The sequence below is a fragment of the Mesorhizobium sp. M0292 genome, assembly GCF_040321695.1.
Taxonomy (GTDB): Bacteria; Pseudomonadota; Alphaproteobacteria; order Rhizobiales; family Rhizobiaceae; genus Mesorhizobium.
This window is the reverse complement of the sequence record NZ_JAMYSB010000011.1, coordinates 111589-224001: the sequence shown is the minus strand read 5'-3', so window position 1 is coordinate 224001 and position 112413 is coordinate 111589. Positions and strand designations below refer to the sequence as shown.

At 63.4% G+C, this 112413-nt stretch carries 117 protein-coding genes and 1 pseudogene (2 of these 118 cut by a window edge); 69 read left to right on the top strand and 49 right to left on the bottom strand.

The window, feature by feature from the left end; genetic code table 11:
• On the top strand, positions 1-53 hold the 3' portion of the coding sequence (locus tag NKI96_RS19225) for a tyrosine-type recombinase/integrase (protein ID WP_352805625.1). 1024 nt of this gene lie to the left of the window's left edge; 53 of the gene's 1077 nt are visible here — the last part of the coding sequence; its start codon lies off the left edge, out of view; it ends in the stop codon at positions 51-53.
• 59 nt (positions 54-112) lie between these two features.
• Here the strand turns inward: NKI96_RS19225 and NKI96_RS19220 are convergent, their stop codons facing one another.
• Both NKI96_RS19220 and NKI96_RS19215 read right to left on the bottom strand, forming a co-directional pair.
• Positions 113-1015: an alpha/beta fold hydrolase gene (locus NKI96_RS19220; protein ID WP_352805623.1), complete on the bottom strand. Its 903-nt coding sequence runs from the start codon at positions 1013-1015 to the stop codon at positions 113-115.
• 311 nt (positions 1016-1326) lie between these two features.
• On the bottom strand, positions 1327-3360 hold the full coding sequence (locus NKI96_RS19215) for a lytic transglycosylase domain-containing protein (RefSeq protein WP_352805621.1): 2034 nt from the start codon (positions 3358-3360) through the stop codon (positions 1327-1329).
• Positions 3361-3637: 277 nt separating this feature from the next.
• On the opposite strand from NKI96_RS19215, the gene dapA reads away from it, so the two are divergent.
• The 3 genes from dapA to NKI96_RS19200 all read left to right on the top strand — a co-directional run bounded on the left by dapA (position 3638) and on the right by NKI96_RS19200 (position 5865).
• Positions 3638-4519, top strand: coding sequence for a 4-hydroxy-tetrahydrodipicolinate synthase (gene dapA / locus NKI96_RS19210; protein WP_023829055.1), 882 nt, complete (start codon positions 3638-3640; stop codon positions 4517-4519).
• 25 nt (positions 4520-4544) lie between these two features.
• Positions 4545-5024, top strand: a complete 480-nt coding sequence (smpB, locus tag NKI96_RS19205; RefSeq protein ID WP_023687280.1) for an SsrA-binding protein SmpB — start codon at positions 4545-4547, stop codon at positions 5022-5024.
• Positions 5025-5106: 82 nt separating this feature from the next.
• Entirely contained in the window at positions 5107-5865 is a 759-nt protein-coding gene (locus tag NKI96_RS19200) for a glycoside hydrolase family 25 protein (protein ID WP_352805619.1), read from the top strand.
• Positions 5866-5882: 17 nt separating this feature from the next.
• Here the strand turns inward: NKI96_RS19200 and NKI96_RS19195 are convergent, their stop codons facing one another.
• Positions 5883-6782: a DMT family transporter gene (locus tag NKI96_RS19195; RefSeq protein ID WP_352805617.1), complete on the bottom strand. Its 900-nt coding sequence runs from the start codon at positions 6780-6782 to the stop codon at positions 5883-5885.
• A gap of 153 nt (positions 6783-6935) precedes the next feature.
• Here NKI96_RS19195 and NKI96_RS19190 point away from each other — a divergent pair, with 153 nt between their 5' ends.
• Positions 6936-7409: an Lrp/AsnC family transcriptional regulator gene (locus NKI96_RS19190; RefSeq protein WP_023705402.1), complete on the top strand. Its 474-nt coding sequence runs from the start codon at positions 6936-6938 to the stop codon at positions 7407-7409.
• A 190-nt stretch (positions 7410-7599) separates the two neighbouring features.
• On the top strand, positions 7600-8250 hold the full coding sequence (locus NKI96_RS19185) for a response regulator (RefSeq protein WP_352805615.1): 651 nt from the start codon (positions 7600-7602) through the stop codon (positions 8248-8250).
• 80 nt (positions 8251-8330) lie between these two features.
• Here NKI96_RS19185 and NKI96_RS19180 read toward each other — a convergent pair whose 3' ends face one another.
• Entirely contained in the window at positions 8331-8690 is a 360-nt protein-coding gene (locus NKI96_RS19180; protein ID WP_352805613.1) for a winged helix-turn-helix transcriptional regulator, read from the bottom strand.
• 128 nt (positions 8691-8818) lie between these two features.
• On the opposite strand from NKI96_RS19180, the gene NKI96_RS19175 reads away from it, so the two are divergent.
• On the top strand, positions 8819-9832 hold the full coding sequence (locus NKI96_RS19175) for a zinc-binding alcohol dehydrogenase family protein (protein ID WP_352805611.1): 1014 nt from the start codon (positions 8819-8821) through the stop codon (positions 9830-9832).
• Between the two features lie 10 nt (positions 9833-9842).
• On the opposite strand, the gene NKI96_RS19170 is transcribed toward NKI96_RS19175, so the two are convergent.
• Complete coding sequence (locus tag NKI96_RS19170; protein ID WP_352805608.1) at positions 9843-10508, bottom strand: uracil-DNA glycosylase; 666 nt, start codon at positions 10506-10508, stop codon at positions 9843-9845.
• Positions 10505-11086, bottom strand: a complete 582-nt coding sequence (locus NKI96_RS19165) for a LabA-like NYN domain-containing protein (RefSeq protein ID WP_023670234.1) — start codon at positions 11084-11086, stop codon at positions 10505-10507. Before NKI96_RS19165 ends, NKI96_RS19170 begins: the two co-directional genes overlap by 4 nt.
• A gap of 331 nt (positions 11087-11417) precedes the next feature.
• On the opposite strand from NKI96_RS19165, the gene rpoZ reads away from it, so the two are divergent.
• The 11 genes from rpoZ to recO all read left to right on the top strand — a co-directional run bounded on the left by rpoZ (position 11418) and on the right by recO (position 20854).
• Positions 11418-11819: a DNA-directed RNA polymerase subunit omega gene (gene rpoZ, locus NKI96_RS19160; protein ID WP_023670235.1), complete on the top strand. Its 402-nt coding sequence runs from the start codon at positions 11418-11420 to the stop codon at positions 11817-11819.
• Between the two features lie 127 nt (positions 11820-11946).
• Positions 11947-14178, top strand: a complete 2232-nt coding sequence (locus tag NKI96_RS19155) for a RelA/SpoT family protein (RefSeq protein WP_023808030.1) — start codon at positions 11947-11949, stop codon at positions 14176-14178.
• A 134-nt stretch (positions 14179-14312) separates the two neighbouring features.
• Positions 14313-14891, top strand: a complete 579-nt coding sequence (pyrE, locus tag NKI96_RS19150) for an orotate phosphoribosyltransferase (RefSeq protein ID WP_023687283.1) — start codon at positions 14313-14315, stop codon at positions 14889-14891.
• A gap of 11 nt (positions 14892-14902) precedes the next feature.
• Entirely contained in the window at positions 14903-15283 is a 381-nt protein-coding gene (locus NKI96_RS19145; protein ID WP_023692854.1) for a VOC family protein, read from the top strand.
• A gap of 264 nt (positions 15284-15547) precedes the next feature.
• Entirely contained in the window at positions 15548-16132 is a 585-nt protein-coding gene (locus tag NKI96_RS19140) for a DUF2062 domain-containing protein (protein WP_023670239.1), read from the top strand.
• The gene (acpS, locus tag NKI96_RS19135; RefSeq protein WP_023670240.1) at positions 16129-16542 is read left to right on the top strand and encodes a holo-ACP synthase; all 414 of its coding nucleotides are present in this window, start codon (positions 16129-16131) and stop codon (positions 16540-16542) included. Before NKI96_RS19140 ends, acpS begins: the two co-directional genes overlap by 4 nt.
• 90 nt (positions 16543-16632) lie before the next feature.
• Positions 16633-17382 carry a signal peptidase I gene (gene lepB / locus NKI96_RS19130; RefSeq protein WP_023670241.1) on the top strand — a complete coding sequence of 250 codons (750 nt, stop codon included), beginning with the start codon at positions 16633-16635 and terminating at the stop codon, positions 17380-17382.
• Positions 17382-18098: a ribonuclease III gene (rnc, locus tag NKI96_RS19125; RefSeq protein ID WP_023692856.1), complete on the top strand. Its 717-nt coding sequence runs from the start codon at positions 17382-17384 to the stop codon at positions 18096-18098. The genes lepB and rnc overlap by 1 nt, the downstream gene beginning before the upstream one ends.
• Positions 18095-19021, top strand: a complete 927-nt coding sequence (gene era / locus NKI96_RS19120; protein ID WP_023670243.1) for a GTPase Era — start codon at positions 18095-18097, stop codon at positions 19019-19021. Before rnc ends, era begins: the two co-directional genes overlap by 4 nt.
• Positions 19022-19066: 45 nt before the next feature.
• Positions 19067-19960 (top strand): aminoglycoside phosphotransferase family protein, encoded by an 894-nt coding sequence (locus NKI96_RS19115; protein ID WP_023816807.1) that lies wholly within the window; start codon positions 19067-19069, stop codon positions 19958-19960.
• Positions 19961-20062: 102 nt separating this feature from the next.
• Complete coding sequence (gene recO / locus NKI96_RS19110) at positions 20063-20854, top strand: DNA repair protein RecO (RefSeq protein WP_023670245.1); 792 nt, start codon at positions 20063-20065, stop codon at positions 20852-20854.
• 101 nt (positions 20855-20955) lie between these two features.
• Here recO and NKI96_RS19105 read toward each other — a convergent pair whose 3' ends face one another.
• Complete coding sequence (locus NKI96_RS19105; protein ID WP_023670246.1) at positions 20956-21420, bottom strand: NUDIX hydrolase; 465 nt, start codon at positions 21418-21420, stop codon at positions 20956-20958.
• 247 nt (positions 21421-21667) lie between these two features.
• Here NKI96_RS19105 and NKI96_RS19100 point away from each other — a divergent pair, with 247 nt between their 5' ends.
• From NKI96_RS19100 to NKI96_RS19060, 9 genes are all read left to right on the top strand, one after another.
• Entirely contained in the window at positions 21668-24442 is a 2775-nt protein-coding gene (locus tag NKI96_RS19100) for a DUF2339 domain-containing protein (protein WP_352709939.1), read from the top strand.
• A gap of 47 nt (positions 24443-24489) precedes the next feature.
• On the top strand, positions 24490-24732 hold the full coding sequence (locus NKI96_RS19095; RefSeq protein ID WP_023670248.1) for a type II toxin-antitoxin system VapB family antitoxin: 243 nt from the start codon (positions 24490-24492) through the stop codon (positions 24730-24732).
• Positions 24732-25148, top strand: coding sequence for a type II toxin-antitoxin system VapC family toxin (locus NKI96_RS19090; RefSeq protein ID WP_023670249.1), 417 nt, complete (start codon positions 24732-24734; stop codon positions 25146-25148). The genes NKI96_RS19095 and NKI96_RS19090 overlap by 1 nt, the downstream gene beginning before the upstream one ends.
• 162 nt (positions 25149-25310) lie before the next feature.
• The gene (locus NKI96_RS19085; RefSeq protein ID WP_023670250.1) at positions 25311-25829 is read left to right on the top strand and encodes an RNA polymerase sigma factor; all 519 of its coding nucleotides are present in this window, start codon (positions 25311-25313) and stop codon (positions 25827-25829) included.
• Positions 25826-26617, top strand: coding sequence for an anti-sigma factor family protein (locus NKI96_RS19080; protein ID WP_023670251.1), 792 nt, complete (start codon positions 25826-25828; stop codon positions 26615-26617). The genes NKI96_RS19085 and NKI96_RS19080 overlap by 4 nt, the downstream gene beginning before the upstream one ends.
• Positions 26618-26776: 159 nt before the next feature.
• On the top strand, positions 26777-27874 hold the full coding sequence (locus tag NKI96_RS19075) for a peptidase C39 family protein (protein ID WP_023670253.1): 1098 nt from the start codon (positions 26777-26779) through the stop codon (positions 27872-27874).
• 5 nt (positions 27875-27879) lie between these two features.
• Positions 27880-29343: a RimK family ATP-grasp domain-containing protein gene (locus tag NKI96_RS19070; RefSeq protein WP_023684488.1), complete on the top strand. Its 1464-nt coding sequence runs from the start codon at positions 27880-27882 to the stop codon at positions 29341-29343.
• A gap of 37 nt (positions 29344-29380) precedes the next feature.
• A complete protein-coding gene (locus tag NKI96_RS19065; protein WP_197031333.1) occupies positions 29381-29524 on the top strand; it encodes a hypothetical protein in 144 nt (47 codons plus the stop codon).
• A complete protein-coding gene (locus NKI96_RS19060; RefSeq protein WP_352805606.1) occupies positions 29502-30416 on the top strand; it encodes a fatty acid desaturase family protein in 915 nt (304 codons plus the stop codon). The genes NKI96_RS19065 and NKI96_RS19060 overlap by 23 nt, the downstream gene beginning before the upstream one ends.
• Before the next feature lie 9 nt (positions 30417-30425).
• On the opposite strand, the gene NKI96_RS19055 is transcribed toward NKI96_RS19060, so the two are convergent.
• Complete coding sequence (locus NKI96_RS19055) at positions 30426-31616, bottom strand: amidohydrolase (protein ID WP_027049986.1); 1191 nt, start codon at positions 31614-31616, stop codon at positions 30426-30428.
• 91 nt (positions 31617-31707) lie between these two features.
• Here NKI96_RS19055 and NKI96_RS19050 point away from each other — a divergent pair, with 91 nt between their 5' ends.
• A complete protein-coding gene (locus tag NKI96_RS19050; RefSeq protein WP_027049985.1) occupies positions 31708-32556 on the top strand; it encodes an AraC family transcriptional regulator in 849 nt (282 codons plus the stop codon).
• Here the strand turns inward: NKI96_RS19050 and NKI96_RS19045 are convergent.
• The 3 genes from NKI96_RS19045 to ygfZ all read right to left on the bottom strand — a co-directional run bounded on the left by NKI96_RS19045 (position 32525) and on the right by ygfZ (position 36223).
• Positions 32525-34657 (bottom strand): putative bifunctional diguanylate cyclase/phosphodiesterase, encoded by a 2133-nt coding sequence (locus NKI96_RS19045; protein WP_352805603.1) that lies wholly within the window; start codon positions 34655-34657, stop codon positions 32525-32527. The two genes, NKI96_RS19050 and NKI96_RS19045, sit on opposite strands and share 32 nt — an antisense overlap.
• Before the next feature lie 67 nt (positions 34658-34724).
• Positions 34725-35363: an HD domain-containing protein gene (locus NKI96_RS19040; RefSeq protein WP_352805600.1), complete on the bottom strand. Its 639-nt coding sequence runs from the start codon at positions 35361-35363 to the stop codon at positions 34725-34727.
• A complete protein-coding gene (gene ygfZ / locus NKI96_RS19035; protein ID WP_023684483.1) occupies positions 35363-36223 on the bottom strand; it encodes a CAF17-like 4Fe-4S cluster assembly/insertion protein YgfZ in 861 nt (286 codons plus the stop codon). The genes NKI96_RS19040 and ygfZ overlap by 1 nt, the downstream gene beginning before the upstream one ends.
• 82 nt (positions 36224-36305) lie before the next feature.
• Between ygfZ and NKI96_RS19030 the strand changes: the two genes are divergently transcribed.
• Both NKI96_RS19030 and NKI96_RS19025 read left to right on the top strand, forming a co-directional pair.
• Positions 36306-37637: a dihydroorotase gene (locus tag NKI96_RS19030; protein WP_352805598.1), complete on the top strand. Its 1332-nt coding sequence runs from the start codon at positions 36306-36308 to the stop codon at positions 37635-37637.
• A 239-nt stretch (positions 37638-37876) separates the two neighbouring features.
• Positions 37877-38254, top strand: coding sequence for a hypothetical protein (locus tag NKI96_RS19025; RefSeq protein ID WP_023692873.1), 378 nt, complete (start codon positions 37877-37879; stop codon positions 38252-38254).
• Positions 38255-38295: 41 nt separating this feature from the next.
• Here NKI96_RS19025 and NKI96_RS19020 read toward each other — a convergent pair whose 3' ends face one another.
• The 4 genes from NKI96_RS19020 to NKI96_RS19005 form a co-directional block, all read right to left on the bottom strand.
• Complete coding sequence (locus tag NKI96_RS19020; protein ID WP_023692874.1) at positions 38296-39099, bottom strand: hypothetical protein; 804 nt, start codon at positions 39097-39099, stop codon at positions 38296-38298.
• Between the two features lie 106 nt (positions 39100-39205).
• Positions 39206-39463, bottom strand: coding sequence for a hypothetical protein (locus NKI96_RS19015; RefSeq protein ID WP_023673564.1), 258 nt, complete (start codon positions 39461-39463; stop codon positions 39206-39208).
• A 328-nt stretch (positions 39464-39791) separates the two neighbouring features.
• Complete coding sequence (locus tag NKI96_RS19010; protein ID WP_023692875.1) at positions 39792-40169, bottom strand: TIGR02301 family protein; 378 nt, start codon at positions 40167-40169, stop codon at positions 39792-39794.
• A 67-nt stretch (positions 40170-40236) separates the two neighbouring features.
• Positions 40237-40644, bottom strand: coding sequence for an NUDIX hydrolase (locus NKI96_RS19005; RefSeq protein ID WP_031203100.1), 408 nt, complete (start codon positions 40642-40644; stop codon positions 40237-40239).
• 123 nt (positions 40645-40767) lie between these two features.
• Between NKI96_RS19005 and NKI96_RS19000 the strand changes: the two genes are divergently transcribed.
• A complete protein-coding gene (locus NKI96_RS19000) occupies positions 40768-41526 on the top strand; it encodes an SOS response-associated peptidase (protein WP_023820187.1) in 759 nt (252 codons plus the stop codon).
• 137 nt (positions 41527-41663) lie between these two features.
• Here NKI96_RS19000 and NKI96_RS18995 read toward each other — a convergent pair whose 3' ends face one another.
• Positions 41664-41819, bottom strand: coding sequence for a hypothetical protein (locus NKI96_RS18995; protein ID WP_023673568.1), 156 nt, complete (start codon positions 41817-41819; stop codon positions 41664-41666).
• Positions 41820-42210: 391 nt separating this feature from the next.
• On the opposite strand from NKI96_RS18995, the gene cysS reads away from it, so the two are divergent.
• The 9 genes from cysS (at position 42211) to NKI96_RS18950 (ending at position 50268) form a co-directional block, all read left to right on the top strand.
• The gene (cysS, locus tag NKI96_RS18990; protein ID WP_352805594.1) at positions 42211-43659 is read left to right on the top strand and encodes a cysteine--tRNA ligase; all 1449 of its coding nucleotides are present in this window, start codon (positions 42211-42213) and stop codon (positions 43657-43659) included.
• Positions 43660-43942: 283 nt separating this feature from the next.
• Positions 43943-44347 (top strand): endonuclease domain-containing protein, encoded by a 405-nt coding sequence (locus NKI96_RS18985; protein ID WP_352443831.1) that lies wholly within the window; start codon positions 43943-43945, stop codon positions 44345-44347.
• Positions 44344-44730, top strand: coding sequence for a VOC family protein (locus tag NKI96_RS18980; protein ID WP_352443830.1), 387 nt, complete (start codon positions 44344-44346; stop codon positions 44728-44730). The genes NKI96_RS18985 and NKI96_RS18980 overlap by 4 nt, the downstream gene beginning before the upstream one ends.
• Before the next feature lie 22 nt (positions 44731-44752).
• The gene (locus tag NKI96_RS18975) at positions 44753-45259 is read left to right on the top strand and encodes a GFA family protein (RefSeq protein WP_352805591.1); all 507 of its coding nucleotides are present in this window, start codon (positions 44753-44755) and stop codon (positions 45257-45259) included.
• Positions 45256-45732 (top strand): GFA family protein, encoded by a 477-nt coding sequence (locus tag NKI96_RS18970; RefSeq protein WP_023747452.1) that lies wholly within the window; start codon positions 45256-45258, stop codon positions 45730-45732. The genes NKI96_RS18975 and NKI96_RS18970 overlap by 4 nt, the downstream gene beginning before the upstream one ends.
• 8 nt (positions 45733-45740) lie before the next feature.
• Positions 45741-46697 carry a prolyl aminopeptidase gene (gene pip, locus NKI96_RS18965; RefSeq protein WP_023684469.1) on the top strand — a complete coding sequence of 319 codons (957 nt, stop codon included), beginning with the start codon at positions 45741-45743 and terminating at the stop codon, positions 46695-46697.
• Between the two features lie 187 nt (positions 46698-46884).
• Positions 46885-48501, top strand: a complete 1617-nt coding sequence (gene cimA, locus NKI96_RS18960) for a citramalate synthase (protein ID WP_023742611.1) — start codon at positions 46885-46887, stop codon at positions 48499-48501.
• A gap of 139 nt (positions 48502-48640) precedes the next feature.
• On the top strand, positions 48641-49570 hold the full coding sequence (gene rarD / locus NKI96_RS18955) for an EamA family transporter RarD (protein WP_023742610.1): 930 nt from the start codon (positions 48641-48643) through the stop codon (positions 49568-49570).
• A gap of 11 nt (positions 49571-49581) precedes the next feature.
• On the top strand, positions 49582-50268 hold the full coding sequence (locus NKI96_RS18950; protein WP_352805587.1) for a glutathione S-transferase family protein: 687 nt from the start codon (positions 49582-49584) through the stop codon (positions 50266-50268).
• A gap of 66 nt (positions 50269-50334) precedes the next feature.
• On the opposite strand, the pseudogene NKI96_RS18945 reads toward NKI96_RS18950, so the two are convergent.
• From NKI96_RS18945 to NKI96_RS18930, 4 genes and pseudogenes are all read right to left on the bottom strand, one after another.
• Positions 50335-51343 (bottom strand): annotated as a pseudogene (locus NKI96_RS18945) (transporter).
• 143 nt (positions 51344-51486) lie between these two features.
• Positions 51487-52728 (bottom strand): sulfotransferase family protein, encoded by a 1242-nt coding sequence (locus tag NKI96_RS18940; RefSeq protein WP_023692882.1) that lies wholly within the window; start codon positions 52726-52728, stop codon positions 51487-51489.
• 121 nt (positions 52729-52849) lie between these two features.
• Positions 52850-53125: a hypothetical protein gene (locus NKI96_RS18935; RefSeq protein WP_023731441.1), complete on the bottom strand. Its 276-nt coding sequence runs from the start codon at positions 53123-53125 to the stop codon at positions 52850-52852.
• Positions 53112-53723 (bottom strand): LOG family protein, encoded by a 612-nt coding sequence (locus NKI96_RS18930; RefSeq protein ID WP_023673582.1) that lies wholly within the window; start codon positions 53721-53723, stop codon positions 53112-53114. Before NKI96_RS18930 ends, NKI96_RS18935 begins: the two co-directional genes overlap by 14 nt.
• Positions 53724-53848: 125 nt before the next feature.
• Here NKI96_RS18930 and NKI96_RS18925 point away from each other — a divergent pair, with 125 nt between their 5' ends.
• The 4 genes from NKI96_RS18925 to NKI96_RS18910 all read left to right on the top strand — a co-directional run bounded on the left by NKI96_RS18925 (position 53849) and on the right by NKI96_RS18910 (position 58569).
• Positions 53849-55477 (top strand): LysM peptidoglycan-binding domain-containing protein, encoded by a 1629-nt coding sequence (locus NKI96_RS18925; RefSeq protein WP_352580048.1) that lies wholly within the window; start codon positions 53849-53851, stop codon positions 55475-55477.
• A gap of 230 nt (positions 55478-55707) precedes the next feature.
• A complete protein-coding gene (locus tag NKI96_RS18920) occupies positions 55708-56043 on the top strand; it encodes an ArsR/SmtB family transcription factor (protein ID WP_023693986.1) in 336 nt (111 codons plus the stop codon).
• A gap of 24 nt (positions 56044-56067) precedes the next feature.
• The gene (locus tag NKI96_RS18915) at positions 56068-57948 is read left to right on the top strand and encodes an ABCB family ABC transporter ATP-binding protein/permease (RefSeq protein ID WP_352805583.1); all 1881 of its coding nucleotides are present in this window, start codon (positions 56068-56070) and stop codon (positions 57946-57948) included.
• A gap of 285 nt (positions 57949-58233) precedes the next feature.
• Positions 58234-58569 carry an antibiotic biosynthesis monooxygenase gene (locus NKI96_RS18910; protein ID WP_023685667.1) on the top strand — a complete coding sequence of 112 codons (336 nt, stop codon included), beginning with the start codon at positions 58234-58236 and terminating at the stop codon, positions 58567-58569.
• On the opposite strand, the gene NKI96_RS18905 is transcribed toward NKI96_RS18910, so the two are convergent.
• Entirely contained in the window at positions 58548-59438 is an 891-nt protein-coding gene (locus NKI96_RS18905; RefSeq protein ID WP_352654405.1) for an SMP-30/gluconolactonase/LRE family protein, read from the bottom strand. The genes NKI96_RS18910 and NKI96_RS18905 overlap by 22 nt on opposite strands.
• A 223-nt stretch (positions 59439-59661) precedes the next feature.
• On the opposite strand from NKI96_RS18905, the gene NKI96_RS18900 reads away from it, so the two are divergent.
• Positions 59662-60921 carry a DMP19 family protein gene (locus NKI96_RS18900; RefSeq protein ID WP_023705372.1) on the top strand — a complete coding sequence of 420 codons (1260 nt, stop codon included), beginning with the start codon at positions 59662-59664 and terminating at the stop codon, positions 60919-60921.
• Between the two features lie 11 nt (positions 60922-60932).
• Here the strand turns inward: NKI96_RS18900 and NKI96_RS18895 are convergent, their stop codons facing one another.
• Positions 60933-61610 (bottom strand): lysozyme inhibitor LprI family protein, encoded by a 678-nt coding sequence (locus NKI96_RS18895; RefSeq protein WP_033001048.1) that lies wholly within the window; start codon positions 61608-61610, stop codon positions 60933-60935.
• Between NKI96_RS18895 and NKI96_RS18890 the strand changes: the two genes are divergently transcribed.
• Complete coding sequence (locus tag NKI96_RS18890; protein WP_352805580.1) at positions 61516-62574, top strand: phosphatidylserine decarboxylase; 1059 nt, start codon at positions 61516-61518, stop codon at positions 62572-62574. The genes NKI96_RS18895 and NKI96_RS18890 overlap by 95 nt on opposite strands.
• A gap of 3 nt (positions 62575-62577) precedes the next feature.
• Positions 62578-63393 (top strand): CDP-diacylglycerol--serine O-phosphatidyltransferase, encoded by an 816-nt coding sequence (gene pssA, locus NKI96_RS18885; RefSeq protein ID WP_023672701.1) that lies wholly within the window; start codon positions 62578-62580, stop codon positions 63391-63393.
• A gap of 160 nt (positions 63394-63553) precedes the next feature.
• On the opposite strand, the gene NKI96_RS18880 is transcribed toward pssA, so the two are convergent.
• Entirely contained in the window at positions 63554-65776 is a 2223-nt protein-coding gene (locus NKI96_RS18880; RefSeq protein WP_352805577.1) for an AMP-binding protein, read from the bottom strand.
• Positions 65777-65975: 199 nt separating this feature from the next.
• Between NKI96_RS18880 and NKI96_RS18875 the strand changes: the two genes are divergently transcribed.
• Complete coding sequence (locus NKI96_RS18875) at positions 65976-66464, top strand: Xre family toxin-antitoxin system antitoxin (protein ID WP_023705369.1); 489 nt, start codon at positions 65976-65978, stop codon at positions 66462-66464.
• A complete protein-coding gene (locus tag NKI96_RS18870) occupies positions 66461-66967 on the top strand; it encodes an RES family NAD+ phosphorylase (RefSeq protein ID WP_023689127.1) in 507 nt (168 codons plus the stop codon). Before NKI96_RS18875 ends, NKI96_RS18870 begins: the two co-directional genes overlap by 4 nt.
• A gap of 3 nt (positions 66968-66970) precedes the next feature.
• On the opposite strand, the gene NKI96_RS18865 is transcribed toward NKI96_RS18870, so the two are convergent.
• Positions 66971-67381 (bottom strand): tautomerase family protein, encoded by a 411-nt coding sequence (locus NKI96_RS18865; RefSeq protein ID WP_023693979.1) that lies wholly within the window; start codon positions 67379-67381, stop codon positions 66971-66973.
• Between the two features lie 112 nt (positions 67382-67493).
• Here NKI96_RS18865 and NKI96_RS18860 point away from each other — a divergent pair, with 112 nt between their 5' ends.
• A complete protein-coding gene (locus NKI96_RS18860) occupies positions 67494-68357 on the top strand; it encodes a LysR substrate-binding domain-containing protein (RefSeq protein ID WP_023695604.1) in 864 nt (287 codons plus the stop codon).
• A gap of 135 nt (positions 68358-68492) precedes the next feature.
• On the opposite strand, the gene NKI96_RS18855 is transcribed toward NKI96_RS18860, so the two are convergent.
• From NKI96_RS18855 to NKI96_RS18845, 3 genes are all read right to left on the bottom strand, one after another.
• On the bottom strand, positions 68493-69401 hold the full coding sequence (locus tag NKI96_RS18855) for a DMT family transporter (protein WP_023689124.1): 909 nt from the start codon (positions 69399-69401) through the stop codon (positions 68493-68495).
• 51 nt (positions 69402-69452) lie between these two features.
• Complete coding sequence (locus NKI96_RS18850) at positions 69453-70340, bottom strand: DMT family transporter (protein WP_023689123.1); 888 nt, start codon at positions 70338-70340, stop codon at positions 69453-69455.
• Between the two features lie 148 nt (positions 70341-70488).
• A complete protein-coding gene (locus tag NKI96_RS18845; RefSeq protein ID WP_023733852.1) occupies positions 70489-71994 on the bottom strand; it encodes a S10 family peptidase in 1506 nt (501 codons plus the stop codon).
• Between the two features lie 289 nt (positions 71995-72283).
• Here NKI96_RS18845 and NKI96_RS18840 point away from each other — a divergent pair, with 289 nt between their 5' ends.
• Positions 72284-72790 (top strand): OsmC family protein, encoded by a 507-nt coding sequence (locus NKI96_RS18840; protein ID WP_352805573.1) that lies wholly within the window; start codon positions 72284-72286, stop codon positions 72788-72790.
• A gap of 152 nt (positions 72791-72942) precedes the next feature.
• On the opposite strand, the gene NKI96_RS18835 is transcribed toward NKI96_RS18840, so the two are convergent.
• From NKI96_RS18835 to NKI96_RS18775, 13 genes are all read right to left on the bottom strand, one after another.
• Positions 72943-73164, bottom strand: coding sequence for a hypothetical protein (locus tag NKI96_RS18835; RefSeq protein WP_023689120.1), 222 nt, complete (start codon positions 73162-73164; stop codon positions 72943-72945).
• Positions 73165-73301: 137 nt separating this feature from the next.
• Positions 73302-73931, bottom strand: a complete 630-nt coding sequence (locus NKI96_RS18830) for a hypothetical protein (protein WP_352805570.1) — start codon at positions 73929-73931, stop codon at positions 73302-73304.
• Positions 73932-74008: 77 nt separating this feature from the next.
• On the bottom strand, positions 74009-74764 hold the full coding sequence (locus tag NKI96_RS18825) for an SDR family NAD(P)-dependent oxidoreductase (protein ID WP_023672713.1): 756 nt from the start codon (positions 74762-74764) through the stop codon (positions 74009-74011).
• A 30-nt stretch (positions 74765-74794) separates the two neighbouring features.
• Entirely contained in the window at positions 74795-76276 is a 1482-nt protein-coding gene (purF, locus tag NKI96_RS18820; protein WP_023672714.1) for an amidophosphoribosyltransferase, read from the bottom strand.
• A 108-nt stretch (positions 76277-76384) separates the two neighbouring features.
• Positions 76385-77050: a CvpA family protein gene (locus NKI96_RS18815; RefSeq protein ID WP_023672715.1), complete on the bottom strand. Its 666-nt coding sequence runs from the start codon at positions 77048-77050 to the stop codon at positions 76385-76387.
• Between the two features lie 48 nt (positions 77051-77098).
• The gene (gene radA, locus NKI96_RS18810; protein WP_023672716.1) at positions 77099-78502 is read right to left on the bottom strand and encodes a DNA repair protein RadA; all 1404 of its coding nucleotides are present in this window, start codon (positions 78500-78502) and stop codon (positions 77099-77101) included.
• Between the two features lie 230 nt (positions 78503-78732).
• The gene (locus NKI96_RS18805) at positions 78733-80226 is read right to left on the bottom strand and encodes a replicative DNA helicase (RefSeq protein ID WP_023672717.1); all 1494 of its coding nucleotides are present in this window, start codon (positions 80224-80226) and stop codon (positions 78733-78735) included.
• A gap of 221 nt (positions 80227-80447) precedes the next feature.
• Positions 80448-81425 carry a small ribosomal subunit Rsm22 family protein gene (locus NKI96_RS18800; RefSeq protein WP_023672718.1) on the bottom strand — a complete coding sequence of 326 codons (978 nt, stop codon included), beginning with the start codon at positions 81423-81425 and terminating at the stop codon, positions 80448-80450.
• 158 nt (positions 81426-81583) lie between these two features.
• Entirely contained in the window at positions 81584-82933 is a 1350-nt protein-coding gene (locus NKI96_RS18795) for a cyclopropane fatty acid synthase (protein WP_023672720.1), read from the bottom strand.
• 186 nt (positions 82934-83119) lie between these two features.
• The gene (gene rplI, locus NKI96_RS18790) at positions 83120-83707 is read right to left on the bottom strand and encodes a 50S ribosomal protein L9 (RefSeq protein ID WP_023672721.1); all 588 of its coding nucleotides are present in this window, start codon (positions 83705-83707) and stop codon (positions 83120-83122) included.
• A gap of 266 nt (positions 83708-83973) precedes the next feature.
• Positions 83974-84222, bottom strand: a complete 249-nt coding sequence (rpsR, locus tag NKI96_RS18785) for a 30S ribosomal protein S18 (RefSeq protein ID WP_006203718.1) — start codon at positions 84220-84222, stop codon at positions 83974-83976.
• Positions 84222-84722, bottom strand: coding sequence for a 30S ribosomal protein S6 (gene rpsF / locus NKI96_RS18780; protein WP_023672722.1), 501 nt, complete (start codon positions 84720-84722; stop codon positions 84222-84224). The genes rpsR and rpsF overlap by 1 nt, the downstream gene beginning before the upstream one ends.
• A gap of 311 nt (positions 84723-85033) precedes the next feature.
• Positions 85034-86992: an LTA synthase family protein gene (locus NKI96_RS18775; RefSeq protein ID WP_031195194.1), complete on the bottom strand. Its 1959-nt coding sequence runs from the start codon at positions 86990-86992 to the stop codon at positions 85034-85036.
• Positions 86993-87239: 247 nt separating this feature from the next.
• On the opposite strand from NKI96_RS18775, the gene fabD reads away from it, so the two are divergent.
• The 7 genes from fabD to gmk all read left to right on the top strand — a co-directional run bounded on the left by fabD (position 87240) and on the right by gmk (position 94033).
• Positions 87240-88187: an ACP S-malonyltransferase gene (gene fabD / locus NKI96_RS18770; protein ID WP_352805565.1), complete on the top strand. Its 948-nt coding sequence runs from the start codon at positions 87240-87242 to the stop codon at positions 88185-88187.
• A gap of 60 nt (positions 88188-88247) precedes the next feature.
• Complete coding sequence (fabG, locus tag NKI96_RS18765) at positions 88248-88985, top strand: 3-oxoacyl-[acyl-carrier-protein] reductase (protein ID WP_023685686.1); 738 nt, start codon at positions 88248-88250, stop codon at positions 88983-88985.
• Positions 88986-89206: 221 nt separating this feature from the next.
• The gene (locus NKI96_RS18760) at positions 89207-89443 is read left to right on the top strand and encodes an acyl carrier protein (RefSeq protein ID WP_006203723.1); all 237 of its coding nucleotides are present in this window, start codon (positions 89207-89209) and stop codon (positions 89441-89443) included.
• A gap of 34 nt (positions 89444-89477) precedes the next feature.
• On the top strand, positions 89478-90740 hold the full coding sequence (fabF, locus tag NKI96_RS18755) for a beta-ketoacyl-ACP synthase II (RefSeq protein ID WP_023702951.1): 1263 nt from the start codon (positions 89478-89480) through the stop codon (positions 90738-90740).
• 202 nt (positions 90741-90942) lie between these two features.
• Positions 90943-92199, top strand: a complete 1257-nt coding sequence (mltG, locus tag NKI96_RS18750) for an endolytic transglycosylase MltG (protein WP_023715070.1) — start codon at positions 90943-90945, stop codon at positions 92197-92199.
• A gap of 262 nt (positions 92200-92461) precedes the next feature.
• On the top strand, positions 92462-93352 hold the full coding sequence (locus NKI96_RS18745; protein ID WP_352545396.1) for a YicC/YloC family endoribonuclease: 891 nt from the start codon (positions 92462-92464) through the stop codon (positions 93350-93352).
• 6 nt (positions 93353-93358) lie between these two features.
• A complete protein-coding gene (gene gmk, locus NKI96_RS18740; protein ID WP_023672729.1) occupies positions 93359-94033 on the top strand; it encodes a guanylate kinase in 675 nt (224 codons plus the stop codon).
• A 33-nt stretch (positions 94034-94066) separates the two neighbouring features.
• Here the strand turns inward: gmk and NKI96_RS18735 are convergent, their stop codons facing one another.
• The 8 genes from NKI96_RS18735 to lptF all read right to left on the bottom strand — a co-directional run bounded on the left by NKI96_RS18735 (position 94067) and on the right by lptF (position 102383).
• Complete coding sequence (locus NKI96_RS18735) at positions 94067-94360, bottom strand: type II toxin-antitoxin system RelE/ParE family toxin (RefSeq protein WP_023672730.1); 294 nt, start codon at positions 94358-94360, stop codon at positions 94067-94069.
• Positions 94357-94662 (bottom strand): type II toxin-antitoxin system RelB/DinJ family antitoxin, encoded by a 306-nt coding sequence (locus NKI96_RS18730; RefSeq protein WP_023672731.1) that lies wholly within the window; start codon positions 94660-94662, stop codon positions 94357-94359. Before NKI96_RS18730 ends, NKI96_RS18735 begins: the two co-directional genes overlap by 4 nt.
• 68 nt (positions 94663-94730) lie before the next feature.
• The gene (gene rsmA, locus NKI96_RS18725; RefSeq protein WP_023727350.1) at positions 94731-95567 is read right to left on the bottom strand and encodes a 16S rRNA (adenine(1518)-N(6)/adenine(1519)-N(6))-dimethyltransferase RsmA; all 837 of its coding nucleotides are present in this window, start codon (positions 95565-95567) and stop codon (positions 94731-94733) included.
• Positions 95568-95605: 38 nt separating this feature from the next.
• A complete protein-coding gene (pdxA, locus tag NKI96_RS18720; protein WP_031251538.1) occupies positions 95606-96634 on the bottom strand; it encodes a 4-hydroxythreonine-4-phosphate dehydrogenase PdxA in 1029 nt (342 codons plus the stop codon).
• Positions 96635-96646: 12 nt separating this feature from the next.
• Positions 96647-97576, bottom strand: a complete 930-nt coding sequence (locus tag NKI96_RS18715) for a peptidylprolyl isomerase (protein ID WP_023695593.1) — start codon at positions 97574-97576, stop codon at positions 96647-96649.
• 90 nt (positions 97577-97666) lie between these two features.
• Entirely contained in the window at positions 97667-100099 is a 2433-nt protein-coding gene (locus NKI96_RS18710) for an LPS-assembly protein LptD (protein ID WP_023727348.1), read from the bottom strand.
• Positions 100099-101181 (bottom strand): LPS export ABC transporter permease LptG, encoded by a 1083-nt coding sequence (gene lptG, locus NKI96_RS18705; protein WP_023702945.1) that lies wholly within the window; start codon positions 101179-101181, stop codon positions 100099-100101. Before lptG ends, NKI96_RS18710 begins: the two co-directional genes overlap by 1 nt.
• A gap of 2 nt (positions 101182-101183) precedes the next feature.
• Entirely contained in the window at positions 101184-102383 is a 1200-nt protein-coding gene (gene lptF, locus NKI96_RS18700) for an LPS export ABC transporter permease LptF (RefSeq protein ID WP_023814937.1), read from the bottom strand.
• Between the two features lie 32 nt (positions 102384-102415).
• Here lptF and NKI96_RS18695 point away from each other — a divergent pair, with 32 nt between their 5' ends.
• The 11 genes from NKI96_RS18695 to NKI96_RS18645 all read left to right on the top strand — a co-directional run bounded on the left by NKI96_RS18695 (position 102416) and on the right by NKI96_RS18645 (position 111638).
• Entirely contained in the window at positions 102416-102709 is a 294-nt protein-coding gene (locus NKI96_RS18695) for a hypothetical protein (protein ID WP_352805562.1), read from the top strand.
• Between the two features lie 49 nt (positions 102710-102758).
• The gene (locus tag NKI96_RS18690) at positions 102759-104249 is read left to right on the top strand and encodes a leucyl aminopeptidase (protein WP_352805560.1); all 1491 of its coding nucleotides are present in this window, start codon (positions 102759-102761) and stop codon (positions 104247-104249) included.
• An 8-nt stretch (positions 104250-104257) separates the two neighbouring features.
• Complete coding sequence (locus NKI96_RS18685) at positions 104258-104707, top strand: DNA polymerase III subunit chi (RefSeq protein ID WP_023814935.1); 450 nt, start codon at positions 104258-104260, stop codon at positions 104705-104707.
• Between the two features lie 142 nt (positions 104708-104849).
• Positions 104850-105788, top strand: coding sequence for a 3-oxoacyl-ACP synthase III family protein (locus NKI96_RS18680; RefSeq protein ID WP_245261764.1), 939 nt, complete (start codon positions 104850-104852; stop codon positions 105786-105788).
• Positions 105785-106789 (top strand): NAD-dependent epimerase/dehydratase family protein, encoded by a 1005-nt coding sequence (locus tag NKI96_RS18675; RefSeq protein ID WP_031195192.1) that lies wholly within the window; start codon positions 105785-105787, stop codon positions 106787-106789. Before NKI96_RS18680 ends, NKI96_RS18675 begins: the two co-directional genes overlap by 4 nt.
• Positions 106786-107610, top strand: coding sequence for an MBL fold metallo-hydrolase (locus tag NKI96_RS18670; RefSeq protein ID WP_023715074.1), 825 nt, complete (start codon positions 106786-106788; stop codon positions 107608-107610). The genes NKI96_RS18675 and NKI96_RS18670 overlap by 4 nt, the downstream gene beginning before the upstream one ends.
• Positions 107607-108863, top strand: coding sequence for a F390 synthetase-related protein (locus tag NKI96_RS18665; RefSeq protein WP_023715075.1), 1257 nt, complete (start codon positions 107607-107609; stop codon positions 108861-108863). The genes NKI96_RS18670 and NKI96_RS18665 overlap by 4 nt, the downstream gene beginning before the upstream one ends.
• A complete protein-coding gene (locus NKI96_RS18660) occupies positions 108860-109993 on the top strand; it encodes a GNAT family N-acetyltransferase (RefSeq protein WP_352805556.1) in 1134 nt (377 codons plus the stop codon). The genes NKI96_RS18665 and NKI96_RS18660 overlap by 4 nt, the downstream gene beginning before the upstream one ends.
• Positions 109990-110994, top strand: a complete 1005-nt coding sequence (locus tag NKI96_RS18655) for a Rieske 2Fe-2S domain-containing protein (RefSeq protein WP_023715077.1) — start codon at positions 109990-109992, stop codon at positions 110992-110994. Before NKI96_RS18660 ends, NKI96_RS18655 begins: the two co-directional genes overlap by 4 nt.
• Positions 110995-111046: 52 nt before the next feature.
• Complete coding sequence (locus NKI96_RS18650) at positions 111047-111334, top strand: type II toxin-antitoxin system RelE/ParE family toxin (RefSeq protein WP_023672746.1); 288 nt, start codon at positions 111047-111049, stop codon at positions 111332-111334.
• Between the two features lies 1 nt (position 111335).
• The gene (locus NKI96_RS18645) at positions 111336-111638 is read left to right on the top strand and encodes an addiction module antidote protein (protein ID WP_023814929.1); all 303 of its coding nucleotides are present in this window, start codon (positions 111336-111338) and stop codon (positions 111636-111638) included.
• A gap of 48 nt (positions 111639-111686) precedes the next feature.
• Here NKI96_RS18645 and NKI96_RS18640 read toward each other — a convergent pair whose 3' ends face one another.
• Positions 111687-112413 carry the 3' portion of an ATP-grasp domain-containing protein gene (locus tag NKI96_RS18640; RefSeq protein WP_031205215.1) on the bottom strand. 431 nt of this gene lie beyond the right edge of the window, so only the last 727 of its 1158 coding nucleotides appear in the window; the start codon falls outside the window, past its right edge; its stop codon occupies positions 111687-111689.

The window sequence follows — 112413 nt, the reverse complement described above, 5'->3', positions numbered from 1 at the left end:
CGGCAGCGGCGAAGGCACCCAAGACGCCCCGGAAAAACTCGAAAGCCAAATAGTTACCCAAGGCTTTCATATACTGCCATGGCAACCCCAGGATCATATTTGATCTTGGGGTTTACTTTTCCTGGGCCGTATTTAGTACTCCATCCAGGAAGGCCGCGATAGCGCCCGGCAGGTTGCCTGTCTCCAGGAAGGGGGCATGGCCTTGGCCCTCGACGGTGGTCGCTTCCATGCCGGGATGACGCTTTTGCATCTCGTCGAGTGTGTCGGCCGACAAGAGTTTCGAGTTGGCGCCGCGAATGGCAAGCAAAGGTATCGCCGCCAGCGCCTCGAACTGTGGCCACAGATCCGGCAACGGCTTGCTGAGGTCGAGGCCCGCCACCGTCTCGACCAGTTGGGGGTCGAAATCCGGCAACAGGAGGCCTTCGTCCGTCTCGCGGTAGACGGCCGACACCATCCGCTCCCAATCCGCCGCGGTCAGAGCGGGAAAATCCGCGTCGTGCGCGACGCGTTGCGCATCGATCGCCTCATGGCGGCTCTTCGGTTCCGGTGCCGGGTCGAGATAGGTTTGGATATGGGCCAGCCCCGCGGCCTCGATCACGGGTCCGATGTCGTTCAGCACTATGGCTTTCAGTATGGCTGGCCGCAGCGCGCCGAGCACGTGGATGATCAGTCCGCCACGCGATGTGCCGATGAAGGCCGCTTCCTCGACGTCCAGGGCAGCCAGCCCGGCGAGGACATCGCCGGCCTCGATGCCGATAGTGTAGTGGCCGATATCAGGGTCGTAAGCGGACTGGCCGCGGCCACGGTAGTCGAAGGCGATGACCTTGCGCGGATTGTCGGCCCGCTGTGACAAATAAAGCGCCAACTCATGAAAGTCGCGCGCGTTGCGGGTCAGGCCGGGCAGGCAGACCACCGGCCAGTTTCCCGAGTTTGTCTCACCGTAGATGCGAGCGTGAAGTCTGAGGCCGTCCGGCGCTGTGTAGAAGAAATCGGAAAAGCCGTCGGTGCTCGACATATTGAAAGGACTCCCTGGCCGGATTGTCTCCGTCTGCTACAGGCGAGGGTGGGAGCGGTCAAATCGAGGGTTGTCGGCAAGCTGACACTCTTGGAAATGTCGGAGGGACAGCGCCCCCCTCTGTCCTGCCGGACATCTCCCCCACGAGGGGGGAGATTGGCGGTTCAGGCGCTACGCCCTTCCTTCGACGTTGGAGATTGGCGAAATCGGCAACGACAGCTGATCTCCCCACTCGTGGGGGAGATGGCCGGCAGGCCAGAGGGGGGCGCGAAGGATCGCCAACGTCTGCCCATGGCGACAGCTCTGCCGCCTCAACCCCGCCCGTTCACCAAATCCCCAACGATGTCGTACTTCCCCGAAATACGCATCTTGTAGACCTCGTAATTCTCCATCACGCGCTGCACGTAACTTCTTGTTTCGGTGTAGGGAATCCGCTCGATCCAGTCGACGACGGCGTCGATGCCCTTGCCGCGCGGGTCGCCGTACTTGGCTACCCATTGGCTGGCGCGGTTGGGGCCGGCATTGTAGCCGGCGAAGGTCAGCACATAGGAGCCGCCGAAGCGGTCGAGCTGCTCGCCGAGGAAGGCAGCCCCCAACGTCGCATTGTAGCCGGCATCGCTGGTCAGCCGATCCTGGGAAAAGCTCAGTCCTGCCTTCTTCGCCAATTGCTTGGCGGTGCCCGGCATCAGCTGCAGCAGGCCGCGCGCGCCGGCGCTGGAGACGGCGCCGACATTGAATTCGCTTTCCTGGCGAGCGATCGCATAGGCCAGCGCCTTGCCGGAGCCGGAAATGTCGGCGGTGTCGGGAATGACGCCCAGCGGATGCGACAGCGCGCCGACGTCGATGCCGCGCGCGCCGGCGATCTTGCCGATCTTCAGCGCCATGAAATGATTGCCCTGCTTTTCCGCCAGCACCGCAAGCAGCGCCAGCTCGCCGGGACTGGTCAACTGCCCGGCGAGATCGCGGTAGAGCGTCTCGGCATAGCGGTCGTAGCCCGCCTCCTGCAGCCGCTTGATGGCGCTGACCGCTTCGCGGCCGTCAAAGCTTTGGCGGTCGGCAGTGCTTGGCTCGGGATAGGCGATGTTCAGCGTGCGCAAGCCAACCCGTTCCGCCGCCAACTGCCCGTAGAAAGTGGTGCCATAGGCTGCCGCCTTGGTGAAATAATCCTTCGCATTGCCGGGACCGCCGACTTCCGCCGCGCGGCCAAGCCAGTAATAGGCGCGTGACAGCGACATCGGTCCCTGCGCGAGATCGGCGATGCGGGCAAAATGGGTCGAGGCCGTCGCAGGATCGTTGAGGCCTCGCAGCGCATACCAGCCGGCGTGGAATTCAGCCTCGGCGGCGCTGGCGGGACTTTCGGCGGCGTGCGCGGCAACGATCTTGTAGGCGGTCTTCCAGTCGCCCTGGTCGACCAGTGCGCGCGACAGCACGCGGCGCTCGACCCACCAGGTATCGGGATCGACCAGCGCGTCGCGGTTCGTTGGCGCTTTCATCATCACCGCGGCGGCGTCTGCAAACTTCCGCTGCTTGCGCAGATATTCGGCTTGCGCGAAGAAATAGCCGGCCGACTGCTGCGCGGCAGGCACTGCTTTCAACAGCTTGGTCGCGTTCTTGTCGCCACGCGAGGCGGCGGCCCAGGCATCGGCCAGCGGTTGCGCGCCGGCAAGGGTTGCGACCCGCAGCGCCGAATTCTCCCGGTCGGCATAAAACATCCGCTCCATGCGGAAACGATGGTCGGCAGCCGGAATGATGGCGCCAAACTCCTTGATGACGGCCGCCTCGTCCCTCGCTTCCAGCTTCTCGGTGCGCCAGAATGGCGACAGCACGGAAAGCGCCGCCTTGGTGTTGCCAAGAGCTCTATAGGAGCGGGCAAGGATGACCACGCCTTGAAAGGTCAGCGGCTGGCTGCCGTCAAAGGCTTTCACCACGGTCTGCGGCGACGGGCTTTCGCGGTAGAGCGCGCGCTCGCTGTTCTTGCGCAAGGCCATGGTGCCCGGCCAGTTCGGCAGCATCTTTGCGGTATCGGCAATCTCGCTGCTCGGCACACGGTCGCCGCCATAGAGCGCGATTGCCCAGGCCAGGATATGGCGGTCCAGCGAATTGGCCGGCAATGTTTCGCGCACGGCTCGCGCCGCGGCGATATCGCCGGTCGCCAATGCGTCGAGACCGCTTTTCAGCACGACGATACTGGGGGAGGGCGCATCGGTCTGCGCTCTGTCTTGCATGTCGGGCATCGGGATCGATGAGGTCGTCTGCTCGTCGACGCTCTCGTTTGCCGCCGTCCCCACTATCAGCAGGGCAACGGCGCCAAGCAATATGAAGCGGAGTGGCCGACCGGCCGGCATGATCCTGATCTTTCCCTGTTGCGGCACTTTAGATGGCAAGCCCAGGTGCCCGAGAGCCTAGACTTAGGTCGTGAAGAGCCCGTAAACAAAGGGTTATCCAGGCCGTTCGAATTGCGCTTGCTGGCACCATCGGCATGCTTGCCGCGCAACAGTGTCGAGACTATGGTGCGCGGCTTCGCTTTCGGCTAGAAGGCGCCCGATGCAGTCGCCCAAAAGCGGGAACCGGTTTTGGGACGACGACATGCATAAACAAACAAGTCCCAAGGAGTTGGACGACATGCTGAGAGGCTCGCTTACTGCGCTCGTGACGCCGTTCGAAAAGAGCGGACGTTTCGACGAGAAAGCCTTTCGCGCTTTCGTCGAATGGCAACTTGGCGAGGGCACGACGGGCCTCGTCCCGGTCGGCACCACCGGTGAGTCGCCGACGCTGTCGCATGACGAGCATCGCCATGTCGTCAAGGTCTGCATCGATGTGGCCAAGGGCCGCGCTCCGGTCGTCGCCGGCGCCGGCTCCAACAACACCGCGGAAGCGGTCGGTCTGGTGCAATATGCCGAGCAGGCGGGCGCCGATGCCGCTCTGGTCGTCACGCCTTATTACAACAAGCCAACACAGCGCGGCTTGTACGAGCATTTCGCCGCTGTCGCCAGGGCGACCAAGCTGCCGATCATCATCTACAACATCCCGCCGCGCTCGGTGATCGACATGATGCCGGAGACGATGGGCAGGCTGGCGCACGACTTCCAGAACATCGTCGGCGTCAAGGATGCCACCGGCAAGGTCGAGCGCGTGTCCGAACAGCGCGCCACCTGCGGCAAGGATTTCATCCAGCTTTCAGGTGAGGATGCCTCTGCCCTCGGCTTCAACGCTCATGGCGGTGTCGGCTGCATCTCGGTGACGTCGAATGTCGCGCCGCGGCTGTGCGCCGAATTCCAGGAAGCCACACTGTCCGGTGACAGCGCCAAGGCGCTGGAATTGCAGGACCGTCTGCTGCCGCTGCACAAGGCGATCTTCCTCGAGCCCGGCCTGTGCGGCGTCAAATACGCGCTGTCGAAAATTGGCAAGGTCGAGAACGTGGTGCGCTCGCCGCTGGTGACCATCGAGGCGTCGACCGCCGAGAAGATCGACGCGGCGATGAAACACGCCGGCTTGATAAATTAAGGATGAGGCGCCACCTCTCCGCATCATGAACCAGGTCAGAAAAGCCGATCCCAACAACAAGACCGTTGCGGAAAACCGCAAGGCGCGGTTTTCCTATGAGGTGCTCGACACGGTCGAGGCCGGCCTTGTGCTGACCGGCACCGAGGTCAAGTCGTTGCGCCAGGGTCAGGCCAACATCCAGGACAGCTACGCCTCGGTCGAGGGCGGCGAGATCTGGCTGATCAACTCCTATCTGCCGGAATATCTGCAGGCCAACCGCTTCAACCACGAGCCCAGGCGGCGCCGCAAGCTGCTGCTCAACAAGCGCGAGATGGCAAAACTGGCGCAGAGCATCGACCGCGAAGGCATGACGCTGGTGCCGCTGAAAATCTACTTCAACGACCAGGGCCGTGCCAAGCTGCTGCTCGCCGTCGGCCGCGGCAAGAAACTGCACGACAAGCGCGAGAGCGAAAAGCAGCGCGACTGGTCGCGCGAAAAGGGCCGGCTCATGAAGGAACGCGGCTAGAATCTCAGGCAGCCCCAGAAAAGCCAGACATCGGCTTTCAAGTTTCGAACAGCTGCAACAGCAAAACACGACGGGGGAAGGCTTGAAGAACCGGATCATCCTCTGGGGTGCGGCCAGTCTGGTCTTCGCCGGCATCGTCGCCGCAGGTGGCATCTTCTATTTCCGGACGTTCTCGCCGGATCGTGACAGCTATCCGGTCAGGGGTATCGACGTTTCCCATCATCAGGGTGAGATCGACTGGCGGCGCGTTGCCGCCGACGATGTCGCCTTCGCGGTCATCAAGGCGACCGAGGGCGGCGACCATGTCGACGATGCCTTCGCCAAGAATCTGCGCGAGGCGCGCGCGGCCGGCCTCGCCGTCGGCGCCTATCACTTCTTCACCTTCTGCCGGCCGGGCGCCGACCAGGCGAAAAATTTCATCGCGGTGGTGCCGCACGACCAGCCGCTGCTGCCGCCGGTCGTCGACATCGAATTCGGCGGCAACTGCCCGCAACGCCCGTCGCCGGAGCAGCTGAGCGCGGAACTCCAGGCCTTCCTCGGACCGGTTGAAGCTGCGTTCGGCAAGCCGGCGATCATCTACCTGACCGACGAGGCTGAGGACGCCTATGCCGGACAGATGGCTGTGCGGCAGCGCTGGCTGCGCTCGCTGGCGTTCAAGCCGAGCGAGGACGGCTGGATTTACTGGCAGTACCACAATATGGGCCGTGTCGACGGGATCGAGGGCGATGTCGATCTCAACGTCCTGCAGGGTGGGCAGCAAACGCTGGCCGAGCTATTTGCTGCGCCCGCATCGCTCTCTTCGCAAAAGCCTCCATCGCCTGAACGAATCATCTGGCCTTGAGTTTGGCATCCGCAGTCTTACGCAGGCTTGGGAACAGGCCTGGAAAGAGCCGAAAAAGCCATCCCCGCGGCCATGATCAGTATGGCGGCGAACTGGGCGCGGGTCGGCGTCTCGCCGAGCACCGTCATCGCGATCAGCACGGTTGCGATCGGCACGCATGGCATGAACAGCGATGCCGCCTGCGACCCCAGCTGCCGGACGATATAGGTGTACAGGAACATGGCGGCCGCACCTGCCAAAAACCCTTGAATGACGATCTGGCTGGCAATCTCGGCCACTGATGCCGCGCGGAGGCCGCTTGGGGCAAAGAAATAGAGCAACGGCAGCGGCACGCATGACAGCAGCACCACCGTTGCGGTCGCCGCAACCGGATCGACGCGCCAGCGCCGCACGAGAACGGCATAGGCGGCAAACATCGCGCCCGATGCGATGAACAGCAGATCACCGGAGAAGACATCCTTCATACCGCCACCGGTGTGCGCTGGCGCAATGAACAGGATCAGCCCGGCGATGATGGCGGCGACGCCGATGGTTTGCTGGCGCGAGGTTTGCTCCCTCGTGGCGATGCGCGACAGCACGAATGAGAAGAACACGATCGAGGCAGGGCAAAGTGCGGCACCATGCGCTGCCGGCGCATAGGTCAGTCCCCAATTGATGATGATAGGGTAGGGCAGTCCGGCCAGTGCCGCCAGCGTCAAGGCACGCCTCCAGCCCAATGCCTTGCCAGTCGCCCGGCCGTTTCTCCAGACGACCAGCAGCATGACCATGCCGGCGCCGGCAAAGCGCAACGTTGCCAAATCGGTCGCGGTCAGATGTTCCCGCAGGCTGAAGCGGGCGGCGACGAACTGCACGGCGTAGATGCCGATCATGGCCAGGCCAGCAAGGATTGCCGGCTTCGTGTTTCGGTCCTCTGTCACGCGCATTCTTGTCCCGCTCGATCCTGCCAGCGGAAGGGTACTTCCTCCAGACGGCTTTCGTTGAAAACGCAGCCTATTGTCGAAAATGGTGCGTCAAAATATGCTATTTCCGCAATGTGGAAGTGAAAGTCACGCGATATGGGCGCTGCAAACGTGAATCATGAATCCGATCAGCTCGACGCCATCGATCGCAGCCTGCTTCGGTTGCTGCAGGAGGACGGGCGTCGCACGACGCTTGACCTAGCAGCCCGTGTCGGCCTGTCGCCGACCGGCACCAGCCAGCGCGTGAAGCGCCTTTTCCGTGAGGGTTTCATCACCGCGGTCCGGGCCGTGCTCAATCCGCAAAAGATCGGCCGCGGCACGCTCGTCTTCATCGAAGTCAGGCTCGACCAGGCGGCGCCGCATGTGTTCGACCGTTTCGCCGAAGCGGTAGCAAAGGCCCCCGAAGTGCTGGAGTGCCATATGGTCGTGGGCGGCTTCGACTATCTGGTGAAAGCGCGCATTTCGGAAATGGCCGCCTATCAGGATTTTTTGAAGCGCGTGATCCTGCCGCTGCCGGGTGTCAGGGAAACGCACACCTATGCGTCGATATCGGACGTGAAGCCGGACGCGCTGCTGCCGGTGTGAGGGCCGGTCGAAGCCACTTCGGCAAGGCTGCGATCGTCCACCTGACCGATGAGGCGGATGAAGCCTATGTCGAGAAGGTCGCCATACGGCAGCGCTGGCTGCGCTCATTGAGAAGAATCCTCCTCGCGCCCAGTTTGAGTATCTCGTTGAAATTGCCTATGTTCGAATGGGGAATAGGGGCAGGTGCAAAATGAGCGACCAGGCAGCGAAATCTAGGATTGCGGCTAAGTTATCAGCCGGAAATGAGATAGGGGCAATTGTCGCGATTTTTACTGTGGTGGTCTATGGGTTCGCGTCGGTCGTTGCCATATTCGCGACCTCATTCACCGAAGTCGAGAGAATACCAATAGCCTATTTTTTGGTTTTATTTCCTGTTCTCGTTCTGTTTGTTCTTATTTGGCTGACCTCGCTATACGCAAAGGGCAATGCGCAAACGTCGGAAGCAGGCCTCCGCAAGGTAACCGGGACTACTGGTGCAGCTGTCGCGATAAACGACGATGGGTGGAGAAACAGTATTCTCTGGGTCGACGATAGGCCAGAAAACAACACCCATGAACGCCAAGCGCTTGAGGCATTGGGGCTGCGTTTCACATTAGCACTTTCAACCGAAGAGGCCTTTGAAAGGCTGTCTGCTGCTAGATACGCGGCGATTATTTCTGAGATGGGGCGCAAGGAAGGTCCCCGAGAAGGCTATGCTCTGCTCGATCGCGCCCGATCCCAAGGCGACCAGACCCCATTGTTTTTCTATGCGGGGTCTAACGCACCGGAGCACAAACAGGAGGCGCTCGACCATGGCGGCCAGGGATCCACCAACAATGCTCAGGAGCTTTCGAGATGGTAACAAAAGCTGTAATTCGTCGGCTGGCGGCGTAGATACAACCACGGGTCACCAAACTCGGTCTCAGCGTCACAGCCGAGGCTTCAAGCCGCCTGGGAAACCTCCGGCGCCAGCGTCACATTCGCATCGCCCCAGACTTTCAGCGCGGCGATCACCGGCTCCAGGCTTCGCCCGCGCGGCGTCAGGCTGTACTCCACCTTCGGCGGCACCTGCGCATAGACCTTGCGGGCAATCAGCCCATCCATCTCCAACTCGCGCAGCTGGTTGGTCAGCATGCGCTGCGTGCAGTTCGGGATGCGCCGGCGGATCTCGTTGAAGCGCATCGTGCCTTCCAACAGATGGTAGAGCACGACGCCTTTCCATTTGCCGTCGATATAGCGCAGCGTTCCTTCCACGGTGCAGCCGGGGCTGCAATCGAATCGCTCATGGCGGACGCGCGGCATGACGGTATCCTTTTCGACACTATGTGCTTTATATGTGCATTCTTGCGCTGCGCGAGCATAAGCCGCATCTCTCCCCCACACAACGCTCAACAGCACCAACGCTCAACAGCAATTGCGGAGAAACCAGAATGCGCGCCGTCGGCTATCAGATCCCAGCCCCCATCACCGATGAGGCATCCCTTGTCGACATCGACCTGCCCAAGCCGGAGCCGAAAGGCCGTCAATTGCTGGTCGAGGTGAAGGCGGTCTCGGTCAATCCGGTCGACACCAAGATACGGAAAAGCGCCAAACCCGAAGCCGGAAGCTGGCGCGTGCTTGGTTGGGACGCCGCCGGCCGGGTCGCCGCCACGGGTTCGGACGCCAGCCTGTTCAAAACAGGCGACGACGTCTTCTATTCCGGTGCACTGCCGCTGCAAGGCACCAATGCCGAGTTCCACCTTGTCGACGAGCGCCTTGTCGGCCGCAAGCCGAGTGCGCTCCACTACGCCGAGGCGGCGGCATTACCGCTGACGGCGATCACCGCCTTTGAGGCGCTGTTCGACCGCCTTGACGTGAAGAAGCCTGTCATCGGTGCGGCAAACGCCATCCTGATTATCGGCGGCGCCGGCGGCGTCGGCTCGATTGCGGTTCAGCTTGCGCGCCAGCTGACCGATCTGACGGTGATCGCCACCGCATCGCGGCCCGAAACCCGCGACTGGGTGCTCGGCCTTGGCGCCCATCATGTCATCGATCATTCCAGGCCGCTCGCCGCCCAGGTTGCGGCCCTCGGCATCGGCGCACCGGCCTTTGTTTTCTCGACCACCAACACCGACAAACACCTGGCCGAGATCGTCGAACTGATCGCACCGCAGGGCCGTTTCGGCTTGATCGACGACCCCCAGAAGCTCGACATCAATCCGTTCAAGCGCAAGAGCGTCTCGGTCCATTGGGAGCTGATGTTCACCCGCTCGCTGTATGAAACGCCTGATATGGCCGCGCAGGGCGAACATCTCAACGAACTGGCGCGCCTTGTCGACGCCGGCACCATCCGCACCACGCTGGGCGAGACGTTCGGCCCAATCAATGCCGCCAATCTGAAGCGCGCCCATGCGCTGATCGAGACCGGCAAGGCCAAGGGCAAGATCGTGCTCGAGGGATTTTGAGAGGCAGCGTCTAATTCCGCAGGAACGACGCGATCTCGCTGAATACCTTGACGAACATCGCTTCGGTCAGCACCCCAGTGTTGGTGTTGTAGCGCGAGCAATGATAACTGGAAAACAGCGTGACGCCGCCGGCCGGCAACCGACCGCCGTGCTTGAACGGATAGGCAGCGACGCGCTGACCGAGCGCCCTGACGGTCGACTGGTGGGCGATCGAGCCCAGCGCCAGCACGGCGCGCAATTTTGGAAAGCGCGCGATCGTCGGCACCAGAAAGCTGCGGCAAGTGGCGATCTCGGCGCCGACCGGCTTGTTCTCCGGCGGCACGCAGCGCACCGCATTGGTGATCGCGGTGCCGATCAGTTCGAGCCCGTCATCCGGCCGCGCCTTGAACTCGCCGCGGGCAAGACCGTGAGCGATCATCGTTGAGTAGAGCAGGTCGCCGGCATAGTCGCCGGTGAACGGTCGCCCGGTGCGGTTGGCGCCGCGCAGGCCGGGCGCCAGCCCGACGATCAGCAGCTCGACGGCGTCCTCGCCATCAGGCGGCAGGAAAGTCGGCACCGGCGCATTGAACCACGACGGCTCGCGCTGCCGCCAGTCTGCGATGAAATCATGCAGGCGCGGGCAGAGCGGGCAGTCGCGGTCGGGTTCGGGAGCGGCGTCCAAGGCCGCCGCCGTCAATAGTCTTCCTCTTCGACTTCGGCCGGCTCGGGCCTGCGCACCGGCCGTTCGGAGGGATCGCGGCCGACCTCGTTCTTCAGCGAGGTCAAATCGATGAAATGGTCGGCCTGGCGGCGCAGATCGTCCGAGATCATCGGTGGTTGCGAGGCCATGGTGGAGACGATCGAGACCTTGCGGCCGCGCCGCTGCAGCGCTTCGACCAGTGTGCGGAAGTCGCCGTCGCCGGAGAAGATGACATAGTGGTCGACAACATCGGCAAGTTCGAGCGCATCGACGGTCAGTTCGATGTCCATATTGCCCTTGATCTTGCGGCGGCCGGTCGAGTCGGTGAACTCCTTGGCCGGCTTGGTCACCACCTTGAAGCCATTATAGTCGAGCCAGTCGATCAGGGGACGGATCGAAGAGTATTCCTGATCCTCGACCAGAGCGGTGTAGTAATAGGCCCGCAGCAAATAGCCGCGCTTCTGGAAGCTGGACAGCAGTTTGCGGTAGTCTATGTCGAAGCCGAGTGCGCGCGAGGTGGCGTAGAGATTGGCGCCGTCTATGAAAAGAGCGATTTTTTCACGGGGGTCGAACATGCAATATTCCTTTTTCGAAATAGGTGGCGGACTAATCGAAATGGGTCGTTTATATCGCTCGGCTCGTAAATAAACCGGCTGACCTTTCGTCAACCGAGATAGCGCCGGTTTTACGGCAATCCAAGGGTGCCGGGGCGCACTGCAAGCAATTGTGATCGGAGCCGTGTCGTCGCCCGGTAGGCGGGCTTCGCCGGCAAGGCATTCAGCGGCGCCAGAAGCTGGCATTCGCCAGCCCATGGGGCCACAGAGCCATAATGCTTGTATTTTGGCGGCGTTCGGGTTATGGACCGCGCCTGTTTTCCATCAAATCCAGGCATGAAAGGGGCAATCAATGGCCCGCGTAACCGTTGAAGACTGCATCGACAAGGTCGACAACCGCTTCGAGCTCGTGCTGCTTGCCGGCCATCGCGCCCGCCAGATCAGCCAGGGCGCGCCGATCACCGTGCCGCGCGACAACGACAAGAACCCGGTCGTGGCGCTGCGCGAGATCGCCGACGAGACGCTGTCGCCCGACGACCTCAAGGAAGATCTGATCCACTCGCTGCAGAAGCATGTCGAGGTTGACGAGCCCGAGGCCGACGGCGAGGCGATCGCCGACCAGACCGGCAACGCAGTTGCAGCTACCGACGCCGACGACGCGGAAGAAAACGTCACCTTCGATCGCATGACCGAGGAAGACCTTTTGGCCGGCATCGAGGGCCTGGTTCCCCCGGAAAAGAGCGACGACTACTAATCGCTGCCCTGGACCTGCCGGGAATATGGTTCCGGCACTTCCGTCTCGTGTGTTTCGTGGCTATCTATGAGATGCGCCGTACATCAGTGCGGCGCATCAATCATTTCAGCACCGTGAGAACCCGCCCATGATGCGTCAGTATGAGCTTGTCGAGCGCGTTGCGCGCTACAAGCCTGACGTCAATGAGGCGTTGCTCAACAAGGCCTATGTCTACGCCATGCAGAAGCATGGCCACCAGAAGCGCGCTTCCGGCGATCCCTATTTCTCGCATCCGCTCGAAGTCGCCGCCATCCTCACCGAAATGCACATGGATGAGGCGACGATCGCTGTCGCCTTGCTGCACGACACGATCGAGGACACCACCGCGACGAGGGCCGAGATTGACGATCTGTTCGGCCCCGAAATGGGCAAGCTGGTCGAAGGCCTGACCAAACTGAAGAAGCTCGATCTCGTCTCCAAGAAGGCCGAGCAGGCAGAAAACCTGCGCAAGCTGTTGCTGGCCATCTCGGAGGATGTCCGCGTTCTGCTGGTCAAGCTCGCCGACCGTTTGCACAACATGCGCACCCTCGACCACATGCCCGAGGCCAAGCGCCTGCGCATCGCCGAGGAGACGATGGACATCTACGCGCCGCTGGCCGGGCGCATGGGCATGCAAGGCATGCGTGAGGAGCTGGAAGAGATCGCCTTCCGCTTCATCAATCCGGAAGCCTTCCGCGCCGTCACCGCGCGGCTTGCCGAGATATTCGAGCGCAACAAGGGTGTGCTGACCGACATCGAAAAGGCGCTGTCGGCGCTGTTCGAGAAGCATGCCATCAATGCCGGGGTGAAGAGCCGGCAGAAGAAGCCGTGGTCGGTGTTCCGCAAGATGGAGGCCAAGGCGCTGTCCTTCGAGCAGCTCTCGGACATCTTCGGGTTCCGCGTCGTCGTCGACAGCGTCGAAGACTGTTACCGCGCGCTCGGCGCCATTCACACCACATGGTCGATGGTGCCTGGCCGCTTCAAGGATTACATTTCTACGCCCAAGCAGAACGACTACCGTTCGATCCACACCACCATTGTCGGCCCATCGCGCCAGCGCGTCGAATTGCAGATCCGCACCCGCGAGATGAACAAGATCGCCGAATATGGCGTCGCCGCCCATTCGATCTACAAGGACACCGGCGGCAAGACGAACGGTGCCGCCCATGCGATCTCGAAGGAGACCAACGCCTATGCCTGGCTGCGGCGCACCATCGAGCAACTGGCAGAAGGCGACAACCCGGAAGACTTTCTCGAAAATACCAAGCTGGAGCTGTTCCAGGACCAGGTATTCTGCTTCACGCCGAAAGGCATGCTGATTGCGCTGCCGCGCGGCGCCACGCCCATCGACTTCGCCTATGCCGTGCACACCGATGTCGGCGACACCTGCGTCGGTGCCAAGGTCAACGGCCGCATCATGCCGCTGATGACGGAACTGAAGAACGGCGACGAGGTCGAGATCATCCGCTCCAAGGCGCAAGTGCCGCCGGCGGCCTGGGAGTCGGTGGTGGTCACCGGCAAGGCGCGTTCAGCCATCCGCCGCGCCACCAAGAACGCCATTCGCAAGCAATATTCAGGTCTTGGTGCCCGCATTCTCGAGCGCGCCTTCGAACGCGCCGGGAAGACCTTCACCAAGGAAAGCCTGAAGCCGGTGCTGCACCGGCTGGCGCGCAAGGACATCGAGGATGTGCTGGCCTCGGTCGGGCGCGGCGAACTCGCCTCGACCGACGTCATGAAGGCCGTCTTCCCAGACTACAAGGACGAGCGCGTCACCGTCAGCGCCCCCAAGCAGCGCGAGGAGGGCTGGTCGAAGATCCGCAACGCCGCCGGCATGCTGTTCCAGATGCCCGGCACACGAGCCGCGCGCAAGGACAAGGACCAGCCGCGCGATGGCGCGGTGCCGATCCGCGGCGTGCGCGGCGACCTGCCGGTGCGTTTCGCGCCGGAAGGGGCCGTGCCAGGCGACCGCATCGTCGGCATTGTCCAGCCGGGCACCGGCATCACCATCTATCCCATCCAGTCACCGGCGCTGCAGGCCTTCGACGACCAGCCGGAGCGCTGGATCGACGTGCGCTGGGACATTGACGAGCAGACCAAGGAGCGCTTTCCGGCGCGCGTCTCGGTCACCGCCATCAACGCGCCGGGCTCGCTCGCCGACATCGCCCAGGTCGTTGCCTCCAACGACGCCAACATTCATACGCTGTCGATGGTGCGCACCGCGCCCGACTTCACCGAAATGCTGATCGATCTCGAAGTCTGGGATCTGAAGCACCTCAACCGGCTGCTGTCGCAGCTCAAGGATAATTCGAGCGTCAGCGATGCGCGGCGTGTGAATGGGTGAATAGGGAATAGGGAATAGGGAATAGGGAATAGGGAATAGGGAATAGTGAATAGTGAATAGTGAATAGTGAATAGTGAAGGAAGGTGCTCGCTGCCATTCACCATTCACCATTCACCATGGGCATGGAGCAAACAATGAACACCGACGAGGTGCTGGGCATTTTCCGCGAGGCGGGCGCTGTTCTGGAGGGACATTTCATCCTGACGTCGGGTCTGCGCAGCCCGGTCTTCCTGCAGAAGGCGCGCGTCTTCATGCATGCCGACAAGACCGAGCGGCTTTGCAAGGCGCTGGCCGAAAAGATCCGCAAGGCGGTGCCGGGCAAGATCGACTACGTCGTCGGCCCGGCGATCGGCGGCCTGATCCCGGCCTATGAGACGTCGCGCCATCTCGGTGTGCCAGCAATCTGGGTGGAGCGCGAAGGCGGCGAGTTCAGGCTGCGCCGCTTCGAGATCGCGCCGGGATCGCGCGTCGTCATCGTCGAGGACATCGTCACCACTGGTCTTTCGATCCGCGAAACCATCGACTGCCTGCGCGCGATTGGCGCAGAGGTCGTGGCGGCGGCCTGCATCATCGACCGCTCGGCCGGCAAGACCAATGTCGGCGTGCCGCTGATCGCGCTTGCCGAATATGAGGTGCCGGCCTATCCCGCCGACCGCCTGCCGCCGGAACTTGCCGCCATTCCCGCCGTTAAGCCAGGAAGCCGCAACATCTAGGGGACATCACCATGATCGCCGGCATCGATCATTTCGTGCTGACGGTCCGCTCTGTGGAGGACAGCTGCGCCTTCTACCAGCGGGTGCTTGGCCTCAAGCGCCTCGACGAGCCGAACCGGCCGACGGCGTTGCTGTTCGGATCGCAGAAGATCAATCTGCATCAGGTGGGCCGCACCTTTGAGCCCAAGGCCAAGGTGCCGATGCCTGGGTCCGGCGATTTCTGCCTGGTCGCCGCAAGGCCGCTTGCCGAGATTTGCGCCCGTCTGGAAGCCAATGGCGTTGCCATCGAAGTCGGTCCGGTCGAGCGCACCGGCGCCCGCGGTAAGATGATGTCGGTCTATTTCCGCGATCCGGACAGCAATTTGGTCGAAGTCAGCGAATATCGGGAATAATCTACCCGCCTCGGCGTCGTCTCGCGCGGGCCTTGCCGTCGTCGGGGAGCTTTCATCGATATTGTCCTCAGTTTCGCCCCAATGGCGCTCTTGTTACCCGCCTGCGGCAGACCATCGCGGCGGCGTTTCATTGTTCCGCCGCAAGGCAGTCGCTATATCAAAGTCGTTGTTGCCTTTCTGCGCCCTCGAAGCGCAAGATGGAGCGACCGCGCCCGGCCAGGGATGGTTGCAATTTGGGCGTGATGAACCGGGAACTGGAACAGAGTGCTTTTTCGACGCCGAAAGCCTGATGGCATTCTGGAGCGGGTGCGTACCTATCTGTGGCCGCGCCGCTCGTTTTCGCGTTCGTTGCAATATTTCTCCAAGCGCATCCTGCGGCTGAAGGCGACACCGCATGCAGTCGCGGCCGGCGTCGCGGCCGGCGTTTTCGCCTCCTTCTTTCCGCTCGGCTTCCATTTTGCCGTCGCCGCCGTGCTCTGCTGGGTGGTCGCCGGCAATCTGGTGGCCGCCGCCCTCGGCGCGGTATTCTTCGGCAATCCGCTGACTTTCCCGCTGCTGTGGGGAGCGTCCTGGGAAGTCGGCAAGCTGATCCTGCATGAACGCCTGCCCAAGAACGGACCGCCTGCGCATCTTGGTGAGATGATGCACACGCTGTCGTTTGCAAAACTGTGGCATCCGGTGCTCGAGCCGATGCTGATCGGCGCTGTGCCGCTCGGCCTGATCTTCGGGCTGATCTTCTACGGTATCACCCGCTGGGGGATGACAGCCTTTCGCGAGCAGCGCAGGAAGCGCATGGCAGAGCGGGCGCATAAGGCCGGGCACCGCGGACGGGAAGTTCCGGCGGAATGATCATCGGCATCGGCAGCGACCTGATCGACATCAGACGCATCGAAAAGTCGCTGGAACGGCATGGTCAGCGCTTCATCCAGCGCATCTACACCGAGGTCGAACAGGTCCGCTCGGAAGGCCGCAAGGGCCGCGCAGCCTCCTATGCCAAGCGCTTCGCCGCCAAGGAGGCCTGCGCCAAGGCGCTTGGCACCGGCCTGGCGCAGGGCGTGTTCTGGCGCGACATGGGGGTCGCCAACCTGCCCAGCGGCGCGCCGACGATGGCGCTGACCGGGGGAGCGGCGGCACGGCTGGCCAAAATCCTGCCACAGGGGCACAGAGCGGCGATCCACCTCACAATCACCGATGATTTCCCGCTTGCTCAAGCCTTTGTGATCATCGAGGCGTTGCCCGCCGAACAAGCGCCACATTGATTGCATCAGACGACCGCTATCTAACGCCGACTTGACGTTGCCCAGCGCGCGCCGAGACTCTATACCATCCAACGCACAATCGAGGACGACATGAGCGTGGCTGAAAAATCCGAGAAGAAATCCGGCGGGCTTGGCGAAATCGTCAGCGTCATCATCCAGGCTTTGCTGCTGGCCATGGTCATCCGCACCTTGCTGTTCCAGCCCTTCTCGATCCCGTCCGGCTCTATGCGGCCGACCTTGCTCGAAGGCGACTATCTGTTCGTCACCAAATGGTCCTATGGCTTCTCGCGTTATTCGCTGCCATTCGGCCCCGACATCTTTTCCGGCCGCATCTGGGGTTCCGATCCGAAGCGCGGCGACGTGGTGGTCTTCAAGTTCCCGCCGGATCCGTCGCTCGACTACATCAAGCGCGTCGTCGGCCTGCCCGGCGACAAGATCCAGATGAAGGACGGCCAATTGTTCATCAACGGCCAGGGCGTGCCTCGTGTGAAAACCGGCCAGATCCAAAATCCTGATATCACGGAAGTGCCTGAGCCGGTCGACGTCTATCGCGAGACCCTGCCCAACGGCGTCAGCTACGACACGCTCGACCTGACACCGAATTCGATCACCGACAACACCCGCGAGTTCGTCGTGCCCCCCGGCAACTATTTCATGATGGGCGACAACCGCGACAACTCCTCCGACAGCCGCCTCAGCGTCGGCTACGTGCCGGCGGAGAACCTTGTCGGCCGCGCTAACATCGTCTTCTTCTCGATCGCCGGGAAGGCGAGCCCGCTCGAGATCTGGAAATGGCCGTCGCTGGTGCGCCTGTCGCGCCTGTTCCATTTCGTGAATTGATGGCTTTGAAGCGCCCGACGGGTGAAACTCTGGCCGATTTGGTGACAGCCAAAACCGGCCATTCCTTCCGGGATGTCCGTTTGCTCGAGACCGCGCTGACCCATTCCAGTGCGGTCAAGGCAAGCAGCAACAACCAGCGCCTCGAATTCCTTGGCGACCGCGTGCTCGGCCTGATCGTTGCCGACCTGCTTTTCGAAAAGTTTCCTGAAGCGCCGGAAGGTGAAATCGCCCCGCGCTTCAATGCCCTGGTCGATGCGCGGACATGCTCCGAGATCGGCATTGAAATGCAGCTCGAAGATCTGGTTCGGGCCGACGCTGCCTTGAAGGCGCGCTCGCGCGGCTCGGGCGGAAACTATCTGGCGGATGCGGTCGAGGCGCTGATCGCGGCGGTCTATATCGACGGCGGCCTCGATGCCGCAAGGCAATTCGTCCTGCGTTACTGGGAGCCGCGCTCGCAAAAGGTGGTGGCCAAGCCGCCCAATCCGAAATCCGACCTGCAGGAATGGATCGCCAAGACCAGCGATGTCAGGCCCGAATACGCGATCGAGAAACGCGAGGGACCTGAACATCAACCGGTTTTCACGGTGTCCGTGAAGGTCGGCGGTTTTGCGCCGGCAAGCGGCACGGGCGGCTCTCGCCGCGCAGCCGAAGAAGCGGCGGCATCGGCGTTTCTTATGCGCGAGGGCATCTGGGCCAACCAAGGGAGTGCGGCGTGACCGGCAGCGAAGATCTCCCTCCGGCAGCGGAGGCCACGCATTCCGGCTTCGTTGCCCTGATTGGGGCGCCCAATGCCGGCAAGTCGACGCTGGTCAACCAACTGGTCGGCGCCAAGGTGTCGATCGTCACCCACAAGGTGCAGACCACCCGCGCCATCGTGCGCGGCATCGCCACGCATGACAACGCGCAGATCGTCTTTGTCGATACGCCCGGCATCTTCAAGCCGAAGCGCCGGCTCGACACCGCGATGGTGACCACCGCCTGGGGTGGCGCCAAGGACGCCGATATCGTGCTTCTGCTGATCGATGCCGAGCGCGGCATCAGGGGTGACGCCGACGCCATCCTCGAGCGGCTGAAGGACGTCCGCCAGCCGATGGTGCTGATCCTCAACAAGGTCGACCGGGTCAAGCACGAGGCGCTGCTGGCCCTGGCCGCGGCAGCAAACGAAAAGGTGCCGTTCAAGCGCACCTTCATGGTCTCGGCGCTGACCGGCTCCGGCTGCAAGGATTTGCTCGACTATCTCGCGCAAGCGCTGCCGGTCGGCCCCTGGTACTATCCGGAAGACCAGATCTCGGACCTGCCGATGCGCCAACTGGCCGCCGAGATCACCCGCGAGAAGCTGTATCTGCGGCTGCATCAGGAGTTGCCCTATTCCTCGCATATCGAGACCGAGAAATGGGAAGAGAAACCGGACGGCTCGGTGCGCATCGACCAGACCATCTATGTCGAGCGCGACAGCCAGAAGAAGATCGTGCTCGGCCACAAGGGCGAGACCATCCGCGCCATCGGCCAGTCGGCGCGCATGGAAATAGCCGGCATTCTCGAGCAGAAAGTGCACCTGTTCTTGTTCGTCAAAGTGCGTGAAAACTGGGGCGACGACCCCGAACGCTACCGTGAGATGGGGCTTGAGTTTCCCCATTGAGCTTCATCGTCTAGAAATGCCGCTCCGGCAGTTTGAGACGATGACATGCCTGATCCAAAACCGACCATCGATACCGATCTCGTGCGCCGGCTGGTCAACGCGCAGTTTCCGCAATGGCGGCATCTGCCGGTGAGCCCGGTGACGTTTGGCGGTTGGGACAACCGAACCTTCCACCTCGGCAATGATATGACTCTGCGGCTGCCGAGTGCCGCACCATATGCCTTGCAGGTCGAAAAAGAGCACCGCTGGCTGCCCAGGCTGGCGCCGCTTCTGCCGCTGCCGATCCCGGTTCCACTGGCGATGGGCGAGCCTGGGGAGGACTACCCCTGGCAATGGTCCGTCTACCGCTGGATCGACGGCGAAACAGCCAAGACCGCCGAAATCGCCGATCGCCCACAGTTCGCGGTCGATCTGGCCAAGTTCCTCATTGCGCTCCGGCGGATCGATCCGGCGGGCGGGCCGCCCGCGGGCCAGCACAATTTCTTCCGCGGCGGATCGCCGAGCGTGTATGACAACCAGACAAGGGAAGCACTCCAGGCGCTGGAGGGGCAGATCGACACCCAGGCGGCCACCGCTGTCTGGGATGCGGCCCTTGCCGCCACCTGGCAAGGGTCGCCCGTCTGGTTTCACGGCGACGTCGCCTGGGGCAACCTTCTGGTCCAAAACGGCCGTTTGAGCGCCATCATCGACTTCGGCACCTCAGGCATCGGCGATCCCTCTTGCGACCTGGCGATCGCCTGGACATTCTTCCAGGGCGAGAGCCGGGAGGCATTCCGGGCTGCCATCGACGTCGATGAAGCGACCTGGGCGCGCGGCCGCGGCTGGACGCTGTGGAAAGCGCTGATCACCGTTGCCGGACACGACGCCAACCAGGCCGAGGCGGAACGATCGCGCCGCGTCATCGACGACGTCCTGGCCGATCACCGGGAATTCGCGTGATCAGAGCCTTTCGACGATGTGTGGGGATCCAATGTCAGCACAGATCGCACGCGGCGCGCCAAAACCTTGATTTAGCCAAGCAACCGGTGACAAGCTCCTGCCATGGAATGGCGCGACGAGGGAATCATACTCGGCACCCGCAAGCATGGCGAAACCAGCGCCATTCTCGAGGTAATGACGCGTGCGCATGGCCGCCATCTCGGCCTGGTGCGCGGAGGGCGCTCGCGCAAGCAGCAGCCGGTGCTGCAGCCCGGCAACCGCGTCGACCTTTTGTGGCGGGCACGCCTCGACGAGCATCTCGGCACCTTCCAGGCCGAGGCGATCGAGATGAATGCCGCCCGGTTGATGGACAGCGCAGTCGCCGTCTACGGCCTGCAGACCATGGCCGCGCATCTCAGGCTCCTGCCGGAGCGCGACGCCCATGGCGGCCTGTATGAGACGCTTGCCGTGATGATCGCCCATCTGGACGATTCGGATGCCGCCGGCGAACTGGTGGCGCGCTTCGAACTGCTCATCCTCGACGAACTCGGCTTCGGCCTCGATCTCAGCCAGTGCGCGGCGACCGGCGCCAGGCAGGATCTGGCCTATGTCTCGCCGAAATCCGGCCGCGCGGTTTCGCGCCAGGCCGGCGCGCCATGGCGCGACAAGATGCTGGCGCTGCCGGCCTTCCTGCGGCGCGGCTCCGGCTTGCGGGCGGACCACGCGGCACTCGAGGACGCCTTCCATCTGACCGGTTTCTTTTTCACCCGCCATGTCTACGAGCCGCGCGGCATCGAACAGCCCGATGCCCGTGCCGGCTTCCTCGCCGCCTTGCGCAAGCATCATTCGGGCGGCAAGGCCGCCCTTACGGCAGACGCTGCGCCAGAAGGGGGAGGGAGACTCGGTGGGTGCTGACCTCCGCAAACCGTCCAGGTTCACACCAAAAGCTGCATGCGGGAGCATTCCCTCCCCCTTGTGGGGAGGGTTAGGGTGGGGGTACTCGTAGGGCAAGAGCCTCAGCCGGCTTTGCGATGCTCCATGAAATCATCGAGGATGGCGCGCTGACCGCCGAGGATCTTGAGGCTGGCCTCGGCGAAGGAAAACCAGCCGGCCCTGTCGATTTCGGGAAATTCCCTCGTCACGCCTGACCTGGGCGGCCATTCCATCGTGAACATGTTGCTTTTAACGGCATCGGGATCGAAATCGGCTTCGACACTCCAGGCGATGACGATCTTGCCGCCGGCTTGCCGATAGCTGCCGACAGGTTCGAAATCGCCATCGATGCTGACTCCGAGTTCTTCCCCAGCCTCGCGCCGGGCGGCAGCCAACTCATCTTCATTGTCCTCGACGAGGCCCTTGGGGATCGACCAAGCGCCTTCATCCTTCCTTGCCCAGAACGGGCCGCCGGGATGGACGAGCAGAAATTCGAGAATGCCGGCCCTTGTCCGGTGGATCAGCAGCCCTGCACTTCGTTTCGGCATTCGATTTCCTCGTAGTTCATCCGAGGATAGCATGGCTCCTGGGCAAGTGGCGGCGGCATGCCATTCCTGGCTATCTCAGATGATGGGTGAGGATAAAGACCGTAGGCCGCTGGAATTTGCCGACGAAACATGCTCGATAACTTCTTTTCGGCCACCATTGCGGTGGCGTGACTTGAATAGCCGTCTGGGGTGGCCGTGTGGCCGCCGCAATTGTCAGTGAAAACTGGCCTGGTTTGGGGGAACCGCCATGTTTGAAAGCCTGATTGGCGCCGTCGTCGTTATCGTGCTTTTTGTCCTCGTCTTGCGCCAGCAGGGCCGCGTCAGTCTGATCGAGCGCGAGCTCGGAGCGCTGCGCAGCCTGGTTCTGTCCGGAGTGCATGCGACACCGCCCGTTGCCAAACCGGCCGAGCAGGCTGCAAGCGCACCGGCGGATGCCGCTCACGCTAGCGCACCAGTTGCCGACATAGCTTCGCCAACAACAGCAGACGCGGCACATGCCCAGGCACCGGCCGCCGAAGCCGATGCGGCCACCAGCGAGGCCGTGCCAGAACTGTCGGCCGCGGCCAAGGCGGCATTCACCGGATCCGCGCCTGCCGCCACGTCGAAGGCAGCCCGCCAGTCAGAGGTCGAAACGGCGCTCGGCACCCGTTGGGCGGTCTGGGTCGGCGGCGTCGCGCTGGCCCTGGGCGGCCTGTTCCTGATCCGCTACACCATCGAGGCCGGCATTTTCGGCCCTGAAGTGCGGCTGTCCCTGGCGGCGCTGCTCGGCCTGGTGCTGATCGGCGGCGGCGAGTTCATCCGCCGCACCGGCTTCAAGGTGCCGGTGCAAGGGGCTGCAGGCGCCTATATTCCGGCGATCCTGACGGCTGCCGGCGCCTTCATCCTGTTCGGTACGGTCTATGCCGCGCATGCCATTTACGGTTTCGTCGGGCCGGCCTTCGCCTTCACCGTGCTCGGCGCCATCGGCGTGGCGACCATTGTCGCCGCCCTCGTCCACGGCCAGGCCCTGGCCGGCATCGGTCTCGTCGGCTCGATGGCGACGCCGGCGCTTGTGTCCTCGCAGGCGCCCAACCCATGGGCGCTGTTCGTCTACCTGGCGATCGTGCTTGCCGCTACAGCCGTGATCGCCCGCATTCGCGACTGGAAATTCCTGATTGCGGCGGCCTTCTTCGGCACCGGCGCCTGGACCATCGTCTACATGATGAGCACGCTAGTCGCCGACCTTGCCGTCATCCTGTTCATCGACGCGGTGACGCTGGCGGTGCTTGCCTTTGTCTGGCTGGGCACACGTGACAGCGAAGCGGAGACGGCGAAGACCGGCTTCGACTGGCCCTCGATCGTGCCAGGCGTTTTCGTTGCGTTTTCAGCGCTAGGCCTGTCCGTCGACACGACGCTGGTCGCCGCCGGTGGCGCCTTGCCGGGCGCCTTCGTCCTCGTCGCCCTTGTCGCCACCGCACTCTACCGGCCGCGCGCGCTGCCGCTGCTGCATGCCGCCGGCGTGGTGAGCGTGATGATCCATCTCGGCATCATTCCGCCCACCACCATCGGCTCCGACATAACCCAGGGGAATATCGGCTTTGACGGCATGCCGGTGGCGGCCGGAAATCCGTTGACGCTGCGCATCGGCATTGGCCTCGGCCTGGTCTTCATCGGCGCCGGCTTCTGGGCCGCACGCCGCTTCGCCGCCTCAGCACGGGTCCGCGCGGCATGCTGGGCGGCATGGGGCGTCGCTGCGCCGCTGCTTATTCTGCTGACGCTGTGGCTTGCCTACGGCAATCTCGACCGCGACCTTGTCTACGCAGAGATAGCTGCCCTTCTGGTTGTTGTCTTCGCTGCCGGTGGCGAATGGATCGCGCGCGCCGAACAGCCGCCGCTCAAGGGCGACATCGCCGTCTCCTTCGCGCTTTGCGGCTCGGCTCTGGCCGGCCTGCTGATGCTGCACATGGCCTTCGGATCCGGCTGGACGACCATTCTTGCCGGCGTTGCCGCCATCGTGCCGGCGCTGGCGACGCGGTGGCGCAGCTATCCGGTGCTTGGCTGGATTTCGGTCGGCGCGGTCGTTGCCGTGCTGGGCCGCGTCGCCTTCGATCCGACCATCGTCGGCGCCGAGTTCCTGACGACGACGCGGGTGTTCAACTGGCTGCTGCCGGGATACGGCGTACCGGCGCTAGCCTTCGGCTTTGCCGCCTGGCAACTCGCGCGTACCACCCCCGCACTACCAACAGCTGGTAATGGCCGGCCGCGCCTAGCGATGGAGGCGGGTGCAGCCCTGTTTGCGCTGCTCACCGTCGCCATGCTGGTGCGCCACGCCATGCATGGCGGCGTCATCGACACCGGTCCGGTGACGCTCGCCGAACAGGCGATCTATACGCTGATCGCCATCGGCGCCGGCGCGATACTGGTGGCCATCGACATGCGCTCGCCAAGCTCTGTGCTGCGCTACGGCTCGATGGCTGCCGGCGTGCTCTCGGTCGCCTTCATCGTCCTCCAGCATTTCCTGGTGCTCAATCCGCTGTTCACCGACGAATCGACCGGCCAGATCCCGGTGTTCAACCTCTTGTTCCTGGCTTATCTCCTGCCGGCCATCGCTGTCGGCGGGCTGGCGCTCTATGCCAGGGACAAGCGGCCGCCATGGTATGCGCAGATGCTGGCGGTGGTGGCGGCATTGCTTGTCTTCGCCTACGCCACACTGTCGGTCAGGCGCGTGTTCAAGGGCGAGTTAATCGGCCTGTGGAGCGGCCTCGGCCAGCTCGAGACCTACACCTATTCGGCGCTCTGGCTGGTCATTGGCGTCGTGCTGCTCACCGCCGGCGTCTGGCTGAAGTCGCAGGTGCTGCGCATCGCCTCGGCGGCGCTGATCGCGATTGCCGTGGTAAAAGTCTTCCTGTTCGACATGTCGGAACTGGAAGGCGTGCTCAGGGCGCTGTCCTTCATCGGTCTTGGCGCCGTGCTGATCGGCATCGGCCTGTTCTACCAGCGGCTGCTGACGCGGGCGGCGAGGGAGGCCAACGCTGCAACTTGAAGTGATATACGAGATGGAATATATCAATATCCAACGGAGGATATTCGATGCCGCTCTATATCCGCGACGACGAAGTGGATGCGCTGGCCAGCAGATTGCAACGCGAGACGAACGCTCCGAGCAAAACGGAGGCGGTGCGGGTCGCGCTCGTGCACGAACTTGAGCGCAATCGGGCGAAGGTGCCGCTGCGCGATCGGATCGCCAGTCTTCAGGACAGGGCCAGGAAGCTTGGCCTGCCCAATCCCGATTTCGATATGAAGAAGTTCACCGACGAGATGTGGGAAGACTGATGTTTGTCGACGCGTCGGTGATCGTCGCCATTCTCAACCAGGAACCTGGGTGGGAGGAATTGCTGAAGCAGCTATCCGGTTTTTCCGGGCAGGTCTGGGTTTCTCCGTTGGTTCACTTCGAAGCAACACAGGCATTGGCAAGGGCCGGCGCCGGCCCGCGCAGACCCAGCGCTGAAGCCCTTCTCCATGCCCGCGATCTGATCGATGAGTTCATTGTGGAGATCATGGGAGAGAGTCTGGCCATTGACGACAACATCGGCTCTCGGGCCATTGACGCGAGTGCCCGTTACGGCAAAGCCGTTGGCCACAAGGCGGATCTGAATCTCGGGGACTGTTTTGCTTACGCCTGCGCGAAAAGCCGCGATCTTCCACTGCTATACAAAGGCCATGATTTTGCACAGACCGATTTAGGATAATTCGGCCCTTTTGTTGATTGCGGGGAATAATTTAGCCGATCAACTCGTTATCTCACTGCTTGGGTGACCGGGGCGGCAGACCGCTTCGCGCTGGCCGCTTGCGCCGCGCCGGGAAGGCGCGTTCAATCGGGTTAAACAAGGGCGACCTCAGAACCAGCGGTCATGGACGAAAAGAAGGCAGCAATCCTTGGCGAAATACCGCGCCTGCGCCGCTACGCACGCTCGCTTCTGCGCGACCGCGAATCCGCTGACGATCTCGTCCAGGATTGCCTCGAACGAGCGCTCTTGCGGCTTGAAAGCTGGCAGACGGGAGAAAGCCCCCGGAGGTGGCTGTTTACGATCATGCATCATTTGTTCATCGATCAGATGCGCAAGGTGAACCGGCGCGGTGAGGCGGCGATCCTGCCGCTTGACGCAAACGAGGCGCAGGCAGTCCCCGCCGAGCAGGCCGAGAACGCCGCCTCGCGCGAGATCATCGACGCATTGCAGGCGATCAGCCCCGACCGCCGCGCCGCTCTAGTCATGGTCGCCATCGAAGGATTCTCCTATGCCGAAGCCGCCAACATTCTCGGCGTGCCCGCCGGCACGCTGATGTCGCGCATAGCGCGCGGACGCGAGGAGCTGCGCAGCCTGCTCGATGACACGGCGCGCCGCCGCTCGATAAGGATCGTCGAGAAATGACCCGCCGCGATTTTTCCGAACGCGATATCCACATGGCTCTCGACGGCGAGCTGCCGGGCGACGAGCGCGCCGCCTACGACGCCTGGATCGACGCCAATCCCGAAATGAAGGCGAAAAGCGCCCGCTACACCGCCGACCGCGCCGCGTTGCGCGCCGCCTTTGCCGGTGTGCTCGACGAGCCCGTGCCGGTGCTGTTCAAGCAGATCGTTAGCGGTGAAGGCGCGACCAAGGCGGCGGCGCGGCAGTCGCGCTGGTGGCTTGCGGCCGCGGCGGCCGCAGTGCTCGTCATCGGCGGTCTTGGCGGCTATTTTGCCGGCATCGACGGCATCGGCAGGGAAGATGGCGCCGATGACCAACTGGCCGAAGAGGCGATCGCCGCCCATGTCATCTATGCCGCCGAACAGCGCCATGCGGTGGAAGTGCCGGCAAGCGACAAGGATCACCTGCAGACCTGGCTGTCCAACCGCGTCGGCCTGAAACTGGTGGCGCCGGATCTGGTGGCGGAAGGCTTCCAGCTGGTTGGCGGCCGGCTGCTGCCGGCCGGCCAGGGCAAGGCAGCGATGCTGCTTTACGAGGACGCCAAGGGTCAGCGCATCTCCTTGTTCGTTACCGCTGATTCCTCAGCCAAGTCCAAGGGCACCTACATGGCCGAGGCCGACGGCCCCGAGGCGGTCTACTGGCTGGACAAGGGCTATGCCTGCGCCGTCGTCGGCTCGCTGCCGCGCGAGCAACTGGCTGCGGTCGCCAAGCGGGCCTACGGTCAGCTTCTGGCTGGTATCGCCAGTTAAGCGCATTCCGTTTCGGGAATGCGCCGGGGTAGAAAGTGTCACAATTCGGCCCTATTCGAAGTGCGATAGCGCTTGATGGATATCGGCGTTTCGGCTGATGTTTGCGACGTTTTTGACCGCGGCCTTTTCCTCCACCCAATCGAGGTTTTCCAAACCCGCATGCCTGCCGAGATTCGCAAGGCCCGCGCGTCCGACGTCGATGACCTCGCCGCCATCGAGAAGGCGGTCTTTTCCAGTGACCGCATTTCCCGGCGCTCCTTCCGCCTGTTGATCGAACGCGAGACAGCCGAGATGCTGGTCGCCGAAAGCGATGGTCGTGTCGCCGGCTACGCCATCGTGCTGTTTCGCAAGGGCAGCGGCGTCGCCCGGCTCTATTCGCTTGCCACCAGCCCGTTTTTCAGGGGCCGCGGCATTGGCCGCATGCTGCTTGCAGCGGCCGAAGAAGCTGCCTTCGAGCACGACCGCATGATGTTGCGTCTCGAAGTGCGCGAGGACAATCTTCGCGCCATCGGCATCTATGAGCAGAGCGGCTACCGCAAGATCGGTCGCGAGCCTCACTATTACGAGGATGGCGCCACCGCGCTGCGCTACGAAAAGACCTTGCGCGGCGATATTCCGGTCGCCACCAAAGTCCCGTTCTACCAGCAGACCTGCGAGTTCACCTGCGGTCCATGCTGCCTGATGATGGCGATGGCCAATTTCGATTCGGGCTTCGTGCCCGATCCGGTCATGGAAATCCGCCTATGGCGCGAGGCAACGACCGTGTTCATGATGTCCGGCCCCGGCGGCTGCGAGCCCTTCGGCCTTGCGGTTTCCGGCTACGAAAGCGGGCTTGCGGCGGAAATCTTCGTGTCCTTCTATGGCGCGCTGTTCTTGCAATCGGTGCGCAGCGACGACAAGCGCCGGGTGATGGAACTTGCCCAGGTGGACTTTCGCCGCCGCGCGGAACTATACGGCATCCCGGTGAATTACCGTCCGTTCACCATCGACGATATACGCGGCGCCCTGGCTCAGGGAAAACTGGTGCTGGTGCTGATCAGCGGCTTCCTGATGTTCGGCAAGAAGGTGCCGCATTGGGTGCTGGCTATCGGCGACGATGGCGACCACATCCTGATCCACGATCCCTGGGTCGAGGACGAAAGACAGGAGACCATCCTCGATGCCGCCAACATTCCCGTGCCGCACGGCATCTTCATGAACATGGCGCAATTCGGCCGCGACGGACTGCGTGCTGCCATCACTCTTGGGAAACGCTGATAACAATGACCTGGGTCATCCTCACCGGCCGTCAGAACGATCTCGACCCGGCGGCGACGCCGCACAAGATCATCACCAACCGTGACTATCTTGCGCATCCGGCGCTGTTTCGGGGCCAGCAGCCGAAGGTCATCAACCTGTCGAACAATTACGCCTACCAGAGCCGCGGCTATTATGCCTCTCTGCTCGCCGGTTCGCGCGGCCACAAGGTCATCCCGACGGTCGAGACGATGATCGACCTGTCCGAGCGCAAGCTCTACGAGCACGCGCTGCCGGAACTGGAGCTGGCGCTCAACAAGTGCCGCAAGGATCTCGGAGGCGTTTTCCCGCAAAAAATCTGCATCTTCTTCGGCATCGGACCGTCGAAGGTCTGGGACCGCTTCGCCAAGCTGTTGTTCGACTGGTTCCGCGCTCCGGCGCTTGAGGTTCACATCAAGGACAGCGCCGAATGGGCTTCGATCCGCAAGATCGGCTTCCTGCCGCTGGCCAGGATGGCCGAGGAGGAAGAAGCCTTATTCGTGCAGGCGCTCGAGACGTACACCAACCGCGAGTGGCGCGACACCAAGGGCCGCACGCCGGCACGCTACACCTTCGCCACGCTGGTCGATCCGCATGAAGAACTGCCGCCGTCGGAGATTTCCTCGCTGCGTTACTGGGCCAAGATCGCCGAAAAGATGGGCGTCGAAATCGAGCCGATCACCAGGAGGGACCTGGCCAAGCTCGCCAATTACGACGCGCTGTTCATCCGCGAGACCACCTCGATCTCAAACCACACCTACCGCTTCGCGCGCCGCGCCCAGCAGGAAGGCATGCCGGTGATAGACGACCCGCTGTCGATGATCCGCTGCACCAACAAGGTCTATCTCAACGAACTGATGGCCTACAACAAGGTGCCGGTGCCGCCGACGGTGATGATAGCCGGCACCTCGGACCTCGAACTGGCGGCGCAGACGCTGGGCTTTCCGCTGGTGCTGAAGATCCCGGATTCATCGTTCTCGCGCGGCGTCAAGAAATGCGGCAACTTCGAAGAACTGAAGACGCTCGCCACCGAGTGGCTGGAGGATTCCGATCTCCTGATCGCGCAGAAATTCATCCCGACCGAATATGACTGGCGCGTCGGCGTGCTCGGCGGGCAGCCGCTGTTTGCCGTGCATTATCTGATGGCGAAAAAACACTGGCAGATCGTCAACCACAAGGCCAGCGGCAAGCCCGACCAGGGCGGCATCAAGACCTTCACGCTGAAAGAGACGCCGCCGCATGTCGTCGACACCGCGGTGAAGGCGGCGCGCTGCATCGGCGACGGGCTTTACGGCGTCGATCTCAAGGAAACCAAGGATGGCGTCTTCGTCATCGAGGTCAACGACAACCCGAACCTCGACCATGGCTGGGAGGATTCCGGCGAAAAGGACGAAGTCTGGGTGCGGCTGACGCAATGGTTCCTGGAGCGGCTGGACCGTCCCGGGCGTTAGTTTGCCGTCCCGGGCGGCAATTCAACCGAGGGGGAAAATGCAGTTCATCGTCATCGAGGATTTCACCGGCTGCGACCGCAAGGAGATCTACCGCCGTTTCGGCGAGCGCGGCAGATTGAAGCCGGACGCGCTTGTCGTGCATCGAGTAGCTTGGCGCCATGACCGTATCGGCCCAGTTTGAACCCAGAGACCATCGCGACGTCGTCGCGTCTCTGACCAATGAGCAGCGCAGCCGCCTCACCGGCAAGTCGGACGGGCCGGGTCTGGTCCAACTCGCCTTCCATCTCGGCGCGATTGTGGCTATCGGCGGGCTGATTGCGGCCAAGGTGCCGTACTGGCCGCTGTTGATGTTGCCGCAAGGCATTCTCATCGTCTTCCTGTTCACGCTGCTGCATGAGGTGCACAGGACGGCGTTCGAGACGCAGTGGCTCAACGATGCCGCCGCAAGGGTCTGCAGCCTGGCGATCGCGCTGCCCGCCGACTGGTTTCGCTATTTCCACTTCGCCCATCACCGTTTCACCCAGGATCCAGAGACCGATCCGGAACTCGCCTTCCCGAAACCGGAGACGATGCGGCAATACATCGTCCACGTCTCGGGCCTGCCGGTGTGGTGGGGGCATTTGCAGACACTCTACACCAACGCGATTGGCGGCTGCCACGACAGCTACGTGCCGCCGAAAGGCCTGCCCAAGGTGCGCACTGAAGCCCGCGCCATGATCGCTTTCTATGTCGTGGTCGCCGCGCTAGCCCTGTGGTTCGAGGCAAGTGTACTGCTCTATGTCTGGATCGTGCCGGCGCTGCTCGGCCAGCCCTTCCTCAGGCTCTATCTGCTGGCCGAGCATGGCCGCTGCCCGCTTGTCGCCAACATGCTGGAAAACACCCGCACCACGCTGACCAACTTGCTGGTGCGCAAAGTCGCCTGGAACATGCCGTATCACGCCGAGCACCACGCCTATCCCGGCGTGCCCTTCCATCAGCTGCCGGCCTTCCACCAGCTGATCGAGCGCCATCTCAAAGTCGTCGAACCCGGCTATGTCAGCTTCCACGAGAAATACGTCGACATGCTGCGCTGACGGTGACGTTCAAACCTCAGTTCCCGCTGCCGTGGCCGGCAGCGTCTGTTCGACAAGGGCAACGAAGTAGCGGAGCACGGTGGGGACGATGGCGTCGTTGAAGACATAGCGATCGCCGTGCAGCCCTTCGCCCGGTCTGACCGCTCCCGCGCCGACCCAGGCATAGCAGCCGCCGGCTTCGCGGACCATGTAGGCAAAATCCTCGCAGCCGAGGCTCGGGTTGAATGCGGTCTCGACCTGCTCGCGGCCGACAACCGCGGTTGCCGCCTGGACGGCCCGGTCAGTGGCAGCCGACGTGTTGACCAGCGGCGGGTAGCCTTTCTTGTAGGCGAGCTTGGCGGTGAGTGCATGCGCCGAGGCAATGCCTTGCGCGATGTCGCCGATCAGCCTTTCGCAATGGTCCGACAAAGTGGGCTCGAAGAAGCGGCAGGTTCCCTGCAGCCAGACCTTGCCCGGCACGATGTTGCCGACATTGCCGCCATGGATCTGGGTGATCGAAACGACCAGCGCCATTTGCGGGTCGACCGAACGGCTGACGATGCGCTGCACGGCTTGAACGAAGGCGCCGGCCGCGAGCACGGGATCGTCGCCTAGCTGCGGCATGGCGGCATGCGCGCCGGTCCCCTCAAAGTTCAGTTCGAAAGTGTCGACGGCCGCCATCATCGACCCGGCACGGGCCGCGATCTTTCCGAGCGGCAGCCCCGGCCAGTTGTGGACGGCGTAGACGGCTTCCACGGGGAAGCGCTCGAACAGTCCGTCCTCGATCATCCGCATGGCGCCGCCTTCATTTTCTTCCGCCGGCTGGAAGATGAAACAGACGGTGCCGTCGAAGGCTCTGTTGTCGGCGAGCAGCTTGGCGGCGCCGAGCAGCATCGCGATGTGCCCGTCGTGGCCGCAGGCATGCATCACGCCGTCTTTCTTCGACGCGTAGGGCAATCCTGTCTTCTCCAGCACGGGCAAGGCATCGAGTTCGGCCCGAAGCCCGATGGCGCGCACGCCTGGTCGTCCTCTGAGGACGCCAACCACGCCGGTGCCGCCTTTGCCTTCATGAACCTCGTCGAGCCCGAAGGTGCGCAGCTTGTCGGCGACGAAGCGCGCGGTCTCATACTCTTGGAAACCGAGTTCGGGGTTGGCGTGGATGTGATGCCGCCATTCCACCACCTGCGGGGTGAGGGCGGCGATGGGGTCGTTGTGCAGCATTGCGCTCTCCTTGCCGGCTATCGTAAATTCGGCCTTGTCGATGCCAGCACGTAAAGGATTTGCGCCGGCAGCGTCTTGAACAGGATTGACCGTGTCTGGAATTCAACAGCCTCAGGAGACGACGCAGTTCTGGCGTCATCCGCGCTTTCGCGATCTTGGCATGCTCAAGGCGCGCTTCACGCGGCATCGCTACCAGCTGCACACGCACCCGACCTATGTCGTCGCCCTGATCACGCAAGGGTGCGAGCGGGTCCGCATCGGCAACGAGACTGTCCTCGCGCCGTCGGGCACGGTTCTGCTCGTCAATCCGGAGATATGGCATGACGGCGAGGCGGGTGCCGACCAGGGTTGGGCTTACCGCACCTTCTATCCGTCGGCCTCGCTCATGGGTGCGATCGCGGACGAACTCGGGCAGGATCGCCCGCCGTTGTTTTCGCAAGCGATCGTCGATGATGCCGATCTCGTCCAGGCAGTAGGCGTCGCGCACTTGGCTTCGACATCGGGTGATGCCACGAGCGCCGAAACATCCATGCTGATCGCCTTGCGCAAGCTCATCCTGCGCCATGGCGATTGGGGCGGCCGGCGGCGCGAGGCGGTCGAAAGCTTCGGATCGAAAAGCCGGCTCCGGGTCTATGAACAGGTCATCGAAGATCATCTGAACTCGGACCTCGATTTGCAGCGGCTCGCTGAAGCCGCAGGCGTGACGCGCTTTCAAGTTATCCGCGATTTCAGGAAAGTGCTGGGTCTCACCCCTGCTGCCTTCATCCGTGACCGCAGGCTGCGCCGTGCCGATCTGCTGATCCGGCAAGGTTCAGATCTCGCCGGTGCCGCCTTTGCGGCCGGCTTCTCCGACCAAAGCCATCTCTCGCGCACCTTCCGCGCCGCGCATGGAATGACGCCGGGGATGTTCAGGCGCGCCGGGACGCTGCCCTCGTCTTGAGAAGTCGAGCCGTGTCGGCGGCCTTTGACGGCATGCCGATCAGAAAGCCCTGCGCCTCGACGCAGCCAGCCTTGCGCAATATGTCGAGCTGCGCTTCGGTCTCGACGCCTTCGGCGGTGACGGTGATGCCAAGTTCGGCACCAAGCCCGATGATCGTGCGCACGATCGCCGCCGTGTCCTTGTTGTCGATATCGTGGATGAAGGAGCGGTCGATCTTGATCTTGTCGACGGGAAAACGCCTGAGATAGCCGAGCGACGAATAGCCGGTGCCGAAATCGTCGAGCGCGATGCGGATACCGAGTTCGCGCAGCTGTCTCAGCGTCTTCAGCACCGTCTCGCTCTCATCCATCAGCACGGTCTCGGTGATTTCCAGTTCGAGCCGGCTGGCCGGCACACCGGAAACGGCCAGCGCCGAAATCACGCTGCGGGCAAAGTCGGCGCTTCTGATTTGGACTGCCGAGACATTGACGGCGATGCGCATTCCAGGCGGCCAGCCGGCGGCCACGCTGCAGGCCTGTTTCAGCGCCCATTCGCCCAGCGGAACGATCAGCCCGCTGTCTTCGGCGGCTGCGATGAAATCGTCGGGCGCCACCAGGCCGCGCGTCGGTGAATTCCACCGCATCAACGCTTCGGCGCCGACGATCTTGCCCGACGCGATGTTGGTGATCGGCTGGAACTCCAGCACGAACTCCCGCCGCTTCAGTGCCGTCTCGAGATCGGTTTCGAGCGCCAGGCGCGCCCGCACCAAGGCATCCATGCCGGGCTCGAAAAAGCGGTAGACGTTGCGGCCTTCGCTCTTGCCGCTGTAAAGCGCCATGTCGGCGTTCTTCAAAAGCGTGTCGGCGTCCTTGCCGTCACCGGGATACAGCGCGATGCCAAGGCTGATGCCGACATGCATGTCGCGGCCCTTGTCGCGAAACGGCTGGCTGACGACAGCGACGATGCGTTTTGCCAGTTGTTCCGCATCGGTGGCGCCTTTGGGATTGAACTGCAGGATGGCGAACTCGTCGCCACCGAGGCGGGCGACCACATCGGTGTCGCTGCGCAGGCTGTGCCGCAACCGCTCCGCCACGCATTTCAGCAGCCAGTCACCGGCCGGGTGTCCCCAGGTGTCGTTGACGGCCTTGAAGCGATCGAGGTCGAGCGAGAAGATCGCCAACGGTGTATCGCCGGTCATCGCCTGGTCGAGCCGTTCGCGAAACATCGAGCGGTTGGGCAGGTCGGTCAGCGTGTCGTAATGTGCAAGGTGGCTCATGCGCTCTTCGGCGCGCCGGCGCTCGGTGATGTCTTCGAAGGTCGCCACCCAGCCGCCACCGGTAAGCGGCCGGCGCGCAACCAGCAGCGTTCGGCCATCGGCAAGGCTGCGGTCTGTCGAACGCTCCTCACCGGCCTGCAGGCTGGCTCTGGTGTTGGCGATCTCGCCGTCAATGTCCATCGACGGATAGATGCGCAGTCGCACCATCTGTTCGAGCAGGGCGCGCTGGCTCATGCCGAGCGGGAAGTCGTCAGGCGTGACCTTGTAGAGGTCGAGGAAGCGCTGGTTGCGCACGATCAGCGTGCCTTCGGCGTCGTACATCAACAGGCCTTGCGACATGTTGGCGAGCGCCGCATCGAAGCGGCGGTGCTGCTCCTTCAGTTCCTGCTCGGCCCGCCTTTGCTCCGTAATGTCCTCATAGATCGACACCCAGCCGCCTGAGGCCAGCGGCCGGTGCGTGATGGAAACGATGCGTCCGTCCGACAGTATTTCCTCGTAGGTCGAGGCTTGCGCGCGCTCGATATAGGGCTTGCGGATGGCATACAGGTCTTCGGCGCTCTGTGAGGCGACACCGATGTCGACGCTGTGCTTTAGAATGTCCAGGAACGCGATGCCGGGCCGCACGATCTTCGCGTCGAGGGAGAAGATGCTGATATAGTTGCCGTTGCAGATGATCATCCGCTCGTCGGCGTCGAACATGCACAGCCCATGCGACATATTCTCGACGGCCGCGGAAAAGCGCTCGTTCTGGTGGCGCAGTTCGTCGGCGATCTGCCGTGGCGCGGCGACGCCTCCGGCTCCCCGTCTGCGGACGGGCGAACCACCCTTGACGTGCGCAACGGACATGAGGCGTGCCTGCTGACCGTGATCGAAACCCGGTACTGTGGTTACCGCTGGTTAATTTAGCGTATGTTCACTGCGCCGAATGCACGGCAACCGTTGCCTGGCGTTGCTTTTCAAGCCTGGCGTAGCGTTTGAGGAAGGCAGCTTGCGCCGAGGTCACCGAGTGCGGCTTAAAGTCGAAGCGGTCGGCATTGAACCCGCGCGGCCGGCCGAAGAACTCGGTTGCTTCCGCGGTCGAGAAACCGGCAAGCAGCGTCGCCTCGTAATAGGCGGCGATCTGGTCGGCGCGCTTGATCTCCTTGCGCAAGCCGACGCCGAGTTCGGGCGGCAGCGAAAAGCGCTGATGGATGGCGCGCTGGAGACGCAGCTCACACTCCTTGTAGGAGCCGCCCATTACCGATTTGAACGGCGAGATCATGTCGCCGATGACATATTCCGGCGCGTCATGCAGCAGTGCTGCCAGCCGCGCATTGGCCGAGGCGTCCGGCTGCAACTCGCTGAACAGCGCCTCGACCAGCAGCGAATGCTGGGCGACCGAAAAGGCGTGATCGCCGCGGGTCTGCCCGTTCCAGCGGGCGACGCGGGCAAGCCCGTGGGCGATGTCGGAGATTTCGATGTCGAGCGGCGAGGGATCGAGCAGGTCGAGCCGCCGTCCCGACAGCATGCGCTGCCACGCGCGCGGTGGCGCTCCGACGCGATCGGCAGCCATCAGGCGTCCTCCGCGCCGATGGCTTCCCTGGGAAAGCTGAACTGCGCCCAGGCCGGGATGGCGAGCGAGACGGTGACATCACCGGCCAGTACCGGCTGGCCAGCGTCGAGCGCCGCCTTGACCCGGTCGATGCGGGCAATGGCGAGTCCGGCCGTGCCCGCGGTCGAGCCGAGCGTGCCGACCGGCCGCCCCGCAACCGTCAGCTCCGTGCCGGGCGCGGGTAAGGCGCGGTCGGCCGAAACGATCAGCACGCGGCGCCTGGCGGTGCCGCGATGCTGCATGCGCGAGACCACTTCCTGGCCGACATAGCAGCCTTTCTTGAAGCCGACGCCGCCGGTCTCGTCGAGCAGCACGTCGTGAGGGAAGGCATCGCCGAGCTGATAATCGGAACCGCTTTCGGCAATGCCTTTGGCGATGCGGAGCGCCTTCCACGCAGCCGGGTCGCCACCTGCGGATGCGCCGCCATAGGAACGGCTCACAACCACATCGCGGAAGCGGACATCGGCAAGTGTCGTTGAATCAGAAGGTGAGGCGCTTGAATCATCGCCCCAGGCAACCGTCACAAGCACTTGATCCTGCCTAGCAATCTCGGCCTTGGCGCGCAGCTTGTAAAGCATCAGCCGGCGCAGGAAGTCGTCTGCGATATCGGCACGGCAATCCAGCCGGAATGCGTCTTCGCCGCTACGCGAGATCAGGAAATCAAACAGGATCTTGCCTTGCGGCGAAAGCAGCGCACCGGGCTTTGCCGCGTCGACGGCCAGCGTGTCGAGGTCGGTGGTGAGGATGTTCTGCAAAAAATGCTCGGCATCCGGGCCTGACACGGAAATGAGAGCGCGGTCTTTGAGCAGGGCAAAAGGCATGGGCGGCAAAGAACCTGATCTTGCAAAACGGTCGGCCTTTACGTAAGCCGACGATACTCCCCCCGCAAGAGACCGAACGCCCATGGCCACCACCTACGACCTCATCCTGACAGGCGGCACGGTGGTCAACCATGATGGCGAGGGCGCGCGCGATGTCGGCGTCAAGGGTGGTCGCATCGTCGCAATGGGCGATCTTCGCCAAGCTTCGGCCGGCGAAGCGATCGACTGTCGCGGGCTGCACGTCCTGCCCGGCGTCGTTGACAGCCAGGTGCATTTTCGCGAGCCGGGGCTGGAGCACAAGGAAGATCTCGAGAGTGGATCTCGCGCCGCTGTTCTGGGCGGGGTCACCGCCGTCTTCGAAATGCCCAACACCAATCCGCTGACCACCAGCGAGGCGGCGCTTGCCGACAAGGTGCGCCGCGCCACCAGCCGGATGCATTGCGACTTCGCCTTCTGGGTTGGCGGCACGCGCGAGAATGCCGATGATGTCGGTGAGCTCGAGCGGCTGCCGGGTGCTGCCGGGATAAAGGTGTTCATGGGCTCGTCCACCGGCGACCTGCTAGTCGAGGACGACGAGGGTGTCGCATCGATCCTGCGCAACACCCGCCGCCGTGCCGCCTTTCACTCGGAGGACGAGTTCCGGCTGCGCGAGCGCCTGGGCCTGCGCGTCGAGGGCGACCCGTCATCGCATCCCGTCTGGCGCGATGAGATCGCGGCGCTTCGCTGTACCGAGCGGCTGGTGCGCATCGCGCGAAACACCCGCGCCCGCATCCATGTGCTGCATATCTCCACTGCCGAGGAAATCATCTTCCTCCAACAGCACAAGGATGTCGCCACCTGCGAGGCGACGCCGCACCATTTGACACTCGCCGCCGACGACTATGCGCGGCTGGGCACGCTGATCCAGATGAATCCGCCGGTTCGCGCGGCCCGCCATCGCGACGGCGTCTGGCACGGCATTGCGCAAGGCATTGTCGATGTGCTCGGCTCCGACCACGCCCCCCACACGCTGGCCGAGAAGGCAAAGCCCTATCCGGCCTCACCGTCTGGCATGACCGGGGTGCAGACGCTGGTGCCGATCATGCTCGACCATGTCAATTCAGGCCTGCTGACCCTGCAGCGCTTCGTCGACCTCTCCAGCCACGGCCCGCAGCGCATCTTCGGCATGGCCAGGAAAGGCCGCATCGCCGCCGGCTACGATGCCGATTTCACCATTGTCGACCTCCAGCGGCGCGAGACCATCACCAATGCGCAAGCCGGCTCCAGGGCCGGCTGGACGCCCTATGACGGCAAGGAAGTCACCGGCTGGCCGATCGGCACCATCGTGCGCGGTCGTCGCGTGATGTGGGAAGGCGAGATCGTCACGCCAGGACAGGGCAGGCCGGTGGAGTTTTCCGAGGCGCTGCCGGCTTAGGCGGCCGGATAACGAACCACCATACGTGTCCTCGGCTACGGATCCCCGTTCGACCGCCAGGCGGGACAGGCCAATACCGCGGCGTATTTACTAACCAAAGCGGTGCATTGTTCTGCCAAATCCGTCACTCTCTTTGTTTGGACGCAATTCGGACGGAAAGCCGTTTCACACTTTTCCTGGAATTACTCTGGAAAGCATCCGGCAAGACAGACTCTAATTCTCGTTTATTGGGGGGAATTATGCTCAGATATATCTCCGCTATCTTGATCATTCTGGGTATGACTGAAGTTTCGGCAAATGCCCTGGATACCCCGAAGCAGGGTGTGTCTGAATTGAGCGGATCGGAATTCAACTACTCTATAATCGACCTGGGTTCGAACAAGAGACGCATAGAGGTCATTCATAACAGAGAAAAGTATGATGGGCCGCTGGCGGAGATGTCGTTCCGAGATCGGCATCTGCAAGTTTTTGGAATGGTGGCGAGATTGATCAAGGGTAGTTGCCAAAATGGCGTCAGCGCCCTGGGGAGTATAGCCGTAAGCAGGGATCCTGAACAAGACGAGGATCCCGACGCTGAGCATCCTCAAATTTTCACTTGGGAATACAGTTGTAAATAAGCGCCTCAACCGCGCAGGAGAGACAGCTATTCGCCGGCCGTTCAATCCCCGGCGACGAAAAACGTCCACTGCCCGGTGGGCGTAATGCCGACGCGGTAGAAGATGTAGGCTCCGAACTGCTTCATGTCGTCATAGTCGCCGGCGGTGACGATCTTGAACAGTTCGACCCGCTGCCTGGCGTTGAGCTTGTCCAGCGGCAGGGCGAAGAAATACGGCCAGACATAGAGTTCCTGCGGTGTGCCGACGTCTACATGGACATAGCCGGCATTGAGCACCTCTTCCAGGATGGCGAGGATTTCCTGACCTTCCTTGTCGCCCGATAGCCCTTTCAGGAAGGCGATCGGGTCGCCCTCGATTTCGCCCAGCGACAATTGGGTCATGGTGTCGCCCTTGCCGATCAGCGGCCGCAGCTTCTCGATGTCGCCGCTGACGCAGGCCTCGACCATCAGATCGCGCATGCGCCTGACGGGCTCGGGCAATTTGGAAAGGTCATAGACGACTTCGGGCACCGGCGCTTCTGGATCGGCACGCGGGTTGGCCACGCCGCCATCGTTGGCGGGGGCTTCCGGTTGGCTTTGTCCGGGCTCCGTGGGCGATTTCGGCTGGCTGGCGGCCGGTGGCGCCGTGCCGGGCAGATCGGGCATTGGCACTGAATTTTCAGACGGCGCCGTCTCACCATTGGCTGGTGGCCCGGCAGGAGCTGGAAGCTCCTCGCGCTTGATCTCGCTCAGCGCATAGGCAGGGTTGCTGGTCAGGACAAGCGCCAGCGGAACCGCGGCGCAAGAGGCGGCAAGCCAGATGCTGAGGACCACGCCGCGAGGCCGGCCTGACATCGAAAAATTCACCGCTTGCCTCTCCTTGGGCCTAGGCTGTTCAGGCATGATGCCCAAACGGCGCGCCGTCGTCAAAGAACCGGTAAGCTGGCGATGCACCCTCTGAGACGCGCGACGCCTAGTGCCGAAACCGCTCCGGCTCGAAGGCGCCGGCGATCACCTTTTCACGCATGCGATCGAGCAGGGCAAGGGCCGAGGTTTCGCCATTGGCTCGCAGCATCTCGCCGAACGCGGTTTCAAGCGCTGCCTCGGCGATGATTTCAGGTTCTATGCCGGCCGACAGACCTTCCGCCCAGGCCTCGCTATGGCTTTCCACCGCGGTCAGGCGCTTTTCTTCCCTGACCAGCGCGTCGATGTCGTTGACGCCATGTTCCATTTGCGATGTCCACCTTTTCAAGCGGCGGTCCGACGGGTCGGATCCGGCTTGGGCTGCCCCTATCTCACGCAGGCTAAGTAAGTATCTGTAAATACGACATTTTTTTGATCGTCTTTACAAACTTCGTCGCCTGCGTTCGGTCCGATTCAAACTTAGCCGATTAGACCGGTGAGCGGGATGAAAACCTTCAGTTTGAGTTAATTCCGCATTCGCGCGCTAACGTTTCGTTAATACTGTTGCGCAAGTGCAACACCAAGATTGCATCAACGTGCCGTGGATACAAGGCGGGTGCTCGAAAAGGCGTTCGCTAAACGCCGTCTGGCGCTCGTCAGTTGCCGTAACGCGAGGCGATGTCGCGCGACAGCGTCTCGCCTTCCTTCATGTAGCGGCTGATGGCTTCGGTCGCTGACGGCGTGCATTGGGTATAGGTGCCGCCGAAGGAACGGTAACCGCGGTTGAAGCTGGCGATGAAGCGGGCACGCCGCTCCGGATCGGGATTTTCCGAATCGATCAGCTTTTCCATCTCGGTGCGCCACTGGTCGCCCTTTTCGCCGCACAGATTGCGCAGGAAATGCAGCGACCCCAGCACCTCGGCCAGTCGCATCAGCCCGGGCTCGAACGGCGACTCGGCGGCCAGCGCCGGCTGCACGGCAAAAGCCGTGGCGGTGGCGATGCATGCGGCAAGGAACAGCGAGGTGCGGGTCATAAGTCTATCTGACGAAACATTTTGTCGCCTGCAAGGCGATTCTCGGAGCGGCAGATATGGGCCTGCTTCAGGCCAAAAGCTCTTCAGCCACCTCCATGACGTCACCCGCGAGCGGCAGCGTCGCCATTTCATCAAGACTATAGAAGGCGGCGGTCTCGGCATCGTCGCTGGCCGTCGCTTCGCCGCCGGCATAAACGGCGCCGAACACGGTCAGCAGATAGTCGACAGGGTGATTCTCGCCGCTGCCGTCGATGTGGATGTCGCGAAGCGGACGATAGTCCTGCGCCCGCAGCCCGGTTTCCTCCAGCAATTCGCGCACTGCTGCTTCTTGCAGCGTCTCGCCGGGCTCGACCTTGCCGCCGGGAAAGGCATAAAGCCCCTGCGACGGCGGCCGCGCCCGTTTGACCAGCAGCACCGTCCTGCCGCGCACGACGGCGACCGAGACTGCGGGAAGTATCTTGCGCTGCTCGTTCATCGATATCGATTCGCTTATGTGAGGCCCACCCTGTGGACCGGCTGGCAGCGAGCAGCTTTAGCGGTTGCGCAGCGCCGGTTCCATCGCCACGTTCGCGATCGGATCAATTCATCGAGCTTGCCAATGTGCGGACGCTTTGCCCTGACGGCGACGCCCGACCAGACCGCCGCCTTGCTCGGCCTGGCGGAGCTGGAGGATTTTCCGGCCCGCTACAACATCGCGCCGACGCAGCCGGTGCTGATGGCGTTGTCGGGGCCGCCGCGCATGCCGGGCTCGAATTTCCCGGATCGCCAGGCGATGCTGGTGCGCTGGGGGCTGATCCCCACCTGGGTCAAGGACACCAGGGAATTTCCGCTGCTCATCAACGCGCGTTCGGAAGGCGCTATTGAAAAAGCCTCGTTCAAAGCCGCCATGCGCCATCGCCGTGCCTTGGTGCCGGCCTCCGGCTTCTATGAGTGGCAGCAATCCGGCAGCGGCAAGAAGGGCCAGCCCTACTGGATACGGCCGCGGCATGGCGGGTTGATCGCCTTTGCCGGGCTGATTGAAACCTATGCCGAGCCGGGCGGTTCGGAAATGGACACCGGCGCCATTCTTACCGTCAACGCCAATGCCAGCATCGCCCATATCCATGACCGGATGCCGGTGGTGATCGCGCCGGAAGATTTCGCCCGCTGGCTGGACTGCCGCACGCTCGAACCGCGCGACGTGGCCGACCTGCTCAAACCCGCGCTGCCCGATTTCTTCGAGGCAATTCCGGTCTCCGACCTCGTCAACAAGGTCGCCAACACCGGGCCGGAGATACAGGACATGGGCATCGTCGAGCCCGGCAAGGTCAGGCGCCAGAAGCCCGGCGCGGACGACAGTCAGATGACGCTGTTTTAGAGCGCGTTCCCAAGAAGCCAGGTCCGGTCTTCGGGAAGAACCTGCTCAATAGGAAGAGCTGTTGTTTCAGGCGCGCTATAGGCGCCTCAGCCTTCCGTTCCGGCGCACGCCTTGTCGGCGGCCGGCACGATGCCTGTTCAGGCAGCGCGGGGCGAAGTGATTTTCGGCGCCGGCTTTTTATTCTTCGCGGTGTGGAGAAGGGCGGCGACGATCGCGGCCGGGCCGATCGCACGGTAGTGGTTGGCGAGCGCCGGTTGCTTGGCGCGGCTCGATTCCTGCTTGGTTCGTGACATCGATCTCTTCCCTGGTAACATTTCCGTGTCTGCGTTTGCCGGCCGAATCTGACCGAATCGTGACCTATGGTGGACTAGCCGGCGAATGTTTCATGACTGTGCCGACATGTTTAATAAAATGTTTCAGCGGCTCCTGACCTATGATCCAGCGACGCTTTTGCCGGAAGTTGCGACTTGACGGCAACACCGCCCAAGGCGATAAAGCCGCCGATGAAAACGTTTTTCGCCATTTGTGGCATTTGCATTATTGGCTAGCTTCGCGCTGGTCCGGACGTTTTCGCCTCATCTTTCCCCAGAGTGGACAAACGCCCCGGCCAGCAGGCTGGAGCCCGATTTGTGCCTTGGCACAGGTAAGGCTCTCTCCAGAACTTAACGGACCGGAAGGGCACGCATGTCTGACGCATCGAAGGGTCTCAGCCTCTACAACACGCTAACGCGGACGAAGGACGTGTTCGTCCCGATCGACCTGTCGAATGTGCGCATGTATGTCTGCGGCCCAACCGTCTACGACTTTGCCCATATCGGCAATGCGCGTCCGGCGATCGTCTTCGACGTGCTGTTCCGTTTGCTGCGTCACCTCTACGGCGAGGCTGGTGTCACGTATGTGCGCAACATCACAGATGTCGACGACAAGATTAACGCCCGCGCGCTGCGCGATTTCGGCGCCGAGATCGCGTCGGGAAACCTGACGCTCAACGAAGCGATCCGCCGCGTCACCGAAAAGACCGCCGATCAGTACCACAAGGATGTCGCCGCACTAGGCTGCTTGCCGCCGACGGTCGAGCCGCGCGCCACCGAGTTCGTGGCGCGCCGCGCCGACGGCAAGGTTGACATGATCACCCTCATCGAACGTTTGATCGAACGCGGCCACGCCTATGTCGCCGCCGGCGAAGTGCTGTTCGACACCGCCTCGATGCCGGATTATGGCGAGCTGTCGAAGCGCAATCTCGACGAACAGCAGGCCGGTGCGCGAATTGCCGTCGACGCTCACAAGAAGAACCCGGGCGATTTCGTGCTGTGGAAATTGTCGTCACCGGAAGAGCCCGGCTGGGACAGCCCATGGGGCAGGGGCCGTCCGGGCTGGCACATCGAGTGCTCGGCCATGTCGGCCGCGTATCTCGGCGAGGTCTTCGATATCCATGGCGGCGGCTTGGACCTGATCTTCCCCCACCATGAGAACGAGATCGCCCAGTCGCGTTGCGCCCACGGCACCGACGTCATGGCCAATGTCTGGATGCACAACGGCTTCCTGCAGGTCGAGGGCCAGAAAATGTCGAAGAGCGTCGGCAATTTCTACGCGATCGCCGAACTGCTGGAGACCGAAACTTTCGGCGGCCGCAAATGGCCGGGCGAGGTGCTGCGTCTGGCGATGCTGATGACGCATTACCGCGAGCCGATCGATTTTTCCGTGCGCAAGCTGGAGGAAGCCGAGAACACGCTGCGCAAATGGAAACGCGCGGCTGACCTGGCGCCGTCGGCAGGGCAGGTGCCAGATGACGTTGTGGCGGCGCTATCCGACGATCTCGCCACCTACGCTGCCTTCCAGCGGTTGACGCAGCTCGCCGGCGAAGCAGCGGAGGTTACCGGCAGCGGTCAGAACGCCGCAGCCGCTTCGCTGAAAGCGGCGCTTTTCTTTCTCGGCTTCGATATCGGCGCGGCCAAGGTCGACGAGGCAGCGATCGCCAAGGCGATCGCCAAGCGCTTGGAACTCATCGCCGCCAAAAACTGGGCCGAGGCCGACCGCATCCGCGACGAGCTTCTGGAGCAAGGCGTGCAGCTGAAGGACGGCAAGGATCCTGTCACCAGCGAACGCGTGACGACGTGGGAGGTGAAGCGGTGAGGGTGGCGCGAGACACCGTTGTAAGATTGGCGAAGGCGGCAGCGACAGCCAATCTCCCCCCTTGCGGGGGAGATGTCCGGCAGGACAGAGGGGGGTGTGAAGGAACGCCAGCGTTCCTTCTTGCCCACTTTCATTTCGGCCACTTTCTGAGAACGCAATGGCTGCCGGTTGAGACGCTGGCGGGACAGCACCCCCCTCTGTCCTGCCGGACATCTCCCCCGCAAGGGGGGAGATCAGCCCTCGCCTCGGTTTTCGCTAATCGCCAGCGCGGAGTGGCCTGAGCATGGGTCACGACCTCGTTCCATCGCGTCAGCGCAAGAATGCAAAGTCCATGCGTCGCGTCATGACCGATGCCGAGCTGAAACTGTGGAATGAGTTGCGGGCTCACCGGCTGATGGGGATGAGCTTTCGCCGAAAGGTACCGATTGGACCCTACATTGTCGACTTCGCCTGTTCGGCCCACCACCTCGTAGTCGAGGTTGATGGCAGTCAGCATGCCGACGTAGAAGATGCAGAACGCGACAAGGCACGCAGCGCTCAATTGAGTGCCAGTGGCTGGACCATCCTGCGCTTCTGGAACGACGACGTCATCCGCGATATCGACAATGCCTGCCAGCACATCGTCATCGGGGCCGGCTTGGCCGGCGCCGACGTGCCGGCGCCAGCAAGGGAGGAGCTTGTTTCATGATCGACCATCTCGGCATCAATGTCGCCGACTTCGACGCGTCGAAAGCCTTTTATGACCAGGCGATAGCGCCGCTTGGCGCCTCGCTGATCTACATGGTGCCACTGGAATATACCGGCGGCGCCAAGGTCGGTGGCTATGGCCGCGACCGGCCGGTGTTCTGGCTGCAGGCCAGCGATGACAGGCCGAGGACCCATCAGCACGTCGCCTTCACCGCGCGCAGCCGCGCCGAGGTCGACGCCTTCCATGCCGCTGCGCTCGCCGCCGGCGGCAAGGACAATGGCGGGCCGGGGCTGCGCCCGCATTATCACCCGGACTATTACGGCGCCTTCGTCTTGGATCCCGACGGCAACAATGTCGAGGCCGTCTGCCATGCGCCCGAATGACTATGAAACGGAGTGAGACGCCATGAGCCTCGACAACCGGCCGATCTACACCGGTGGCTGCCAGTGCGGCGCGGTGCGCTTTCGCGTCGAGGGTGCGCTGGGTGACGCCTCGATCTGCCATTGCCGCATGTGCCAGAAGGCGTTCGGCTCATTTTACGCGCCCCTGGTCTCGGTGCGTGGCGCCAAACTCGACTGGACGCGCGGCGAACCGAAATATTTCGCCTCGTCCAGCCATGTCGATCGTGGCTTTTGCGCCAATTGCGGCACGCCGCTGACCTTTACCGCGCCCGACGGCGTCGGCCTTGCCATTGGCGCCTTCGACAATCCGGCCGAAATCGTGCCGCTGATCCAGTGGGGCACCGAGGCAAAACTGCCTTATGTCGACACCCTTCCGCAATTGCCGGGCGAGGACACGATGGCCGACATGTCGTCGGCGCCTTATCTTGCCGAGCTTGTCTCCTACCAGCATCCCGATCATGACACCGAACAATGGGACACCGAACACCGGCCGCCAGAGGGAAAATCATGACCGATGAAGTTCGGACCGGCGGCTGCCAGTGCGGTGCCGTGCGTTTCCGCATCAAGGGCAAGCTCGGCCGGGCGTCCATCTGCCATTGCCGCATGTGCCAGAAACAGTTCGGTTCGTTTTTCGGCGCGCTGGTGACAGTGCCCAAGGATGGCGTCGAATGGATGCGCGAAGAGCCCACCTATTTCCAGTCGTCGGTCAACATCGATCGCGGCTTCTGTTCCCGCTGCGGTACACCGCTGACCTATCGCCAACCTGGCGCACTGGAGATCGCCATCGGCGCCTTCGACGACCGCTCCGATCTGGCGCCGCAGATCCAGGTCAACTACGCGGTCCGATTGCCTTGGGTGGAAACGATCTTTGACCAGCCCGTGCATCAGGATCCGGATTTCTACTCCCGCCAGGAGCAGATCATCTCCTTCCAGCATCCCGACCACGAAACCACGGACTGGCCCGCGCACGGCCTGAAGATATGAGCAATGAAATGAACAGTGAACTTCGTACTCTTTATCCAGAGATCGAGGCGTTCGAGTCCGGCATGCTCGATGTCGGCGACGGCCATCATATCTACTGGGAGCGCTCCGGAACCAGGGGCGCCAAGCCGGCCGTTTTCCTGCATGGCGGTCCCGGCGGCGGCTTCTCGCCAAAACATCGGCAATTGTTCGACCCGAAGCTTTACGACGTCATCCTGTTCGACCAGCGCGGCTGCGGGAAATCGACACCCAACGCCTCGCTCGAGGCCAACACCACCTGGCACCTGGTTGCCGACATCGAGCGGCTGCGTGAGATGTGCGGCTTCGAAAAATGGCTGGTGTTCGGCGGCTCGTGGGGCTCGACGCTGGCGCTGGCCTATGCCGAGACGCATCCTAATCGCGTCAGCGAGCTTGTCGTGCGCGGCATCTACACGCTGACCCGCGCCGAACTCGAATGGTACTATCAGTTCGGCGTCTCCGAGATGTTCCCCGACAAATGGGAGCGTTTCCTGGCGCCAATTCCTGAAGCCGAGCGCGGCGACATGATGGCCGCTTACCGCAGGCGGTTGGTCGGCGCCGATGGCAAGGCGCAGCTGGAAGCCGCCCTTGCCTGGAGCCTGTGGGAAGGTGAGACGATCACGCTGCTACCGGAGCCGGAGACCAGCGACAAGTTCGGCGAGGACCACTTCGCCATCGCCTTTGCCCGCATCGAGAACCACTATTTCGTCCACGCCGGCTGGCTGGAGGAGGGGCAGCTTCTGCGCGATGCCCATAAGCTCGCGGATATTCCCGGCACAATCGTCCACGGCCGCTACGACATGCCGTGCCCGGCGCGCTATGCCTGGGCCCTGCACAAGGCCTGGCCGAAGGCGGATTTCCACCTCATCGAAGGCGCCGGCCATTCCTATTCGGAGCCGGGGATTCTGGATCGGCTGATACGCGCGACGGATGGGTTTGCGGGGAAATGACAGCGCGTGGCACCCCCCTCTGTCCTGCCGGACATCTCCCCCTCAAGGGGGGAGATTGGCTGTCATCGGCGCTTTCGCAAATCTCCGTCGCTGCAGGAAACGATCCGACGCTAAAGCTGCCGATCTTCCCCCTTGAGGGGGAGATGGCCGGCAGGCCAGAGGGGGGTGCTCGCGCGCCAACAGAACAATGACCAAACAACGCCTCTATCTCTTCGACACAACCCTCCGCGATGGCCAGCAGACGCCGGGCATCGACTTTTCCGTCGAGGACAAGATCGCGATTGCCAAGCTGCTCGATGAGTTCGGCATGGACTATGTCGAAGGCGGCTATCCGGGCGCCAATCCGACCGACACCGCCTTCTTCCAGCAGAAGCGCACGGCGAAGGCAAAGTTCGTCGCCTTCGGCATGACCAAGCGGGCAGGCGTGTCGGCGTCCAACGACCCGGGCCTGGCAGCGCTCGTGCAGTCCAAGTCCGACGCCATCTGCTTCGTCGCCAAGAGCTGGGACTATCATGTCCGCGTCGCGCTCGGCTGCACCAATGAGGAAAACCTCGACTCGATCAACGCGTCGGTCGAAGCAGCTGTTGCCGCCGGCAAGGAAGCGATGGTCGATTGCGAGCATTTCTTCGACGGCTTCAAGGCCAATCCCGACTATGCGCTGGCCTGCGCCAGGACCGCCTATGATGCCGGCGCGCGCTGGGTGGTGTTGTGCGACACCAATGGTGGCACGCAGCCCTCGGAAGTGCGCGCCATCGTCGACAAGGTCATTGTTTCAGGCATTCCGGGCGGCCATCTCGGCATCCATGCCCATGACGACACCGGCCAGGCGGTGGCCAATTCGCTCGCCGCCGTCGAGGCCGGCGTGCGCCAGATCCAAGGCACGCTGAACGGCATCGGCGAGCGCTGCGGCAACGCCAATCTGGTCTCGATCGTACCGACGCTGGCGCTGAAGCCGGCCTTCGCCAATCGCTTCGAAACTGGCATCTCGGTTGAAGCGTTGACCGGTATTTCACGGCTTTCCCGCGCCTTCGACGAATTGCTGAACCGCGCTCCGGAAGCGCAGGCGCCCTATGTCGGCGCCTCGGCCTTCGCCACCAAGGCCGGCATCCATGCCTCCGCACTGGCCAAGGAGCCGGCGACCTATGAACATGTGCCGCCCGAGGCGGTAGGCAACCGCCGCCGCGTTATGGTTTCGGACCAGGGCGGCAAGGCCAATTTCCTCGCCGAGCTGAAGCGGCGCGGCATCGATGTGCCCAGAGACGACCATCGTCTCGATGCGCTGATCTCGGTGGTCAAGGAGCGCGAGGCCGAGGGCTACGCCTATGAGGGCGCCGATGCCTCCTTCGAGCTGTTGGCGCGCAAAATGCTGCACGGCCTGCCGGAGTTCTTCAACGTCACTTCGTTCCGCTGCATGGTCGAGCGCCGCTTCGATGCCAACGGCCAGTTGAAGACGGTCTCCGAAGCCATCGTCAAGGTGATGGTCGAGGGCGAGGAGAAAATGTCGGTGGCCGAAGGCCACGGCCCGGTCAACGCGCTCGACATCGCGTTGCGCAAGGACCTCGGCAAATTCCAGAGCGAGATCGCCGACATGGAGCTCGCCGATTTCAAGGTGCGTATCCTCAATGGCGGCACCGAGGCGATCACTCGCGTCCTGATCGAATCGCATGACGGCACCGGCGCACGCTGGTGGACGGTCGGCGTGTCGGAAAACATAATCGACGCCTCCTTCCAGGCGCTGATGGATTCGATCGTCTACAAGCTGATGAAGAACCGCGACATGGCGGGATTGGTGGCGGCGGAGTAGGGTTGCAAGACGTGGGTTTCCTCGCCCCCCGAAGTGGGGCGAGGAACTGGCGCCGCCCCTTGAGCCATCAGCGGAAGTCCATTGATCCATCATAATTTTGCGATGGTTTTGGATGGCCCACTGGGCCATAGCGTTTGCCATGGCCAGCGACACGATCCAGCCCGACGCCGACTCCAAAGCCCGCAGCGGCTTTCTCCTCGCGCTCGGCGCTTATCTGCTATGGGGCCTGTTGCCCTTCTACATGAAGGCGGTTGCGCATCTGCCGCTGATCGAGGTGATCGCCCACCGCATCGTCTGGTCGGTGCCGATTGCTGCTGCAGTGCTGGTCTGGGCCGGCCGCACAGCCGATTTCAAGGCGGCGATCCGCTCGCCGCGCAGCATCGCCATGGCGGCGCTGACGGCGACCCTGATCTCCGTCAACTGGGCCATCTATGTCTGGGCGATCTCGGTCGACCGCACCGTCGAGACCGCGCTCGGATACTACATCAACCCACTGGTCAGCATCGTCGTCGGCGCGGCTCTTCTCGGCGAGAAGCTCGACCGGCTGCAGATCGCGGCCGTGGCACTGGCGGCGATCGCCGTTGCCGTGCTCACCGTTGACGCCGGCAAATTGCCCTGGGTGTCGCTGGCGCTGGCCTTTTCCTTCGCCGCCTACGGCTTCTTCCGCAAGACGCTGCCGATCGGCCCGAGCCAGGGCTTTCTGCTCGAAGTGCTTTTGCTCTCGGTGCCGGCGCTTGCCTACATCGTCTTCCTGGTCGTCAACGGCCAGGACCATTTCATCTCCAGCAACGGCACCGATATGGCTTTGCTCATCGGCTGCGGCCCAGTCACCTCGGTGCCGCTGCTTCTGTTCGCCTTCGGCGCCAAGCTTCTGCGCCTCTCCACCATCGGCATCATGCAGTACATCGCACCGACCATGGTGTTCCTGATCGCCGTGCTGATTTTCGACGAGCCGTTCGGCACCACGCAAGCAATTGCCTTCGCGCTGATCTGGGCGGCATTGGCGATGTATTCCTGGTCGATGTTTCGTGGCCGTGAAATCCGCCCGGTGGCGTTGGCCCCGAAGTAGGGAGCCTTTCGATGTACGTGCTGCATATCGCCAACAAGAACTATTCGTCATGGTCGCTGCGGCCATGGGTGCTGATGCGCACCCTCGACATTCCGTTCGAGGAGCAATTGACGCCGTTTCCGACCGGGCCCAGTTTCGATCTCTACCGGGCGTTCTCGTCCAGCGGGCGCGTGCCTTGCCTGGTGGATGACGGCTGGGCTGTCTGGGATTCGCTGGCTATTGCCGAGTATCTCGCCGAGCGCCACCACGGTGTGTGGCCTGCCGAGGCCAAGGCGCGAGCCTGGGCGCGCTCGGCCGCCGCCGAAATGCATTCTGGTTTCACGGCCTTGCGCGGCGCATGCCCGATGAATTGCGGCTTGCGGGTAAAACCATTGCCGATGTCGGACGCGCTGAAGCAGGATCTGTTCCGTTTGGGCGATCTCTGGGACGATGGCCTTGCCCGGTTCGGCGGGCCGTTCCTTGCCGGCGGCCACTTCACCGCCGTCGATGCCTTCTTCGCCCCGGTGGCGTTCCGCGTCCAGTCCTATGGATTGTCTTTCGAAGGGGCAGCTGCAGCCTATCCCGCGCAATTGCTTGGCCTGCCGGCCATGCAGGAATGGTATGCCGCGGGTCTCGCCGAGACCTGGCGGGAGCCGGACCATGAGGCGGAGGTCGCTGCCGCCGGCACCATCGTCGAGGATCTTCGCGCTACGGCGTGATGGGCATTCCAGGAAAAGCGCGTCGCGTTCCCTTGGGAATTGAGTGAAAACAAAGGGATCGAGGCGTTACGTCCGCCCGAGCCGCCTTACGAACATGTAGGTCGCCGCGGCGATCACGATCGAAACCGCCGAGACCACCCAGAAGCCCATCGGCGTATTGACCATGGGCAGGCCACCGACATTCATGCCGAACAGGCCTGATATGATGGTCATCGGCAACAGCACCGCCGTCATCACCGACAGCACATAGAGCAGCTGGTTGGACTGCATTGTCAGCTTGGCCATCAACTCGTCCTGCAGCAACCTTGCGCGTGCCTGCAACTGCTCGCCGTCGTGATAGAGCGTGTGTGCCCGGTGCGAGAGCCTTGTCGCCATGTCATTGATCCGATCGGGCAGCTCATTGCGATGCGAATGGTCGAGATGGCGAAAAAGGTTTGTGAGCGTCGCCATCTGCCGGTGGATGACCACCAGTTGACGCCGCGCGTCGACCAGCGACTGCCGCTCGCCGTGCCAGGCATCGCGCACGATAACGGTCCTCGATGCCGTCCAGCGTATCGCCAAGACCGTGGAGCTCGGCCGCCATGCCGTCGAGCGACTGGCCCATGACCGCTTCGACCAGGTCGGCGGGGGAGCGGAATTTGCGCGAGCCGCTCTCCACCGCCTTGCGGATGAGATCGACCGATTCCAGTGGCTGCTTGCGCGCGCCGATCAGCGTCTTGTCGTTGAGCGCAAAACGGAAATGGCCGAGCCCGCGCGCTTCCGCCGAATAGTCGTGGCGCAGATCCGGCAGGTCGCCATAAAGCCAGGCGTCCTCGAGATCGATGTGGCAACCCTGGCTGGCGCCGAGGAAAGCTTCGCGCACCGGCCCGGGCAGAGCCTGCTCGGCGGCGATCTCATGACGGGCGCGCAGGTCGGACAGCTGGTAGCTGCGCCATGTCCATGCAACCTCGGCCGCGTCCTTGGTGCGCAGGCCCTCGGCGGTGAAATGGTAGATGAAGAACAGCCCGTGCTCGTCGGGCAGGTAAGGCGACAGGCCTTCCGCGTTGAGAGCAATGTTCGCGGCTCGCCTCGCCAAGAAATTTCGACCAGGTTCAGATTTCGACTATGCCGACGCGCGGATGCCGACCCGTCCTTCGTAACACGAGTGAGGCGGGTTCCGTGTGACGGTTTCTTGACAGGCGATCACAGTTTGTCGAGCAGCGTTTAGAGTGTTTGCTGCTATCGCCGACGAATGGAGCTCACCCATCGCAACGGTCCGGTCAATCGCCAGCTGCGTGACGCAAGCGCCGCATCGCGCTCCGCCACCAGGTCGTCTCGGATCCTGGCCAGCGCGCTACGCTCGGCTACGAGGCCGTCTTGGGCCAGGGCGAGCGCGTCACGCTCCGCCATGAAGCTGTCTCGGGCTTGGATGAGGTCCTGCTGGGCGTGAGCAAGCGCGTCACGCTCCGCCATGAAGCTGTCTCGGTCTCGGATGAGGGCCTGTTGGGCGTCAGCGAGGGCGTCACGCTCGACGATGCCCTTTTCCAGTTCGCCGTGTAGCCGTTTAGCGGCCAGGTTCCCTGCGGTAACGGCCTTGCCAACCACATCGCAGCTCTCATCGAACGTCGCCCGCACCCTGTCGAGCTGGTCGCGCAAGTCCTGGCTGTCGCCTTCAGACGCCATACTGCGCAAAATGGCATAGGCGCTGCGGACTAATGGCGTGGCATCCGGATGGTTTTGCAGATCAGCGACCGAGGCCCGCTGATGATGCAGGTCCTTGTCCAGGAACTCGGCGATTGCGGTGTCGGCCTGATCGGACGTGACAGGCCAGACGATTCCGGTCTCCCTGGCCGCGCGGTCCATCTGATGTCGCCAGTCGCTCAACAGGTCTTCGTGGCGCAGGATACAGCGCGGCATGTGTCGCGAATGATGCTCCGCTTCGAGCACGTGCCTGAGCCACAGCATGAACGCTGTCGGCAGTTCCATTTGATCCCGTTCCTGCAGCGAACAGGCGACTTCGAGCGGGTTGCGGACAGGCAGAAATGCGATCGGGTCAATCCTGAGATCGGCCAGGATCGAGGCTATGAAGGGGAGGAACCGGCAGATCCGCGGATCCTTGACGAAAAACAGGGGGGCATCGCCGAACTCGCTGGCAATGATCGCCGTCATCATGGGCCGAAATCGCTCGGCTGCCGGCGACTGCAGCCACTGCCGATCTAGCGGCAGCCAATCTTGCCAGGAGGAGGCGGCCGCCGTGAGCAGGTGGTCGTCGGCGATGGTGAGTGGGGTACTTTCCCAATGTCCCTTGGGATTGTGGAGGCTCCCGGGCAGCAGATGTTTCGGCGGCGTGGCTCCATGCGCGGCGACGAGGGCGCCGAGCGCCGAGGTGCCGCTGCGGTGCATTCCGAGGACCAGGATCGCCGTCCTTGGTTCCGACGCGATCTCGCCCTTCGCGGCCTTCAATCGCTCGCGCGGATTCATCTCCCCTTTGTCTCGCTCTCCAAATTTCCGTTCCCGCCCAATGTTCTCCGTTAACCAACTGCGAAGCGGGCTGCAAATGGAAATCGTCGCCAACGTGCTTACATTGCGCACAAGACGGAGCTCAAGAAAAGCTGGACAGATCGAAGTCAGCTGCCCCAACGCTACAGATCCTTGCCAAGCAGATGCAGTCGATCAGTGGCTTCGCATTGGACTTCTGCTTCTGGGCCAGGCTGGCCTTGTTGCTGTCGCCGATCCAGATGTTGCCCAGTGTTTCGTAGCCGGCAGCCTTGAGCGCCAGCACGACGCGGCGCAGTTGATGCGCCAGGCCGACGACACCAACCGGGCTCAATTCCTGGCCGCCTGCGCCAAGGCCGGCTTCGTCCTCACATCTTGTCAATTACAGACTGCACGCCTTCCGTCGGCGCATCGACCGACGACCCCGCCACCATGATGGCGGCGACGATGGCCTCGGGGTCTTCGACCACCAGCGGCTTGACCCGTTGCGCGGTGTGGATGAAGCCTTCGCTGGCCATATGGTCGAGCAGCGCCAGCATCGGATCCCAGAATCCTTGAACGTTGGCGAAGACGATCGGCTTGCGGTGATGGCCGAGCTGGCCCCAGGTCATGATCTCGACGATTTCCTCGACCGTGCCGATGCCGCCGGGCAGCGCCACAAAGGCGTCGGATTTCTCGAACATCTTGTGCTTGCGCTCGTGCATGTTGTCGGTGATCAGCAACTCGTCGAGCCGGTCAAGCGCGGTTTCGGTCGCCTCCTTGTTGATGAGGAAGCGCGGAATGATGCCCGTTACCTTGCCGCCGGCCTTGAGCGCGCCTTCGGCGACTGCGCCCATAATGCCTTTGGTGCCGCCGCCATAGACCAGCCGCAGGCCGGCTTTGGCGAGCGAGCGGCCAAGCAGGTGCCCGGCCTTGGCATAGATTTCATCGCGGCCCGGAGACGAGCCGCAATAGACGCAGACGGATCGAATCGTGTTCATTCGTGATTGGTGATTGGGTCTGAATGCGGGGTCAAGCCCCAAGGGCTGACAAGCCCGGGCTTTTTCTTGTCGGTGCCGGCAAAACACGCTAGACCGGCTTCAGGTGGCTAAGGGGTAGGGGAAATATGGCTGTTAATCCATTGAAGGCGTTTCTGTTCGCGGCCGGTGGGACCGTCGCGGTCGTCGGAACCGCCTATGTATCGGGCGCACTCGACCCGTATCTGAATCCCACGCCGCCTGCGGCGATTGCATCGCTGACGCCGCCGGCTGAAAAGCCGGCCGATCCGGGGACCGAGGGAAGGCTGCCGCCGGCGCCCGCCGCGCCCACCGATGCCAAGGCTCCCGCAGCACCCGCGCCTGCCGACGCAACGGCTCCCGCGACCGAAGCTGCGGCTCCGGCGGCACCTGCCGCGCCCGCTGCTGCCCCAACAACCCCAGCGCCGGCCGCGGCCGGCCCGGTTGCGCCGAGCTTCGACGTCGTGCGCGTCGAAAGCAACGGCTCGATCGTCGTTGCCGGCAATGCTGCGCCCAATTCGAAGGTCGAGATCCTCAACGGCTCCTCGGTGCTTGGCTCGACTGTCGCCGGTCCGGACGGCGCCTTCGTCATCGTTCTCGACGATCCGCTGAAGCCCGGCGACTATACGATTGGGTTGCGCGCGACGGCCGGCGATGTGGTTACCCCTTCCGTGCAGACCGCCGTCGTTTCGGTTCCCAAGGACGCCGCCGGCCAGGTGCTGGCGATGGTCGAGGAACCCGGCAAGCCGGCCGAGCTGCTTAGCGTCCCGGCGCCTGAGACCAAGCCCGCGGCACCGGCCGCCGGCGATCAGGCCGCTGCCCCAGCCGCTGAGGCGCCTGCTACGGCTGCGCCTGCCGTGGCCGCTGAAACAGCACCTGCTGCTCCGGCTGTGGAAGCCGCAACTGCCCCTGCAGCGCCAGCAGTACCTGCAGCGCCGCCGGCGGCAGGCGTGGCTGCACCCAAGATCGTCGTCGAGGCGGTCGAGATCGACGGCAACAAGATCTTCGTCGCCGGTCTGGCTGACGCCGGCCGCAAGGTGCGCGCCTATGCCAATGATATCCTGCTTGGCGATGCGGTGACCTCGCCCGACGGTCATTTCCTGGTCGAGGCGACGCGCGACATCCCGGTCGGCAGCTACACCATCCATGTCGACGGTCTCGACGCCGACGGCGTGAAGGTCGTGGCCCGCGCCGCCGTGCCGTTCGAGCGCGAACCCGGCGAAGCGATCGCCGCCGTGGCGCCCGCGGAGGCCAAGCCCACCGAGACCAAGCCCGCCGAAGCAAACCCTGCTGAGCCGGCCGCACCGGCTGCTGCCGAAGCACCGGCCGCTCCGAAGCCTGCGGCGCCAGCCACTATCGCGGCTGCCCCTGCGAAGCCCGCACCGGCTGCTGCCGCATCCGCACCAGCCGCACCGGCAGCGCCCGCCGCTGAGGCTCCAGCCGTCGTCGCGGCGGCAACGCCCGACCTGCCCGAGACGGTGGCGCCAAAGCTCGAACATGCAGACGGCGCGGTCATCATCCGCAGGCACGACACGCTGTGGCGGATCTCACGGCGCGTCTACGGTCACGGTGTGCGCTTCTCGACCATTTATCTCGCCAACCAGGACCAGATCAGCGATCCCGACCGCATCTGGCCGGGGCAGGTGTTCAAGGTTCCGGAAAAGTCCAAGGAAGGCGAAGCCGCCGACCTCAAGGCGATGGGCGAGCAGGTGACAACGGCGCCGGCGAAGACGCAGTAGCGGCCGAGCGCTTGATCTCCTCCCTTGAGGGGGAGATGGCCGGCAGGCCAGAGGGGGTCGCCGCGCATAGAACGCCGACCTTCTCTTTGCTGCAAACGACGTTGCATCAGGACGTACCGACCCCCTCTGTCGCCTTCGGCGACATCTCCCCCTCGAGGGGGGAGATTAGGTCGCTCTACCCATCGGGTTAGCTTGCCACGCACCCGTTCATCGTCTATCGCCGATGAACGATGGCAGACTCGCTCACTGAACCAGACCACGCAAACTGCGCACCGCCCCAAAGCCGCGCCGTTGCCGCGAGCTTCGCCGCACTCTCGCACCCGGCGCGCATCGAGATCCTTAGACATCTCTCGGCCAGCAATTCCTGCTGCTGCCGCGAGGTGGTCGATCATCTCGATCTGGCGCAGTCCACCGTGTCCCAGCATCTGAAGATCCTGGTCGAAGCCGGGCTGGTCCGCTTCGAGCCCGACCGCCAGCGCTCGCGCTATCAACTCGACCGCGCCGCGCTCGCCGACGTTTCCGCATCGCTGACCGCACTCGTCAATTCCTGCTGCTCCGGCCGCTGATTTCTCACCCAAAAGGCAAGACAAGTGGCAGAAAAAACCGTTTCCGATAGCTCGACCTTCAGCACCTTGCGCAATCTGTGGCCCTATATGTGGCCGGCCGACCGCGCCGATCTCAGGGCACGCGTCACCTGGGCAACGCTGCTTCTGGTCGTTGCCAAGCTGACACTGGTTGCCGGGCCGTACTTCTTCAAATGGGCGACCGATTCTCTGGCCGGTGACGCCAAATCGCCGCCGCCGCTGCCGTCCTTCCTGCTGGCGCCGGTGATGCTGGTCGTCGCCTACAATGTCGTGCGGCTGGTGCAACTCGGCTTCAACCAGCTGCGCGATGCGCTGTTTGCCCGTGTTGGCCAGTATGCGGTGCGCCAGCTTGCGTTCCGCACCTTCGTTCACATGCACCAGTTGTCGCTGCGCTTTCACCTCGAGCGCCGCACCGGCGGCCTGTCGCGCATCATCGAGCGCGGCACCAAGGGCATCGAGACGATCGTGCGCTTCATCATGCTGAACACGGCGCCGACCATCCTCGAATTCGCGCTGACCACCGGCATCTTCGCCTACACTTATGGCTGGAAATATGTGGTCGTGGTGGCGGCCACGGTGTGGCTCTACGTCTGGTTCACGGTGCGCGCCAGCGACTGGCGCATCTCGATCCGCCGCGACATGAACGACAGCGACACCGACGCCAACACCAAGGCGATCGACTCGCTGCTCAACTACGAGACCGTCAAATACTTCAACAACGAGGGTATGGAGGCTGAGCGCTTCGACCGTTCGATGGCGCGCTATGAAATGGCGGCGACCAGGATATGGACCTCGCTCGGCTGGCTGAATTTCGGCCAGGGCATCATCTTCGGTCTCGGCACCGTCATCGTCATGTGCATGTCGGCGCTGGAGGTGCAGGCCGGCACGCAGACGGTCGGCGATTTCGTCTTCATCAACGCCATGCTGATGCAGCTTTCGGTGCCGCTCAATTTCATCGGCTTCATCTACCGCGAAATCCGCCAGGGGCTGACCGACATCGAGCAGATGTTCGAGCTGCTCGATGTGCCGCAGGAAATCACCGACAAGCCGGATGCCAAGCCGCTCACTGTTACAGCCGGCAAGGTCGAGTTCCGCGACGTGCACTTCGCCTACGACCCCAGCCGCAAGATTCTGAAGGGCGTCTCCTTCGAAGTTCCGGCCGGCAAGACGGTGGCCATCGTGGGCCCGTCCGGCGCCGGCAAGTCGACGATTTCGCGGCTCTTGTTCCGCTTCTACGACGTCCAGGGCGGTCAGGTGCTGATCGACGGCCAGGATGTCCGTGATGTGACGCAGGCGAGCCTGCGCGGCGCCATCGGCATGGTGCCGCAGGACACCGTGCTGTTCAACGACACCATCGCCTACAACATCCGTTACGGCCGCATCGGCGCCAGCGAGGAAGACATGCAGAAAGCCGCCGAGCTTGCCCAGATCGGCCCGTTCATCGAACGACTGCCCGAAGGCTACCGCTCGATGGTCGGCGAGCGCGGGCTAAAACTGTCGGGCGGCGAAAAGCAGCGCGTGGCGATTGCCCGCACGATTTTGAAGGCGCCGCCGATCCTGATGCTCGACGAGGCGACCTCGGCGCTGGACAGCCACACCGAACAGGAGATCCAGGCCGCCCTCGACCTGGTCAGCAAGGGCCGCACCACCATCGTCATTGCCCATCGCCTATCGACGGTGATCACGGCCGACGAGATCATCGTACTCAAGGACGGCGAGATCGCCGAACGCGGCACCCATGCCGAGCTGATGCGCCAACACGGCCTCTACGCCTCGATGTGGGACCGCCAGCGCGAAGCGACGGAAGCCGAGGAGAGGCTGCGCATTGCTAGGGAGAGCGATGAGCTGGGTGTGGTTGTGCGCAGAAGGACTTCGGAGGTGAGCTAGGCGGCGGAGCGCCGATCTCCCCCCTTGAGGGGGAGATGTCGCCGAAGGCGACAGAGGGGGTCGCCGCGCGTGGAGCGCTAACCTTCATCGGTCGCAAGGGGGGCGCATCCAGTCGAACCGACCCCCTCTGGCCTGCCGGCCATCTCCCCCTCAAGGGGGGAGATATGCAGCGTCGTCGCCATCATCACCACCGAAATTTTCCCCTTGACCTCAACCTAAGTTGAGATCGCAAACCCGTTCCTGAGCCACCGAACCCAAGTCGTTCAAGAACGGAGACAGATTCAAATGGATAAACTTGCCGAGGCAGCCGTGTTCAGGGTCGACAAATTCGTCGTTCCTGCCGAGGCCCGTGAAGAAATCCTTCGCAAGGTCAGGGCAACGCATGAACTGCTGCGCCTGCAGCAAGGCTTCGTCCAGGATTTCGTGCTCGAGCAATTTTCGGGTCCGGGTGAGTTCAACCTGGTCACCATTGTCGAATGGGAAAACCAGGCGGCCGTCGACAATGTCGTGCCGATCGTCAAGGCGGCCCACGAGCGGGCGGGCTTCAACCCGCAGGAGACCATTGCCCGGCTGGGTGTGAAGGCCGATATCGCCAACTATCAGCGTCTGCCTGAGATGTAGGAGGGCCAGCCCGTGCCAGGTGCTGGCGCCTCGACGCTCAGCACCTGGCCGGTGCGGGCATCGCTGATCATGTTCTCGAAACCACGCCATTCGGCGGCGACGATGAACAGTGTCGTGCCATCCGGCCCGCCCAGCATGCAGGCAAAGCAGCCGCGATCGGCATCGACTGTCTGCAACACCTCGCCACCTTCGCGCACCCGCACGCAGCGCTTGTTGGGAACATCCGCGTACCAGGCAGCCCCTTCGGCATCGAGGCAGATGCCGTCGGGAAAGCCATCGAGATCGGCCCAGACCCGGCGGTTGGAAAGCCCGCCATCCTCCGCGATATCGAAGGCGGTCAGCCGGTTGGCATGCGACTCCGCCACGATCAGTGTCCTGTTGTCCGGCGTCACCGCCATGCCGTTGGCGAAAGCGATGTTCTCGGCCACTTGTCGAACCGAGCCGTCCGGCGTGATCAGCACGATGGTGCCGGGCCCGAAATGCTCGCCCGGTGCAGGCGCCGACCCGCCGCCATTGACATAGATGTTGCCGCGCCCGTCGACGACGATCTCGTTCCACGGGCTCTTTGACAGTTCTCTCAAATCGGCATGGGTGGCGAGCGTCCCGTCCGCCTCCTGCCGCAGCAACAGCCCTTCGCGCCCCGAAATGACCAGCAGCCGCCCGTCCGGCAGCCAGTCGATCGAATAGGGTAGTATCGCAGGCACCGTGAGCATCACCTCGGTCTTGCCGCCCACACCCACCGCGATGATCTCTCCGGTTCCCCAGTTGCAGAGCCACAGGCGTCCGTCGTGCCAGCGGGGAGACTCTCCGAAAGCGAGGCCTTCTGTAATGACCTTGGCGTTCAGGGCGACTGATTTCGACGATGGCATCTCTGACCCTGGTTTGTCGACTCGCCGCAATTCGGCATTGTCGCGAAGCGCTTTCCTGCCAAGGACGTGTGAATCTGTGGCGCCCCGACATGACCGACAATTTTGGCAAACCATCGTGCGGATGCCTCTGGATCAGAGTGCCTTTAATCCTTGAGGGCAGCTGATATTGTCGCGTCGGAAATAACCCGTTCGCGCAAGTTTTGCGACCAAGAGAGTATTTTCGATGTTCGGTTTCTTTTCCCGCAAATCCAAGAAAACGCCCGAGAAGTCGGCATCAGATTCTGGAAAGCAGTTGGAATTCGGCCTGCCGTTGCCGGTCGTCGTACTGCGTTCGAACGTCGAGGATCCTGATGAAGAGCCGTTTTTTCTCGTCTTCGCTGTCATGCAATTCGTCACAGCGATGGTTTCCAAAGGACTCTATCGTTATCCCGAAATCGACACCAAGGCGATGCAGGTCCTTCATGCCGACTCGTACTCTTCGGAGGTAAAGAACGGCGGCCATAGTCAATTCATCCACAATGCCGGGCAGGAAATCGGCGCCATGATTGCCAACGCACGAGCTGGACTCACTGCTTGTGGCGCAAAGGGCCAGCTTGCGACTTTGGAAAAGATGTCCAGCTGGATTGCAGACCATCCCAACGAAGCCGCCCAGCAGACGGGCTTCGAGGGCGGGCGGGATGATTTTCTCGATACACTTGATCATGCGTTCTACGTTGCGGATGAGGCCGCGCCCATGGAAAACCTTTTGGCGCGCTGGATCGCGTCATGGCCTGATCTGCAAGTTGTCGATAGTGACGATTACGACGACGTCATACACCGGCTGGTGATGGCCAATCCGAAGCGCGAAGGCAGGCTTCTTCATAAGTCCGTTGGCAACTTGGCAGGCCAGATGATCTTCAGCTGGCGCGATGTCGGGGCCGGCCTTGCCTGCGCCAAGATCGCGCCGCCCGAGATCAAAATCGCGTTCGGCATGGCAAGGATGCTGAACATAGAAGGAGAGAAACAGCTGGTTTTTCAACTTCAGACCAGCGCGAAGAAGACCCGACTATGCAGTGCGACGGAGACACACGTCACGGTCTACGAGTACATCGCTCCAGAAGAGTTGCTTGTCATACCGCCAGGCGAGAGCCCGCTAGCGGCTAACGCCCCGAAAGTTGGCGCCAAGCTTGGCATTGCTGAAGAGACCGAGATCACAGCGGTCATTGAGCTGGCGGAACAATACCATGCTCCCGCCGCCGTCGACCTCCTGCTCCGCAAGGCAGGCTTCGACCCGACGGATGCCATCGTTTCTGCGAATTCGGTGGTGCAGAAGGAGGAAGGAGCAATCGTGAATTGGGTGGTGCTGGCATCAGGCCAAGTCTTCCTTTTCCAATCGTTGCGGAACGGCGGTGTGCTCTTGCGCGGCAAGGATGATGAAAGCCTCGCTGAGGCCGCTATGGCCGAGCTCAATGCCCACTTTGATTGCTCCGCTGCGGCGGGTTAGCGACAGCAAGCCTACTTTTTCTCCGTCAGGAAGAACGTGCCATCGGCATGGCCGTTGGCACCGCATGACAGGGGCTCCGATTTGCCATCCTTGCCGGCGCCGCTCTGCTCGACGACAAGCGCATCGCCGTCGCGGCGAAAGGTGAAGACGAATCCAGTCGGTTTGTCGTTGTCGTCGGTGTCCTCAAGTCGAAGCGTATTGCGCTCCTCGACCGTGCCGTCGATCTCGCATGACCCACTTCCCGAGACTGGATTGGAAACGACATCTTCCGAGATTTCGACCTTGCCTCCGCCAACAGCCTTGATGTCGACGCTGCCGCGCACGCTGCTCCATGTGCCGATCAAACCTGCATCGGGGGGCTTGCGTATGCCGGACAGGAAGGTTGCGCGGTCGCGCAGGAATTCGCCGAGATCGAAAGTCTGTTGGTTCTTGGGCGAACTTTCGTTGAAGCCGGCGATCTGGTCGCGATACGCGATGAAATCGCTTTGGTCGTCCCGCAGCGCCTTGCCGGCATGAGCATCGAGCCTCTTCAGCAGCGCGGTATAATTCTTCGCGACGTCGGCATCGGCTTGCGCCAGGACCGGATCGGCGCAAATGGCCTTTTCCGCCACGCTGGCGGCCTTGGCGCAGTCGAAGGATGGCTTGCCTTGCGCAACTGCGTGGTCGCTCGCTGCCACAAGTACGGTCAAAACGGCACCCACGGCTGACGATCGTATGGCAACAAGATACGTTTTGCCTGAATTTGGCGCCATGGCAGTCGGCCTTTTCGCCGCGCGTTCAGCCGGCGTTGGCCCGAATTCTGGCGGCAAAGCAGCCGGCAGGCAAGCACGTGACCGTTCCTGCCGGCTGCGGACGATGCGGCCTTGCCCAATGTTGCGTTGCGGCCGCGGAGCCTTTCCGGTATTGAGGCCGGACCTGAAACAGGGACCGCCCCCAGCCCATGAGCTCCAGCCAATGAGCCTCGTCGACTCGATCAAGAATGCCTTCGTTCCGATCCATCGCGAGGGCTATCCGTTCATTGCCGCCTTTGGTGCGGGCACGCTGTTCCTCGGCTATTTCTCCTCGGTGCTGTTCTGGATCGGCCTGATCCTGACCGCCTGGTGCGTCTATTTCTTCCGTGACCCCGAGCGTGTCACCCCGGTCGATGACAGGCTGGTGGTCAGTCCCGCCGACGGCGTCATCTCGGCGGTCGGCCCGGCCGTGCCACCGCGCGAGCTCGGCCTCGGCAACACCGAAATGACCCGCATCTCGGTGTTCATGAATGTCTTCTCCTGCCATGTGAACCGTGCTCCCGTGCGCGGCCGCATCACCAAAATCGAGCATCGGCCGGGCAAGTTCCTGAATGCCGAACTCGACAAGGCAAGCTCGGAGAACGAGCGCAACGGGCTGGTCATCGACAGTCCCAACGGCATCGTTGTCGCCGTGCAGATCGCCGGCCTGGTGGCACGCCGCATCGTCTGCTGGGCCGAGACCGGCGGTTCGATCGCCATCGGCGAACGCTTCGGCTTGATCCGCTTCGGCTCGCGCGTCGATGTCTTCCTGCCTTCGACCGCGGTGCCGCGCGTCGCCGTCGGCCAGACGGCGGTCGGAGGTGAAACCGTGCTCGCCGAATTCGGCGGCGTCTCCGCAACCCCGCTCGTCAGGATTTCGTAAGCGGTGGGCGCGCCGTTCAAAAAGTTCGAGGCCCATGGCAGCGGCGGCCCGCGCATCCGCGAGATTCCGATGCGCATGGTGCTGCCCAATCTGGTCACCGTACTTGCCATCTGCGCCGGCCTGTCCGGCATCCGCTTCGGCTTCGAGGGCCGTTTCGAGCCGGCCGTGGTGATGGTGCTGCTCGCCGCCTTCCTGGACGGCATAGACGGGCGCCTGGCGCGCATGTTGAAGGCGACATCCAAATTCGGCGCGCAGATGGATTCGCTGGCCGACATCGTCAATTTCGGCGTCGCGCCGGCACTGGTGCTCTACGCCTTCCTGCTCGACCGCGCCGGCTCCTTCGGCTGGATCGCAGCCCTTCTGTTCACCATCGCCTGTGGCCTGCGGCTGGCGCGCTTCAACGTGCTCGACGAAGACCATGACCGGCCGATCTGGCAGAGCGAATACTTCGTCGGCGTGCCGGCGCCGGCCGGCGCCGTGCTGGTTATGCTGCCGCTCTATCTGTCCTTCCTGCGGCTCGGTCTCGAGCCGGACCGCCTGACGGCATTCGTCGCCACCGGCTTCACTGTGCTGGTCGCTTTCCTGCTGGTCAGCCGGCTGCCGGTCTATTCCGGCAAAAGCCTGAAAGTGCCGGGCGACAAGGTGCTGCCGATCATCCTGGCGGTCGTTCTATACGTCCTGCTGTTGATGACCTATCCCTGGTACACGCTGACCGCCTCTGTCGCAGGCTATCTCATCTTCCTGCCTTTCAGCGTGCGGGCGTATTCGAAGCGCGCCAAGCGCGAGGGCGAAAAAGTGCCGCCTTCGGATATTGGGTAGTTGTTATCTCCCCCCTTGAGGGGGAGATGTCGCCGAAGGCGACAGAGGGGGTCGGTACGCCCCGGACGCGACCTCGTTTGAGCGAAGAGGACGTCGGCGCTTCACGCGAGGCGACCCCCTCTGGCCTGCCGGCCATCTCCCCCTCAAGGAGGGAGATACGCTAAGCCGCCAGGCCCAGCCCCAGCTTCTCGATCGCCAGGTTCCGCGTCGAGACATAATCCGTCTTACCGGAACCCAGCACCGGGATCTCCTCGACCTTGACGATGTCGTTGGGCACCATCAGTTCGGCCGCACCTGCCTTCTTGCCGAAGGCGCGCAGTTCTTCCGGATCGGCGTCGTCGGCGGTGGTGACCAGCACGATGCGCTCGCCGCGCCTCTTGTCCGGCACCGCCACCGCGGCGTGGCGCTCTTCCGGCCACAGCGACTGCACCAGCATCTCGACGGCGCCCAACGACACCATCTCGCCAGCGATCTTGGCGAAGCGTTTTGCCCGGCCGCGAATGGTGATGAAGCCTTCGCGGTCGACCGAGACGATGTCGCCGGTGTCGTGCCAGCCGTCCAGCGGCTGCAATTCGCCGGGCCGGTCAGCGGTCATGTAGCCCATCATCAAATTCGGCCCGTCGAGCCACAGGCGGCCGGCACCCTCGATACCCTCGACCGGTTCGAGCTTCATGCGCATCGCCGGCAACAGCCGTCCGACCGTGCCGTCGCGACCATGGATGGCGGTGTTGACGGCGACGACGGGAGCGGCCTCCGTCAGCCCGAACCCCTCGATGATCGAGGCATCGAAGCGCTCGCGATAAACGCGCCGCGTCTCCGGCTTCACCGCTTCCGCGCCGGCGACGACGAAGCGCAGGCTGGAGAAATCGCCATCCTTGGCGGTGCGGGCATAGTTGGCAAGGAAAGTGTCGGTGCCGAACATGATGGTCGGCTTCACCTTGCGGGCGATCTCCGGGATGATCTTGTAGTGCAGCGGTGACGGGTAGAGGAACAGTTTCACCCCGGTCACCAGCGGCAGGATGGTACCGCCGGTCAGGCCGAAAGAGTGAAAAACCGGCAGCACGTTGAGCAGGATGTCGGACGGCGAAATGGTAATGCGCGCCTCGGCCTGCATGGCGTTGGCGTGGAGATTGCGGTGCGACAGCACCACGGCCTTGGGCGTGCCTTCCGAGCCTGAGGTGAACAGGATTGCGGCGGGCTTGGCCGCATCCTGCCGCTGCAGCGGGAACCGCCACAGCACCGCTGCTGCGAGCTTTTCCAGCGTCGTGACGCTTGCGCGCACATCCTCCAGCCACAGCATTTTGGCGCCGCCGGCCTCGATCGCGGCGATGATGTCGGCAAGCGCCGCCTTCTCGACGAACGCGCGCGAGGAAACCACCGTTCGGATGACTGCCGCGCGCACCGCGGCGGTTACGCTGGCCGGCCCTGCCGTGTAGTTGGTCATCGCCGCTACCCGGCCGGCCGAGAGCAGGCCGACGAAGGACAGCACCACGCCATTGGCGTTGGGCAGCAAAACCCCGACCGCTTCGCCGGGCGCCGCCACCGCCTCGAAACGGCGGCCGAGCACGCGCGCGCCGATGAACATTTTTCGATAGCTGAGCGAGCCGCTGATCACATCCTCGATGATCGGATGCGAGGCGCCGGTGCGATCCGCGGCATCGCGCATGGCCAGGAACAGGCCGCGATCGAGGTTGCTGCCATAAAGCCGCGCCTCGGCGATGCGGTCGAACAACGCATTGGTGTTGGAAGCCTGGTCGGGGTTGCGCGCCACCAGTTCGGCAATCGTCATTGGCTCCAGTACGCTGATCGAGAGTTTTGGGAACCAGTGGCGCGGCGCCCGGTTCTTTGGCGTCAAGGAAACCGGCAGGTCGCGCGAGCCGGTGACGAAGATCGGCACGATGCGGGCGTCGGCCTGCATGGCGATGCGGGTGACGGCGCGGAACAGGCGAAACGTCTTCACATCGGGCTCGACGTCATCGGGCAGATAGACGGCAAGCCGGCCTTTACCCTTCAGCACCCTGACCAGCCGCCGGCTGACGAAGAGATGCTCGGCGTTGAAGGCGATGGTGCGGCCAAGCTCGCGCCAAGGCTCCATCCAGGGCGAGCGCGCCGAGGCCTCGTCGAGAATGTGCAGCGTGTCGTCGGGCAGCAGCGACAGCATCAGCGCCGGCTCGAAGCGTGACTGGTGCGAGACCACATAGATCACCGGCGTCGGCGCGTTGCGGGCAATGCGGATGCGCCGGTCATCGATCCGGTAGGCGAGCTTGAACGGCACATAGAGCAGCGCCTGGGTAAAGCGCAGGTCGAGACGAAACGTCTCGATAGCGCCAATCAGCAGCCAGGCCAGCACGAGGCCTGCAAGCAGCGCCAGTGTCAGGATCATGCCGCGTCTCTCCCAACGGTCCGGTATGCGGCTCTTCGTCCGCTTCGAGAGCAGAGGGTAGCGCAATGGGGAGCAAGGTCAATGCGCGGGTGCGAGGGAGCGGTGTTCCACCTGACCTCGCCAGGCAATGACCCAAACGCAGGCCTTGAAATGTTGCGACACGTGTCGTAAATAAAGCGACACGTGACGGAGAGGTAATATGGCCAGTTCCCCGCTGGGTTTTGCCGAGGCACCACATATGGAGCCGGAGTTCGAACGAATGGTCGACCTGTTTGGTGGACGGAAGGTTCTTGGATTCTCGGTAGCCAGTCCTCTTGAGGCACATGAAATGATCCTGCATGGAATTCCGGGCCAGGCGCTCGAAAGCCTCGTCAGGCATCTGATGGTCATTGATCCCGCCGATGCGTTTGAGACCGCATTCGGCATGAGCGAGCGGACATTTCAGCGGCACAAATCGGATCACTCCAAGACCCTCAGTCGGGAGCAAGGTTCCAGAACCTGGAACTTCGCCAAGCTCCTGACAAAGGCCACGTCCGTGCTCGGGACTCAGGAAGACGCGGAAAAATGGATGATCGAGTCTGTCATGGGTTTGGACAATCGCCGGCCGATCGATCTGCTGGCCACGGCGGCGGGCACTGCGCTTGTGCAGGAGTTTCTTGAGCGGCTCGACTATGGTGTCTACGCGTGACGCCTTTGCCGGGCTCCCTCGGAACAGGGCAGTTGTTGGGCTGGAGGCTTGATCACAGACGCTTCAAGGCGAGCTGGGACAGTGGCGAAGGAGCCTTCAAGCTTGGGGGAAGGTGGAACAGCAAAGGGATCAGAGCCGTATATGCGTCCATCGACCCATCGACCGCCATCTTGGAGGTGGCGGTCCACAAGGGGTTTCGCACGCTGGATACTGTCCCTCACGTGCTGACGGCATTCGACATCGTCGATCCATCAGAGATTTATGTGGTCCAAACCGACGATATTCCGAACGCAAACTGGCTGCGTCCCGGCATCCCGGGCGCGGGACAGCAGCAGTTCGGCGATGGTCTGCTGGCAAAGCATCCGTTCTTTCTGATCCCCAGCGCGGTATCCCAGCACAGCTGGAACCTGGTGTTCGATCCCAACCGGGCGGCAGGCCTTTATAGCTTGCATCTCCGGGAGGATTTCGCGCTTGATACAAGGCTTCATCCTCCCGCTGGGTAGCAATCAGGCCGTGGCCTTCAGCCGCCCACTGATGAACCGGAACTCCTGGCTCTTGCCGCCATAGCCATAAGCTGCGGCCGGAACCTCGTGCACGAAGGCATAGCTCTCCTCATGCACGCCACCGAGCAACTTACCGAAGGCCTCAAAGATCGCCTTCAGATAGGCTTCCAGCTCCAGCTTGGTGTTGGTGCCGTCGACCACCTTGATGTCGAGCCAGAAAGTATTGGCGCCATGCTCTGCCAGCGACTTGCCGCCGGCGAACCAGTGCTGCGGGTCGATATAGGTGACAGCGACGGCGGTGATCGTCGGGTCCTTGCGCAGATGGGTTGCGGTCAGGCCGGTGATTTCCTTGGCGATTGTGGCGGACAGCTTGGCGTCGGGCTTACCGGTGACGCTGATGTTGATGATGGGCATTTTTCTCTCCTTCGTTTGAGCGGCGTCTGTTTGCCGTTGGAGAGACAATGCCATCATCTTGGAATCAAAAAAATCGAATTGTTTCGAACAAAAGGTTCTGTATTATCGAATTATGCAGGCGCTCGATCCCGATCTGCTCAAAACCTTCCTTGCCTTTGTCGATGGCGGCTCGCTGGCTCAGGCTGCGTCTGCTGTCGGCCGCTCGCCCTCGGCGGTGACCGCGCAGATGCAGCGTCTGGAGGAGATCGTCGGCGAACCGCTGCTGGTGGCGCAGGGGCGCGGGCGCGGGCTGACGCCGGCCGGCGAGGATCTTGTCGGTCATGCCCGCCGCATTCTTGCCGTGCACAGCGAGGCCTGGCTGGCGCTCAAGGGCGCGCGTGCCGCTGGTCGCGTCGCCATCGGCACGACACAGGATTTCGCCGATAGCGGCCTGCCGGAGCTGCTGCGCGCCTTCGCGACCAGCCATCCGCGCGTCAGGGTCGAACTCCGCGTTGGCCGTTCGGCCGAGCTTGGCGAGGCGCTGCAGGCCGGGCAGCTCGATCTGGCCATTGTCATGCCCAAGACGCCGGCCAATGACGAAGTCGGGCTGTTCAGTGAGCCGATGCTGTGGCTGTGCTCGCAAAAAGGGCTTGCCGTGCGGGAAGAGGAATTGCCGCTGGCGCTGCTCGACCCCTATTGCGGCTTTCGCGAAGCAGCACTCGCGGCCCTCGATGCTGCCGGCCGCCGCTACCGCATTGCCGCCGGCAGCGCCAGCCTTGCCGGCTTGCGCACGGCGGTCAATGCCGGCATCGCGCTGACCTTGCGCACCGCCCGCTTTGCCCATTCAGGCATTGCCGAAGCACCGCGCGAATTCGCCCTGCCGCCGGTGCCGACAGCGCAATTCGCGATAAAACTCGGCCAGGGCGCCGAGCGGCCGGCGCGCGATCTTGCCATCCTGCTCAGCGACAACCTCGCCTTGCCCGGCTTTGCCGGCTGATGTCCAAAGAAAAAGCCGACCTTTACGGTCGGCTTTGAGGAGGACGGGTCGAGGGGTTTGGGGGGACTTGGGGGGTGACCCGTCGCACCATAAAACTGCCTGATCCGCATGATGGTTCCATGACTTGGAAAATAATTATTGGGTTGCCGCACTTTTTCTCGCGGCCAGCCAGTCGCGCCCCGCATGGGCGAAAACCGCGCACAGTACTATGGCGCCGCCGATCAGGCTGGCGGCCGGCGCGATCTCGCCGAGGAACAGGAAGGCGAACAGGATCGCAAACGGCACTTCGGCGGCACCGAGAAGGCCGGACTCGGGCGCAGGGATCAGCCGCGAGCCTTCCGTCCACAGGATCGACGCCGCCGCAAACGATCCTCCGAAGGCGACGAGCAGCACGGCGTCGCGAGCAGAAATCGCCAGGGGGTCGGTGACGAACCAGCCGAGCACGAACAGCAGAAGCGCCGAGACTGCGCCCGCCCACACCACCGGCGTGTCGCGGAAGGCGCGCACCATGATCATGTAGAGCGCGCTGCCGGCGGTCATCAGCAGCGCGAGCCCATCGCCAAACAGATGACCGCTGCCGAAGCCGGAGCCGACCATCATCGCCACGCCGCACAGCGAAACGGCGGCGGCGGCAAGCGTCTGCGCCCGGAACGGCTCGCGCACCAGCACGAAGGCGAGCAGCGCGGTGATGAAGGGCGCGGTGGCGTAGATGACCGCGACATTGGCGACATAGGTGAATTTGAACGCCGAGATGAAGGCGATGCTGGCCGCGGCGCCCTCGAGGGCCAGCAACCAGCCGCGCCAGCCAAGCCGCAAGCTTTCCCGCCCGCCGGAGCGGCGCCGGCGCCACAGCACATAGAAGGTGATCAGGATCGCGCCGACAAAGCCGCGCCAGCAAGTGATGGTCAGCGGGTCGGCGTGGATCGATTTGGTCAGCACGCCGGTGAGGGCGAAGAAAGCCGCCGAGGCCGCCACCAGCATGATGCCGAGCGTACGCTCGGCAGCGGTATCTGTGGTGCCTGGGCCGTCGAGCGCTTCCGTCATCTCAGCAGCCTATCCGTCTTCTCCTGCCACCATGCTGTCAGCACGGGGTACTCATAGCCGCTTGCGGAAATGCTCGTTGCCGATGATCAGCAGGCCGGCGCCGACGATCAACGCCGCCCCCAGAAACACCTCGCGACGCGGCACGTCGCCCCAGATCGCAAAGCCGAGCCCGAAGGCCCAGACCAATGAGGTGTATTCGAACGGCGCCACGATCGACACCGGCGCCCGCTTCATGCCTTCGAACAGCATAAATTGCGCCACGCCGCCGAGCGCGCCGACGCTGATCAAAAGCAGCAACTGGCGCCAGTCCGGCATCTGCCAGACCAACAGCGCCGGCACCGTGGAAAACACGAGGAAGTAGAAATTGTTGAGCACAAGCTGGATCAGCGTGCGCTCGGCCAGCGCCGTCTTGCGCAACAGCACCACGGCAATGCCCCACAGCACTGCCGCAGCCAGTACCAAGAGCATCGGCACGGACAAGCCGAGACGAGTGGGATCACAGGCGATGAAGACGCCGACGAAGCCGATGAACACCGCCAGCCAGCGCAACAGCGGCACCTTTTCGCCAAGCATCACCACCGACAGCACGGTGACGATGATCGGGGCGGCGTAATAGATGGTGGTGAGTTCGGCCAGCTGCAGGGAGCGGGCCGCGTTGTAGTAGCAGAGCCAGGCGCCGAGCGTGAAGGCGCTGCGCACCAGCATCGGCCGCACGATGGGCGAGCGCATTGTGTCGGCAAAGATGGGCGGTCCGCCGATTGCAGCACAGCCGATAAGCACAGCGATCGAGCGGAAGAACATGATCTGCCAGACGCTGATGCCGACGACCAGAAGCTTGATCGCGGCGTCCTGCGTCGAAAACAGGAAATAGGCGCAGCCGGTGAACAGGATGCCGGCAAGCACCCTTTCGCGGGTTTCCAGAATGGCAATATCGGCCATGCGGCGTGTCCGGCGCTGTCAAGAGGACGAAGAAGAAGCCTGCCCCAACAGGCTCCCATTGCAGGCTATACGGGCGAAAGCCTGCGGGGCGCTACGCCAGTGGCAAGCTTGCGTTGGCGCAGCCTGGCCGACAGCGTGGGCACGCCGTTCACTGTGTTGCCTGGTAGAGCTCCGAAGCGGCCTCCTTCAGGGCGCGCCGGCCGCCCGGCCTGAGATACATCATGTGGCCGCCCTCGATGACGTCGAGACGGATGGGTTTTGCCCCGCCGAGCGTCGGGATTTGGCTCACCAGATAGCGTGAGGCCAGATAGGGAGTGACCAGATCGGTGTCGCCGTTGACGATCACCACGCCGAGCCCCGGGTTGAGCGAGCGCGCCCGCTGCAGATCGTCCATCACCCCGGCATAGCCTTGCCGCGAGCCGCCATAGTCCCAGGCGTGGGTCACATCGCCATTGAGCAACCTGTAGCTGACATCGGTGCGAAAATTCAGCTCGTCGCGCGCATAACCGACAAAGGCCGAGGTCAGCGCCGGCACGCTGCGGTCGAGCACCGGATCTGGGCCGGCGCTGCGGGCGCTCTCCGGGGCGATGTCGCTGGTGGCGATGGTGCCGTCATACGGGCTGAGCACTTTTCCACTGGGGCGCTGGAATTCGCGCGCGAACAGGGCGGTCGGGATGCGGGCGAAATTGCGTTGCACGAGGTCGAGCGGCAGGCCGGTGATCTCGGCCACGCGCTGGCTGGCCAGCCGCCCACCCTGTTCCAGCCCGCCGGCCAGAGCGGTGAGGTAGTCACCCATAGCATAGTGTTCGACCTCGGCGAGCTTTTCGCGCAGCGCCTCGCCGCTGAGGCCTTCGCTGCGCAGGCGCACCGCCGCCAGCGAGGGCAGTTCCAGCGCCCAATGCAGTGGCTGGAATTCGTCGGGCAGCACCAGCGTGAACTCCAGTGCAGGCGAGATCAGCACGATGCCGTTGGGGCTCAGGCCGACATCTTCCTGCAGGGTCCTGGCGAGAAGTGCCGCGCGGAACCCGCCATAGCTTTCGCCGGCAAGGAAGAGCGGCGATCCGGTGCGGCCGTTCTGGGCGAGATAGAGCCGGATGAAAGCGCCGATCGAACTGGCGTCCTGGCTGACGCCCCAAAAATCTTTTGTGTCCTGGCCGGGGGCCTCGCGGCTGTAGCCGGTGCCGACCGGATCGACGAAGACGAGGTCGGTCATGTCGAGCCAGCTGTCGGGATTGTCGATCAGCTTTTGCGGCGGCGGCAGGAATTGGCCATCGGCGCCGGTCGCGACGACACGCGGGCCGAGTGCGCCGAGATGCAGATAGGCGGATGCCGCGCCCGGGCCGCCATTGAAGACGAAGGTGATGGGGCGAGCCTTCTCCGCGCCCGCCAGTGGCGGCAGCGTATAGGCGACATAGAAGATTTCCGCGGTGACCTCGCCCTTGCCGGATAGCAGTGACAGCGTGCCGGCCTTAGCCTGATAGTCCAGCTTGCGCCCGGCAATGGTGATTGAATGGCTGGTCGTCTGCGGTGCCGGCAGCAGCGACAGCACGCCGCCTGCCGGTGCGGAGCGCTCGGGCGTTTCGGCGAGGACTGGCTGCGCGAAGGCTGCAAGCACCAACAGGGTAAGCGAGATCAGTTTCAGCTTGAACGGCATGATGCCTCCGCGGGAATGACTCTGCTTAGGTATGGCCGGGGCGGTCGAAGTCAAAGTAACTCTTCGTGAGGTAGCATTCCTTCAGCCCCCTCTGTCCTGCCGGACATCTCCCCCCACAGGGGTGGAGATTGGATGTCGCGACCGCCTTCGCTAATCGCCGGCGTAGAAAGCGCCATCGGCGAAGCTGCAGATCTCCCCCCTGTGGGGAGGTGGCCGGGCCAGAGGGGGGCGCTGTCTCGCTGGCATATCAGTGCTATCAAAGCGCGACGGACTCGAAAAGGAATGCAACATGGACGCCACCGCACTCAAGGCCATGCAGGCACCGATCAAGGAGGCTTATCGCGACGATTCCTCGCGAGCGCTGATCACGCTTCGCGCCAAAGGCTCCATCGACGACCAGTCGATTGCCTGCAAGGTCGAGACGGGCAGGGCGCTGGCGGTCGCCGGCCTGCATCCGGCGACCGGCGGTTCCGGGCTCGAATTGTGTTCGGGCGACATGCTGCTCGAGGCGCTGGTGGCGTGCGCCGGGGTGACGCTGAAGGCGGTGGCCACCGCACTAGAGTTCAAACTCGGCGCAGCCACCGTCGAGGCCGAAGGCGATCTCGACTTTCGCGGCACGCTGGGCGTGGCCAAGGACGCCCCCGTGGGCTTTCGCGCCATCCGGTTGAATTTCAACCTCGACACGGATGAGCCGCAGGATCGCATCGACGCGCTGATCAAGCTGACGGAACGCTATTGCGTGGTCTTCCAGACCATCAACAGCACGCCGGAGCTGACGGTGAAGGCGCGCGCCTGATCTCCCCCCTTGAGGGGGAGATGTCGCCGAAGGCGACAGAGGGGGTCGGCCGACTGGACGCGACGCCCTTTGTGCGGAAGGAGGTTGGCACTCTACGCGAGGCGACCCCCTCTGGCCTGCCGGCCATCTCCCCCTCGAGGGGGGAGATGGCGCTACTGCGCCGCAGGCTCTTCCGCGTCGCCCTCATCGGTAAACGGGGAGGCGCTCGGCACGCAGTTGACCGCCCAGCCGGCCGGCGTCGGCTGCTTCTGATATTCGGTAATCGCGTTTGTGCACTGTTCGCGGGTGTCGAAGGTGCTGGGCAGCACCACCATGCCGCCTTGCGGGCCGGCGATCACCAGGTACCAGACCAATGCTACGCTGGGAGCAGCCATGGGAATTCCTCGCTTTGCTGGGTGTCGGAGTCGGGTTGACCCTAGCAACTCCCGGCTGATGGCGAAAGCAGGGCGAGGGGGGAGGGGGCCTGCCGGACCATCACAGACCCGTGAACGAACCGCTCCCCAGACTTCTCTCAGTTCGTCGCAAAGCAGTAGAACAGGCCGTCGCCGCCGGTGCCTTTCAGCGCCTCCTGGCTGCAGCCGCCGCGCGAGGCATGCGAGGAGTTCCAGGATTTCGCCGCCGCCGACTCGTCGAGGCCGGTGCGGTCGTGATGGCCCATCATCGCCGCGCCCTCCGCCCCGCTCAAGGTCCAGTCGCCGCAGGTCTGGTCGGCGATCTTGGTGCCGTCGGGCTTCGAGCCGGTCAGAATGTCGTGCCGGTTCGGCTTGTCGCCGCGGCCGTTGACCACCTCGCCCTTTTCGTTGAGCGCCGTCTGCTTGGTGATGGCGTTGGCGTCGCTGTGCAGCGAGGTGACGTCATCGGCGATCTTCTCGCCCTTGGCGTTGACCCAGGGACCCTTGCCGATACGGTCGCGCGCATCGACATTGGCGCTCGAGAGATAGGCGTGCCATTCCTTGCCGGTAACCCCAGCCGCTTCCGCCAGCGAGGCGCAATGCGCGTCGGCACCCTTGAGACCGCCGAGATCGGCGCCCTTGCCGGAACCGACGCTGGTGACGAAGAAACTCATCTTGGCGTCTTGCGCCAGCGCCACGCCGGCTGTGGCGGCAATCGCGGCGGCGGCAACGAGAAGAAGTCTACGCATGTCGGTCCTCCTGTTTCGAATGTCCTACATTCGAAGAAACGTAACTGGAGGCCTGTTTAATCCCGCTACAACCCGGTTTATTCCGGCTGCCGGTAGGCGACGAAGCGGTTGTTCTTGACCTGGAAGATCAGCCCCGTCTCTTTCATCTCGGGGCTCGCCAGCGGCACGATGCGTTTTGCCACCTCTGACGGGTGCGGCAGCGTTTCCGGATCCTCGCCGGGCGCGGCCTGCGCACGCATGGCGGTGCGGGTGGCGCCGGGGTCGACCGCATTGATGCGGAGCGGCAGGCTCTGCGTCTCATGCGCCCAGGAACGCGTCATGGCTTCCACAGCCGCCTTCGACGCCGCATAGGGCGCCCAGAAGGCGCGCGCCGAATGCGCGGCCCCGGACGACATGAGAATGGCGCGGCCGGCGTCGGACAGCCTGAGCAGCGGGTCGACCGAGCGGATCAGCCGCCAGGTCGAGGTGACATTGATGGTCATAACCTTCTCGAAGGTTTTGGCCTCGACATGGCCGATCGGCGAGATGACGCCGAGCACACCGGCATTGGCCACCAGAATGTCGAGCTTGCCCCAGCGCTCGTGAATGGCGCCGCCCAGCCGGTCGATGCCGGCCATGTCTGAGAGGTCGAGAGGCACCAACGTCGCTTCGCCCTTGCCGGTTTTCGCGCGCTCGGCCTTGATCTGGTCGTCGAGTTCTTCCAGCCCGCCGACGGTCCGGGCTACCGCAATGACATGGGCGCCAGCGGCGGCAAGTTCCTTGGCGATGAAGTAGCCGATGCCGCGCGAGGCGCCGGTAACGACCGCGACGCGGCCGGAGAGGTCGAGGGTCATGCGAGCGCTTTCAAGGATAGCAGTTGGGCTTTACGCCCCGTTGTTCGCCAGCAGCGACAGCGTGCGCACATTGTCGTGACCTTCGAAGTCGAGCAGGCGGGTCGGGTACTGGCCGGTGAAACAGGCGTCGCAGAATTGCGGCTGCTCATTGTCGCGGCTGGCTTCGCCGACGGCGCGGTAGAGCCCGTCAATGGTGAGGAAGCCGAGCGAATCGACACGGATGAACTCGGCCATTTCCTCGATCGACATGCGCGATGCCAAAAGCTTCGACTTCTCCGGCGTGTCGACGCCGTAGAAGCACGACGCGCTGGTCGGCGGCGAGGCGATGCGCATATGCACTTCCTTGGCGCCGGCGTCGCGCACCATCTGCACGATTTTCTGGCTGGTGGTGCCGCGCACGATCGAATCGTCGACCAACACCACGCGCTTGCCCTCGATCATCCGGCGGTTGGCGTTGTGCTTGAGCTTGACGCCCATATGGCGGATCGAATCGCCGGGCTGGATGAAGGTTCGGCCGACATAGTGGTTGCGGATGATACCGAGTTCGAAGGGGATGCCTGCCGCCTGGGAGAAGCCGATTGCCGCCGGCGTGCCGGAATCCGGCACCGGCACGACGATATCGGCCTCGACCGGGCTTTCCTGCGCCAATTCGGCGCCGATACGCTTGCGCACTTCGTAGACATTGCGGCCTTCGACCGAGGAGTCCGGGCGGGCGAAATAGACATATTCGAAGATGCAGAAGCGGGTCTTCTGCGGCTCGAAGGGGAACAGGCTCTCGATGCCCTTCGAGGTCACCACGACCATTTCGCCGGGCTTCAGGTCGCGCACGAAGCGGGCGCCGATAATGTCGAGCGCGCAGGTTTCGGAGGCCAGGATCCAGGCGCCGTCCAGGTCGCCGAGCACCAGCGGGCGGATGCCGAGCGGATCGCGGCAGCCGATCATCTTCTTGGAGGTCATCGCGACCAGCGAGAAAGCGCCTTCGACCTGACGCACGGCGTCGATGAAGCGCGAATTCAAATCGCGTTCCTTACTGGTGGCAACGAGATGCAGCAGCGTCTCGGTGTCGGAGGTCGACGAGAAGATCGCGCCCTGCTTCTGCAGCGCGCGCTGCACGGTCATGGCGTTGGTGAGATTGCCGTTATGGGCGACGGCAAAGCCGCCATCGGCGAGTTCGGCGAAGAAGGGCTGGATGTTGCGCATGCCGGCGCCGCCGGTCGTGGCATAGCGCGTGTGGCCGATGGCACGGTTGCCTTGCAGGCTGTCGATGACGTGCTGCTTGGTGAAGGTGTCGCCGATCAGGCCGACATGGCGTTCGACATGGAACTGCGTGCCGTCATAGGAGACGATGCCGGCCGCTTCCTGGCCGCGATGCTGCAGCGCATGCAGGCCTAGCGTTACGATGGCCGCAGCGTCCTGCCGGCCGAAAATGCCGAACACCCCGCATTCGTCGTGGAAATGATCGTCTGCTTCGGCGGAAAGCACGTCGTCCGCGTCTGCCTTCGAAACTGCCATGGGGCTCAAGCTCCGCTAAAATGGCCATATAGTGCGATAGCGCCGCGAAAGCAACGTAGTCAGGCCGGAACTGCCGGGATGGCGCCTGTCCGGCACCATCCGTCCGTATCAGTTTGCCGGCGCGGCCGGAGCCGGAGCAGCGGGCGCGGGTGCGTTATCGGCCGGAGCGTCGGTCTCGTCGTCGGGCGCCGGCGTATCGTCACCGGTTGCCGGAGCATCCGCCGCCGGTGCATCGGCCGCCGGAGGCGTCTCGGCTGCCGGCTGATTCGGATTGAGCTTCTTCAGGATGGCGTTTTCCGGATCTTCGGGCAGCAGGCTTTCCAGCTTGGCGCCGATGGTCTCGAGCAGCGGCTTCGACTTGGCGTTGGCGATCCAGGCAGGGGCCTTGGCGCCGGCCAGCCAGTTGAAGAACAGTAGCGCCACGGCGACTACGAGGACGCCGCGCGCGGCGCCATAGAGGAAGCCCAGCGTACGGTCGAGCGCGCCGATCCTGGAATCGATGATCCAGTCGGCAAGCTTCATGGTGATGACGGAAACGACGATCAGCGCGATGAGGAAGACGATGCCGGCGGATGCCGCCATGGCGATCTTGTCGCTTTCGACATAGGGCTGAACGTAAGGCAGCACCGGCTTGTAGAAGAAGAATGCCGCCGCGGCGGCAGCCGCCCAGGACACGACGGACAGGATTTCGCGTGACAGGCCGCGAACCATGGCGAGCATCGCCGAGACCAGGGTGAAGCCGACGAGAATTCCGTCCAGCAGCGTAATCGGCATGTCTTTCGCCCCACTCAGATTGTCTTTTCACGGCTCGGGCGAGCCGCGTCAATCTTCCACGTCGACACGGCTGCGCCGTGAGCCGGCTATGCGTGCGACGAGATCGGCAAGTTCGGTCGGCTGGAAAGCGCCGGCCCCGATCCCCCCGACAACCTCCTCGCTGCCCAAGGGCAGAACCGCACTTCCAAAACCCAGCTTTTCGGCCTCTTTAAGGCGCTGCTGCGCATGCGCAACCGGCCTCACTGCGCCCGACAGGCTGATTTCGCCGAAATAGACGCAATCGGCGGGAAGGGCAAGACCGGTGAGCGACGAAACCAGTGCAGCGGCAACCGCCAGATCGGCCGCCGGCTCGGAAATCCGGTAGCCGCCGGCGACGTTGAGGTAGACATCGTGGGTGCCGAAGCGCACGCCGCAATGGGCTTCGAGTACGGCAAGGATCATCGACAGCCGTGCGCCGTCCCAGCCGACGACGGCACGGCGCGGCGTGCCCAATGTGGACGGCGCCACCAGTGCCTGGATCTCGACCAGCACCGGACGTGTCCCTTCCATGCCGGCAAATACCGCGGCACCCGGCGATTTTGCGTGGCGTTCGCCGAGGAACAGCTCCGACGGATTGGCGACCTCGCGCAAGCCCTTGTCCGACATCTCGAAGACGCCGATCTCGTCGGTCGGCCCAAAACGGTTCTTCACCGTGCGCAGGATGCGGTAGTGATGGCCGCCTTCGCCTTCGAAATAGAGAACGGCGTCGACCATGTGCTCGACGACGCGCGGACCGGCGATCTGGCCTTCCTTGGTGACATGGCCGACCAGCACGATGGCAGCACCGGTGGATTTGGCGTAGCGGATCATCGCTTGCGCCGAGGCGCGCACCTGGGTGACGGTGCCGGGCGCCGAGTCGGCCATGTCGGTCCACAGCGTCTGGATGGAATCGAGGATGACGAGGTCCGGCCTTCTGCCGTCGGCTATTGTTGCCAGGATATCCTCGACATTGGTCTCCGCGGCAAGTTCGACCGGCGTGTCGGCGACGCCAAGCCGCTGCGCCCGCAGCCGGATCTGCGCGACAGCCTCTTCGCCCGAGACATAGACGATGCGGTGGCCTTTTGACGCCAATGCTGCTGCGGCCTGGGTAAGCAGCGTCGACTTGCCGATGCCGGGATCGCCGCCGACCAGCAGCGCCGAGCCGCGCACGAAACCGCCGCCGGTGGCGCGGTCGAGTTCGCCAATGCCGGAGATGATCCGCGGCGCATCCTCGATGTCACCGGACAGGCTGGTCAGCACCACGGCGCGGCCCTTGCGCGCATTGCGCGTGTTGGCCGGTCCCGAGCCGATGCCGCCGGACGTGCCTTCCTCGACGAGTGTGTTCCACTCGCCGCAGGCATCGCATTTGCCGGCCCAGCGCTGATGCACCGACCCGCAATTCTGGCAGATGAACTGGACGCGCGATTTAGCCATGGAGTGATGCTGCCTGCAAATGACCGAAGGAGGGTGATCTTGCACACCCCCCTCTGTCCTGCCGGACATCTCCCCCGCAAGGGGGGAGATTGGCTATCGTCGCTGCTTTCGCCAATCCCCAACGTCGCAAGATGAGCGCCATTCGCAAAGCTGCTGATCTCCCCCCTTGCGGGGGAGATGGCCGGCAGGCCAGAGGGGGGTGTGACGGAGCGCTGCGGTAGGCCAAAAAGCTACTCGAACCTCTCCGCAATATGATGCTCTTCGGCGAGGTCGGAAAACCGTGTGAACTCGCCATGGAAGGCGAGGCTCACCGAACCTGTCGGGCCGTGGCGCTGCTTGGCGACGATGACTTCGGCCTTGCCGCGCATCTCGTTCATCTCGTGTTCCCACTTGATGTATTCGTCGGTGCCGGGCTTCGGTTCGCGGTTCTTCAGATAATATTCCTCGCGGTAGACGAACATCACCACGTCGGCGTCCTGCTCGATCGAGCCGGATTCGCGAAGATCGGACAGCTGCGGGCGTTTGTCTTCGCGGCTTTCGACCTGACGCGACAGCTGCGACAGCGCGATGATCGGAACGGAGAGTTCCTTGGCCAGCGCCTTGAGGCCGGTGGTGATCTCGGTGATTTCCTGCACCCGGTTCTGTGAGGACTTCGCGCTCGATCCCTGCATCAGCTGGATATAGTCGATGACGATGAGGTCGAGGCCGCGCTGACGCTTCAGCCGCCGCGCCCGCGCCGACAGCTGCGCGATCGAGATACCGCCGGTCTGGTCGATGAACAGCGGGATCTTCTGCATGGTCTGCGAGCAGGCGACCAGCTTTTCGAAATCCATCTCCGAAATCTCGCCGCGGCGGATTTTTGACGACGAAATTTCCGTCTGTTCGGAAATGATGCGGGTGGCGAGCTGCTCGGACGACATTTCCAGCGAGAAGAAGCCGACGACGCCGCCATTGGCTGCCTTGAACGAGCCGTCGGCCTGCTGCGCCGGCTCATACATCTCGGCGATGTTGAAGGCGATGTTGGTGGCGAGCGACGTCTTGCCCATGCCCGGACGGCCGGCAATGATGATCAGATCCGACGCCTGCAGGCCACCCATGCGGCGGTCGAGATCGCGCATGCCGGTGGCGAGGCCCGACAAATGGCCGTCGCGCATATAGGCGGCGTTGGCCATGTCGACGGCGGTCTTGACCGCGTCGGTGAAGCTCTCGAAGCCGCCGTCGTAACGGCCGGTTTCGGCCAGTTCGAACAGCCGCCGCTCGGCATCCTCGATCTGTTCGGACGGCGCCATGTCGACCGGCGCGTCATAGGCGATGTTGACCATGTCCTCGCCGACGGTAATCAGTGCCCGGCGCGTGGCCAGATCGTAGATGGCGCGGCCATAATCGGTGGCATTGACGACGGTGACGGCTTCGACCGCCAGACGAACCACATATTGCGCCACCGTCATGTCGCCGACCTTCTCGTCGGCCGGCAGGAAGGTTTTCAGCGTGATCGGCGTCGCCACCTTGCCCATGCGGATGAGCTCGGCTGCGACCTCGAAGATTTTCCGGTGCAGCGGCTCGTAGAAATGGCCGGCCTTGAGGAAGTCGGAGACGCGGTAGAAGGCATCGTTGTTGACGAGGATGGCGCCGAGCAGCGCCTGCTCGGCCTCGATGTTGTTCGGCGCTTCACGATAAAGCGGTTGCTGCTCCGCCACGCCGAATTTTCGCGCTGCCTCTGCCATGATGTCCCCGATTTTGATCCCGGCTTCTCGATATCAGAACGAGATAAATCGGTGCTGACCTTTCTGCATCACCGCACGACCAATCAACCTCGATGCCCCGTTGTTCACAGGGGCGGCAAACCGTCCACAGAAGAGTGTTTCCGCGCCCCGATTCCGGTTGACTCAGAAAGGCGCTGACTTCTATCCGAGTCGTTGGAACAGAGCAAGAACAATCTCGGTGATTACCCGCTTCTTCCGTCCAATGTATCGCCCCAGTCCAGCCGCCGCGCTGCCTTGAACAGCTCGCCCTCGCGCTTGGTGAAAAGTGTCTCGCCGGCGCCGCCATCCGGCTGGCACAGTTTGAGCAGCACCTTGCCGGAGCCCGATTTCGGCGGCGCAATCACGCGGGGCGGATGTACAGGCGCGGGTTGCCGCGACGCCGCGACGTAGATGAATTTCTCGTCCTCCCACGGCACGTCCGCGTCTTTGGCCAGGCGATGAAGGCGCGAGCGGGCGACGCGGCGCGAAAAATGGCACCAGTCGGGCGGCTCAAGCGGGCAGGGCGCCTCATGCGGACAAGGCGCCAGCACATGCGCCCCGGCCTCCAGCAATTGCCTGCGCACTGCCAGGATGCGCTGCCAGCCTGCCGGCGTGCCGGGCTCCACGATCAGCAGTGTGTCGCCGGTCAAATGCCAGAGCCGGACGACAAGCTTCGGCAGCGATGCCGGCGCGATCTCGTCCAGCACATAGGCGCAGGTGACGAGGTCGGCAGGCTTGAGATCGGCAAGGTCGATGGTCACGTCGCCGGCGCGCCAGTCCATCCTGGTGGCGATGGTATCAAGGGCGAGCGACTGGCCAACCTTGCGCACCGCGGCGCTTGCTTCAACCAGAACCGCCTCTTCGAGGTCGGGCCACAGATCTGTAGTGGCCCAAAGCACCGTGCCAGGACCGGCGCCGACATCGAGCAAGCTCGTTGGCTGGAAATCGGGCCGCGCATAGGCGAGTTCGTCGAGACCGGCCCGTACCGCCGCGTAGGTCGCCGGCAGCCGCGTCGCCAGATAGGCTTTTACCGCCATCTCTTCGGCCATGTGCGGGCGGCCGTCGCGCAATTCGGCGCGGTAGCGGTCAGACAGCGTCTTCGCCGCCTGGCGCAGCACCGCCAGCGGTGTCGTTTCGAGCAGGCGCTCGACGCCTTGTCGCAGCGAAGCGGGGAGTTCCACGCTCAGGCTCCGCGTGGCGAGAGCACCGAGGCGCCGGCGAACTCGACAAGGGTGGTGGCGATGGTGGGCAGGCAGATCATTAAAAAAGGTCTCGCGAGAACGAGACCTTTTTCAGTGTCAGAGCCGTCGATGGCAAGCGGCAATACGCAATCGAGGCGTTATTCGCGATCCGCCACCTTGCGACGGCGCGCTGGCTTGGCCGCAACGGACCTGACAGCAACGGACCTGGCAGGCACGGACCTGGCGACAGCAGGCTCGGCGGCCGCCGCCTCCTGACGATGCCCCATTTCGCGCATTTCGAGCGCCTTTTCACATTTGGCCATGTAGTCGCGCGTCATCGGCAGCGTGTCGTTCTTCTTGGCGATCTGGATCTGGAAGATCACCAGATCCTGCCAGCGGAAGGCGGCTTCCGAAGCCGCCAGATAGAACTCCCACATCCTGCAGAAGCGCTCGTCGTAGATGGCCTTGGCCTTGTCCCGGTTGGCGGCAAAGCGCTGGCCCCAATGCTTCAGCGTATCGGCATAGTGCAGCCGCAGAATCTCGATGTCGGTGACCACAAGCCCCGACTTCTCGATCGCCGGCATCACCTCCGACAGCGAGGGAATGTAGCCGCCCGGAAAAATGTACTTGCGGATAAAGGCGCTGGTCGCCCACGGCACGCCGGAGCGGCCGATCGTGTGCAAGAGCATGACGCCGTCGGGCTTCAACAGCGTCGCCGACTTGTCGAAGAAGGTGCGGAAGTGGTTGACGCCGACATGCTCGAACATGCCGACCGAGACGATGCGGTCGAAGCGTTCGTTGAGTTCGCGGTAGTCCTTGAGGTCGAAATGCACGCGGTCCTGCAAGCCTTGCGCATGCGCCCGGTCGGTGGCGACGCCGTGCTGCTCGGTCGACAGCGTCACGCCTTGGACGTCGACATCGAAAGCCTTGGCGAGATAGAGGCCGAGCCCACCCCAGCCGGAGCCAATATCGAGCACGGTCTGGCCGGCCTTCAGCCTGAGCTTGGCGGCGATATGGCGTTTCTTGGCCATCTGCGCCTCGTCGAGCGTCATGTCCGGCTGTTCGAAATAGGCGCAGGAATACTGCATGTCGTCGTCGAGGAAGAGCCGGTAGAGGTCACCCGACAAATCATAGTGGCGCTGCACGTTGCGGCGCGCCCGTGATGCGGTGTTGATCTGCTGCAGGCGGCGAAAGGCGTGGCGCAGACCCTCGATGGCCTTCGACCAGGTGGCGTCGATACCGCCGCTGCCCATGTTCTGGAAGGCGATGCGCATCATACCCAGTACGCCGCCCTCGATGATGTCGAGTTCGCCGTCCATATAGGCTTCCGGCACGGCCAGCATCGGATCGAAGGTAATGGCGCGCTCGGCATGCGCGGTCTTGATGTGCATATGCACCGGCTCGCCGCTGCCGTCGCCGAAAACCACTGTCGAGCCCTTCGGCCCGGTGACTTTCAGATTGCCCGTACGCACCAGGCGGTCGAGAACGCGCTTCAACAGAATATTCATCACCAAATGTCCCCTCACGGTCAGACTGGCGGACCAATTCTGCAACAATATATAGGGGTTCGAAAAGTTCCATTTGGCACAAAAATGCCCGGGCGAGAGGCCCGGGCATTGGTCCAGAAAGGCTGGATGACGAGGAAGTGATTGGAGCGCTGCTCCCCTCGCTTCCCGATCAGGCCCCGTGCGGGATCAGGCGTTGTCTTCTTCGCCGCCTTCGAACTCGGTGTTCGGGTCGAAGAAGTTCTCCGGCCGTGCGTTGTCGTTGATGTCATCGCCATAGATGGCTTCGGCGGTGGTCAGCGTCTCGCCCTTGGCCTGGCGCTCGGCTTCGTCGGCCGTGCGGGCGATGTTGAGGCTGATGGTGACCTCGACTTCCGGATGCAGCGCAATCGCCACATTGGTGACGCCGATGGTCTTGATCGGCTGGTTGAGCTGGATCTGGTTGCGGTTGACCGAGAACCCTTCGGCGGTCAGCAGGTCGGCGATGTCGCGGGTCGACACCGAACCGTAGAGCTGGCCTGTCTCGCCGGCCGAACGCACGGCGATGAAGCTCTTGCCGTCGAGCTTTTCGGCAACCTGGCTGGCTTCCGACTTGCGCTCGAGGTTGCGCGCTTCGAGCTGCGCGCGCTGCCCTTCGAACTTCTTCTTGTTGGCTTCGTTGGCGCGCAGCGCCTTGCCCTGCGGCAAGAGAAAGTTGCGGGCAAAGCCGTCCTTGACCTTGACGGTATCGCCCATCTGGCCGAGGCGGGAAACGCGTTCGAGAAGAATCACTTGCATGGTTTTGTTCCTTCGTCTGGGCACCGACCGCGGGATCGGCGCCGAATTGAATGGAACAGGTCAGGAAGCTCTGAGCGCCTTGGCGCCGGTGTCGCTGTCCTGCCTGTCGCGGCAGTTAGAGGCTTTTCACCTCAACTCGGGATTTCAATGCATGTCGCCAAGAGTGGTCCCGGTTTTGGGACAACGACATGCATCATCAAATTACCCCTGCGGCGCCCGTCGCCGTGGGAGAAGGAAGCAGGCGGCGAACCGCCCGCTCGAAAGTCTTAGCGAACCACGTAGGGCAGCAGGCCGAGGAAGCGGGCGCGCTTGATCGCCTTGGCGAGTTCGCGCTGCTTCTTCTGGCTGACGGCGGTGATGCGGGACGGCACGATCTTGCCGCGCTCGGAAATGTAGCGCTGCAGAAGACGCACGTCCTTGTAGTCGATCTTGGGCGCGTTGGCGCCGGAGAACGGGCAGGTCTTGCGGCGGCGATGGAACGGGCGCCGGGTCGGGATCTGATTGATGTCGACCATTATTCTGCACCTCCTTCAACGCCTTCGCGCGGACGGCGCGGACCACGATCACCACCGGCGTCGCCAAATGAGCGCGGCGGACGATCGCCACGGTCGCCGCGATCACGGTCGCCAAACGAGCGCGGACCACGATCACCACGGTCGCGGTCGCCGAAGCCGCCGCGTTCCGAGCGCTCTTCGCGCTTCTGCATCATGGCCGACGGGCCTTCCTCATGCGCCTCGACCTTGACGGTCAGGAAACGCAGCACGTCCTCGGACAGGCCCATCTGGCGCTCCATCTCGTTGAGCGCTGCCGGCGGGCAGTTGAGGTCCATAAGCGTGTAGTAAGCCTTCCGGTTCTTGTTGACCCGGTAGGTGAGGGACTTCAGTCCCCAGTTCTCGACCCGGCCGACGGACCCGCCATTTGCGGAGATGACGCCCTTGTACTGTTCGACAAGCGCATCGACCTGCTGCTGCGAGAGGTCCTGCCGGGCAAGGAACACATGTTCGTATAGAGCCATAGTGGTTCAGTGCCTTTCTTCGTTTCTCTCCCGGATCCTCGCGGCAAAAGCCTCTGCAACTTCTCTGACCCGCTGGTCCCGAGGGGGCGAGGAAGAAAGGAGCATTTCGAGACGGTCGAGAGCGGAGACACGGGAGGCGGAAGCGCTTCTGGCTTCACACGAAGGTTTTGGGTAAAACCTCCGGCCCTCCGTTCAGCCCCCAGCAAGGACCGGCAGATTGCGGGCGTCTATATAGCAATTTGGCTGGAAGGCAAGGGTAACGCATGCTCCGGACAGCGTCCTGGCGTCGCAGGGTTGGAAAAGACCAGGCATCAACTCGTATGCGGGGTACGACCGTTGATCGTTTCGGGGAAGAAGTCCGGAGCCGCCTTACGCTTGCCGAACATCATATCGTATTGCAGCAGGCGGAAATCGTTGATCGCCGGATCGATGTCCTTCTGCCGCGCCCAGTCCGCCGTGGCCTCACCTGACGGTGTCAGAAGCAGATTGCGATCCACGACGCGATAGCGTTCGCGCAGCGCGCCCAGGAAGCCGGTATAGTAGGGGTGCGTGATCCCGGCCGTGGTAAGGATATGGTAGGGCAGGAAGGCCGGGCTCACCGCGCCCATATCCTGCGCCGGACCGGTGCGGTTAGACCAGATGACCAGCGGCGTCTGATGATGCTCCAGTGCCGCCTCCGGCGTCGGTTCCTTGCGCGGCGCGACATTGTCCTTCAGGTAACCGGTTTCGACATAGACGGGGCCGAGCGGCGGCAGATGGTCGCCGAAGAAGGCGATGACCGTCGGCCGCTCGCGCTTCTTCGCCCATTCGATCAATCGTTCGAGGCCACGGTCGGCATCGGCGGAGCCTTCGGCGTAGCTGAGCAGCGATTCCCGCGCCCATGTGCTGATCGGCGCCGCGACCTTGTGGGTCGGATTGTAATAGCGGTACGGCTCGTAGGGACCGTGGTTCTGCAGGCTGACGGCGAAGAAGAACACCGGCCGCTCGCTGGCGTCGGCCTCTGCGATGATCTCGTCGGTCATCGAGGCATCGGAAGCCAGCGGCCCGCGCTTTTCCAGTGGCGGCAGCGTCTCTTCCGAGCGGAAATCGTTGAAGCCGAAATCGGCATAGACGGCGCCCCTGTTCCAGAACCAGTTGGTGCCCGGATGGATGGCGCGCGCCCGGTATCCCTCGCTTTTCAGGAAGGTCGCCAGCGACGGCGTCGGCGTGCGCACATATTGCTGATAGGGGATCGAGCCCGCCGGCAGGAAGGCATTGGAAAAGCCGGTCAGCGCCTCGAATTCGATGTTGGCGGTCATGCCGCCGAATTCCGGCGAGAACATATAGCCGGAACGCAGCGCCCGCACATTGGGGATCGGGTCAGGCGTGATTGTGACGCCGGGCAGCTTGGTCGGATCCCAGAAAGATTCGCTCATCACCACGATGATGTCGGGTTTCTCATCCGGTACCGAGGCCGCCACATCAGGCCTGTCGATCGCGTCGATCGCCTTGTCGGAATAGCCCGCCGGCGCCGAGACATGCGCCATCGGCACGTTGAGCGCGAAGGCCAGCGCAAACCCGTTGGAGGCGTAGTTCTCCTTCTGGTCCCACATGATCGGGATGATCTGCAGCCGGTCGCGGGTCCACGAGAAGGTGGCGTAGTCCATGATCGAGACGAAGAAGGCGAGCAGCGGCACTGCCAGCGTCAGCCGCGCCAGCCGCCCTTTGCGGCTGAGGATCGGAACCTTGCGGCGCCACAACCGCCAGCCATAGATCAGCAGCGACAGGCCGGCGACGATGCCGACCGCCATGGCGAGCGCCGTCCAGGGCCGCTCGCGCACCAGGAGCGGCATCAGTGCCATGATCTGGCGCGAATAAAGAAAATCGGTTGGGTAGAGCGGATCGCCGAGATAATGCGACTTCTGATGCCCGACAAAGGCCAGCGCCAGCGTCAGCGGCGCCACGATCATCAGGCTCTGGTGACTGCGGCCAAGCACGGCGTCCAGTCCCATCAGCACCAATGCAAAGACAATGATGGTGGTCCAGCCCGGCTTGAATGGCTGCAGGAAGAAGTCGACTGTGCCGAAGAAGTCGCCGCGCACGATCCATTCGATGGCGAACACCAGGATGGCGGAGGCAAGCAGCGTGACCAGACCGTAGCGGATGACCGGCCATCTGCGCCCCGGCAGGTAGCCGGTGGACGGATCGTCTTCCAAGAACTGTGGCGCTGGTACGGCCGCGCCCTTCCTGATCCTAGCCACGTCTCTTCCCCCGGCCCAAGCAACGCGCATTTCCACTCGCGCCACCGTTCTGTCATAGAACTGTCATGCAAAAGCTAGCGCCTGTGGCGAAAATAAGAAGAGCCAGCAAACGATTCGTGAGCGGTTTTCATCAGGTGTGATCGGCAAAAAGCCTTTGGGAACAGGGACTCGAGGTCAGCTCCGGTTCAAGCGAGAGCCGAAATGCCGCCTCCGGGCTTGACTTGGCGGTCCGCCTTGCGTCACAGGCAGGAAAAATCAGCCGCTGGAGAGCGCCCAAATGGCCGTCGCATTCACCTTTCCGGGACAGGGCAGCCAGGCTGTCGGCATGGGGAAGGACCTCGCCGACGCCTTCCCCGAGGCACGCAGGGTGTTCGAGGAAGTCGATGATGCGCTGGGCGAAAAGCTGTCGAAACTGATCTGGGAAGGCCCGGAAGAGGCGCTGACCCTGACTGCCAATGCCCAGCCGGCGCTGATGGCGGTCTCGCTGGCGGCGATCCGCTCGCTGGAAGCGCGCGGCTTTTCGCTGAAGGACAAGGTTGCCTACGTTGCCGGTCATTCGCTCGGCGAATATTCCGCCCTTGCCGCGGCCGGTTTCGTTTCGATCGCCGATGCCGCCCGGCTGCTGCGCATCCGCGGCAACGCCATGCAGGCGGCGGTGCCGGCCGGCGAGGGCGCCATGGCGGCGATCATCGGACTGGAACAGCCCGACGTCGAAGCCGCTTGCACCGAGGCCGCAACGGGATCCGGCAAGGTCTGCCAGATCGCCAACGACAATGGCGGCGGCCAGCTGGTGATCTCCGGCGCCAGGGCGGCGGTGGAACTCGCCGCGAAACTGTGCACCGAAAAGGGCGCCAAGCGGGCGCTGATGCTGCAGGTCTCCGCACCCTTCCATTCGGCGCTGATGGCGCCGGCGGCCGATGTCATGCGCGAGGCGCTGGCCGGCGTGACCAAGAATGCACCGGTCGTGCCCGTCGTCTCCAACGTCACTGTAGCCCCGACCAGCGACCCCGACGAGATCGCGCGCCGCCTGGTCGAGCAGATCACCGGGCGCGTGCGCTGGCGCGAAACGGTGGAGTGGTTCGGCGCCAATGGCGTCGCCACGCTCTATGAGATCGGCGCCGGCAAGGTGCTTTCCGGCCTGGCGCGGCGGATCAACCGCGACATCGCCACATCGGCCGTCGGCACGCCGGCCGAAGTCGAGGCGGCGCTGGCCGCGCTTGCATAATCCACTGGCGATTCAACCCCTCCCGTGGGAAGGGTGTTCTCTTAAGATCAGGAGACGAAAATGTTCGAACTGACCGGCCGCAAGGCGCTCGTCACCGGCGCATCGGGCGGCATTGGCGAGGCGATTGCCCGGGTGCTGCATGCGCAAGGCGCCATTGTCGGCCTGCACGGCACCCGCATCGAGAAACTGGAGACCCTGGCCGGCGAACTCGGCGACCGGGTAAAGCTGTTCCCGGCCAATCTTGCCGACCGTGACGAGGTCAAGGCGCTTGGCCAGAAGGCCGAAGCCGAACTCGAAGGCGTCGACATACTGGTCAACAATGCCGGCATCACCAAGGACGGCCTGTTCGTGCGCATGGCGGACGCGGATTGGGACAGCGTGCTGGAGGTGAACCTCACCGCCGTGTTCCGGCTGACCCGCGAGCTGACCCATCCGATGATGCGCCGCCGCCATGGCCGCATCATCAACATCACCTCGGTGGTCGGCGTCACCGGCAATCCTGGCCAGACCAATTATTGCGCCTCCAAGGCCGGCATGATCGGCTTTTCCAAGTCGCTGGCGCAGGAGATCGCCACCCGCAACATCACCGTCAACTGCGTCGCCCCGGGCTTTATCGAATCGGCCATGACCGACAAGCTCAACGACAAGCAGAAAGACGCGATAATGGCCGCGATCCCGACGCGCCGCATGGGCACGAGTGTTGAAGTGGCGTCGGCCGTCGCCTATCTCGCCTCCAACGAGGCAGCCTACGTCACCGGCCAGACCATCCATGTCAACGGTGGCATGGCCATGATCTGACAGGATATTGCCGGGTGATAAGAAGACATGGCCGGCTTGTGAAAAGAGACCATTTCGCCTTGGACCTCAGCCATTTTTCGTGTAATGCGGCCCGCAACCCGGCGGTTCGGGCAAAAACCGGTCCGGCATCGTTGCGTTTCCGGCAGGACCATCTTTCAGCTTGATTAGCGGCATTCTGCCCGCTAACGAAGACAGACAAACAAAAGACGAGGATGCCCCAAATGAGTGACACCGCAGAGCGCGTCAAGAAGATCGTCATCGAACATCTTGGCGTCGATGCCGACAAGGTGACGGAGCAGGCGAGCTTCATCGATGATCTGGGCGCGGACAGCCTCGACACGGTCGAACTCGTCATGGCCTTCGAAGAAGAGTTCGGCGTCGAGATTCCGGACGATGCGGCCGAGACCATCCTGACCGTCGGCGATGCCGTGAAGTACATCGACAAGGCTTCAGCCTGACACTATCCGCAGTCATCACCGGGGAGGACCTGCGATGAGGCGTGTCGTCGTCACGGGCCTTGGCCTGGTTTCGCCGTTCGGCATGGGCTTCGAGCACAGCTGGAAGGAACTTCTGACCGGCCGCAGCGCCGCCAAGCGCGTCACCGAGTTCGAAGTGGGAGATCTTGCCTGCAAGATCGCCCACGTCATTCCGCGCGGTGACGGCACCAACGGCACGCTCAATCCCGAAGCCGTGCTCGAGCCCAAGGAACTGCGCAAGATCGGCGACTTCATCCTTTACGGGATTGCGGCCGCCGACGAAGCGCTGAAGGATTCCGGCTGGGAGCCCAGCACCGAAGCCGAGCGCTGCGCCACCGGCGTCATGATCGGCTCCGGCATTGGCGGCCTCGAGGGCATCGCCGAGAACGCTATCATCCTGAAAGAGCGCGGACCGCGCCGTATCAGTCCATTCTTCATTCCCGGCAACATTATCAACCTGGTATCTGGCCAGGTATCGATCCGGCATGGGCTGAAAGGCCCCAACCACGCCGTCGTCACCGCCTGCTCGACCGGCGCGCACGCCATTGGCGATGCCGCCCGGCTGATCATCTTCGGCGATGCCGACGTGATGCTGGCCGGCGGCGCGGAATCGCCGGTGACCAGACTATCGCTTGCCGGCTTCGCTGCTTGCCGGGCACTGTCCACCGACCGCAATGACACGCCTGAGAAGGCCTCGCGTCCCTATGACCGCGACCGTGACGGCTTCGTCATGGGCGAGGGCGCCGGGGTCGTCGTGCTGGAAGAACTCGAACACGCCAAGGCGCGCGGCGCCAAGATCTATGCCGAGGTCACCGGCTACGGCCTGACCGGCGATGCCTATCACATCACTGCACCGGCCGAAGACGGCGACGGCGCCTTCCGATGCATGACGGCGGCGCTGAACCGGGCCAAGCTGACGCCCGCCGACGTCGACTACATCAACGCGCACGGCACCTCGACCATGGCCGACACGATCGAACTCGGCGCCGTCGAGCGGCTGGTCGGCAACGCCGCCTCGAAAATCTCGATGTCGTCGACCAAGTCGTCGATCGGCCATCTCCTGGGTGCGGCGGGTGCCGCCGAGGCGATCTTTTCGATCCTCGCTATCAGAGACAACATCGCGCCAGCCACCATCAATCTTGACAACCCGGAACGCGAAACCGCGATCGATCTTGTTCCGAACACGCCACGGCATCGCCAGGTCGACGTGGCGCTGTCCAACTCCTTCGGCTTCGGCGGCACCAACGCTTCGCTGGTATTCCAGCGTTATACAGGCTGATTGCGGTATCGACCGGCGCGCCAGCGGTCTGTCGTCAATTTTGCCATATTCAAGCCTACTCTGCCGCTGGGGATTCGTCGCATCGGCCTGAAACCGAAGGCGCTTTTTTTAAAAGCACGATGCGTAGGCTTGAAATGTTAGGGCACGCTGTGCGTCCAATCGGGCGCATGGTCGCTCTAAGAGATCAGATGGTAGGGCGCTAATGAACACCAATCCGGGCGGCAGCGGACAATTCGGACAAAACCAGCAGACCGGCCCGATCGTGCCGAAGACCGCGGCCGAAGCTTTGCGCCCGGAAGCCGGCACACCACCACCAAAGCGCTCGCGCGCCTCGCGCAGCCAAGTCGTGGTGTTCATGAACTTCGTCATCTCCGCGGTGATGTTGATGATCCTCGCCGCCGGCGTTTCGCTCTATTTCGGCAAGCAGGCATTCAACGAACCGGGCCCGTCGGTGGCCGGCGACACCTTCCTGGTCAAGCCGAGCACCGGCGTCCAGGATATTGCCGACCAGCTCGAACGGCGTGGGCTGATCAGCGATGCCCGCATCTTCCGCATCGCCGTGCGGGTCTATGGCAATGATTCAGCGCTGAAGGCAGGCGAATACGAGATAAAGCCGCGCGCCTCCATGCGCGACATCATGGAGCTTCTGAAGAGCGGCAAATCGGTGATGTATTCGCTGACCATTCCCGAGGGCCTGACGGTCGAGCAGGCGCTGCAGCGCATCGCCGAGCAGGATGCGCTGACCGGCGACATGCCGGCCGCCAAGCCGGCTGAGGGCAGCCTCGCCACCGACACGCTGCGCTTTACCCGCGGCGCCACGCGCCAACAGATGGTCGACAAGCTGCTCGCCGACCAGAAGAAGCTGGTCGACGAGGTCTGGCAGCGGCGCGCGCCCGACCTGCCTCTGGCCAATGTCGACGACTTCGTCACCTTGGCCTCGATCGTCGAAAAGGAAACCGGCCGGGGCGACGAGCGCTCGCGCGTTGCCGCCGTCTTCCTCAACCGTCTGGCCAAGGGCATGCGGCTGCAATCCGATCCGACCATCATTTACGGCCTGTTCGGCGGCAAGGGCAAACCCGCCGACCGGCCGATTTATCAATCTGACATCCAGAAACAGACGCCTTACAACACCTATCTGATCAATGGCCTGCCGCCGACGCCGATCGCCAATCCCGGCCGCGCCGCGCTCGAAGCCGTCGCCAACCCGTCGAAGACCGATGATCTCTATTTCGTCGCCGACGGCACCGGCGGCCACGTCTTTGCCACCACGCTTGCCGAGCACAATGAGAACGTTGCCCGCTACCGGGCACTGCAGAAGAAGCAGGCTGAAGACGCCGCCAAGGGCGCCAAGACTCCGGGCCAGACCGATGCGCCGGCGGATGGCGACGACAACGGTGACGCAAGTGGCGATGCCGCCGGTGACAGCGGTGATGCCGGCGATACGGGTGCCGCCCAGTAGCAGGCCGGCGCTTTCAGAGGGATCGACCTTAAGCGACGCGGACAGAGGCGGACGCGCTGCTGCTTTGAACGAACAGCGGGGTTCGAAGCGTTTTCGGTCTTGCTCGGGTGCCTCTGAATCTCGATTTCAGCCCTGCGAGATCGAAACGACAGCGGCAATCAACATCTTGCCGGTATTGCGATTCTGACATTCGCGCTGCCCGTGATATCGAACGCATGCGCAATTGTTAGAATCGGACCATCAGGGAGACACGAGCCGCATCATGAATTTGCAGAGCATGACCGGATTTGCACGCACTGTTGCCGAACATGACGGCGCCTCGATCGCCTGGGAGGTCAAGTCGGTCAACGGCAAGAGCGTCGAGGTCAGGTTGCGGTTGCCGCAAGGTTTCGAGCGGCTCGAACCGACTGTGCGGCAGACGCTGCAGAAGCGCTTTTCGCGTGGCAATTTCCAAGCGACGCTGACCGTCGGCCGCGCCGCCGGCCAGCAGGCGCAGCCGGTGGTCAACGAAGCCTTCCTCAGGGATCTGGCGGGCATGGCCAAGCGGCTGCAGGACCAGTTCGGTGTTGGTCCGGCAACTGCCGACGGTCTGCTTTCCCTGCGCGGCGTGCTCGATATCCCTGAAACCAGCGAAACCGAGGAGGTGCGGGCAGCACTCGACGCGTCAATCCTGTCCGCGCTGGAAACGGCGCTTACAGGTCTCGAGCAGGCACGCCAGAACGAGGGCGAAGCGCTGCGTTCGCTGCTTTCCGGCCATATCGACGCCATTGAGGCGCTGACGCTTCAAGCCGAGGCCGACCCGTCGCGCGAACCGGCGGCGATCCGCGAGCGGATCGCCGAACAGGTGCGGCTGCTGATGGATGCGTCGGCCAATCTCGATGCCGGCCGGCTGCACATGGAAGCGGCGTTCCTGGCCACCAAGGCCGATATCCGTGAAGAGATCGATCGGCTGAAGACGCATGTGGCGTCGGGCAGAGCGCTGCTGGCAAATGGCGGCGCCATCGGCCGCAAGCTCGATTTTCTGGCGCAGGAATTCAACCGCGAATCGAATACGCTGTGTTCCAAGTCGAACGCCGCCACTGTCACCGCCATCGGGCTGGAACTGAAGGCGGTGGTCGACCAGTTTCGCGAACAGGTCCAGAATCTGGAGTAAACCCGAATGGGTGGCAAGGAGCCGATGGTTGCCAGGGATCTCGGATCCCGCATTCGCCGCCGCGGGCTGATGCTGGTCCTGTCGTCGCCGTCGGGCGCCGGCAAGTCGACGATCGCGCGCAACCTGCTGGAAAGCGACGGCAGCCTGGAATTATCGGTCTCGGTCACCACCAGGCCACGCCGCGGCTCGGAGATCGAGGGCGTCCACTATCACTTCCGCACCACGCGCGAGTTCGAGCGGCTGCGCGATTCCGACGCGTTGCTCGAATGGGCCGAGGTGCACGGCAATTGCTACGCGACGCCGCGCGAGCCGGCCGAACTGGCGCTGGCGCAGGGCCGTGACATGCTCTTCGACATCGACTGGCAAGGCGCCCAGCAGCTCAAGGAGAAGATGCGCGCCGACATCGTCTCGATCTTCATCCTGCCGCCGTCGATGAAGGAATTGAAGTCGCGCCTCAAGCGCCGCGCCGAGGACCAGGAGCACGTGATCGAGACCAGGCTGAAGAACGCCCGCAACGAGATCGAGCACTGGAAGGAATATGACTTTGTCATCGTCAACGACGATCTCGACCGCGCCTTCGCCGAAGTGCGTGGCATCGTGACGGCGGAAAGGCTGCGGCGCGACCGCCGGCCCGGGCTGTTCGATTTCGTCTCGGGGTTGCTGGACGAGAAGACGGAATAGCTCGTCCACCGCTGGCAATCTAAATTAGCGGCATCAGCTGCCTGGCAGATCGTCCGGCCAACGCTGCGCTCCGTGAAGCACGCGCAGGATTCGAATCGTGCTGTTGGTCAGCTGATAGGCCGCGACATATGGCGTGCCGACGATGACGATCTCTCGTGTCCCTGCAAGCCTGCCGATCCGGCCGCTTTGGGGAAGGTCCCGAAGACGGTTGATTGCGGCGACGATCCGCTCATCGGTGGCGATCGCGGCCGCAGGATTGTCGGCCTCGATATGCGCGAAGATGCCGTCGCGATCTGAAAGCGCGAATGGCGACCAGACGATCTTCAAGATTTAGGTTCACCCGAACGCCGCGCCGCGGCGCGTCTCTCGGCAAAATGCGCCTCGACTTGATCATCAGGAATGTCTTGTCGGGTGTCGTCGAGCGCTTCGCGAACCTTGGCGCGAAACCATAAATCATACGCCTCGTTGTTTGTGACGAGATCGATGGGCAGCGCACCCTCGTTGGCGGTTCGGGTGAGCAATATCCGCACCGCATCCGAGACCGTCAGCCCCATGCTTTCGAGCACCGCCGAAGCTCGATCCCGGATGTCGGCGTCGATACGCGTCTGGACCAGTGCATTTGCTGGCATGGCAATCTCCTTCGACGTCAATGTAATGCGTTTGAATGACGATTGCTAGGCGGCGCTAGCGCCGCCGGTCAAACCGCGTTTGTCAGCCGCACGAATTCCTCGACGCTGAGCGTCTCCGCACGCCGGGTCGGATCGATGCCGGCGCGCGTCAGCAGTGCCTCGCCACCCAGGCTCTTCACGCTCTGCCGCAGCATTTTCCGGCGCTGGCCGAAAGCGGCTTCGGTGACGCGACCGAGTTTTTTCACGTCGGTTGACAAAGGGCTGGCGCGCGGCACCAGATGCACCACCGAGGACGTTACCTTGGGTGGCGGCGTGAACGCTTGCGGCGGCACGTCGAAGGCGATCCTCGCCTCGGTCCGCCAGCCCGCCAGCACGCCGAGCCGGCCATAAGCATCGCTGCCGAAACCGGCGACAATGCGCTCGGCCACCTCGCGCTGGAACATCAGCGTCATCGATTGATAGAAGGGTGGCCAGTCCGCCACAGTCAGCCAACGGATCAACAGCTCGGTGCCGATATTGTAGGGCAGGTTGGCGGCAATCCTCACCGGGCTGCCTTGTGACGCGGTCTTGGCAAGAGCGGCAAAATCCGTCTTCAGCGCATCGCCGCTGATCACCTCGAGCCGGCCCGGATAGTGGTTGGAGACCTCGGCCAAGGCCGCAAGGCAGCGTTCGTCGCGCTCGATGGCGACGACGCGGCGGGCACCGGCAGCGAGCAGCGCCCTGGTCAGCCCGCCGGGGCCGGGGCCGACCTCGATTACCGTACTGTCGCTAAGGTCCCCGGCGACGCGCGCGATCTTGCCGGTCAAATTGAGGTCGAGCAGGAAATTCTGGCCAAGCGCCTTCTTTGCCTGCAGTCCATGGCGCTCGATCACCTCGCGCAGCGGCGGCAGCCCGTCAATGCTCATGAATTTTGGGCTCATGATTTGGGCTCATGATTTTTGGCTCATGCAACTGCGGGCTTTGCGCCGGTATCGGCCAGCCGGCGGGCCAGCTTTAGCGCCGCGATCAGGCTGTCGGGACGTGCGATGCCCTTGCCGGCGATGTCGAAGGCTGTGCCGTGATCGGGCGAGGTGCGGATGAACGGCAGGCCAAGCGTGACGTTGACGGCCTGGTCGAAGGCCAGCGCCTTGGCCGGGATCAACGCCTGGTCATGATACATGCAGACCGCCACGTCGTAGCCGGCGCGGGCGCGCGCATGAAACATCGTATCGGCCGGCAGCGGTCCGAAGGCATCGATGCCTTGCGCCCGCAACATGTCGACCGCAGGACGAATGATGTGCTCGTCCTCTGTCCCCATGGCGCCGCTTTCGCCGGCATGCGGATTGAGGCCGGCAAGCGCGAGCCTCGGCCTGGCGATGCCGAAACGGCGTGCAAGATCGCCGGCGGTGATGCGCGCGATGGCAACGATCAGCTCCGTCGTCAGCGTCTTCGGCACCTCGGCCAGCGCGATGTGGATGGTGACAGGAACGGTGCGCAATTCGGGGCCGGCGATCAGCATCACCGGCGTCACCGTGCCGCCGGTGTGGAGCGAGGCCAGATGCGCCAGATACTCGGTGTGGCCGGGAAAGCCGAAGCCGGCATCGTAGAGCGGCTTCTTCGCGATCGGACAGGTGACGACCGCGGCCGCGTGACCGGCAAGGCAGTCGGCGACGGCGCGATCGATGGCCTCGATGATGCCGGCGGCATTGGCCGGGTCGGGCCGGCCGGGATCGTCGGTGAAGTGGGCCGCCAGCGGCACCACGGGCAAGGCGTGTTGAAAGACACCAGCTGCTTGGGCCGGCACCGTCTCGGCGATTGCCACCGCCGCGCCGAGCCGGCGCGCCCGCGCGGCAATCAGCGCCGGATCGGCGAGAAGGTAGAAGGGCGCGGCACCGGAACCGCGGGCGCTCTGCCACGCGGCAATGGCGATTTCCGGACCGACGCCGGATGGATCGCCGACGCTCAGCGCCAGCGGAAGCTCTGTCTCACGCACGGCTGGGCCGGTTCAGCGCGTAACGATCTTGGCTTTCGCCTTCAGCTCTTCGACATATTTGGCCGAGAGCTCGTCGGCGTTCTTGTCGCCGCTGCCTTCGCTCTGGAACACCATCTGGGCCGCCTTGTCGTCGGAAACCTCTCGCGACGAGCAGATGCCGATGAATTCAATGCCGCGATCGGTCTCGCGCACGGCCGTGGCGCCGCCCAGCTTGGTGGCCTTGATCTGCTCGGCCCAGTCCGGCGGCAGTTGCGGCGCCAGCAATCGGGGGAGGTCGCGAACGGTGACGTCGATCAGGCCCTTGGCGAATTCACGCGTGGTGTTGCAGCCATTGAAGCGGGCGCGCATGGCTTCAGCCTCGCGCTTGCGTTTGGCGAGTGTGGCACTGCGCTCGGCCTTCGGCACCACGAAGATCACCTGCTGCAGCATGTACTCGGTGGCGCTTGGCTTGGCGCCGCCTTTTTCGAGCATGCGCTTGACCAGATCCTGTTCGCTCACCTCCCCGCCGCCGCCGCTGTAGCGTGCGCTCAGCGCCTGGTTCCACGCCATCTGGGAGCGGATGAATTCCTTGAAATGCTCCTTGGTCACGCCGGACTGCGCCATGACACCGTCGAGCTGCTTGAGCTGCATCTTGTTGCTCGAGGCAAAGCGCTGATAGGCAGCCTCTACCTGGGCGTCGGAGATGCGGATGCCGAGACGCCTGGCCTCGGCCATGCGCAGCGTCTGGTCGATCATTTCCTGACCCGCGTCACCCTTCTTGCGCTGCAGTTTCAGGAAGGCAGCCCGGTGCGCGATGTCGCCGGTGGTGATCGGCATGTTGTTGACGACATACTTGATTTCACTGGCGAACGCCGGCGGTACCATCATGGTGACAGAGACCGAGGTCGCCGCCAACAGGAGCGCGAATCCTGCCGAAAACAGGTATTTCCTCATCGAAAGCATCCCAATTCTACCCGGTTTTGGCCGATTCCAGCCCGATATTGGCGAAATCCGTGCCCGCTTTATGCGGCAAAACGATGTCGTCAGCCGGCTCTACTGGATGGAGTCGATCGAGCTTTGGGACGAGCCGAAATCGCCGAGCGTGCGGAACGACAGGTTGAAGCCGACATTCTGCGACACTTCCTTGGTGTTGATGTCGCGTGATTCCGAGTACGTCATCAGGTAGGTGAAGCAGGAATCATTGTAGGCAAAGCCGACGCCGTCCTTGACCAGCACGCTTTGTTGCAGGTCGTAGGTGCCGGTGCCGAAGACGCGCCAGTTTTCGGCCAGGTGTGTCGAGGCGCCGAGCGTGACTTCGTGGCGGTCGGTGGTGAAACCATAGAGCGGCTGCGCCTGGATGAAGGCGTATTTGGCGCTCAGCGAAACCGGCAGCCCGGAATAGGCGGCCTTCACCTCGGCACGGCGAACTTCGAAGGTCTGCTCGTCGAAGCGGCCGCTGAGCGAACCGGAGAAGCCGCTCGGGCTGCTGAAGCCGACAAGGCCGACATAGTCGGAGGTCGAAGTCTCCAAGCCGGAATCGGCGCCCGCATTGACCAGATCCGGTGAATCGAACGAGTTGCGCCCGCCCAACTGGTAGGATTGGCCGAAGATCGCGTTGGTGCCCCAGCCATTGTCGTAGGCGCCGGAATAGCGGAACCCGACATTGGCGCGGCTGCCGCCTTCGACGCGGTCGTAGCCGGAGAACTTGTCGCGCTCGAACAGCGTCGTGGCGTCGAAGACGAAGCTCTGTGCATCCTCGTTGGGAACGGCGAGCCCGCCGACATACTGCTCATTCGGGCGCATGAAGACCTGCGCCATCGGCTCGACGATATGGCTGGAGCCGGTCATCGAGAACAGCACCGGCCAGCGCATTTCAAGTCCGGCGGTCGCCATGTACCGGGCGAAGGAAGACCGCATGTCGTCGGCGGCACCGACATTCGTTGCCATCTGGTTTACCGCAGTCAGCGAAGCCGAAGAAGCGTTGAGATAGTCGACGTCGCCCTGCAGAGCCAGAAGGGGCGTCAACTGCAATCCGCCGTCCGTGGTGAAGGTACGCTTCCATTCGGCTTCGGCGGTGAGGCGACCGGATTCGCCCTCGATGCCGCGCACGCGCTGGACGCCTGAGCCCGGCACATAGGGGGTAAAATAGGCCTGATCGAGATCGTCGCGGCGAATGACTCGTGCATTGACGTTGAACGACAGCTGGCCGCCGGCCACCGACATGTCGGGGATGTAGGCATAGTCGAGCGACGGCAACACCCAGGGCTGCTTGTCGCTGCGCGATGCGACGTTGCCGTCCGGTGTGTTCTCCTGAACCTGGAAGCGCATGGCGCGCACATCGAAATAATTGCGGTCGTTTAGGCCGGTCAGGTAGACCGACGATTGATGCACGGCGTCGTTGTAGCCTTCGATCGTATAGGTACGCGAAAAATTCTTGTCGGTCTGAAGCAGGATATCCCAGCCGAAGTCCCAGCGCGGATTGATGGCGAACTGGCCCTTGGTGCCCATCATGCCGCGGAACTTGTTCGGATCGCCTGCTGGCCCCGAATTGACATTGTAGCCGCCGGGGAAAGCCGCGAAATCACGGAAAGCGCCAGGGTCCTGCTGGTTGATTCCGGCAAGCTTCAGCGTGTACTGGCCATTGTTGAAGCGCTGGCGCCACTCGGCCTCGCCGAGGAAACCCTGCTTGGTGTAGCCGCTGCCGGTAACGGTGAGGTCGTAGGTCGGCGACAGGGCAAAATAGTAGGGGACTTTGACGCCGACGCCGAGACGGTTGTTGTAGCCGATGCTGGGGATCAGGAAGCCGCTTTTGCGCTTGACCGTAGGGTCGGCGATCTCGAACGCCGGCAGGTAAGCCAGCGGGAAACCGAAGAATTCGAAATTCGCATTCTCGAAGCGAACCGTTTTCTTTTCGCCGTTCCAGATGATCTTCCTGGCTTTGATCCGCCAGGTCGGCGCCTTGTCCGGCTTGTCTTCGCAAGGCTCGCAGGCCGTATAGACGCCGTTGTGGAACGTTGTCAGCACGCCGCCCATGCGCTCGGCGCTTTCGGCGGCGAAATAGGCTTTTTCGGGCGTTTCGACGCGCAGCGCATTAACGAAACCGTCAGCGAAATCGTCGGTAATATCGATATGCTGCGAGTTGATCTTGGTGCCGTCGCTGTTGACGATCTCCACATTGCCGCTGGCAACCAGCCGCTTGGTGTTTCGATCATAGACGACGCGCTGGGCGACGAGCTTGTTGCCGCCATAGTCGATCTGGACGCCGCCGATGGCGGTGACCGTCTGGTTGTCATTGTTATAGACGAGCGTGTCGGCCGCCAGCAGCATCTGGGAGCCGGAGGGAACCTTCGTTGCCACGTCGGTAACGTCCTGCGCCAGCGCAGGGGCCGTCAGCACGCCGCAGGCGAGCAGGCATGCCAAGGCGCTCGCCGAATAGAGGCGCGCCAAACCGGCCTGCCTATGGCTGCGCAAAGCCGCCTCCCTCACTAGCCGTCTTCCTTGTATAGCAGGAATGTCACCCCAAAGAACATAGCCACGACAACCGGAACCCATGCAGCCACGGCTGTGGGCACGAATCCCGCAACGCCGAATGCCTTGACCAATACCGAAACGACATAAAGCAGAAAGCCGGCGAGGACGCCACCCAGAATCATCGTTGCCGACTGCCCCATCCTCGCAAATCGCATTGAAACTGTTGCCGCAATCAGCGTCATGGCCACAAGCAGGAACGGTAACGCCACCAGCGAATCGAACTGCATGGCGAAGGCATTTGCCTTGAGGCCGAAGGAGCGGGCAACCTCAATCTTGCCGGGAAGGTCGTAAAACGGGATGGTTTCGGGGCGCGCCAGCCGTTCCTGCACGAATTCCGGCTTGAGGTTGGTCGGCAACTGGTCGGTCGTTTCGGAACGGATGTTGCCGTCCTTGAACACCTTGACGTCCTGCAATTCCCAGTAGCCGTCGCGCAGAAAGGCCCGCGCCGCGTCCTTGCGCTCGACGATATTGCCCTGCGGATCGAGGACGAAGAACACGGTGTCGGCCATTTCCAGGCCCTGGTTCAGGATGGCGCGGGCGCCGATGATGGTGTCGCCGGAGTTGGTTTTCTGGCGGATCCACGGCGTGGCATCGGCCGCCACCACGTTCGAATTGCCGGATCGCAGCTGGTTTTCCATCTGCTCCGACCATGAGAAGCCATGCGCGGCGATCGGATTGAGCACGCCGACCGACAATATGCCGAATAACAGCGCACCGATGCAGCAGGGCAACAGAAACTGCCAGGCCGACACTCCGGCCGAGCGCGCAATCACCAGCTCGTATTTTCGGTTGAGCGAGACCAGCGTCGCCATCGCCGAGAACAGGCCGACGAACGGCACCGTCTGCAGCATGATCATCGGCATCCTCAGCGCCGAGATCGCGACCGCCGTGCCGTAGGTGAAGCCCGGCAGGCCGGTGATGCGGCCGGACAGCTCGGTGAAGTCGATCAGGAACACCAGCGCCAGAAGGCCGATGAAGAACCAGATCGTGATCGACACGTAGCGAAAGAAGAAGTAGCGGCCCAGGGTCCAGCCCATCGTCAGGCTCCCTGGCCGGATGTGTAGCGCCGATTGAGGCGCAGCTTGAGCGCCGTCCAGCCATCGCTGACGCGGCCGGCGAAATTCGTCATCCAGTCGGCCCAGCTGCCGGGCAGTTCCATGCTTCGCGAGGTGACGATGAACCAGATGGCGACCGCCGAGGCGATGACCGGCACGCCATAGACCATATAGGCGTATTGCGGGATCTTGTCCGCCTTGCCGGCGGCAAAGAAGCCCAGCCAGCGCACGAACAGCGCAATGGCGATGGCTGTGATCAGCGGGTGGATGCGCGCCTCGCGGTGTGAGCGCGCATCGCCTGCGACCGCCAGCGCGATCAGCGCGAACACCAGCGAATAGGACCATTCGGAAAAGCGCTGGTCGAGCTCGGCCTTGTAGGCGCCGGGCCTGCGCTGGAAGATCTTGTCGTTCGGATCCGGGTTGAGCAGGTATTGCGTCGTTCGGTCCTTGGGCAGGAGCATGATATCGTTCGCCGCCGACATGAAGGCGGAAAGGTCGAAGGCGTAGGACGTGAAGCGGATGACCGACAGATCGCCGGTCAGCGTCTTGCGATGAATGACGCCGTCATTCATCATCAGCACCTTCTCATCACCCTTTTCGACGACGCTGCCGCTCTTGGCATAATAGACCAGATTGGCGCCTTCCTCGCGCGAATCGGCCACGAAGATGCCGCCAAGCCGGTTGTCCGGCAGCCGCTCGCCGATCTGCAGGAACAGTCCGTCGTCGATCTTGCGGAACGTGCCTTCCTGGATGATCAGCGACAAGAGATCGGCGCGCGAGGATGCGATCAGCTGGCGGTTCTTCTGCCTGGCATAGGGTTCGACGCCATTGTCGACCGCGAAGGAAAAGACGCTGGCCGCCAGCGCGATCAGCAGGACCGGCCGCACAATCGTCCAGCGCGAGGCGCCGGCGGCGTTGATGACGGCCAATTCCGAATCGGAGTTCATGACGCTGAGCGTCTGGGCCACCGCCACCACCAGGGCGAATGGCACCACGATCGGGATGATGGTGGGGATGATGAGGCCCGCGACCTCGAAAAAAGTCAGCGCCGATTGGCCACTATCGGTGACCAGGTCGATGCGGGCAAGCACCTGCGTCGTCCAGACAATGGCCAGCGTCCAGATCAGCGCAGCGAGAAACACCGCCAGTGCGCGACGCATGATGTAGCGTTCAACGACCTTCATGTAAGGCTTTTCTCGATTTGCCGAACGGCATCATGCCCGCCGACAAGGTAGTCGTCCGGCTGCGGCTGTACAACTGGGTGCGTTTGGCCATTTCTTTCAGGCGGTTCGATCCGATTCTCCGTCCCACATCGCCCGTCCCGCACGCCGGAGTGTCGGCGGCAATGGATAAGAAAGGGAGAACATCGATGGTTAACAACAGGTTGCGGCAGGAAAGCGGAGCCGTGCCGCGACGAATCGTTATCGATTCCGCTGCGCATATGAGCCCTGATTCCGGCAAAGTCTTGCCAAATCAAGGAAAACGACCAAATGTCGCGCATCTTCCCTGAGAATGCATTTTTCCTGAAAATCTGAGCCGTTTCCCGAAAGCAGGACCTGATGACTTTGAGACCATTGATCGCCTTCGCCAAATTTGCCGCACCCAAAAAGGGCAGCATCTTCGTGCTGGCGGCCGACGATGGTGGTCTTGGCGAACCGGCAAAGGCCTGCGACCCGGCAGGAACGCTGGCGCGGGCGTTTCCGGTGGCGGAGTTTTCCGGCAAATTCGCCGGTGTCGTCGAAGTACTGACGCCGCAGGGAACATCGCTCGACCGACTGGTGGCGGTCGGCGCCGGCAAGGTCGCCGGCCTCGATGACTTTGCCTGGCTGAAGCTTGGCGGCACCATCGCCGCGTCCCTGCGCAAGGCAGCGGAGGTGGCCGTCATCCTCGATGTGCCGGGCGCAAAGATTGGCGGCAGGCAAGCGGCGAACCTTGCCGCCGGCATCATTCTTCGCAGCTACTCCTTCGACAAATACAAGACCAGGAAAGACAAGGACGATGCCGAGCCGAAGAAACCGGTCAAGGTGACCATCCACACCGCCGATCCTGCCGCGGCGAAAAAGGCCTTCGCCGACGAGGTTGCGGTCATCGACGGCGTGCTTCTGGCGCGCGACCTTGTCAACGAACCGGCCAATACGCTCGGCCCGATCGAATTCGCCGCCCGCGCCAAGGAACTGGAAGCGCTCGGCGTCCAGGTCGATATCCTCACCGAGAAGGAAATGAAGAAGCTCGGCATGGGCTCGCTCCTCGGTGTCGCGCAAGGCTCGCCACGCGGCGCCCGGATGGCTGTCATGCAATGGAAGGGCGGCAAGGCCAAGGACGCACCGGTCGCCTTCGTCGGCAAGGGCGTCACCTTCGACACCGGCGGCAATTCTATGAAGCCGGCCTCGGGCATGGAAGACATGAAGGGCGACATGGGCGGTGCCGCGGCCGTCATCGGGCTCATCCAGGCGCTGGCCGCGCGCAAGGCCAAGGCCAATGTCGTCGGCATCGTCGGGCTGGTGGAAAATGCCGTCGACGGCCATGCCCAGCGCCCCGGCGACATCGTCACCTCGATGTCGGGTCAGACCATCGAGGTGCTCAACACCGACGCCGAAGGACGCCTCGTTCTGGCCGACGCGCTGTGGTATTGCAACGACCGCTTCCAGCCGAAATTCATGGTCAATCTGGCGACGCTGACCGGCGCCATCATGGTCGCGCTCGGCCAGCATTATGCCGGCCTGTTCTCCAACAATGACGAACTGTCGGACAGGTTGACGGCGGCCGGCCAGGCGACGCAGGAGCGGCTGTGGCGCATGCCGCTTGGGCCCGAATACGACAAGCTGATCGATTCCAAGAACGCCGACATGAAGAACATCGGCGGCCGCTATGGTGGCGCCATCATCGCCGCGCAGTTCCTGCAGCGGTTCGTCAAGGAAACGCCGTGGGCGCATCTCGACATCGCCGGCACCGCGATGGGCTCTCCGCCGAGCGAGATCAACCAATCCTGGGGTTCGGGCTTTGGCGTCAGGCTGCTCGACCGGCTGGTGCGCGACAATTACGAGGGATAAGGCAGGGCATGGCCGATGTCCTGTTCTACCACCTGACCGAATCGACGCTGGAGGATGCGCTGCCCGGCCTGCTCGAGCGCAGCATCGATCGCGGCTGGCGAGCCGTGGTGCAGACCGGCACCGAAGAGCGGCGCGACGCGCTCGACCAGCATCTGTGGACGTTCAGGGACGATTCGTTCCTCGCGCACGCGACCGACCGTGAAGCCCATCCGGCCGAACAGCCAATCCTGCTCACCACAAGCGACGGCAACCCCAACCAGGCGCAGATACGCTTCCTCGTCGATGGCGCCGCTCCCGCCGATCTCGCCGGCTACGAACGCGCCGTGTTCCTGTTCGACGGCCACGATGCGGCCCAGGTCGAAGGCGCGCGGATGCATTGGAAGACGTTGAAAGAGGCCGGCCACGCGGTCACCTACTGGCAGCAGACGCCGGACCGGCGCTGGGAGCGCAAGGCGTAAGCGCTTTGCCGGCGCGTCTTGAAAACGACGCTGTTGTCGCCGAACGATCCGACTTAGGAATTGCGAAAAGCGCAACTCAAGCGGCGGGCTGAGAATGCGGATCAGGATCATCGGAACGGGGCGGGCCGTGCCGGCTCGATGCGTGACGTCGCGCGCCCTCGATGCGCGGCTGGGGTTTGGCGATGGACATTTCGAGGCCGCGACCGGCATCATCGAACGCTATGTCTGCGAGGCCGAATCGCAGGTCGACCTTGCTTGTGCCGCAGCCCGTCTGGCGCTTGCCGATGCCGAACTTGAGGCAGGCAGTGTCGATCTGGTCATCGGCGGTTGCGGCGTGCCTTACCAGCCGTTGCCGTCGACGGCTCCGCTGGTCATGCAGCGCCTCGGCCTTGCCGATGGGTCGGCGGCCGCCTTCGACGTCAACAGCACCTGCCTCGGCTTCCTCACAGCGTTCGAGACCGCGTCGCGCCTGATCGAGGCCGGGCAATGCCGGACGGCGCTGGTGTTCTCGTCTGAAATCGCCTCGCGCGCCCTGCCGTGGCAGGACCAGCCGGAAATTGCGGCCCTCTTCGGCGATGGCGCGGCGGCCGCCGTGCTGCAACAGGCCCCAAGCGAGGGTCGGGTCGCGGCCAACCTGATGCGCACCTACCCTTCCGCCTATGCGGCCTGCAGCATCGGCTCCGGCGGCACCCGGTTCGACTTTCATCGTGAGCCCGAGGAATTCGCCCGCCACAGCCTGTTCCACATGGAGGGTAAGGAACTGTTTCGCGTTACGTCACGCCATTTCAACGGCTTTGTAGCGGAGTTGCTCGATCGCGCCGGCTGGCGGCACGACGATGTCGACCTCGTCGTGCCGCATCAGGCAAGCCCTTTCGCGCTCGCCCACATGGCGCGCCAGACGGGCTTCGCCAGGGAAAAGCTCGTCGACATCGCGGCGCGCTACGGCAATCAGATCGCCGCTTCCATCCCCTTTGCGCTCGACGTCGCGCGCCGCGAACAACGCATTGTGCCCGGCGCCAAAGTGCTGTTCCTCGGCACCTCGGCCGGCGTGTCGTTCGGCGGCATGGCGCTGGAAGCATGACCGTGGGACGCGTCCTCGTCACCGGCGCTAGCGGCTTCCTCGGCGCGCATGTCATGGCGCGGCTGGCTGCACTGGGCACACCGGCGCTGGGTCTTGGCAGGGACGCCAAACGCTGCGCGGCGCTCGAAGCCGCTGGTCATCGGGTCGTTCGGCTCGATTTGTCTCAACCATTCGATGCAGCTGCCGCGCGCGCTCTCGACGGCGTCGATGCGATCATCCACTGCGCGGCACTTTCCGCGCCCTTCGGCAGGTTGGCGGATTTCCAGACGGCAAATGTCACAGCTACCCGCAACCTCAGCGATTTCGCGCGCGGGCAAGGCGTGCGCCGCTTCGTCCATATCTCCAGCCCGACGGTCTGTTTCGCCTATCGCGACCAGCTCGGAGTTTCCGAGAATGCGGCCTTGCCCCCTCCGGTCAACCACTATGCCCGCACCAAGCGGCAGGCCGAGGAGATCGTGCTGGCGGCGCCTGAGATCAGCCCGGTGGTGCTGCGGCCGCGCGGCCTCTACGGTCCCGGCGACCGCACGCTGCTGCCGCGTCTGCTGCAGGTGGCACGGCAGCGCCCGCTGCCGCTGTTTCGCGACGGCAAGGCGCGCATCGATCTCACTTATATAGAGGATGTCGTCGATGCGGTGCTTGCCGCGCTGTCCGCCGGCAGCGCTGCCGAGGGACAGATATTCAACATCTCCGGCGGCGAAGTGGTGCCGGTCCGCCGCATTGCCGAGGCGGCCTGCGCCCGCGCCGGCGTGCAGCCGCGCTGGCGCAGAATGCCGCTCTGGCCCGCCATGCTGGCGGCCGGGATAGCGGAGACGGTAGCGAATATATTGCCCGGCCGCCCGGAACCGCCGGTGACGCGCTACGGTCTTGGCCTGTTCGCCTATGCGCAGAGCCTCGATCTTTCCAAGGCAGGCCGCATCCTCGGCTGGGCGCCGAAAGTGTCGTTCGAGGAAGGGCTCGATCGCACATTCGGCAAGGCGATGGAAAGCAGGGGGGCAGCGTGAAGATCGTCTTCGCCAACAGCGCCTCTGTCGGCGCAGCCGAGCGCCTGATCCTGCGCGGCGGCAGCTGGGCGAAGGTCAGGCTACGTGTCCGCTACGGCCTGATCATGCATCCGCGGGCCGGCCCCGTCCTGATCGACACCGGCTACACGCCGCATGTGACACAAGGCAGTGGGCGCAGCACGGCGCTGCGTCTTTACAGTGCGATCCTCCGGCCCCAGCTCAACGAAGCCGAGCAGCCGCTCGCGGTACTGGCGCGCTTCGGCCTGTCTTTGCAGGATGTGCGCACCGTCATCGTCACGCATTTCCATGCCGACCACATGTCGGGCCTGTCGCTGTTTCCCAACGCTCGGCTTATCGCCAATGACACCGCCTGGGCGCGGGCGAAGGCCAAGACTTCCCTGCAGAATCTGCGCCATGGCGTCTTCAAGGAACTGTTCCCGTCTGACTTCGAGGCCCGACTCGACGGGCTGTCGTCGAAGCGGCAGGTCGAGCCGCGTGGCGGCGTACCGGGCGGCGCCGATCTGTTCGGCGACGGCAGCGTCATCGCAGTCGGTCTGCCCGGCCATGCCGATGGCCAGTTCGGCCTTTCGTTCCCAAATCTGGAGCGGCCGCTGCTCTACGCCGTCGACGCGCAATGGTTGTTCGCGGCCCTTGTCGAAAACCGAACTCCCGGTCTGCCGGCAACCCTGCTGGCCGAGGATGCCGCCGCGATCGAGCCGACCAGCGTAATGTTGCGCCGGTTTCTGGCGACCGGCGGCGAGGTTGTTCTTTGTCATGATCCGGCGGTGACGGCCTACGATCTGGCCGGAGAGAGCGCATGAACGGGCCGACGGAAGCGGCCCGTTCGTTTGTGTTGACGCAATGGCTCTCGCGCAAGAGCCGTGAGAATTTCGAACGCTGGCAAGGTCATGCCTTGCGCCGCTTTCTCGACCGCGACCTGCCGCGCGCGCCGTTCTACGGCAAGACGCCGCGTCATCTCGGCGATCTGCCGGTGACCGACAAGGCGACGCTGATGGGCAATTTCGAGCGCTTCAACATTCATGGCGTCTCGGCCGCCGAGGCCTGGAAGGCGCAGGCCGGCGATAGCCGCATTGGCGAGCTGACTGTCGGCTCCAGCACCGGCACGTCGGGCAATCGTGGCCTGTTCGTCATTTCCGAGGCGGAAAAATACCGCTGGCTGGGCACCATCCTGGCCAAAGCCGTGCCCGATCTGCTCTGGCGCCGGCAGCGCGTTGCGGTGATCCTGCCGCAAAACACCGGGCTCTACGATAGCGCGCGCAAATCGCGGCGTATCGACCTGCGCTTCTTCGATCTGACGCGCGGTCCGGAGAGCTGGCGCGGCGCTCTCGAAGATTTCGCGCCGACGGTGATCATCGCGCCACCGAAGATACTGCGGCACTTCGCGGCCGAGGGCTTTCGGCTCAAGCCGCAGCGTGTCTTCAGCGCCGCCGAAACGCTCGACCCGGTTGACCGGCCGGTCATCGAGGCATTCTTTGGTGGTCAGGTCGACCAGATCTACATGGCGACCGAAGGGCTGTTCGCCGTCACCTGCCGCCAGGGCGGGCTGCATCTGGCCGAGGATTCGGTGTTCTTCGAGTTCGAACCGGCCGGCGACGGCCTGGTCATGCCGCTGATCACCGCCTTTCGCCGCCGGACCCAGATCATGGCGCGCTACCGGATGAACGACTTGCTGCGGCTGTCCGAAAAGCCATGCCGCTGCGGCTCGCCGCTGCGCACGCTGGACGAGATCGTCGGCCGCATGGACGACGCTTTCCGGCTAGCCTCGCCGCACGGGCAGCTCCTCGTCACGCCCGACATACTACGCAATGCGGTGCTCAAGGCCGACCGGCGCATCGACGATTTCCGCCTGGTCCAGACCGCTGAAGATGCAATCGAACTCAGCCTGGCCCCCGGGCTTGCCGACGAAGCCGCCACCGCCGCCCATCAGTCCGTGCGCAATTTGCTGGCGGCGCGCCAGGCGACAGCTTCGGTCAGCCTTGTTCGCAGGGACCTGCCGTTGGAGACCGGCCGCAAACTGCGTCGGGTCGAATGCCACCTGGGAGCGGCATCATGAACCGGCTCGCTATGTTGCCACTCGATCAGACGAACCGGGTAGAAAACAACCCGCGTGAGGTCGAAGCCTTCGTTCAGCTTTTCAACGAGGTGCCGGTGCGCGACCTCGTGCGCAATCTGACAGTGGCTGTCGAAACCTTCGAGATCGCCGGCCGCTCCTTTCCGCTGACGCTGAACGACAGAAGCGAAGCGCCGAACTGCTACATCTGCTGCCCGTCCAGCGCCTATGTCGACTATGCCATCGACGAGACCCGCAATTTCGTCTCCTCGCCCTTGCTGCAAAAAACGATGCGGATGCTGATCGGCCTGTGCGCGCCGCTGGTCACGATGAGCGGCCTTGACCATCAGGTTCAGGTCAACAACTGGCTCTATTCGACCAATCCGGTGCCGCTGCTCGATCGCAACGCGGTCGCGGCGATGCGCGACGATCTCACCGCGCGTTTTCCCGATCGCGCTGTTCTCATCCGCTCCCTGAACGAGATCGCCGATCCGTCGACAATCGCAGCGCTGAAGGCGGAGGGTTTTCGAATGCTGGCGGCGCGGCAGATCTACATCTTCGCAGGCGACGGTTCGGCCATGACCAACGACATGAAGCGCGACCGCAAGCGGCTGCCCACGACGCCTTTCGAGCAGGTCGGCAATGGCGACTTCACCGAGGCCGACTATGCGCGCGCCGAAGCGCTCTACCGGATGCTCTATCTCGACAAATACACGCCGCTCAACCCGCACTACACGGCCCGCTATATCGGCGAGACGCACCGTCGCGGCATCCTGCAACTGGCAGGCCTGCGTCGTCCCGGCGGTGAACTGGTCGCCGTCGCCGCTTTGTCTCAGAACGGCAGGACACTGACGCAGCCCATCGTCGGCTACGACACCGGCCTCCCGGTGAGCGAAGGCCTTTACCGCATGATGATGGCGCTGGCGCAGGATCATGCGATGGCGCACAGCCTGTTCTTCAACATGAGCGCTGGTGCCGCCGCCTTCAAACGCTTGCGCGGCGCCGTGGCGACGGTGGAATACAACGCCGTCTATGCTGCCCATCTGCCGCGCCGCCAACGCATGGCGGTGCGGATCATGGAATTTGTGCTCGCGAAGATCGGCATTCCCCTGCTCAGGAGATTTGAACTTTGAGCGACACCCGGCAGCAGAAAGACAAAGACTATTGGCAGGCGGTGATGCGGTCTGCCGACATCAAAGCCAAGCCGAAGCGCATCCTGTTCGACGGCGCGCCACTGGTGCTGTTCCGCTCGGCGAAAGGCATTGCCGCCCTCTTCGACCGCTGCGCTCACCGCCTGGTCGAACTCTCGACCGGCAAGGTCGTCGGTGGCGAGATCGAATGTCCCTATCATGGCTGGCGCTACAATGGGGAAGGGCGCTGCACCGCCATTCCCGGCCATGTCGGCGACGTCCCGCATTACCGTATCCGCCGCTACAGCGCGATCGAGCGCGACGGCGTCGTCTTCGTCTCGGCAGGCACGCCTGAGGGCGAGCCCTATCTCCATTGCATGCAAGGCAAGGATGTCGTCGTGAAGCGGGTGCGAAGCTCGGCGCGATCGACGGTGCTCGACGCCGCCGAGAACATTCTCGACGCCACTCACACCCACTTCACCCACAAGGGTGTGCTGCGCGGCCTGACCGCAAAGCGCCATCTCGTGCGCGTCGAGGTGACCGGCGGCAAGGGCTGGGTCGAAAGCTGCTACACCGGCGAGGACCGCCAACAGGGGCTGGTCAGCCGGCTGCTGGAAGGCAAGCGCGCCAAGACCATCGGCCGCTACCGCCATCCCGGCATCGTCGAACTCGAATATTGGGGCAAGGGCGGCTTGGCGCTGGCGACCACTTTCCATTTGCGTCAGGCGGACGAACGGACCGTCGAAGGCGTCGGCTGGCTGATCGGCCCGCGACAGGGCCTGTTCGGCGAACTCAAGGCGCTTGCTTTCCGGCCGCTCTTTGCCTTTGCCCTGCAGCAGGATCGCCGTGTGCTGAAATCGGCCAGCGACAACGCCCGTATATCGCCGCAGGTTCAGCCGGCGATCGGCCCGCTGGATTTCCTGCGCCGCGACATAGCGGCGATCATCGACGGCAAGATGCCACCGGCGGCGGCAGAGCCGCGGGTGCACCAAATCGAGTTGTAATCTAAAGTTCACGGCACTTGATTCCAGTTCTGCTGTAAATTATAGTTCACGGATGATCGAAGTTCGATCCACTGACGAATTCCGAAAATGGCTCAGAGGGCTCACGGACATTCGCGCCGTAAAGAAGATCACCCAACGGATTGTCCGCGTTCAGGCTGGGCTGTTGGGAGACGCCAAGTTCTTCGATGGCATAGGAGAATTGCGCGTAGATTACGGTCCGGGATACCGCGTGTACTTCGTCCGGCGCGGCAACACGGTCATTATCCTGCTCTGCGGCGGTGACAAAGGCTCGCAGGACAGGGACATCGGAAAAGCCAGGAAAATGGCAAAGGAAGTTTGATATGACCCTCAGAACCACACCATTCGACGCCGCCGAATATCTTGATGATGCTGAGTCTCAAGCCGAACTGCTCGCTGATGCGTTCGAGACCGGGGACGCGACTTATATTGCGCACGCCCTCGGCATTGTCGCGCGCGCCCGCGGCATGACAAGCATAGCGAAGGACGCCGGCGTGACCCGAGAGGCACTCTACAAGGCGCTGAGCGAAAAGGGCGATCCGCGCCTCAGTACATTGCTGGGCGTAACCAAGGCGCTTGGCCTGCAATTGTCCGCAAAGCCAGTTATCCCGTTTAGGCAACCTTAGCAGGACTTACGCACTCAGCTGAAAACGGGAAGTTCCGCTTCAACTCGACTAGTCCTGCTCCGGCCCATTCCACTCGATATCGCGCGTCGACGCAGCCTGAAGGCTGATGCGCTGGCGCAGTGCTGTGCCGGCGATCTCGGCCAGCGTGCGCCACTGCGCCCGCTTCGGCGCCGGGTCGCCCGGCCAGTCGAGCAGCTCATCGGCATCGTGCATCGCCTGGCGAAAGCTGCCGAGACCACCGGAGCGCAGTGCCGCCGGCATCCCGTAGATCCACATCGCCAGCCTCACCGTCTGCGGCGCCGTCACGTCGGGCTTCACCTCGGCGCCATCCTCCAGCACCGCGTCGGCGAAGCGCCGCGGATCGCGAAAGAAGTGCAGGCCGCTCACGGCGCGCGGATTGCACTCCAGTGGCAGCACCCTGCCGTTGTTCTCGCGCATCAGGTCGAAGGATATCTGGCCGGTCCAGCCGGCGCCGGCGACGAAGGTTTCGACGAAGCGCCGCGCCGCGATATCCTCGACCGGCTCGAAACAGATGCCGGCGCCCTTGCCGGCGCGATAGAGCGAACGGTAGAGCGCCAGCGCTTTGAGTTCACCCTCGACCGCCACCGCATAGGCGCTGATCTCTTCACCGGCGATGTAGCGCTGCGCCACCCAAGGAGCGGCGGGCGAGGGGCGGACGGCGTCGAGTTCGTCCGGCGATGGCCGCAGCAGTACGTCACGGGCAAAACGTGACCACACAGGTTTGAACACCAATTCGCGCGATTGGCCACGAACG

Coding starts and splice junctions, on each gene's coding strand:
- NKI96_RS19220 (WP_352805623.1), bottom strand. CDS start 1,015: ATGTCGAGCACCGACGGCTTTTCCGATTTCTTCTACACAGCGCCGGAC.
- NKI96_RS19215 (WP_352805621.1), bottom strand. CDS start 3,360: ATGCCGGCCGGTCGGCCACTCCGCTTCATATTGCTTGGCGCCGTTGCC.
- dapA (WP_023829055.1), top strand. CDS start 3,638: ATGCTGAGAGGCTCGCTTACTGCGCTCGTGACGCCGTTCGAAAAGAGC.
- smpB (WP_023687280.1), top strand. CDS start 4,545: ATGAACCAGGTCAGAAAAGCCGATCCCAACAACAAGACCGTTGCGGAA.
- NKI96_RS19185 (WP_352805615.1), top strand. CDS start 7,600: ATGAGCGACCAGGCAGCGAAATCTAGGATTGCGGCTAAGTTATCAGCC.
- NKI96_RS19180 (WP_352805613.1), bottom strand. CDS start 8,690: ATGCCGCGCGTCCGCCATGAGCGATTCGATTGCAGCCCCGGCTGCACC.
- NKI96_RS19175 (WP_352805611.1), top strand. CDS start 8,819: ATGCGCGCCGTCGGCTATCAGATCCCAGCCCCCATCACCGATGAGGCA.
- NKI96_RS19165 (WP_023670234.1), bottom strand. CDS start 11,086: ATGTTCGACCCCCGTGAAAAAATCGCTCTTTTCATAGACGGCGCCAAT.
- rpoZ (WP_023670235.1), top strand. CDS start 11,418: ATGGCCCGCGTAACCGTTGAAGACTGCATCGACAAGGTCGACAACCGC.
- NKI96_RS19155 (WP_023808030.1), top strand. CDS start 11,947: ATGATGCGTCAGTATGAGCTTGTCGAGCGCGTTGCGCGCTACAAGCCT.
- pyrE (WP_023687283.1), top strand. CDS start 14,313: ATGAACACCGACGAGGTGCTGGGCATTTTCCGCGAGGCGGGCGCTGTT.
- NKI96_RS19145 (WP_023692854.1), top strand. CDS start 14,903: ATGATCGCCGGCATCGATCATTTCGTGCTGACGGTCCGCTCTGTGGAG.
- acpS (WP_023670240.1), top strand. CDS start 16,129: ATGATCATCGGCATCGGCAGCGACCTGATCGACATCAGACGCATCGAA.
- lepB (WP_023670241.1), top strand. CDS start 16,633: ATGAGCGTGGCTGAAAAATCCGAGAAGAAATCCGGCGGGCTTGGCGAA.
- rnc (WP_023692856.1), top strand. CDS start 17,382: ATGGCTTTGAAGCGCCCGACGGGTGAAACTCTGGCCGATTTGGTGACA.
- NKI96_RS19115 (WP_023816807.1), top strand. CDS start 19,067: ATGCCTGATCCAAAACCGACCATCGATACCGATCTCGTGCGCCGGCTG.
- recO (WP_023670245.1), top strand. CDS start 20,063: ATGGAATGGCGCGACGAGGGAATCATACTCGGCACCCGCAAGCATGGC.
- NKI96_RS19105 (WP_023670246.1), bottom strand. CDS start 21,420: ATGCCGAAACGAAGTGCAGGGCTGCTGATCCACCGGACAAGGGCCGGC.
- NKI96_RS19100 (WP_352709939.1), top strand. CDS start 21,668: ATGTTTGAAAGCCTGATTGGCGCCGTCGTCGTTATCGTGCTTTTTGTC.
- NKI96_RS19095 (WP_023670248.1), top strand. CDS start 24,490: ATGCCGCTCTATATCCGCGACGACGAAGTGGATGCGCTGGCCAGCAGA.
- NKI96_RS19090 (WP_023670249.1), top strand. CDS start 24,732: ATGTTTGTCGACGCGTCGGTGATCGTCGCCATTCTCAACCAGGAACCT.
- NKI96_RS19085 (WP_023670250.1), top strand. CDS start 25,311: ATGGACGAAAAGAAGGCAGCAATCCTTGGCGAAATACCGCGCCTGCGC.
- NKI96_RS19080 (WP_023670251.1), top strand. CDS start 25,826: ATGACCCGCCGCGATTTTTCCGAACGCGATATCCACATGGCTCTCGAC.
- NKI96_RS19075 (WP_023670253.1), top strand. CDS start 26,777: ATGCCTGCCGAGATTCGCAAGGCCCGCGCGTCCGACGTCGATGACCTC.
- NKI96_RS19070 (WP_023684488.1), top strand. CDS start 27,880: ATGACCTGGGTCATCCTCACCGGCCGTCAGAACGATCTCGACCCGGCG.
- NKI96_RS19065 (WP_197031333.1), top strand. CDS start 29,381: ATGCAGTTCATCGTCATCGAGGATTTCACCGGCTGCGACCGCAAGGAG.
- NKI96_RS19060 (WP_352805606.1), top strand. CDS start 29,502: ATGACCGTATCGGCCCAGTTTGAACCCAGAGACCATCGCGACGTCGTC.
- NKI96_RS19055 (WP_027049986.1), bottom strand. CDS start 31,616: ATGCTGCACAACGACCCCATCGCCGCCCTCACCCCGCAGGTGGTGGAA.
- NKI96_RS19045 (WP_352805603.1), bottom strand. CDS start 34,657: ATGTCCGTTGCGCACGTCAAGGGTGGTTCGCCCGTCCGCAGACGGGGA.
- NKI96_RS19040 (WP_352805600.1), bottom strand. CDS start 35,363: ATGGCTGCCGATCGCGTCGGAGCGCCACCGCGCGCGTGGCAGCGCATG.
- ygfZ (WP_023684483.1), bottom strand. CDS start 36,223: ATGCCTTTTGCCCTGCTCAAAGACCGCGCTCTCATTTCCGTGTCAGGC.
- NKI96_RS19030 (WP_352805598.1), top strand. CDS start 36,306: ATGGCCACCACCTACGACCTCATCCTGACAGGCGGCACGGTGGTCAAC.
- NKI96_RS19025 (WP_023692873.1), top strand. CDS start 37,877: ATGCTCAGATATATCTCCGCTATCTTGATCATTCTGGGTATGACTGAA.
- NKI96_RS19015 (WP_023673564.1), bottom strand. CDS start 39,463: ATGGAACATGGCGTCAACGACATCGACGCGCTGGTCAGGGAAGAAAAG.
- NKI96_RS19010 (WP_023692875.1), bottom strand. CDS start 40,169: ATGACCCGCACCTCGCTGTTCCTTGCCGCATGCATCGCCACCGCCACG.
- NKI96_RS19005 (WP_031203100.1), bottom strand. CDS start 40,644: ATGAACGAGCAGCGCAAGATACTTCCCGCAGTCTCGGTCGCCGTCGTG.
- NKI96_RS19000 (WP_023820187.1), top strand. CDS start 40,768: ATGTGCGGACGCTTTGCCCTGACGGCGACGCCCGACCAGACCGCCGCC.
- NKI96_RS18995 (WP_023673568.1), bottom strand. CDS start 41,819: ATGTCACGAACCAAGCAGGAATCGAGCCGCGCCAAGCAACCGGCGCTC.
- cysS (WP_352805594.1), top strand. CDS start 42,211: ATGTCTGACGCATCGAAGGGTCTCAGCCTCTACAACACGCTAACGCGG.
- NKI96_RS18985 (WP_352443831.1), top strand. CDS start 43,943: ATGGGTCACGACCTCGTTCCATCGCGTCAGCGCAAGAATGCAAAGTCC.
- NKI96_RS18980 (WP_352443830.1), top strand. CDS start 44,344: ATGATCGACCATCTCGGCATCAATGTCGCCGACTTCGACGCGTCGAAA.
- NKI96_RS18975 (WP_352805591.1), top strand. CDS start 44,753: ATGAGCCTCGACAACCGGCCGATCTACACCGGTGGCTGCCAGTGCGGC.
- NKI96_RS18970 (WP_023747452.1), top strand. CDS start 45,256: ATGACCGATGAAGTTCGGACCGGCGGCTGCCAGTGCGGTGCCGTGCGT.
- pip (WP_023684469.1), top strand. CDS start 45,741: ATGAACAGTGAACTTCGTACTCTTTATCCAGAGATCGAGGCGTTCGAG.
- cimA (WP_023742611.1), top strand. CDS start 46,885: ATGACCAAACAACGCCTCTATCTCTTCGACACAACCCTCCGCGATGGC.
- rarD (WP_023742610.1), top strand. CDS start 48,641: ATGGCCAGCGACACGATCCAGCCCGACGCCGACTCCAAAGCCCGCAGC.
- NKI96_RS18950 (WP_352805587.1), top strand. CDS start 49,582: ATGTACGTGCTGCATATCGCCAACAAGAACTATTCGTCATGGTCGCTG.
- NKI96_RS18940 (WP_023692882.1), bottom strand. CDS start 52,728: ATGAATCCGCGCGAGCGATTGAAGGCCGCGAAGGGCGAGATCGCGTCG.
- NKI96_RS18930 (WP_023673582.1), bottom strand. CDS start 53,723: ATGAACACGATTCGATCCGTCTGCGTCTATTGCGGCTCGTCTCCGGGC.
- NKI96_RS18925 (WP_352580048.1), top strand. CDS start 53,849: ATGGCTGTTAATCCATTGAAGGCGTTTCTGTTCGCGGCCGGTGGGACC.
- NKI96_RS18920 (WP_023693986.1), top strand. CDS start 55,708: ATGGCAGACTCGCTCACTGAACCAGACCACGCAAACTGCGCACCGCCC.
- NKI96_RS18910 (WP_023685667.1), top strand. CDS start 58,234: ATGGATAAACTTGCCGAGGCAGCCGTGTTCAGGGTCGACAAATTCGTC.
- NKI96_RS18905 (WP_352654405.1), bottom strand. CDS start 59,438: ATGCCATCGTCGAAATCAGTCGCCCTGAACGCCAAGGTCATTACAGAA.
- NKI96_RS18900 (WP_023705372.1), top strand. CDS start 59,662: ATGTTCGGTTTCTTTTCCCGCAAATCCAAGAAAACGCCCGAGAAGTCG.
- NKI96_RS18890 (WP_352805580.1), top strand. CDS start 61,516: ATGGCCTTTTCCGCCACGCTGGCGGCCTTGGCGCAGTCGAAGGATGGC.
- NKI96_RS18880 (WP_352805577.1), bottom strand. CDS start 65,776: ATGATCCTGACACTGGCGCTGCTTGCAGGCCTCGTGCTGGCCTGGCTG.
- NKI96_RS18875 (WP_023705369.1), top strand. CDS start 65,976: ATGGCCAGTTCCCCGCTGGGTTTTGCCGAGGCACCACATATGGAGCCG.
- NKI96_RS18865 (WP_023693979.1), bottom strand. CDS start 67,381: ATGCCCATCATCAACATCAGCGTCACCGGTAAGCCCGACGCCAAGCTG.
- NKI96_RS18860 (WP_023695604.1), top strand. CDS start 67,494: ATGCAGGCGCTCGATCCCGATCTGCTCAAAACCTTCCTTGCCTTTGTC.
- NKI96_RS18855 (WP_023689124.1), bottom strand. CDS start 69,401: ATGACGGAAGCGCTCGACGGCCCAGGCACCACAGATACCGCTGCCGAG.
- NKI96_RS18850 (WP_023689123.1), bottom strand. CDS start 70,340: ATGGCCGATATTGCCATTCTGGAAACCCGCGAAAGGGTGCTTGCCGGC.
- NKI96_RS18845 (WP_023733852.1), bottom strand. CDS start 71,994: ATGCCGTTCAAGCTGAAACTGATCTCGCTTACCCTGTTGGTGCTTGCA.
- NKI96_RS18840 (WP_352805573.1), top strand. CDS start 72,284: ATGGACGCCACCGCACTCAAGGCCATGCAGGCACCGATCAAGGAGGCT.
- NKI96_RS18835 (WP_023689120.1), bottom strand. CDS start 73,164: ATGGCTGCTCCCAGCGTAGCATTGGTCTGGTACCTGGTGATCGCCGGC.
- NKI96_RS18830 (WP_352805570.1), bottom strand. CDS start 73,931: ATGCGTAGACTTCTTCTCGTTGCCGCCGCCGCGATTGCCGCCACAGCC.
- NKI96_RS18825 (WP_023672713.1), bottom strand. CDS start 74,764: ATGACCCTCGACCTCTCCGGCCGCGTCGCGGTCGTTACCGGCGCCTCG.
- purF (WP_023672714.1), bottom strand. CDS start 76,276: ATGGCAGTTTCGAAGGCAGACGCGGACGACGTGCTTTCCGCCGAAGCA.
- NKI96_RS18815 (WP_023672715.1), bottom strand. CDS start 77,050: ATGCCGATTACGCTGCTGGACGGAATTCTCGTCGGCTTCACCCTGGTC.
- radA (WP_023672716.1), bottom strand. CDS start 78,502: ATGGCTAAATCGCGCGTCCAGTTCATCTGCCAGAATTGCGGGTCGGTG.
- NKI96_RS18805 (WP_023672717.1), bottom strand. CDS start 80,226: ATGGCAGAGGCAGCGCGAAAATTCGGCGTGGCGGAGCAGCAACCGCTT.
- NKI96_RS18795 (WP_023672720.1), bottom strand. CDS start 82,933: ATGAATATTCTGTTGAAGCGCGTTCTCGACCGCCTGGTGCGTACGGGC.
- rplI (WP_023672721.1), bottom strand. CDS start 83,707: ATGCAAGTGATTCTTCTCGAACGCGTTTCCCGCCTCGGCCAGATGGGC.
- rpsR (WP_006203718.1), bottom strand. CDS start 84,222: ATGGTCGACATCAATCAGATCCCGACCCGGCGCCCGTTCCATCGCCGC.
- rpsF (WP_023672722.1), bottom strand. CDS start 84,722: ATGGCTCTATACGAACATGTGTTCCTTGCCCGGCAGGACCTCTCGCAG.
- NKI96_RS18775 (WP_031195194.1), bottom strand. CDS start 86,992: ATGCGCGTTGCTTGGGCCGGGGGAAGAGACGTGGCTAGGATCAGGAAG.
- fabD (WP_352805565.1), top strand. CDS start 87,240: ATGGCCGTCGCATTCACCTTTCCGGGACAGGGCAGCCAGGCTGTCGGC.
- fabG (WP_023685686.1), top strand. CDS start 88,248: ATGTTCGAACTGACCGGCCGCAAGGCGCTCGTCACCGGCGCATCGGGC.
- NKI96_RS18760 (WP_006203723.1), top strand. CDS start 89,207: ATGAGTGACACCGCAGAGCGCGTCAAGAAGATCGTCATCGAACATCTT.
- fabF (WP_023702951.1), top strand. CDS start 89,478: ATGAGGCGTGTCGTCGTCACGGGCCTTGGCCTGGTTTCGCCGTTCGGC.
- mltG (WP_023715070.1), top strand. CDS start 90,943: ATGAACACCAATCCGGGCGGCAGCGGACAATTCGGACAAAACCAGCAG.
- NKI96_RS18745 (WP_352545396.1), top strand. CDS start 92,462: ATGAATTTGCAGAGCATGACCGGATTTGCACGCACTGTTGCCGAACAT.
- gmk (WP_023672729.1), top strand. CDS start 93,359: ATGGGTGGCAAGGAGCCGATGGTTGCCAGGGATCTCGGATCCCGCATT.
- NKI96_RS18730 (WP_023672731.1), bottom strand. CDS start 94,662: ATGCCAGCAAATGCACTGGTCCAGACGCGTATCGACGCCGACATCCGG.
- rsmA (WP_023727350.1), bottom strand. CDS start 95,567: ATGAGCATTGACGGGCTGCCGCCGCTGCGCGAGGTGATCGAGCGCCAT.
- NKI96_RS18715 (WP_023695593.1), bottom strand. CDS start 97,576: ATGCTTTCGATGAGGAAATACCTGTTTTCGGCAGGATTCGCGCTCCTG.
- lptG (WP_023702945.1), bottom strand. CDS start 101,181: ATGGGCTGGACCCTGGGCCGCTACTTCTTCTTTCGCTACGTGTCGATC.
- lptF (WP_023814937.1), bottom strand. CDS start 102,383: ATGAAGGTCGTTGAACGCTACATCATGCGTCGCGCACTGGCGGTGTTT.
- NKI96_RS18695 (WP_352805562.1), top strand. CDS start 102,416: ATGCCCGCCGACAAGGTAGTCGTCCGGCTGCGGCTGTACAACTGGGTG.
- NKI96_RS18690 (WP_352805560.1), top strand. CDS start 102,759: ATGACTTTGAGACCATTGATCGCCTTCGCCAAATTTGCCGCACCCAAA.
- NKI96_RS18685 (WP_023814935.1), top strand. CDS start 104,258: ATGGCCGATGTCCTGTTCTACCACCTGACCGAATCGACGCTGGAGGAT.
- NKI96_RS18675 (WP_031195192.1), top strand. CDS start 105,785: ATGACCGTGGGACGCGTCCTCGTCACCGGCGCTAGCGGCTTCCTCGGC.
- NKI96_RS18665 (WP_023715075.1), top strand. CDS start 107,607: ATGAACGGGCCGACGGAAGCGGCCCGTTCGTTTGTGTTGACGCAATGG.
- NKI96_RS18660 (WP_352805556.1), top strand. CDS start 108,860: ATGAACCGGCTCGCTATGTTGCCACTCGATCAGACGAACCGGGTAGAA.
- NKI96_RS18650 (WP_023672746.1), top strand. CDS start 111,047: ATGATCGAAGTTCGATCCACTGACGAATTCCGAAAATGGCTCAGAGGG.
- NKI96_RS18645 (WP_023814929.1), top strand. CDS start 111,336: ATGACCCTCAGAACCACACCATTCGACGCCGCCGAATATCTTGATGAT.